Source organism: Pseudomonas sp. MRSN 12121 (assembly GCF_000931465.1).
In the GTDB taxonomy this organism is placed as follows: Bacteria; Pseudomonadota; Gammaproteobacteria; order Pseudomonadales; family Pseudomonadaceae; genus Aquipseudomonas.
On record NZ_CP010892.1, the window covers coordinates 6,175,426 to 6,290,322 of the forward strand.

General features: G+C 59.8%; 108 protein-coding genes, 8 tRNA genes and 3 rRNA genes (2 of these 119 cut by a window edge). 64 read left to right on the forward strand and 55 right to left on the reverse strand.

Going from position 1 to position 114,897, the window contains the following annotated elements:
- From fusA to tyrS, 25 genes are all read right to left on the reverse strand, one after another.
- Window positions 1-1,583 carry the 5' portion of an elongation factor G gene (gene fusA, locus TO66_RS28170; RefSeq protein ID WP_044465332.1) on the reverse strand. The gene continues 565 nt to the left of window position 1, outside the view, so only the first 1,583 of its 2,148 coding nucleotides appear in the window; it begins with the start codon at window positions 1,581-1,583; the stop codon falls past the left edge of the window.
- Window positions 1,584-1,613: 30 nt separating this feature from the next.
- Complete coding sequence (rpsG, locus tag TO66_RS28175) at window positions 1,614-2,084, reverse strand: 30S ribosomal protein S7 (protein WP_007925959.1); 471 nt, start codon at window positions 2,082-2,084, stop codon at window positions 1,614-1,616.
- A gap of 110 nt (window positions 2,085-2,194) precedes the next feature.
- Window positions 2,195-2,566, reverse strand: coding sequence for a 30S ribosomal protein S12 (gene rpsL / locus TO66_RS28180; RefSeq protein ID WP_003186084.1), 372 nt, complete (start codon window positions 2,564-2,566; stop codon window positions 2,195-2,197).
- Between the two features lie 199 nt (window positions 2,567-2,765).
- On the reverse strand, window positions 2,766-6,965 hold the full coding sequence (gene rpoC, locus TO66_RS28185; protein ID WP_044465333.1) for a DNA-directed RNA polymerase subunit beta': 4,200 nt from the start codon (window positions 6,963-6,965) through the stop codon (window positions 2,766-2,768).
- Window positions 6,966-7,029: 64 nt separating this feature from the next.
- Window positions 7,030-11,103, reverse strand: coding sequence for a DNA-directed RNA polymerase subunit beta (gene rpoB / locus TO66_RS28190; protein WP_044465334.1), 4,074 nt, complete (start codon window positions 11,101-11,103; stop codon window positions 7,030-7,032).
- Between the two features lie 220 nt (window positions 11,104-11,323).
- A complete protein-coding gene (gene rplL, locus TO66_RS32995; protein WP_041074960.1) occupies window positions 11,324-11,689 on the reverse strand; it encodes a 50S ribosomal protein L7/L12 in 366 nt (121 codons plus the stop codon).
- Between the two features lie 74 nt (window positions 11,690-11,763).
- Window positions 11,764-12,264: a 50S ribosomal protein L10 gene (gene rplJ, locus TO66_RS28200; RefSeq protein WP_003228752.1), complete on the reverse strand. Its 501-nt coding sequence runs from the start codon at window positions 12,262-12,264 to the stop codon at window positions 11,764-11,766.
- Window positions 12,265-12,462: 198 nt separating this feature from the next.
- Window positions 12,463-13,158, reverse strand: coding sequence for a 50S ribosomal protein L1 (rplA, locus tag TO66_RS28205; RefSeq protein WP_044465335.1), 696 nt, complete (start codon window positions 13,156-13,158; stop codon window positions 12,463-12,465).
- Window positions 13,158-13,589, reverse strand: a complete 432-nt coding sequence (gene rplK, locus TO66_RS28210) for a 50S ribosomal protein L11 (protein ID WP_003176435.1) — start codon at window positions 13,587-13,589, stop codon at window positions 13,158-13,160. Before rplK ends, rplA begins: the two co-directional genes overlap by 1 nt.
- A 118-nt stretch (window positions 13,590-13,707) precedes the next feature.
- Window positions 13,708-14,241, reverse strand: coding sequence for a transcription termination/antitermination protein NusG (gene nusG, locus TO66_RS28215; RefSeq protein WP_002555501.1), 534 nt, complete (start codon window positions 14,239-14,241; stop codon window positions 13,708-13,710).
- A gap of 9 nt (window positions 14,242-14,250) precedes the next feature.
- Window positions 14,251-14,619, reverse strand: coding sequence for a preprotein translocase subunit SecE (gene secE / locus TO66_RS28220; RefSeq protein ID WP_044465336.1), 369 nt, complete (start codon window positions 14,617-14,619; stop codon window positions 14,251-14,253).
- A 45-nt stretch (window positions 14,620-14,664) separates the two neighbouring features.
- A tRNA-Trp gene (locus TO66_RS28225) sits at window positions 14,665-14,740 on the reverse strand.
- Window positions 14,741-14,794: 54 nt separating this feature from the next.
- Complete coding sequence (gene tuf, locus TO66_RS28230; RefSeq protein WP_044465331.1) at window positions 14,795-15,988, reverse strand: elongation factor Tu; 1,194 nt, start codon at window positions 15,986-15,988, stop codon at window positions 14,795-14,797.
- A gap of 84 nt (window positions 15,989-16,072) precedes the next feature.
- Window positions 16,073-16,148, reverse strand: a tRNA-Thr gene (locus tag TO66_RS28235).
- A gap of 26 nt (window positions 16,149-16,174) precedes the next feature.
- A tRNA-Gly gene (locus TO66_RS28240) sits at window positions 16,175-16,248 on the reverse strand.
- A 24-nt stretch (window positions 16,249-16,272) separates the two neighbouring features.
- Window positions 16,273-16,357 (reverse strand) — tRNA-Tyr (locus tag TO66_RS28245).
- 142 nt (window positions 16,358-16,499) lie between these two features.
- Window positions 16,500-16,940, reverse strand: a complete 441-nt coding sequence (locus TO66_RS33000) for a hypothetical protein (protein ID WP_080925910.1) — start codon at window positions 16,938-16,940, stop codon at window positions 16,500-16,502.
- A gap of 7 nt (window positions 16,941-16,947) precedes the next feature.
- Window positions 16,948-17,697 (reverse strand): pantothenate kinase, encoded by a 750-nt coding sequence (locus tag TO66_RS28250; protein ID WP_044465337.1) that lies wholly within the window; start codon window positions 17,695-17,697, stop codon window positions 16,948-16,950.
- Complete coding sequence (birA, locus tag TO66_RS28255; RefSeq protein ID WP_044465338.1) at window positions 17,687-18,646, reverse strand: bifunctional biotin--[acetyl-CoA-carboxylase] ligase/biotin operon repressor BirA; 960 nt, start codon at window positions 18,644-18,646, stop codon at window positions 17,687-17,689. The genes TO66_RS28250 and birA overlap by 11 nt, the downstream gene beginning before the upstream one ends.
- A gap of 165 nt (window positions 18,647-18,811) precedes the next feature.
- Window positions 18,812-18,927, reverse strand: a 5S ribosomal RNA gene (gene rrf, locus TO66_RS28260).
- A gap of 151 nt (window positions 18,928-19,078) precedes the next feature.
- Window positions 19,079-21,970 (reverse strand): 23S ribosomal RNA (locus tag TO66_RS28265).
- A 250-nt stretch (window positions 21,971-22,220) separates the two neighbouring features.
- Window positions 22,221-22,296: transfer RNA gene (locus TO66_RS28270), tRNA-Ala, on the reverse strand.
- Between the two features lie 26 nt (window positions 22,297-22,322).
- A tRNA-Ile gene (locus tag TO66_RS28275) sits at window positions 22,323-22,399 on the reverse strand.
- Between the two features lie 65 nt (window positions 22,400-22,464).
- Window positions 22,465-24,001, reverse strand: a 16S ribosomal RNA gene (locus tag TO66_RS28280).
- Together the 16S, 23S and 5S rRNA genes with 2 tRNA genes alongside form the textbook arrangement of a ribosomal RNA operon.
- A 551-nt stretch (window positions 24,002-24,552) precedes the next feature.
- Window positions 24,553-25,752: a tyrosine--tRNA ligase gene (tyrS, locus tag TO66_RS28285; RefSeq protein ID WP_044465339.1), complete on the reverse strand. Its 1,200-nt coding sequence runs from the start codon at window positions 25,750-25,752 to the stop codon at window positions 24,553-24,555.
- Between the two features lie 210 nt (window positions 25,753-25,962).
- On the opposite strand from tyrS, the gene TO66_RS28290 reads away from it, so the two are divergent.
- Together TO66_RS28290 and TO66_RS28295 are read left to right on the forward strand one after the other, a co-directional pair.
- Window positions 25,963-27,393, forward strand: coding sequence for a peptidoglycan DD-metalloendopeptidase family protein (locus tag TO66_RS28290; protein ID WP_044465340.1), 1,431 nt, complete (start codon window positions 25,963-25,965; stop codon window positions 27,391-27,393).
- Window positions 27,394-27,395: 2 nt separating this feature from the next.
- Entirely contained in the window at window positions 27,396-28,487 is a 1,092-nt protein-coding gene (locus TO66_RS28295; protein ID WP_044465341.1) for an anhydro-N-acetylmuramic acid kinase, read from the forward strand.
- Between the two features lie 66 nt (window positions 28,488-28,553).
- On the opposite strand, the gene erpA is transcribed toward TO66_RS28295, so the two are convergent.
- Together erpA and argC are read right to left on the reverse strand one after the other, a co-directional pair.
- On the reverse strand, window positions 28,554-28,904 hold the full coding sequence (gene erpA / locus TO66_RS28300; RefSeq protein WP_007906865.1) for an iron-sulfur cluster insertion protein ErpA: 351 nt from the start codon (window positions 28,902-28,904) through the stop codon (window positions 28,554-28,556).
- 167 nt (window positions 28,905-29,071) lie between these two features.
- Window positions 29,072-30,106, reverse strand: a complete 1,035-nt coding sequence (gene argC / locus TO66_RS28305) for an N-acetyl-gamma-glutamyl-phosphate reductase (protein ID WP_044465342.1) — start codon at window positions 30,104-30,106, stop codon at window positions 29,072-29,074.
- A gap of 134 nt (window positions 30,107-30,240) precedes the next feature.
- Between argC and hemJ the strand changes: the two genes are divergently transcribed.
- From hemJ to coq7, 6 genes are all read left to right on the forward strand, one after another.
- Entirely contained in the window at window positions 30,241-30,672 is a 432-nt protein-coding gene (gene hemJ, locus TO66_RS28310) for a protoporphyrinogen oxidase HemJ (RefSeq protein WP_044465343.1), read from the forward strand.
- A gap of 33 nt (window positions 30,673-30,705) precedes the next feature.
- A complete protein-coding gene (locus tag TO66_RS28315) occupies window positions 30,706-31,674 on the forward strand; it encodes a nitronate monooxygenase family protein (protein ID WP_044465344.1) in 969 nt (322 codons plus the stop codon).
- Window positions 31,675-31,770: 96 nt separating this feature from the next.
- Window positions 31,771-32,625, forward strand: a complete 855-nt coding sequence (locus TO66_RS28320; RefSeq protein WP_044465345.1) for a DUF805 domain-containing protein — start codon at window positions 31,771-31,773, stop codon at window positions 32,623-32,625.
- Window positions 32,626-32,750: 125 nt separating this feature from the next.
- Window positions 32,751-33,539, forward strand: a complete 789-nt coding sequence (locus tag TO66_RS28325; RefSeq protein WP_044465346.1) for an SDR family oxidoreductase — start codon at window positions 32,751-32,753, stop codon at window positions 33,537-33,539.
- Window positions 33,540-33,618: 79 nt separating this feature from the next.
- Window positions 33,619-33,957 (forward strand): histidine triad nucleotide-binding protein, encoded by a 339-nt coding sequence (locus TO66_RS28330; protein WP_044465347.1) that lies wholly within the window; start codon window positions 33,619-33,621, stop codon window positions 33,955-33,957.
- 125 nt (window positions 33,958-34,082) lie between these two features.
- Entirely contained in the window at window positions 34,083-34,730 is a 648-nt protein-coding gene (gene coq7 / locus TO66_RS28335) for a 2-polyprenyl-3-methyl-6-methoxy-1,4-benzoquinone monooxygenase (protein ID WP_044465348.1), read from the forward strand.
- 76 nt (window positions 34,731-34,806) lie between these two features.
- On the opposite strand, the gene TO66_RS28340 is transcribed toward coq7, so the two are convergent.
- Complete coding sequence (locus tag TO66_RS28340) at window positions 34,807-35,229, reverse strand: OsmC family protein (protein ID WP_016772921.1); 423 nt, start codon at window positions 35,227-35,229, stop codon at window positions 34,807-34,809.
- Between the two features lie 231 nt (window positions 35,230-35,460).
- Here TO66_RS28340 and crp point away from each other — a divergent pair, with 231 nt between their 5' ends.
- Window positions 35,461-36,105: a cAMP-activated global transcriptional regulator CRP gene (gene crp, locus TO66_RS28345; protein ID WP_044465349.1), complete on the forward strand. Its 645-nt coding sequence runs from the start codon at window positions 35,461-35,463 to the stop codon at window positions 36,103-36,105.
- Here the strand turns inward: crp and TO66_RS28350 are convergent.
- The 4 genes from TO66_RS28350 to TO66_RS28365 all read right to left on the reverse strand — a co-directional run bounded on the left by TO66_RS28350 (window position 36,102) and on the right by TO66_RS28365 (window position 39,356).
- The gene (locus TO66_RS28350; protein WP_044465350.1) at window positions 36,102-36,803 is read right to left on the reverse strand and encodes a lipoyl protein ligase domain-containing protein; all 702 of its coding nucleotides are present in this window, start codon (window positions 36,801-36,803) and stop codon (window positions 36,102-36,104) included. The genes crp and TO66_RS28350 overlap by 4 nt on opposite strands.
- A 67-nt stretch (window positions 36,804-36,870) precedes the next feature.
- Window positions 36,871-37,707, reverse strand: a complete 837-nt coding sequence (gene trpC / locus TO66_RS28355) for an indole-3-glycerol phosphate synthase TrpC (RefSeq protein WP_044465351.1) — start codon at window positions 37,705-37,707, stop codon at window positions 36,871-36,873.
- Entirely contained in the window at window positions 37,704-38,753 is a 1,050-nt protein-coding gene (gene trpD / locus TO66_RS28360) for an anthranilate phosphoribosyltransferase (RefSeq protein ID WP_044465352.1), read from the reverse strand. Before trpD ends, trpC begins: the two co-directional genes overlap by 4 nt.
- A 9-nt stretch (window positions 38,754-38,762) precedes the next feature.
- On the reverse strand, window positions 38,763-39,356 hold the full coding sequence (locus TO66_RS28365) for an aminodeoxychorismate/anthranilate synthase component II (RefSeq protein WP_007930170.1): 594 nt from the start codon (window positions 39,354-39,356) through the stop codon (window positions 38,763-38,765).
- Window positions 39,357-39,765: 409 nt separating this feature from the next.
- On the opposite strand from TO66_RS28365, the gene estP reads away from it, so the two are divergent.
- Window positions 39,766-41,676, forward strand: a complete 1,911-nt coding sequence (estP, locus tag TO66_RS28370) for an esterase EstP (protein ID WP_044465353.1) — start codon at window positions 39,766-39,768, stop codon at window positions 41,674-41,676.
- 69 nt (window positions 41,677-41,745) lie between these two features.
- Here estP and trpE read toward each other — a convergent pair whose 3' ends face one another.
- The 10 genes from trpE to TO66_RS28420 all read right to left on the reverse strand — a co-directional run bounded on the left by trpE (window position 41,746) and on the right by TO66_RS28420 (window position 53,920).
- Window positions 41,746-43,227: an anthranilate synthase component I gene (gene trpE / locus TO66_RS28375; protein WP_044465354.1), complete on the reverse strand. Its 1,482-nt coding sequence runs from the start codon at window positions 43,225-43,227 to the stop codon at window positions 41,746-41,748.
- A 70-nt stretch (window positions 43,228-43,297) separates the two neighbouring features.
- Window positions 43,298-44,116 carry a phosphoglycolate phosphatase gene (locus TO66_RS28380; RefSeq protein WP_044465355.1) on the reverse strand — a complete coding sequence of 273 codons (819 nt, stop codon included), beginning with the start codon at window positions 44,114-44,116 and terminating at the stop codon, window positions 43,298-43,300.
- Window positions 44,113-44,787 carry a ribulose-phosphate 3-epimerase gene (gene rpe, locus TO66_RS28385; protein WP_009045869.1) on the reverse strand — a complete coding sequence of 225 codons (675 nt, stop codon included), beginning with the start codon at window positions 44,785-44,787 and terminating at the stop codon, window positions 44,113-44,115. Before rpe ends, TO66_RS28380 begins: the two co-directional genes overlap by 4 nt.
- 79 nt (window positions 44,788-44,866) lie before the next feature.
- Window positions 44,867-46,015, reverse strand: coding sequence for an iron-containing alcohol dehydrogenase (locus TO66_RS28390; protein ID WP_044465356.1), 1,149 nt, complete (start codon window positions 46,013-46,015; stop codon window positions 44,867-44,869).
- 131 nt (window positions 46,016-46,146) lie between these two features.
- Window positions 46,147-46,971 (reverse strand): ABC transporter permease, encoded by an 825-nt coding sequence (locus TO66_RS28395; protein ID WP_044465357.1) that lies wholly within the window; start codon window positions 46,969-46,971, stop codon window positions 46,147-46,149.
- 13 nt (window positions 46,972-46,984) lie between these two features.
- On the reverse strand, window positions 46,985-48,232 hold the full coding sequence (locus TO66_RS28400; RefSeq protein WP_044465358.1) for an ABC transporter permease: 1,248 nt from the start codon (window positions 48,230-48,232) through the stop codon (window positions 46,985-46,987).
- Between the two features lie 164 nt (window positions 48,233-48,396).
- Window positions 48,397-49,458, reverse strand: coding sequence for an ABC transporter substrate-binding protein (locus TO66_RS28405; RefSeq protein ID WP_044465359.1), 1,062 nt, complete (start codon window positions 49,456-49,458; stop codon window positions 48,397-48,399).
- Between the two features lie 44 nt (window positions 49,459-49,502).
- The gene (locus TO66_RS28410) at window positions 49,503-50,627 is read right to left on the reverse strand and encodes an ABC transporter ATP-binding protein (protein WP_044465360.1); all 1,125 of its coding nucleotides are present in this window, start codon (window positions 50,625-50,627) and stop codon (window positions 49,503-49,505) included.
- A gap of 224 nt (window positions 50,628-50,851) precedes the next feature.
- A complete protein-coding gene (locus TO66_RS28415) occupies window positions 50,852-51,481 on the reverse strand; it encodes a response regulator transcription factor (protein WP_044465361.1) in 630 nt (209 codons plus the stop codon).
- Between the two features lie 45 nt (window positions 51,482-51,526).
- Window positions 51,527-53,920 (reverse strand): PAS domain S-box protein, encoded by a 2,394-nt coding sequence (locus TO66_RS28420; RefSeq protein WP_044465362.1) that lies wholly within the window; start codon window positions 53,918-53,920, stop codon window positions 51,527-51,529.
- A 72-nt stretch (window positions 53,921-53,992) separates the two neighbouring features.
- On the opposite strand from TO66_RS28420, the gene TO66_RS28425 reads away from it, so the two are divergent.
- Window positions 53,993-54,988, forward strand: a complete 996-nt coding sequence (locus TO66_RS28425) for an alpha/beta hydrolase family protein (protein ID WP_044465363.1) — start codon at window positions 53,993-53,995, stop codon at window positions 54,986-54,988.
- Between the two features lie 63 nt (window positions 54,989-55,051).
- On the opposite strand, the gene TO66_RS28430 is transcribed toward TO66_RS28425, so the two are convergent.
- From TO66_RS28430 to TO66_RS28440, 3 genes are read right to left on the reverse strand one after another with little or no spacing between them, the layout of a single operon-like run.
- On the reverse strand, window positions 55,052-55,816 hold the full coding sequence (locus TO66_RS28430; protein ID WP_044465364.1) for a TerB family tellurite resistance protein: 765 nt from the start codon (window positions 55,814-55,816) through the stop codon (window positions 55,052-55,054).
- Window position 55,817: 1 nt separating this feature from the next.
- Window positions 55,818-56,492, reverse strand: coding sequence for an N-acetylmuramate alpha-1-phosphate uridylyltransferase MurU (gene murU / locus TO66_RS28435; RefSeq protein WP_044465365.1), 675 nt, complete (start codon window positions 56,490-56,492; stop codon window positions 55,818-55,820).
- Complete coding sequence (locus TO66_RS28440; RefSeq protein WP_044465366.1) at window positions 56,489-57,514, reverse strand: aminoglycoside phosphotransferase family protein; 1,026 nt, start codon at window positions 57,512-57,514, stop codon at window positions 56,489-56,491. The genes murU and TO66_RS28440 overlap by 4 nt, the downstream gene beginning before the upstream one ends.
- Window positions 57,515-57,644: 130 nt before the next feature.
- Between TO66_RS28440 and TO66_RS28445 the strand changes: the two genes are divergently transcribed.
- From TO66_RS28445 to TO66_RS28495, 11 genes are all read left to right on the forward strand, one after another.
- Window positions 57,645-60,470 (forward strand): LPS-assembly protein LptD, encoded by a 2,826-nt coding sequence (locus TO66_RS28445; protein WP_044465367.1) that lies wholly within the window; start codon window positions 57,645-57,647, stop codon window positions 60,468-60,470.
- The gene (gene surA, locus TO66_RS28450; protein WP_148558613.1) at window positions 60,451-61,767 is read left to right on the forward strand and encodes a peptidylprolyl isomerase SurA; all 1,317 of its coding nucleotides are present in this window, start codon (window positions 60,451-60,453) and stop codon (window positions 61,765-61,767) included. Before TO66_RS28445 ends, surA begins: the two co-directional genes overlap by 20 nt.
- Window positions 61,764-62,753 carry a 4-hydroxythreonine-4-phosphate dehydrogenase PdxA gene (gene pdxA, locus TO66_RS28455; protein ID WP_044465369.1) on the forward strand — a complete coding sequence of 330 codons (990 nt, stop codon included), beginning with the start codon at window positions 61,764-61,766 and terminating at the stop codon, window positions 62,751-62,753. Before surA ends, pdxA begins: the two co-directional genes overlap by 4 nt.
- Entirely contained in the window at window positions 62,750-63,568 is an 819-nt protein-coding gene (gene rsmA / locus TO66_RS28460) for a 16S rRNA (adenine(1518)-N(6)/adenine(1519)-N(6))-dimethyltransferase RsmA (protein WP_044465370.1), read from the forward strand. The genes pdxA and rsmA overlap by 4 nt, the downstream gene beginning before the upstream one ends.
- Before the next feature lie 123 nt (window positions 63,569-63,691).
- Window positions 63,692-64,072 (forward strand): Co2+/Mg2+ efflux protein ApaG, encoded by a 381-nt coding sequence (gene apaG / locus TO66_RS28465; RefSeq protein ID WP_044465371.1) that lies wholly within the window; start codon window positions 63,692-63,694, stop codon window positions 64,070-64,072.
- On the forward strand, window positions 64,072-64,953 hold the full coding sequence (locus TO66_RS28470; protein WP_044465372.1) for a symmetrical bis(5'-nucleosyl)-tetraphosphatase: 882 nt from the start codon (window positions 64,072-64,074) through the stop codon (window positions 64,951-64,953). Before apaG ends, TO66_RS28470 begins: the two co-directional genes overlap by 1 nt.
- A 32-nt stretch (window positions 64,954-64,985) precedes the next feature.
- Window positions 64,986-65,315 carry a thiosulfate sulfurtransferase GlpE gene (gene glpE / locus TO66_RS28475; RefSeq protein WP_044465373.1) on the forward strand — a complete coding sequence of 110 codons (330 nt, stop codon included), beginning with the start codon at window positions 64,986-64,988 and terminating at the stop codon, window positions 65,313-65,315.
- Window positions 65,316-65,611: 296 nt separating this feature from the next.
- Window positions 65,612-67,534, forward strand: coding sequence for a PrkA family serine protein kinase (locus TO66_RS28480; RefSeq protein WP_025807357.1), 1,923 nt, complete (start codon window positions 65,612-65,614; stop codon window positions 67,532-67,534).
- A gap of 179 nt (window positions 67,535-67,713) precedes the next feature.
- Complete coding sequence (locus TO66_RS28485; RefSeq protein WP_044465374.1) at window positions 67,714-68,985, forward strand: YeaH/YhbH family protein; 1,272 nt, start codon at window positions 67,714-67,716, stop codon at window positions 68,983-68,985.
- The gene (locus TO66_RS28490) at window positions 68,982-70,544 is read left to right on the forward strand and encodes a SpoVR family protein (protein ID WP_044465375.1); all 1,563 of its coding nucleotides are present in this window, start codon (window positions 68,982-68,984) and stop codon (window positions 70,542-70,544) included. Before TO66_RS28485 ends, TO66_RS28490 begins: the two co-directional genes overlap by 4 nt.
- 65 nt (window positions 70,545-70,609) lie before the next feature.
- Window positions 70,610-71,839, forward strand: coding sequence for a multifunctional CCA addition/repair protein (locus tag TO66_RS28495; protein WP_044465376.1), 1,230 nt, complete (start codon window positions 70,610-70,612; stop codon window positions 71,837-71,839).
- Window positions 71,840-71,902: 63 nt separating this feature from the next.
- On the opposite strand, the gene folK is transcribed toward TO66_RS28495, so the two are convergent.
- Both folK and folB read right to left on the reverse strand, forming a co-directional pair.
- Window positions 71,903-72,421, reverse strand: a complete 519-nt coding sequence (folK, locus tag TO66_RS28500; RefSeq protein WP_044465377.1) for a 2-amino-4-hydroxy-6-hydroxymethyldihydropteridine diphosphokinase — start codon at window positions 72,419-72,421, stop codon at window positions 71,903-71,905.
- On the reverse strand, window positions 72,412-72,765 hold the full coding sequence (folB, locus tag TO66_RS28505) for a dihydroneopterin aldolase (RefSeq protein ID WP_044465378.1): 354 nt from the start codon (window positions 72,763-72,765) through the stop codon (window positions 72,412-72,414). Before folB ends, folK begins: the two co-directional genes overlap by 10 nt.
- A 74-nt stretch (window positions 72,766-72,839) precedes the next feature.
- On the opposite strand from folB, the gene plsY reads away from it, so the two are divergent.
- Window positions 72,840-73,409: a glycerol-3-phosphate 1-O-acyltransferase PlsY gene (gene plsY / locus TO66_RS28510; RefSeq protein ID WP_044465379.1), complete on the forward strand. Its 570-nt coding sequence runs from the start codon at window positions 72,840-72,842 to the stop codon at window positions 73,407-73,409.
- 39 nt (window positions 73,410-73,448) lie between these two features.
- Here plsY and tsaD read toward each other — a convergent pair whose 3' ends face one another.
- Window positions 73,449-74,474 (reverse strand): tRNA (adenosine(37)-N6)-threonylcarbamoyltransferase complex transferase subunit TsaD, encoded by a 1,026-nt coding sequence (tsaD, locus tag TO66_RS28515; protein WP_044465380.1) that lies wholly within the window; start codon window positions 74,472-74,474, stop codon window positions 73,449-73,451.
- A gap of 200 nt (window positions 74,475-74,674) precedes the next feature.
- Between tsaD and rpsU the strand changes: the two genes are divergently transcribed.
- The 5 genes from rpsU (at window position 74,675) to TO66_RS28540 (ending at window position 83,191) form a co-directional block, all read left to right on the forward strand.
- Window positions 74,675-74,890 carry a 30S ribosomal protein S21 gene (gene rpsU, locus TO66_RS33010; RefSeq protein ID WP_002551877.1) on the forward strand — a complete coding sequence of 72 codons (216 nt, stop codon included), beginning with the start codon at window positions 74,675-74,677 and terminating at the stop codon, window positions 74,888-74,890.
- Between the two features lie 465 nt (window positions 74,891-75,355).
- Window positions 75,356-77,320, forward strand: coding sequence for a DNA primase (dnaG, locus tag TO66_RS28525; RefSeq protein WP_044465381.1), 1,965 nt, complete (start codon window positions 75,356-75,358; stop codon window positions 77,318-77,320).
- Window positions 77,321-77,387: 67 nt separating this feature from the next.
- Window positions 77,388-79,235 (forward strand): RNA polymerase sigma factor RpoD, encoded by a 1,848-nt coding sequence (gene rpoD / locus TO66_RS28530; protein ID WP_044465382.1) that lies wholly within the window; start codon window positions 77,388-77,390, stop codon window positions 79,233-79,235.
- A 120-nt stretch (window positions 79,236-79,355) separates the two neighbouring features.
- The gene (locus TO66_RS28535) at window positions 79,356-83,099 is read left to right on the forward strand and encodes a bifunctional diguanylate cyclase/phosphodiesterase (protein WP_044465383.1); all 3,744 of its coding nucleotides are present in this window, start codon (window positions 79,356-79,358) and stop codon (window positions 83,097-83,099) included.
- 15 nt (window positions 83,100-83,114) lie between these two features.
- Window positions 83,115-83,191 (forward strand) — tRNA-Ile (locus tag TO66_RS28540).
- A gap of 48 nt (window positions 83,192-83,239) precedes the next feature.
- On the opposite strand, the gene TO66_RS28545 is transcribed toward TO66_RS28540, so the two are convergent.
- Window positions 83,240-84,304 (reverse strand): tyrosine-type recombinase/integrase, encoded by a 1,065-nt coding sequence (locus tag TO66_RS28545; protein ID WP_044465384.1) that lies wholly within the window; start codon window positions 84,302-84,304, stop codon window positions 83,240-83,242.
- Window positions 84,305-84,307: 3 nt separating this feature from the next.
- Window positions 84,308-84,544: a DNA-binding transcriptional regulator gene (locus TO66_RS28550; RefSeq protein ID WP_044465385.1), complete on the reverse strand. Its 237-nt coding sequence runs from the start codon at window positions 84,542-84,544 to the stop codon at window positions 84,308-84,310.
- A 332-nt stretch (window positions 84,545-84,876) separates the two neighbouring features.
- On the opposite strand from TO66_RS28550, the gene TO66_RS28555 reads away from it, so the two are divergent.
- From TO66_RS28555 to TO66_RS33530, 7 genes are all read left to right on the forward strand, one after another.
- Window positions 84,877-87,567 (forward strand): bifunctional DNA primase/helicase, encoded by a 2,691-nt coding sequence (locus tag TO66_RS28555; RefSeq protein WP_256241778.1) that lies wholly within the window; start codon window positions 84,877-84,879, stop codon window positions 87,565-87,567.
- A 468-nt stretch (window positions 87,568-88,035) separates the two neighbouring features.
- A complete protein-coding gene (locus TO66_RS28560; RefSeq protein ID WP_044465386.1) occupies window positions 88,036-88,329 on the forward strand; it encodes a hypothetical protein in 294 nt (97 codons plus the stop codon).
- 10 nt (window positions 88,330-88,339) lie between these two features.
- Window positions 88,340-88,591, forward strand: a complete 252-nt coding sequence (locus TO66_RS28565) for a hypothetical protein (RefSeq protein WP_044465387.1) — start codon at window positions 88,340-88,342, stop codon at window positions 88,589-88,591.
- Window positions 88,592-88,951 carry a hypothetical protein gene (locus tag TO66_RS28570; protein ID WP_310732169.1) on the forward strand — a complete coding sequence of 120 codons (360 nt, stop codon included), beginning with the start codon at window positions 88,592-88,594 and terminating at the stop codon, window positions 88,949-88,951.
- Window positions 88,941-89,219 carry a hypothetical protein gene (locus TO66_RS28575; RefSeq protein ID WP_044465388.1) on the forward strand — a complete coding sequence of 93 codons (279 nt, stop codon included), beginning with the start codon at window positions 88,941-88,943 and terminating at the stop codon, window positions 89,217-89,219. The genes TO66_RS28570 and TO66_RS28575 overlap by 11 nt, the downstream gene beginning before the upstream one ends.
- An 11-nt stretch (window positions 89,220-89,230) precedes the next feature.
- Window positions 89,231-89,455, forward strand: coding sequence for a hypothetical protein (locus TO66_RS28580; RefSeq protein ID WP_156162104.1), 225 nt, complete (start codon window positions 89,231-89,233; stop codon window positions 89,453-89,455).
- 596 nt (window positions 89,456-90,051) lie between these two features.
- Window positions 90,052-90,267 (forward strand): hypothetical protein, encoded by a 216-nt coding sequence (locus TO66_RS33530; protein WP_156162105.1) that lies wholly within the window; start codon window positions 90,052-90,054, stop codon window positions 90,265-90,267.
- On the opposite strand, the gene TO66_RS28585 is transcribed toward TO66_RS33530, so the two are convergent.
- From TO66_RS28585 to TO66_RS28595, 3 genes are all read right to left on the reverse strand, one after another.
- Entirely contained in the window at window positions 90,240-90,503 is a 264-nt protein-coding gene (locus tag TO66_RS28585) for an ogr/Delta-like zinc finger family protein (RefSeq protein WP_044465390.1), read from the reverse strand. The genes TO66_RS33530 and TO66_RS28585 overlap by 28 nt on opposite strands.
- Before the next feature lie 80 nt (window positions 90,504-90,583).
- Window positions 90,584-91,465: a phage portal protein gene (locus tag TO66_RS28590; RefSeq protein ID WP_256243835.1), complete on the reverse strand. Its 882-nt coding sequence runs from the start codon at window positions 91,463-91,465 to the stop codon at window positions 90,584-90,586.
- On the reverse strand, window positions 91,362-93,416 hold the full coding sequence (locus TO66_RS28595; RefSeq protein WP_044465391.1) for a terminase large subunit domain-containing protein: 2,055 nt from the start codon (window positions 93,414-93,416) through the stop codon (window positions 91,362-91,364). The genes TO66_RS28590 and TO66_RS28595 overlap by 104 nt, the downstream gene beginning before the upstream one ends.
- Window positions 93,417-93,577: 161 nt before the next feature.
- On the opposite strand from TO66_RS28595, the gene TO66_RS28600 reads away from it, so the two are divergent.
- The 24 genes from TO66_RS28600 (at window position 93,578) to TO66_RS28715 (ending at window position 110,959) form a co-directional block, all read left to right on the forward strand.
- Window positions 93,578-94,483 carry a GPO family capsid scaffolding protein gene (locus TO66_RS28600; RefSeq protein ID WP_044465392.1) on the forward strand — a complete coding sequence of 302 codons (906 nt, stop codon included), beginning with the start codon at window positions 93,578-93,580 and terminating at the stop codon, window positions 94,481-94,483.
- A gap of 1 nt (window position 94,484) precedes the next feature.
- On the forward strand, window positions 94,485-95,528 hold the full coding sequence (locus TO66_RS28605) for a phage major capsid protein, P2 family (RefSeq protein WP_044465393.1): 1,044 nt from the start codon (window positions 94,485-94,487) through the stop codon (window positions 95,526-95,528).
- Window positions 95,525-96,235 (forward strand): phage terminase small subunit, encoded by a 711-nt coding sequence (gene gpM, locus TO66_RS28610; protein ID WP_044465394.1) that lies wholly within the window; start codon window positions 95,525-95,527, stop codon window positions 96,233-96,235. The genes TO66_RS28605 and gpM overlap by 4 nt, the downstream gene beginning before the upstream one ends.
- Window positions 96,236-96,332: 97 nt before the next feature.
- Complete coding sequence (locus TO66_RS28615; protein WP_044465395.1) at window positions 96,333-96,794, forward strand: head completion/stabilization protein; 462 nt, start codon at window positions 96,333-96,335, stop codon at window positions 96,792-96,794.
- Entirely contained in the window at window positions 96,791-97,237 is a 447-nt protein-coding gene (locus TO66_RS28620) for a phage tail protein (RefSeq protein WP_044465396.1), read from the forward strand. The genes TO66_RS28615 and TO66_RS28620 overlap by 4 nt, the downstream gene beginning before the upstream one ends.
- Window positions 97,230-97,913 carry a phage virion morphogenesis protein gene (locus tag TO66_RS28625; protein WP_044465397.1) on the forward strand — a complete coding sequence of 228 codons (684 nt, stop codon included), beginning with the start codon at window positions 97,230-97,232 and terminating at the stop codon, window positions 97,911-97,913. Before TO66_RS28620 ends, TO66_RS28625 begins: the two co-directional genes overlap by 8 nt.
- A gap of 11 nt (window positions 97,914-97,924) precedes the next feature.
- Window positions 97,925-99,040, forward strand: a complete 1,116-nt coding sequence (locus TO66_RS28630) for a DUF2586 domain-containing protein (RefSeq protein ID WP_044465398.1) — start codon at window positions 97,925-97,927, stop codon at window positions 99,038-99,040.
- Window positions 99,041-99,046: 6 nt separating this feature from the next.
- Entirely contained in the window at window positions 99,047-99,499 is a 453-nt protein-coding gene (locus TO66_RS28635) for a phage protein (RefSeq protein WP_044465399.1), read from the forward strand.
- Window positions 99,499-99,708 carry a TraR/DksA family transcriptional regulator gene (locus TO66_RS28640; protein ID WP_044465400.1) on the forward strand — a complete coding sequence of 70 codons (210 nt, stop codon included), beginning with the start codon at window positions 99,499-99,501 and terminating at the stop codon, window positions 99,706-99,708. The genes TO66_RS28635 and TO66_RS28640 overlap by 1 nt, the downstream gene beginning before the upstream one ends.
- Entirely contained in the window at window positions 99,705-99,998 is a 294-nt protein-coding gene (locus TO66_RS28645) for a hypothetical protein (RefSeq protein WP_044465401.1), read from the forward strand. Before TO66_RS28640 ends, TO66_RS28645 begins: the two co-directional genes overlap by 4 nt.
- Window positions 99,995-100,528: a lysozyme gene (locus TO66_RS28650; RefSeq protein ID WP_044465402.1), complete on the forward strand. Its 534-nt coding sequence runs from the start codon at window positions 99,995-99,997 to the stop codon at window positions 100,526-100,528. Before TO66_RS28645 ends, TO66_RS28650 begins: the two co-directional genes overlap by 4 nt.
- Complete coding sequence (locus tag TO66_RS28655; protein ID WP_044465403.1) at window positions 100,525-101,013, forward strand: lysis system i-spanin subunit Rz; 489 nt, start codon at window positions 100,525-100,527, stop codon at window positions 101,011-101,013. The genes TO66_RS28650 and TO66_RS28655 overlap by 4 nt, the downstream gene beginning before the upstream one ends.
- Before the next feature lie 37 nt (window positions 101,014-101,050).
- Window positions 101,051-101,338, forward strand: a complete 288-nt coding sequence (locus TO66_RS28660) for a putative phage tail assembly chaperone (protein ID WP_044465404.1) — start codon at window positions 101,051-101,053, stop codon at window positions 101,336-101,338.
- Between the two features lie 23 nt (window positions 101,339-101,361).
- Window positions 101,362-101,502, forward strand: coding sequence for a DUF6890 family protein (locus TO66_RS34360; RefSeq protein WP_044465405.1), 141 nt, complete (start codon window positions 101,362-101,364; stop codon window positions 101,500-101,502).
- A gap of 5 nt (window positions 101,503-101,507) precedes the next feature.
- On the forward strand, window positions 101,508-103,493 hold the full coding sequence (locus TO66_RS28670; RefSeq protein WP_044465406.1) for a phage tail tape measure protein: 1,986 nt from the start codon (window positions 101,508-101,510) through the stop codon (window positions 103,491-103,493).
- Window positions 103,490-103,807 carry a DUF2590 family protein gene (locus tag TO66_RS28675; protein ID WP_044465407.1) on the forward strand — a complete coding sequence of 106 codons (318 nt, stop codon included), beginning with the start codon at window positions 103,490-103,492 and terminating at the stop codon, window positions 103,805-103,807. The genes TO66_RS28670 and TO66_RS28675 overlap by 4 nt, the downstream gene beginning before the upstream one ends.
- Window positions 103,804-104,979: a baseplate J/gp47 family protein gene (locus TO66_RS28680; protein WP_044465408.1), complete on the forward strand. Its 1,176-nt coding sequence runs from the start codon at window positions 103,804-103,806 to the stop codon at window positions 104,977-104,979. Before TO66_RS28675 ends, TO66_RS28680 begins: the two co-directional genes overlap by 4 nt.
- Complete coding sequence (locus TO66_RS28685) at window positions 104,976-105,500, forward strand: phage tail protein (RefSeq protein WP_044465409.1); 525 nt, start codon at window positions 104,976-104,978, stop codon at window positions 105,498-105,500. Before TO66_RS28680 ends, TO66_RS28685 begins: the two co-directional genes overlap by 4 nt.
- 9 nt (window positions 105,501-105,509) lie before the next feature.
- Complete coding sequence (locus TO66_RS28690) at window positions 105,510-107,180, forward strand: phage tail protein (protein WP_044465410.1); 1,671 nt, start codon at window positions 105,510-105,512, stop codon at window positions 107,178-107,180.
- An 8-nt stretch (window positions 107,181-107,188) separates the two neighbouring features.
- Window positions 107,189-107,896 carry a hypothetical protein gene (locus TO66_RS28695; protein WP_044465411.1) on the forward strand — a complete coding sequence of 236 codons (708 nt, stop codon included), beginning with the start codon at window positions 107,189-107,191 and terminating at the stop codon, window positions 107,894-107,896.
- Window positions 107,893-108,807, forward strand: coding sequence for a hypothetical protein (locus TO66_RS28700; protein ID WP_044465412.1), 915 nt, complete (start codon window positions 107,893-107,895; stop codon window positions 108,805-108,807). The genes TO66_RS28695 and TO66_RS28700 overlap by 4 nt, the downstream gene beginning before the upstream one ends.
- Entirely contained in the window at window positions 108,804-109,331 is a 528-nt protein-coding gene (locus tag TO66_RS28705) for a hypothetical protein (RefSeq protein WP_044465413.1), read from the forward strand. The genes TO66_RS28700 and TO66_RS28705 overlap by 4 nt, the downstream gene beginning before the upstream one ends.
- A gap of 6 nt (window positions 109,332-109,337) precedes the next feature.
- Window positions 109,338-110,042, forward strand: a complete 705-nt coding sequence (locus TO66_RS28710; RefSeq protein WP_044465414.1) for a hypothetical protein — start codon at window positions 109,338-109,340, stop codon at window positions 110,040-110,042.
- The gene (locus TO66_RS28715; RefSeq protein ID WP_044465415.1) at window positions 110,015-110,959 is read left to right on the forward strand and encodes a hypothetical protein; all 945 of its coding nucleotides are present in this window, start codon (window positions 110,015-110,017) and stop codon (window positions 110,957-110,959) included. The genes TO66_RS28710 and TO66_RS28715 overlap by 28 nt, the downstream gene beginning before the upstream one ends.
- Here TO66_RS28715 and TO66_RS28720 read toward each other — a convergent pair.
- On the reverse strand, window positions 110,956-111,597 hold the full coding sequence (locus tag TO66_RS28720; protein WP_044465416.1) for a hypothetical protein: 642 nt from the start codon (window positions 111,595-111,597) through the stop codon (window positions 110,956-110,958). The two genes, TO66_RS28715 and TO66_RS28720, sit on opposite strands and share 4 nt — an antisense overlap.
- Window positions 111,598-111,820: 223 nt before the next feature.
- Here TO66_RS28720 and TO66_RS28725 point away from each other — a divergent pair, with 223 nt between their 5' ends.
- The 5 genes from TO66_RS28725 (at window position 111,821) to TO66_RS28740 (ending at window position 114,534) form a co-directional block, all read left to right on the forward strand.
- A complete protein-coding gene (locus TO66_RS28725) occupies window positions 111,821-112,003 on the forward strand; it encodes a type II toxin-antitoxin system HicA family toxin (RefSeq protein WP_044465417.1) in 183 nt (60 codons plus the stop codon).
- A gap of 71 nt (window positions 112,004-112,074) precedes the next feature.
- Window positions 112,075-112,509, forward strand: coding sequence for a type II toxin-antitoxin system HicB family antitoxin (locus tag TO66_RS28730; protein ID WP_044465418.1), 435 nt, complete (start codon window positions 112,075-112,077; stop codon window positions 112,507-112,509).
- Window positions 112,510-113,054: 545 nt separating this feature from the next.
- Entirely contained in the window at window positions 113,055-113,303 is a 249-nt protein-coding gene (locus TO66_RS28735) for a hypothetical protein (protein ID WP_044465419.1), read from the forward strand.
- 85 nt (window positions 113,304-113,388) lie between these two features.
- Window positions 113,389-113,478 (forward strand) — tRNA-Met (locus TO66_RS33535).
- Between the two features lie 255 nt (window positions 113,479-113,733).
- Window positions 113,734-114,534, forward strand: coding sequence for a lipopolysaccharide biosynthesis protein (locus TO66_RS28740; RefSeq protein ID WP_310732170.1), 801 nt, complete (start codon window positions 113,734-113,736; stop codon window positions 114,532-114,534).
- Window positions 114,535-114,605: 71 nt separating this feature from the next.
- Here the strand turns inward: TO66_RS28740 and TO66_RS28745 are convergent, their stop codons facing one another.
- Window positions 114,606-114,897: the end of a glucose/quinate/shikimate family membrane-bound PQQ-dependent dehydrogenase gene (locus TO66_RS28745; RefSeq protein WP_044465421.1), read on the reverse strand. The gene runs 2,063 nt beyond the window's last position; the window shows 292 of its 2,355 coding nt (coding positions 2,064-2,355); its start codon lies off the right edge, out of view; its stop codon occupies window positions 114,606-114,608.

A 114,897-nucleotide genomic window follows, 5' to 3' on the forward strand; every position in this document is an offset into this window, starting at 1 on the left:
CAGCAATGACCGAACTGGCCGCGACCGCCGGACTGGCGAACGAACTTGCCTTCGATCTCGACGTTGCTCTTGCTGATCTTCTCGCGGTACGAAACCTGAGGCTTGCCGATGTTGGCCTCGACGTTGAACTCGCGCTTCATGCGGTCAACGAGGATGTCCAGGTGCAGCTCACCCATACCGGAGATGATGGTTTGACCAGTCTCTTCGTCGGTCTTGACGCGGAACGACGGGTCTTCCTGAGCCAGCTTGCCCAGTGCGATACCCATCTTTTCCTGGTCCTGCTTGGTTTTCGGCTCTACCGCTACCGAAATTACAGGCTCAGGGAAGTCCATACGCTCAAGGATGATCTGCTTCTCGAGATCGCACAGGGTGTCACCAGTAGTGACGTCCTTCATGCCGATCAGAGCAGCGATATCACCTGCACGCACTTCCTTGATCTCTTCGCGCTGGTTCGCGTGCATTTGCACCATACGACCCACACGCTCCTTCTTGCCCTTGACCGAGTTGATCACGGAGTCGCCGGAGGTCAGGAAACCCGAGTAAACGCGAACGAAGGTCAGAGTACCAACGAACGGGTCGGTGGCGATCTTGAACGCCAGAGCCGAGAACGGCTCAGCATCGTCTGCGTGACGCTCGTCGTAATCCGCCTCTACGAGCTCATCCTTCGGCTTCTCGATGAGATCCGGATGGATACCCTTGATCGCCGGGATCTCGGTAGGAGCAGGCAGGAAGTCGATAACGGCATCGAGAACCAGAGGAACACCCTTGTTCTTGAAGGAAGAACCGCAGACAGCCGGAACGATCTCGCTGGCCAGAGTGCGCGCACGCAGGCCTGCCTTGATCTCTTCGACAGTCAGCTCACCTTCTTCGAGGTATTTGTTCATCAGCTCTTCGGTAGCTTCGGCAGCGGCCTCAATCATATTGGCGCGCCACTCGTTAGCCAGGTCCAGCATATCGGCAGGAATTTCTTCCTCGCGATAGGTAGTACCCTTGTCGTCATCGTTCCAGTAGATAGCCTTCATCTTGATCAGGTCGACCTGACCTTCGAAGTTATCTTCAGCGCCGATAGCCAGCTGAACCGGAACCGGAGTGTGGCCCAGACGGTTTTTGATCTGACCAACAACACGCAGGAAGTTAGCACCGGCACGGTCCATCTTGTTCACGTAAACAACACGTGGAACGCCGTACTTGTTGGCCTGACGCCATACGGTTTCGGACTGAGGCTCAACACCGGAAGTACCGCAGAACACAACGACCGCACCGTCGAGTACGCGCAGCGAACGCTCTACCTCAATGGTGAAGTCCACGTGGCCCGGGGTATCGATAACGTTTACGCGATAGTTATCGTATTGACCGCGCGAACCTTTCCAGAAGGTAGTAACAGCAGCGGAAGTAATGGTGATACCACGCTCCTGCTCCTGCACCATCCAGTCGGTGGTAGCAGCGCCGTCATGCACCTCACCCATCTTGTGGCTGAGACCTGTGTAAAACAGGATCCGCTCGGTAGTGGTAGTCTTGCCCGCGTCAACGTGAGCACAGATACCGATGTTACGGTAGCGGTTGATTGCTGTAGTACGAGCCATAAAGCCCTCGCAAAATGAATGATGCCGATATTAGAAGCGGTAGTGCGAGAAAGCCTTGTTGGCCTCAGCCATACGGTGTACGTCTTCACGCTTCTTAACTGCAGCACCTTTGCCTTCGGCAGCGTCCAGCAGTTCGCCAGCCAAGCGCAGAGCCATAGACTTCTCGCCGCGCTTACGGGCGAAGTCTACCAACCAGCGCATTGCCAGAGCGTTACGACGGGACGGACGAACTTCGACCGGAACCTGGTAAGTAGCACCGCCAACACGGCGCGACTTCACTTCGACCAGCGGAGCGATGGCGTCGAGAGCTTTCTCGAAGATTTCCAGGGGATCGCTGTTCTTGCGCTCTTTAACTTTTTCCAGTGCGCCATAAACGATACGTTCGGCAACGGCTTTCTTACCGCTTTCCATTACGTGGTTCATGAACTTGGCGAGGATCTGGCTTCCGTATTTCGGATCGTCCAGAATCTCACGTTTGGCTGCTACGCGACGTCTTGGCATGATAAGCCCTCAAACGGTCTTCAGGTTAGCTCGGGACAGTTGATCCAAAGGACTCGTGCCCGACCTTACTCTTATCGACTCAATAAAATAATTAACTGCAAAACGACCGATTACTTCGGACGCTTGGTACCGTACTTCGAACGACCTTGGTTACGACCTTTAACGCCGGAGGTATCCAGGGAGCCGCGAACGGTGTGATAACGAACACCCGGCAAGTCTTTTACACGACCGCCGCGGATCAGTACCACGCTGTGCTCTTGCAGGTTGTGGCCTTCACCACCGATGTACGAGGAAACCTCGAAACCGTTGGTCAGACGCACACGGCATACTTTACGCAGTGCCGAGTTAGGTTTTTTCGGCGTAGTGGTATACACGCGAGTGCATACGCCACGACGTTGCGGGCAGTTCTGCAGCGCAGGTACGTCGGATTTCTCGACGATACGCTTACGCGGCTGACGTACCAGCTGGTTGATAGTTGCCATCTACTAGCTCCACTGTTGTCTTTCGACATAAACAAAATGGCAGGGCACAGGCCCCACCAAATTTAGGGGTACAAGAGTCTAAAGAGGATCTTGACCCCAGTCAAGGCAAGGCCCCGGCCTCCCCGATCAGCGAACCCCGACAAATTGTCTTGATTCGTGAGCGAAAAAACCGGGGCCCTATCTCAATCTACTGCAGACCTCAGTTCCCGCTGGAGTTCAGCGCTTCGGTCAGTGCAGCTTCAACTTCACTTGCGCTCACACGCAGCGGCTTGTCGGCATCACGACGACGCTTACGCTCGCTGTGATACGCCAGGCCGGTACCAGCCGGGATCAGGCGACCCACGACCACGTTTTCTTTCAGGCCGCGCAGGTAGTCGCGCTTGCCGGTTACCGCCGCCTCGGTCAGTACGCGGGTGGTCTCCTGGAAAGAGGCCGCCGAGATGAACGATTCGGTCGACAACGACGCCTTGGTGATACCCAGCAGAACACGGGTGAACTTGGCGATGAACTTGTCTTCCGTGTTCAGGCGCTCGTTCTCCACCAGTACGTGAGTCAGTTCCATCTGGTCGCCCTTGATGAAGCTGGAATCACCGGACTCGGAGATCTCAACTTTACGCAGCATCTGACGCAGGATCGTCTCGATGTGCTTGTCGTTGATCTTCACGCCTTGCAGACGGTAAACGTCCTGGATCTCGTTAACGATGTACTTGGCCAGCGCACTCACACCCAGCAGACGCAGGATGTCGTGTGGATCGCTTGGGCCGTCGGAGATAACTTCGCCGCGGTTTACCTGCTCACCTTCGAAGACGTTCAGGTGGCGCCACTTCGGAATCAGCTCTTCGTACGGATCGCTACCGTCGTTCGGGGTAATGACCAGGCGACGCTTGCCCTTGGTCTCTTTACCGAACGCGATGGTCCCGCTGACCTCAGCCAGAATCGAAGCCTCTTTCGGACGACGAGCTTCGAACAGGTCGGCAACACGCGGCAGACCACCGGTGATGTCGCGAGTTTTCGAAGTTTCTTGCGGAATACGAGCGATAACATCACCGATCGCGATCCGCGCACCGTCCGCAACACCGACCAGGGCGTTGGCTGGCAGGAAGTACTGAGCCGGTACGTCGGTACCCGGCAGCAGCAGGTCCTTGCCATCATCACCGACCATCTTCACGGCAGGACGGATGTCCTTACCGGCAGCTGGACGATCTTTGACATCGAGGACTTCAATGTTGGTCATACCGGTCAATTCGTCTGTCTGACGCTTGATCGTGATGCCTTCTTCCATGCCCACGTAGGTCACGGTACCTTTCATTTCGGTAACGATCGGGTGGGTGTGCGGGTCCCACTTGGCCACGATGGAGCCAGCGTCGACCTTGTCACCCTCTTTAACCGAAATCACGGCACCGTACGGCAGCTTGTAGCGCTCGCGCTCACGACCGAAGTCGTCAGCGATTGCCAGCTCACCGGAACGGGACACTGCAACCAGGTGGCCGTCCACTCGCTCAACGTGCTTCAGGTTGTGCAGACGGACGGTACCGCCATTCTTCACCTGAACGCTGTCGGCCGCGGAGGTCCGGCTCGCCGCACCACCGATGTGGAACGTACGCATCGTCAGCTGGGTACCCGGCTCACCGATCGACTGGGCAGCGATAACGCCGACAGCTTCACCAATGTTCACCAGGTGACCACGAGCCAGGTCACGGCCGTAGCACTTGGCGCAGATGCCGTAGCGGGTTTCGCAGCTGATTGGCGAACGCACGATCACTTCGTCGATGCTGTTCAGCTCGATGAATTCGACCCACTTCTCGTCGACCAGGGTGCCAGCAGGAACGATGACGTCCTCGGTACCAGGCTTGAATACGTCACGGGCGATAACACGACCCAACACGCGTTCACCCAGCGGCTCTACAACGTCACCGCCTTCAATGTGCGGAGTCATCACCAGGCCGTGCTCGGTGCCACAGTCGATCTCGGTTACAACCAGATCCTGCGCCACGTCTACCAGACGACGAGTCAGGTAACCGGAGTTCGCAGTTTTCAACGCGGTATCCGCCAGACCTTTACGAGCACCGTGAGTCGAGATGAAGTACTGGAGTACGCTCAGACCTTCACGGAAGTTCGCAGTAATCGGCGTTTCGATGATGGAGCCGTCCGGCTTGGCCATCAGACCACGCATACCGGCCAGCTGACGAATCTGTGCTGCGGAACCCCGCGCCCCCGAGTCGGCCATCATGTACATCGAGTTGAAGGATTCCTGCTCGACTTCGTCGCCATTGCGGTCGACCACTTTCTCTTTCGAGAGGTTGGCCATCATCGCCTTGGAAACTTCGTCGTTCGCTTTCGACCAAAGGTCGATCACTTTGTTGTACTTCTCGCCCTGGGTTACCAGGCCGGAGGCGTACTGGCTCTCGATCTCTTTCACTTCATCGGTAGCAGTACCGATGATGCGGGCTTTCTCGTCCGGGATAACGAAGTCGTTAACACCGATGGAAACGCCGGAAATGGTCGAGTAGGCAAAACCGGTGTACATCAACTGGTCAGCGAAGATCACGGTCTCTTTCAGACCCACCACGCGATAGCACTGGTTGATCAGCTTGGAGATCGCCTTCTTCTTCATCGGCAGGTTGACGACATCGAAGGACAGGCCTTTTGGCACAACCTGGAACAACAGCGCACGACCAACGGTAGTGTCGACGATACGGGTGTTGGTCACGCTGCCACCATCACGATCGTTGACGGTTTCGGTGATCCGCACCTTGATCTTGGCATGCAGTGCGGCTTCGCCAGCACGGAACACACGGTCGACTTCCTGCAGGTCCGCGAACACACGACCTTCGCCCTTGGCGTTGATCGCTTCACGAGTCATGTAGTACAGACCCAATACAACGTCCTGCGACGGAACGATGATCGGCTCACCGTTGGCAGGCGACAGGATGTTGTTGGTCGACATCATCAACGCACGCGCTTCCAGCTGGGCTTCCAGGGTCAGCGGTACGTGCACGGCCATTTGGTCGCCGTCGAAGTCGGCGTTGTACGCGGCACAGACCAGAGGGTGCAGCTGGATAGCCTTGCCTTCGATCAGTACCGGTTCGAACGCCTGAATGCCCAGACGGTGAAGGGTCGGTGCACGGTTGAGGAGCACTGGGTGTTCGCGGATCACTTCGGCGAGAACGTCCCAAACCTCAGGCAGCTCGCGCTCGACCATCTTCTTCGCGGCTTTGATGGTGGTGGCCAGGCCACGCATTTCCAGCTTGCCGAAAATGAACGGTTTGAACAGCTCGAGAGCCATTTTCTTAGGCAGGCCGCACTGGTGCAGACGCAGGGTCGGACCTACGGTAATTACCGAACGACCGGAGTAGTCAACACGCTTACCGAGCAAGTTCTGACGGAAACGACCTTGCTTACCCTTGATCATGTCGGCCAGGGATTTCAGAGGACGCTTGTTCGAACCGGTGATAGCGCGACCACGACGACCGTTGTCGAGCAATGCGTCGACAGCTTCCTGCAACATACGCTTTTCGTTGCGCACGATGATGTCCGGAGCGGACAGATCCAGCAGGCGCTTCAAGCGGTTGTTACGGTTGATCACTCGACGATACAGATCGTTGAGGTCGGAAGTCGCGAAGCGACCGCCATCCAGCGGGACCAGTGGACGCAGGTCTGGCGGCAGAACCGGCAGAACGGTCAGCACCATCCACTCTGGCAGGTTGCCGGAACCCTGGAAGGCTTCCATCAACTTCAGACGCTTGGACAGCTTCTTGATTTTGGTTTCCGAGTTGGTTTGCGGAATCTCTTCACGCAGACGGCCAATCTCGTGTTCCAGGTCGATAGCGTGCAGCAGCTCGCGGACAGCCTCGGCACCCATGCGGGCATCGAAGTCGTCGCCGAACTCTTCCAGCGCTTCGAAGTACTGCTCGTCGTTCAGCAGCTGACCTTTCTCAAGGGTGGTCATGCCCGGATCGATAACGACATAGCTCTCGAAATAGAGAACACGCTCGATATCACGCAGGGTCATGTCCATCAGCAGGCCGATACGGGACGGCAACGACTTCAGGAACCAGATGTGGGCAACCGGCGAAGCCAGTTCGATGTGCGCCATGCGCTCACGACGAACCTTGGCCAGCGCGACTTCAACGCCGCACTTCTCGCAGATCACACCGCGGTGCTTCAAGCGCTTGTACTTACCGCACAGGCACTCGTAATCCTTTACCGGGCCAAAGATCTTGGCGCAGAACAGGCCGTCACGCTCAGGCTTGAACGTACGGTAGTTGATGGTTTCCGGCTTTTTAACTTCACCGAACGACCACGAACGGATCATCTCAGGCGAGGCCAGTCCGATACGGATGGCGTCGAACTCTTCGACTTGACCCTGGTTTTTCAGCAAATTCAGTAGGTCTTTCAAGGCCTTTCCTCCTGGCGGAGCAGAGAGCGGGCAATCCTGCCCCGCTCTCGATTCGCGTCACGTGTTATTCGGTTTCCAGATCGATATCGATGCCGAGGGAACGAATTTCTTTGATCAACACGTTGAAGGACTCGGGCATGCCCGGCTCCATACGGTGATCGCCGTCCACGATGTTTTTGTACATCTTGGTCCGACCGTTCACATCGTCCGACTTCACTGTGAGCATTTCTTGCAGAGTGTATGCAGCACCGTATGCTTCCAGTGCCCAGACCTCCATCTCCCCGAAACGCTGACCACCGAACTGCGCCTTACCACCCAGCGGCTGCTGGGTAACCAGGCTGTACGAACCAGTAGAACGAGCGTGCATCTTGTCGTCTACCAAGTGGTTCAGCTTCAGCATGTACATGTAGCCAACGGTAACCGGGCGCTCGAACTTGTTGCCGGTACGACCGTCGGTCAGCTGCATCTGGCCGCTTTCTGGCAGGTCCGCCAGTTTCAGCATGGCCTTGATTTCGCTTTCCTTGGCACCGTCGAACACCGGCGTAGCCATTGGCACACCGCCGCGCAGGTTTTTCGCCAGATCCAGGATTTCCTGATCGGAGAAGCTATCCAGATCTTCGTTACGGCCGCCGATCTGGTTGTAGATCTCGTCCAGGAACTTACGCAGTTCCGCGACCTTGCGCTGCTCTTCGACCATACGGTTGATCTTCTCGCCCAGGCCTTTGGCCGCGAGGCCCAGGTGGGTTTCGAGAATCTGACCAACGTTCATACGCGAAGGTACGCCCAACGGGTTGAGGACGACGTCGACCGGGGTGCCATTGGCATCGTGCGGCATGTCTTCAACCGGCATGATCACGGAGACCACACCTTTGTTACCGTGACGACCGGCCATCTTGTCGCCCGGCTGGATGCGGCGACGGATTGCCAGGTAAACCTTGACGATTTTCAGCACGCCCGGAGCCAGGTCATCGCCCTGCTGCAGTTTGCGCTTCTTGTCTTCGAACTTGTCGTCCAGCAGACGGCGACGATCAACGATGTAGGCCTGAGCCTTCTCGAGCTGCTCGTTCAGAGCATCTTCAGCCATGCGCAGCTTGAACCACTGGCCGTGCTCGAGACCGTCGAGTACTTCGTCGGTGATTTCCTGACCTTTCTTCAGACCGGCGCCGCCTTCGGCTTTATGGCCGACCAGAGCGGAACGCAGACGTTCGAAAGTGGCGCCTTCAACGATACGGAACTCTTCGTTCAGATCCTTACGGATCTCGTCGAGCTGGCTCTTCTCGATCGACAGGGCACGCGCGTCGCGCTCCACGCCGTCACGAGTGAATACCTGTACGTCGATAACAGTACCCTTGGTACCGGTAGGTACGCGCAGGGAAGTGTCTTTAACGTCGCTGGCCTTCTCACCGAAGATCGCACGCAGCAGCTTTTCTTCCGGAGTCAGCTGGGTCTCGCCTTTCGGAGTGACCTTGCCGACCAGGATGTCGCCGGCGCCAACTTCAGCACCTACATAAACGATACCGGCCTCGTCCAGCTTGTTCAGCGCAGCCTCACCCACGTTCGGGATGTCCGCGGTGATTTCCTCTGGGCCAAGCTTGGTGTCACGAGCCACGCAGGTCAGTTCCTGGATGTGGATCGTGGTGAAGCGGTCTTCCTGAACCACACGCTCGGACAGGCAGATGGAGTCTTCGAAGTTGAAGCCGTTCCATGCCATGAACGCGATACGCATGTTCTGACCCAGTGCCAGTTCACCCATGTCGGTGGACGGGCCGTCAGCCATGATATCGCTACGCTGAACGCGATCGCCCTTGCTCACCAGCGGACGCTGGTTGATGCAGGTGTTCTGGTTCGAGCGGGTGTATTTGGTCAGGTTGTAGATGTCGACACCGGCTTCGCCCGGCTCAACTTCGTCATCCGCAACACGAACCACGATACGGCTGGCATCGACCGAGTCGATCACGCCGCCACGACGAGCCACGACGCAAACGCCGGAGTCACGGGCAACGTTGCGCTCCATGCCGGTACCGACCAGCGGCTTGTCGGCGCGCAGGGTTGGTACAGCCTGACGCTGCATGTTCGAACCCATCAACGCACGGTTGGCGTCGTCGTGCTCGAGGAACGGAATCAGCGACGCAGCGACCGAAACTACCTGCTTCGGCGAAACGTCCATCAGGGTGACGTCTTCCGGCGCCTTGACGGTGAATTCGTTCAGGTGACGAACAGCTACCAGCTCGTCGATCAGCTGACCTTTTTCGTTCATGGTCGCCGAAGCCTGCGCGATCACATGATCGGCTTCTTCGATCGCGGACAGGAACACGATCTCGTCGGTCACCAGGCCTTCTTTCACCACTCGGTACGGGCTCTCGAGGAAACCGTACTGGTTGGTGCGGGCATAGGCGGCCAGGGAGTTGATCAAACCGATGTTCGGACCTTCCGGCGTCTCGATCGGGCACACACGGCCGTAGTGAGTCGGGTGTACGTCACGAACTTCGAAGCCCGCACGCTCACGAGTCAAACCGCCAGGGCCGAGTGCAGAGACACGACGCTTGTGGGTAATCTCGGACAACGGGTTGTTCTGGTCCATGAACTGGGACAGCTGGCTGGAACCGAAGAACTCTTTCACCGCCGCGGCCACTGGCTTGGCGTTGATCAGGTCTTGCGGCATCAGGCCTTCGCTTTCAGCCATCGACAGACGCTCTTTGACCGCGCGTTCTACACGCACCAGGCCAACGCGGAACTGGTTCTCGGCCATCTCGCCCACACAGCGAACACGACGGTTACCCAGGTGGTCGATGTCATCGACGATGCCTTTGCCGTTACGGATGTCGACCAGAGTCTTCAGGACCGCAACGATGTCTTCCTTGCACAGCACGCCCGAACCTTCGATCTCGGTACGACCGATACGACGGTTGAACTTCATCCGGCCAACAGCGGACAGATCATAGCGCTCTGGGCTGAAGAACAGATTGTTGAACAGGGTCTCGGCCGCATCCTTGGTCGGAGGCTCGCCAGGACGCATCATGCGGTAGATCTCTACCAACGCTTCCAGCTGGTTCGTGGTCGAGTCGATCTTCAGGGTATCGGAAACGAACGGCCCGCAATCGATGTCGTTGGTGTACAGCGTTTCGATACGCACGACCTGAGCCTTGGCGATCTTCGCCAGGAGCTCGGTGTTCAGCTCGGTGTTGCACTCTGCCAGGATTTCGCCGGTAGCCGGGTGCACGATAGCCTTGGCGGTGGTGCGGCCCAGGACATAATCCAGAGGCACATCCAGCTCTTTGATCCCGGCTTTTTCCAGCTGGTTGATATGGCGAGCAGTGATACGACGGCCCTGCTCGACAATGACCTTGCCTTTGTCATCCTGGATATCGAGGACGGCAATCTCACCACGCAGGCGCTGAGGCACCAACTCCAGGCTCAGGCTCTCGCCGCGTACATGGAATACGTTGGTGGTGTAGAAAGCGTCCAGAACTTCTTCAGTGGTGTAGCCCAGCGCACGCAGCAATACCGATGCAGGCAGCTTGCGGCGACGGTCGATACGCACGAATACGCAGTCTTTCGGATCGAACTCGAAGTCCAACCAGGAACCGCGGTAAGGAATGATACGTGCGGAGTACAGCAGCTTACCGGAGCTGTGCGTCTTGCCACGGTCGTGGTCGAAGAATACGCCAGGGGAACGGTGCAACTGGGAAACGATCACACGCTCGGTACCGTTGATTACGAAGGTACCGTTCTCAGTCATCAGGGGAATTTCACCCATGTAGACTTCTTGCTCTTTGATGTCCTTGATCGCTTTGTTCGACGATTCTTTGTCGAAAATGATCAGGCGAACTTTTACCCGCAAAGGTACGGCGTAAGTTACACCGCGCAGCACGCATTCTTTGACATCAAATGCCGGTTCGCCCAGGCGATAACCGACATACTCCAACGCAGCATTGCCGGAGTAGCTGATGATCGGGAAAACGGATTTGAAGGCCGCATGCAGGCCCACGTCGCGGAACTGATCTTTAGTCGCTCCCGCTTGCAAGAATTCACGATACGAATCCAGCTGGATGGCCAGGAGGTACGGCACATCCATGACGTCCGGCAACTTGCTAAAGTCCTTGCGGATACGTTTTTTCTCAGTGTATGAGTAAGCCATCAGCGTTCCCCAGCTTGGTCACCTGCTTGTTTGGCCCCTCCCGACGGGAGCAGCCAGAAAATCGTGCAAACCCCATGGTTTGCGCCACCGCATCGGGTGGTTACAGCTCGTTATCAGCACCGACCCAGTCGGCTGCCAATAACGGAAAAAGGCCGGTGGCAAAAGCCACCAGCCATCAGCCTGTCGCTTGACGCTCGGGCTGGAGGAGCAAAGTCGATACTTATTTCAGTTCGACTTTAGCGCCTGCTTCTTCCAGCTTCTTCTTAGCGTCTTCAGCAGCTTCTTTCGAAACGCCTTCAGCTACAACCTGAGGAGCGCCGTCGACTTTCTCTTTGGCTTCTTTCAGGCCCAGACCGGTCAGTTCACGAACTGCCTTGATCACGTTTACTTTCTTCTCGCCGGCTTCAACCAGAACAACGTTGAACTCGGTTTGCTCTTCAACAGCAGCAGCAGCTACAGCTGGGCCAGCCGAAGCGGCAGCAGCGGTAACGCCGAAAGTTTCTTCCATCGCTTTGATCAGCTCAACGATTTCCACTACGGATTTCTGGCCGATTGCTTCGATGATTTGTTCGTTAGTCAGAGACATGACTCAATTCCTGAATTGGGGGACGGCCTACGCGACCATCGAAATAAACAAAAAACGCGAGAAGTTGACGAGCCTTAGGCTGCAGCAGCTTCTTTCTGGTCGCGAATTGCCGCCAGAGTACGAGCCAATTTGCTGGTAGCGCCTTGAATCACGCTCATCAGCTGAGAAATTGCTTCGTCACGGGTCGGCAGAGTTGCCAGTACGTCGATCTGATTAGCTGCGAGGAACTTGCCCTCGAACGCAGCTGCCTTGATCTCGAACTTGTCCTGACCCTTGGCAAACTCTTTGAAGATACGGGCAGCAGCGCCCGGATGTTCGTTCGAGAATGCAATCAGGGTCGGGCCGGTGAACACGTCGTTGAGGACACTGTATTCAGTATCAGCAACGGCGCGCTTGAGCAGGGTGTTACGTACAACACGTACGTAAACGCCAGCTTCACGAGCCTCTTTACGGAGTCCGGTCATTGCGCCTACTGTTACGCCGCGGGCATCAACCACGACAGCGGACAGAGCGACTTTGGCAGCCTCGTTGACTTCAGCGACGATGGCCTTCTTGTCTTCGAGATTAATTGCCACGGGTTTAACTCCTGCTTGTTACCGTTTCACTCGGTCGAGACCGAATGTCGTTTTGGTGTCTGATTCGGTAAGGAACCGGGAGCACCATCTGCGTAGGCTTGTGGTTTAAGACTTGCGTCGCCTACGGTCTTGGACAGCCCCCGCCAGGCAGGGACCCCAATCTTTCAATTGGCGCATTTTCATGCGCCAATCTGTGTCTTATACGTCCAGCGAGCTTTGGTCGATGACCAGGCCTGGGCCCATGGTGGTGCTCAGGGTAACGCGCTTGACATAGATACCCTTCGAGGAAGCCGGCTTGATACGCTTCAGATCAGCGATCAGCGCTTCAACGTTTTCCTTCAGCTTGACAGCGTCGAAACCGACCTTGCCAACGGAGGTGTGGATGATGCCGTTTTTGTCGGTGCGATAACGAACCTGACCAGCCTTGGCGTTCTTAACAGCAGCGGCCACATCTGGAGTTACGGTACCAACCTTAGGGTTAGGCATCAGGCCACGTGGACCCAGAACCTGACCCAGCTGACCTACAACGCGCATTGCATCAGGGGAAGCAATTACTACGTCATAGTTCAGGTCGCCGCCTTTCATTTCGGCAGCCAGGTCGTCCATACCTACGCGATCAGCGCCGGCAGCCAGGGCAGCTTCAGCAGCTGGGCCCTGGGTGAACACAGCTACACGTACAGTCTTGCCAGTGCCGTGTGGCAGCACGGTAGCGCTGCGAACAACCTGGTCGGATTTACGTGGGTCAACGCCCAGGTTTACAGCGACGTCAACGGACTCGCTGAACTTGACGGTCGACAGCTCGGTCAGGAGAGCAGCTGCGTCTACGAAGCTATAGGCCTTGCCCGCTTCAATCTTGCCGGCGATAGCCTTTTGGCGCTTGGTCAGCTTAGCCATTACACACCCTCCACGTTAAGGCCCATGCTACGAGCAGAACCGGCGATAGTACGCACGGCTGCATCCATATCAGCTGCAGTCAGATCCGCGTTTTTGGTTTTCGCGATTTCTTCCAGCTGAGCACGGGTAACGGTGCCAACCTTAACGGTGTTCGGACGTGCGGAACCGCTGGTCAGACCAGCAGCTTTCTTCAGCAGAACCGAAGCAGGGGTGCTCTTAGTTTCAAAAGTGAAGCTGCGGTCACTGTAAACAGTGATGATCACAGGAGTCGGCAGACCTGGCTCAAGACCCTGGGTACGGGCGTTGAAGGCTTTGCAGAATTCCATGATGTTCACGCCGTGCTGACCCAGAGCTGGACCGACGGGTGGACTTGGGTTGGCCTGTGCGGCCTTCACTTGCAGCTTGATGTAAGCAGTAATCTTCTTAGCCATGAGGCACTCCAATTACGGGTTCAAACGCCTAGAAAGGCTCCCCGGTTACTTGCGCGTTTATCCCAGTGACGACAAAACCCCACAGCCTTGGGCTGCGGGGTATGGGATTCTCGTTCAGTTATGCCTTTTCGACCTGACTGAACTCTAGCTCTACCGGAGTAGAGCGACCGAAAATGAGCACAGCGACCTGAATCCGGCTCTTCTCGTAGTTAACCTCTTCAACGGTGCCGTTAAAGTCAGCAAACGGACCGTCAGTAACTCGAACAACCTCACCCGGCTCGAACAGTGTCTTGGGCTTAGGCTTATCGCTACCATCAGCGACGCGACGCAGAATTGCCTCTGCTTCTTTATCCGTGATCGGTGCAGGCTTGTCGGCAGTACCACCGATGAACCCCATCACCCGAGGAGTATCCTTGACCAAGTGCCAAGTACCCTCATTCATATCCATCTGGACCAAGACATAACCAGGGAAGAACTTACGTTCGCTTTTGCGCTTCTGGCCATTACGCATCTCAACCACTTCTTCAGTGGGGACCAGAATTTCGCCAAAGCCATCTTCCATGCCAGCCAGCTTTACGCGCTCGATCAACGAACGCATAACATGCTTCTCGTAACCCGAGTAAGCATGCACAACGTACCAACGCTTAGCCACGGGACACCCTTAGCCAACAATCAAGGAAACAAGCCAGCCGAGCAGGGAGTCAAGCCCCCACAACAGCAACGCCATGACCAGAACAACAGCCACTACGATCAACGTAGTCTGAGTGGTCTCTTGGCGAGTCGGCCATACGACTTTACGAATCTCGGTGCGAGCTTCTTTAACCAGTACAAAGAAAGACTTGCCCTTGGCAGTCTGCAAACCTACAAAAGCAGCGACTGCAGCAATAGCGAGCAAGGCGAGTACACGGTACAGGATCGGCGAAGCAGAGTAGTAGTGATTACCGACAACGCCAACAACCACCAAAGCGACTACCACAAGCCACTTGAGCAGATCGAAGCGAGAGCCTTGAGCTTCAGCCTTAGGAGTCATCTATGAAGATCCTGTGAAAAGAAAGCCAGATACACCGAATGAATCTGGCAGGTCAGGAGGGAATCGAACCCCCAACCTACGGTTTTGGAGACCGTCGCTCTGCCAATTGAGCTACTGACCTAAAAACAAAATCAGGCCGACCATTATGCCGGCCCGATGGAGATATATCAAGAACTTACTCGATGACTTTGGCTACGACGCCAGCGCCGACGGTACGACCGCCTTCACGGATAGCGAAACGCAGACCATCTTCCATCGCGATGGTTTTGATCAGAGTGACAGTCATCTGGATGTTGTCACCTGGCATTACCATTTCAACGCCTTCTGGCAGCTCGCAGTTACCGGTCACGTCAGTAGTACGGAAGTAGAACTGTGGACGGTAGCCTTTGAAGAACGGAGTGTGACGACCGCCTTCTTCCTTGCTCAGAACGTAAACTTCTGCAGTGAACTTGGTGTGCGGCTTAACCGAACCCGGCTTGACCAGAACCTGACCACGCTCAACGTCGTCACGCTTGGTGCCGCGCAGCAGAACGCCGCAGTTCTCGCCAGCACGACCTTCGTCGAGCAGCTTACGGAACATTTCAACGCCGGTGCAGGTAGTTTTCTGAGTGTCGCGCAGACCGACGATCTCAACTTCCTCCTGGATACGGACGATGCCACGCTCAACACGACCAGTCACAACAGTACCGCGACCAGAGATCGAGAATACGTCTTCGATTGGCATCAGGAACGGCTTGTCGATAGCGCGCTCTGGCTCTGGAATGTAGGTATCCAGAGTTTCCACCAGCTTCTTAACAGCAGTGGTGCCCATCTCGTTGTCGTCTTTGCCTTCCAGCGCCATACGAGCCGAACCGATGATGATTGGAGTGTCATCGCCCGGGAAGTCGTAGGTGGACAGCAGGTCGCGAACTTCCATCTCGACCAGTTCCAGCAGCTCAGCGTCGTCTACCAGGTCAGCCTTGTTCAGGAAAACCACGATGTACGGAACGCCTACCTGACGGGACAGCAGGATGTGCTCACGGGTTTGCGGCATCGGACCATCAGCGGCCGAGCAAACCAGGATCGCGCCGTCCATCTGGGCAGCACCGGTGATCATATTCTTGACGTAGTCGGCGTGACCCGGGCAGTCAACGTGCGCGTAGTGACGAATGTTCGAGTCGTACTCTACGTGGGCAGTGTTGATGGTGATACCACGAGCCTTCTCTTCCGGAGCGCTGTCGATCTTGTCGAAGTCAACAACTGCGGAACCGAAAACTTCGGAGCAAACGCGAGTCAGAGCAGCGGTCAGAGTGGTTTTACCGTGGTCAACGTGACCAATGGTACCAACGTTGACATGCGGCTTATTACGTTCGAACTTTTCCTTAGCCATCGAAATCACCCTCAGGAGAAGAATTAAGCAACCCACACTAGCCATTAAAACAAAGGCAGATATTTTCATATCTGCCTTGTTATATGGAGCTCTTGAGCGGATTTGAACCGCTGACCTCACCCTTACCAAGGGTGTGCTCTACCAACTGAGCTACAAGAGCGAAACACTTTGCACAACCTGCAAACTTGGAGCGGGTAGCGGGAATCGAACCCGCATCATCAGCTTGGAAGGCTGAGGTTCTACCACTAAACTATACCCGCGGAGCCTGCAGCTCACGCTAAATCTGGTGGAGGGGGAAGGATTCGAACCTTCGAAGTCGTAGACGTCAGATTTACAGTCTGATCCCTTTGGCCGCTCGGGAACCCCTCCTAAGCGAGGCAGCATTCTATACTATGCCACCCTTCTGTCAAGCATTTTCTCATTAAAAACCTGAGGTTAGCTGCGTTGACCTCGCTTCGCATTGCTTACCTCTAAAGGTCTTCACTGCGGAGCGGGCGCCATTCTATGCAAACTATTCGGTAGTTGCAATGCCTTCGCATGACATTATTTTATGTTTTAACTCATTGAATTCTTTAACAAGATTCTGCAACCGCGATTCATCCACCAAACGCCTGCTTTCAGGGGCTATACGCAACCAGTAACCAGACATCTCTGGGAGATTCAAAAGCGCTAGCCGGGCATCCACACCTTGTGCTGATAGGCGTTGCTCAAGCACCTGAGCCTGATCGCGATGTGCAAAACCACCGACATAAAGACAATCCTCAAGGGAGCTCTCTCCCTTTTCGCGCCTTGCAGGCGCACCTGCAGACTCACTCAACAAGCGAATGTCCTGCCGAGCCCCCTTATACAGAGTCAGAGGAGTTACCTCTTTTGCTCGCAAGGGCGCTTCCTGCTGATGCCAGACGTAATAAAAGACATTGAGAACCAGGAGCAGCAGGAACAACCAGCGCATAAGAACCTCAGGACAGTGGGCACGCCATGGCCAGCCCAACAAAAACCAGATCAGGGACTACCCGCCCCTGCGGCACGACCCCAGAAACCAGATCAGCATCCCCCCCCGTGAGGAATACCACGAAGTCCTCTCCCCAATAGTTGCGAGCAAGCTCCAGCTGAGTCAGCACAAACCCCCTCAACATGAGCGAGCATCCACGCTCAACCGCCTCGACCGTCGTCCGTCCAGGCAAGAGGCTGACCAATGCTTTTTCGGCAGACAGGTCGTCATAACGAATTCGACGCGTATGAGTTCTCAACTGATTACGCATCAGCGGCATCCCCGGACAGATAAAACCTCCCAGATGCTCACCATCCCCTGCAATGAAGTCAGCAGTGACAGCCGTTCCGAAATCGAGCACCAGGCACGCCCCAGCAGCAAGACGAAAGCCGCCCAGCATGGCCAACCAGCGATCCAGGCCGAGCCGCTCAAACTCTTCATAACCATTTCGAACGCCAGCCATTTCTCTCGCAGGCGCAGCGCTAACCACCAAGATCCCGAAAACCTCTACCAACACGGAAATAAGCTTGTTCGTCTCATCAGCAGTACGCACGCTGACCAAGCGACAGCGACTCAAGGCCAGCCCATTCAGATTGCGAAGCTTTTCCACCAGGGCATCATCTGAATCAACCACCCCCTCTGCGAACACCGCAAGCACGGAGCCACTCAGCACGCGCCATTTAATGAAGCTGTTCCCGCAATCAAGCTCAAGAATCATCACGCAACCTCAAGCTGAGCTCACCACCACTGTAGACTTTCTCAACTCCGTCTACCTTCAGGCGCAATGCGCCCTGCTGGTCGATGCCCATAACCAAACCGTCTATTTTATTAACCCCGGCAATCAGAGATACCGCCTTCCCCTGCCACAGATGATTGAGCTCCCACTCCTCCTGAATAGTGGAAAACCCCTTTGTCCGGTGACGCTCTAAATACTCTTTCAACATCATGCTCAAGCGGGCAATCACCTGATTACGATCAATCTGCTTACCGGACTCAAGTCGCATGGATGTCCACTGCTGATCGACCTCGTCAGCCTTCTGCATATTGCCATTGATCCCAACCCCCAGAACCACATGACATACATCTGCAGGATCGCCGACCAATTCCAAGAGGATTCCGGCAATTTTCTTGCGTCCGACCAAAACGTCATTTGGCCATTTCAAACCAGCCTCGATAATTCCAAACTCACGCAAGGTTTGCATGACGGCTAGACCCACTACGAGGCTAAGCCCTTCCAACTGACGCATTCCGCCGTCAATACGCAGTACAAGGCTGTAATAAACGTTTTCCGCAAAAGGACTCACCCACTTGCGGCCGCGCCGGCCGCGCCCCGCAGTTTGTCGCTCGGCCAGCACCAGGAACGGTGCCGGCACCCCTCGCTCAACAGCACGAAGGGCTTCCGCGTTTGTGGAGTCAATAGAGTCAAAGGTCAGCACAGCCCAAGGACAGCTCTTGGACTGTTCGTGAATCAGGGAAGGATTGAGAAGCGTCAGAGGGGCAGCCAACTGATAACCGCGGCCACGAACTTTATAAATGGAGAGCCCCAGGTCCGCCTCAAGCTGCTGCAACTGCTTCCACACAGCACTGCGGCTAACGCCCAAGGCAGCCCCCAGAGCTTGACCCGAGTGAAACCGGCCATCTTTAAGAAGCTCCAGCAATGTCAGCATGCGAATCTCGCGTCACAATGAGGCAGGCATAATAGCCATGCCCAAGGCCGTTGCATAGAAAACGTGCAAGCACTACCAGGCGCTGGGCATTTGCCATCTGCGGGTATTTTTGTCGCACAAAAACAAAACCCCAACTGCTTTCGCAATTGGGGTTTCGGAATTTAATCTTGACGATGACCTACTCTCACATGGGGAAACCCCACACTACCATCGGCGATGCATCGTTTCACTTCTGAGTTCGGGATGGGATCAGGTGGTTCCAATGCTCTATGGTCGTCAAGAAATTCGGTAGCCGATTCGTTACAGGAGTAACGCCTCAGCGAATGGGTATGTAATAGCGGGTGCTTTGTGAGCAATACGAACTTTCGGTTCTTGCGTCTTCACACACCGCAATCTGGTCTCTTTCGAGTTCGCAGATTGCTTGGGTGTTATATGGTCAAGCCTCACGGGCAATTAGTATCGGTTAGCTCAACGCCTCACAGCGCTTACACACCCGACCTATCAACGTCGTAGTCTTCGACGGCCCTTTAGGGAACTCAAGGTTCCAGTGAGATCTCATCTTGAGGCAAGTTTCCCGCTTAGATGCTTTCAGCGGTTATCTTTTCCGAACATAGCTACCCGGCAATGCCACTGGCGTGACAACCGGAACACCAGAGGTTCGTCCACTCCGGTCCTCTCGTACTAGGAGCAGCCCCTCTCAAATCTCAAACGTCCACGGCAGATAGGGACCGAACTGTCTCACGACGTTCTAAACCCAGCTCGCGTACCACTTTAAATGGCGAACAGCCATACCCTTGGGACCGGCTTCAGCCCCAGGATGTGATGAGCCGACATCGAGGTGCCAAACACCGCCGTCGATATGAACTCTTGGGCGGTATCAGCCTGTTATCCCCGGAGTACCTTTTATCCGTTGAGCGATGGCCCTTCCATACAGAACCACCGGATCACTAAGACCTACTTTCGTACCTGCTCGACGTGTCTGTCTCGCAGTCAAGCGCGCTTTTGCCTTTATACTCTACGACCGATTTCCGACCGGTCTGAGCGCACCTTCGTACTCCTCCGTTACTCTTTAGGAGGAGACCGCCCCAGTCAAACTACCCACCATACACTGTCCTCGATCCGGATAACGGACCTGAGTTAGAACCTCAAAGTTGCCAGGGTGGTATTTCAAGGATGGCTCCATGAGAACTGGCGTCCCCACTTCAAAGCCTCCCACCTATCCTACACAAGCAAATTCAAAGTCCAGTGCAAAGCTATAGTAAAGGTTCACGGGGTCTTTCCGTCTAGCCGCGGATACACTGCATCTTCACAGCGATTTCAATTTCACTGAGTCTCGGGTGGAGACAGCGCCGCCATCGTTACGCCATTCGTGCAGGTCGGAACTTACCCGACAAGGAATTTCGCTACCTTAGGACCGTTATAGTTACGGCCGCCGTTTACCGGGGCTTCGATCAAGAGCTTCGCGTTAGCTAACCCCATCAATTAACCTTCCGGCACCGGGCAGGCGTCACACCCTATACGTCCACTTTCGTGTTTGCAGAGTGCTGTGTTTTTAATAAACAGTCGCAGCGGCCTGGTATCTTCGACCGGCATGGGCTTACGGAGCAAGTCCTTCACCCTCACCGGCGCACCTTCTCCCGAAGTTACGGTGCCATTTTGCCTAGTTCCTTCACCCGAGTTCTCTCAAGCGCCTTGGTATTCTCTACCCAACCACCTGTGTCGGTTTGGGGTACGGTTCCTGGTTATCTGAAGCTTAGAAGCTTTTCTTGGAAGCATGGCATCAACCACTTCGTCACCTAAAAGGTAACTCGTCATCAGCTCTCGGCCTTGAAACCCCGGATTTACCTAAGATTTCAGCCTACCACCTTAAACTTGGACAACCAACGCCAAGCTGGCCTAGCCTTCTCCGTCCCTCCATCGCAATAACCAGAAGTACAGGAATATTAACCTGTTTTCCATCGACTACGCTTTTCAGCCTCGCCTTAGGGACCGACTAACCCTGCGTCGATTAACGTTGCGCAGGAAACCTTGGTCTTTCGGCGTGGGTGTTTTTCACACCCATTGTCGTTACTCATGTCAGCATTCGCACTTCTGATACCTCCAGCAAGCTTCTCAACTCACCTTCACAGGCTTACAGAACGCTCCTCTACCGCATCACTTACGTGATACCCGTAGCTTCGGTGTATGGTTTGAGCCCCGTTACATCTTCCGCGCAGGCCGACTCGACTAGTGAGCTATTACGCTTTCTTTAAAGGGTGGCTGCTTCTAAGCCAACCTCCTAGCTGTCTAAGCCTTCCCACATCGTTTCCCACTTAACCATAACTTTGGGACCTTAGCTGACGGTCTGGGTTGTTTCCCTTTTCACGACGGACGTTAGCACCCGCCGTGTGTCTCCCATGCTCGGCACTTGTAGGTATTCGGAGTTTGCATCGGTTTGGTAAGTCGGGATGACCCCCTAGCCGAAACAGTGCTCTACCCCCTACAGTGATACATGAGGCGCTACCTAAATAGCTTTCGAGGAGAACCAGCTATCTCCGAGCTTGATTAGCCTTTCACTCCGATCCACAGGTCATCCGCTAACTTTTCAACGGTAGTCGGTTCGGTCCTCCAGTCAGTGTTACCTAACCTTCAACCTGCCCATGGATAGATCGCCCGGTTTCGGGTCTATACCCAGCGACTAAACGCCCTATTAAGACTCGCTTTCGCTACGCCTCCCCTATTCGGTTAAGCTCGCCACTGAATATAAGTCGCTGACCCATTATACAAAAGGTACGCAGTCACAGAACAAAGTCTGCTCCCACTGCTTGTACGCATACGGTTTCAGGATCTATTTCACTCCCCTCTCCGGGGTTCTTTTCGCCTTTCCCTCACGGTACTAGTTCACTATCGGTCAGTCAGTAGTATTTAGCCTTGGAGGATGGTCCCCCCATATTCAGACAAAGTTTCTCGTGCTCCGTCCTACTCGATTTCATGACTAAGAGACTTTCGCGTACAGGGCTATCACCCACTATGGCCGCACTTTCCAGAGCGTTCCGCTAATCTCAAAGCCACTTAAGGGCTAGTCCCCGTTCGCTCGCCACTACTAAGGGAATCTCGGTTGATTTCTTTTCCTCAGGGTACTTAGATGTTTCAGTTCCCCTGGTTCGCCTCTTGCACCTATGTATTCAGTACAAGATAACCAGCTTATGCTGGCTGGGTTCCCCCATTCAGAGATCTCCGGATCAAAGTCTGTTTGCCGACTCCCCGAAGCTTATCGCAGGCTACCACGTCTTTCATCGCCTCTGACTGCCAAGGCATCCACCGTATGCGCTTCTTCACTTGACCATATAACCCCAAGCAATCTGGTTATACTGTGAAGACGACATTCGCCGAAAATTCGCAATGCTCTTAAGAGCCACTCACAAATTTTACCTTAGCCTGATCCACTACCAGTGAAAGTAGTGTTCAGTCTATCTTTCTATCACATACCCAAATTTTTAAAGAACGATTCTGATAAAGATCAGAAATCAACATTCATCGCCACTTGGGCGGAATGCTCATTTCTAAGCTTTAAACGATGGACACCAATCTGTAATGGTGGAGCCAAGCGGGATCGAACCGCTGACCTCCTGCGTGCAAGGCAGGCGCTCTCCCAGCTGAGCTATGGCCCCGTATCGCTACAGGGTGCACCAGTAATTGGTGGGTCTGGGCAGATTCGAACTGCCGACCTCACCCTTATCAGGGGTGCGCTCTAACCAACTGAGCTACAGACCCAATCGTCTTCTTCAATGAATCAAGCAATTCGTGTGGGAGCTTATGAAGCAGCTGATGTCGTCGATTAAGGAGGTGATCCAGCCGCAGGTTCCCCTACGGCTACCTTGTTACGACTTCACCCCAGTCATGAATCACACCGTGGTAACCGTCCCCCCGAAGGTTAGACTAGCTACTTCTGGTGCAACCCACTCCCATGGTGTGACGGGCGGTGTGTACAAGGCCCGGGAACGTATTCACCGCGACATTCTGATTCGCGATTACTAGCGATTCCGACTTCACGCAGTCGAGTTGCAGACTGCGATCCGGACTACGATCGGTTTTGTGGGATTAGCTCCACCTCGCGGCTTGGCAACCCTCTGTACCGACCATTGTAGCACGTGTGTAGCCCAGGCCGTAAGGGCCATGATGACTTGACGTCATCCCCACCTTCCTCCGGTTTGTCACCGGCAGTCTCCTTAGAGTGCCCACCATAACGTGCTGGTAACTAAGGACAAGGGTTGCGCTCGTTACGGGACTTAACCCAACATCTCACGACACGAGCTGACGACAGCCATGCAGCACCTGTCTCAATGTTCCCGAAGGCACCAATCCATCTCTGGAAAGTTCATTGGATGTCAAGGCCTGGTAAGGTTCTTCGCGTTGCTTCGAATTAAACCACATGCTCCACCGCTTGTGCGGGCCCCCGTCAATTCATTTGAGTTTTAACCTTGCGGCCGTACTCCCCAGGCGGTCAACTTAATGCGTTAGCTGCGCCACTAAGAGCTCAAGGCTCCCAACGGCTAGTTGACATCGTTTACGGCGTGGACTACCAGGGTATCTAATCCTGTTTGCTCCCCACGCTTTCGCACCTCAGTGTCAGTATCAGTCCAGGTGGTCGCCTTCGCCACTGGTGTTCCTTCCTATATCTACGCATTTCACCGCTACACAGGAAATTCCACCACCCTCTACCATACTCTAGCTCGCCAGTTTTGGATGCAGTTCCCAGGTTGAGCCCGGGGATTTCACATCCAACTTAACGAACCACCTACGCGCGCTTTACGCCCAGTAATTCCGATTAACGCTTGCACCCTCTGTATTACCGCGGCTGCTGGCACAGAGTTAGCCGGTGCTTATTCTGTCGGTAACGTCAAAATACTCACGTATTAGGTAAGTACCCTTCCTCCCAACTTAAAGTGCTTTACAATCCGAAGACCTTCTTCACACACGCGGCATGGCTGGATCAGGCTTTCGCCCATTGTCCAATATTCCCCACTGCTGCCTCCCGTAGGAGTCTGGACCGTGTCTCAGTTCCAGTGTGACTGATCATCCTCTCAGACCAGTTACGGATCGTCGCCTTGGTGAGCCTTTACCTCACCAACTAGCTAATCCGACCTAGGCTCATCTGATAGCGCAAGGCCCGAAGGTCCCCTGCTTTCTCCCGTAGGACGTATGCGGTATTAGCGTCCGTTTCCGGACGTTATCCCCCACTACCAGGCAGATTCCTAGGCATTACTCACCCGTCCGCCGCTCTCAAGAGGTGCAAGCACCTCTCTACCGCTCGACTTGCATGTGTTAGGCCTGCCGCCAGCGTTCAATCTGAGCCATGATCAAACTCTTCAGTTCAAACATCTTTGGGTTTTGAGAAAACCCTAAACTTGGCTCAGCAATCGTTGGTTACATCTTTGATTTCTCGCGGAGTAACTTGTGATGCTGATAATCTTTTTGACTATCAGTCTGACTCCACAAGCACCCACACGAATTGCTTGATTCAGTTGTTAAAGAGCGGTTGGTTAAGTCTTTCGTCTCAACCGAGGCGCGCATTCTACAGCAGCCTCTGTATCTGTCAAGCGGTTATTTTAAGAAGTTTTCAAAGTTTCCTTTGCAACTTCAACCACTTGCGCTTCCGATCTCTCGTCAGCGGGAGGCGAATTCTACAGCGTTACACGCTGCTGTCAACACCTCTTTTTCTCCGCTTTCGACCGAGACGATCGAACCGTCAACAAGGCGAAAACTCACTGCCTTATCAACTCCTTCGGGCTTCGATGAACTGAAGCTTAACCGCTGCCGAAAATCGCTTAACTCGTTGAATCTCAAGGAGTTTTCCATTTCGACTGCGCCGGAAGTGGGGCGAATTATAGAGAGATATAATTCGCCGTCAACACCTATTTTCCAATTTATTCGGATTTAAGCGTAATACGCGCAAAAGACTTCTTTCCGGCCTGGCAGACATGAGTCGAGCCAATCGCCCACATAAAGGCACGCTCGACCACTTCACCATCCACCCGCACGCCACCAGAACCGAGCAGATCACGTGCCATCGCCGAGTTCTTTACCAGCCCAGCCTTATTAAGAACAGCAGCGATTGGCATATCCTCAGCCGCCACCAGCTCAATCTCAGGCAAATCGTCCGGCAACTCACCATCCTTCATGCGGTTGCCCGCCGCGCGATGAGCATTCGCAGCCGCTTCCTCACCATGGAAACGCGCAACGATTTCTTCAGCCAGCTTGATCTTGATATCCCGCGGATTGGCGCCCGCATCCACATCCGCCTTGAAGGACAGGATTTCCTCCATGGAACGGAAGCTCAGCAACTCGAAGTAGCGCCACATCAAAGCATCTGGAATGGAAACCAGCTTGCTATACATGACGCCTGGCGCTTCCTGGATGCCCACGTAGTTACCCAGGGATTTGGACATCTTCTTGACACCGTCCAACCCCTCGAGCAAAGGCATCGTCAGAATGCACTGAGCCTCTTGGCCGTAACCCCGTTGCAGTTCACGCCCCATCAGCAGATTGAACTTCTGGTCCGTACCACCCAACTCAACATCAGCACGCAAAGCCACCGAGTCATAGCCCTGAACCAGCGGGTAGAGAAACTCATGAATGGCAATCGGCTGATTGGTGGAGTAGCGCTTGTCGAAGTCATCACGCTCGAGCATACGAGCGACGGTGTACTGAGAAGTCAGGCGAATGAAGTCCGCCGGCCCCATCTTGTCCATCCAGGTGGAGTTGAAGGCAACTTCGGTTTTGGCCGGATCCAGAATCTTGAACACCTGACTTTTATAAGTCTCGGCATTCTCGAGCACCTGCTCGCGGGTCAGCGGCGGACGGGTAGCACTCTTACCGCTTGGATCACCGATCATGCCGGTGAAATCGCCAATCAGAAAGATGACCTGATGCCCCAACTCCTGGAACTGGCGCAGCTTATTAATAAGCACGGTGTGCCCCAGGTGCAGATCCGGCGCCGTCGGGTCAAAGCCAGCCTTAATACGCAGCGGCTGACCGCGCTTGAGCTTTTCGACCAGCTCGGACTCGACCAACAACTCTTCAGCACCACGTTTGATCAGCGCTAGCTGCTCTTCAACCGACTTCATAACAGACCCGCAAGGCTCAGATTCAAAGGGAACCAACCATACAAGATCAGCGCCTAATTACAAGTTTTGCCCGGCGTATGGAAGGCTTTCCGCAGACAGGACGTCCGCAGGCTTGCTTAAGAGATGATTTGGTTATATTTTATACAGTTATTTCATCTTCATCATGTCATTCATCTTTTCCAATTCATCTTTTTCAAAGTCAAATTACTTATGAGCTCAGAACCGCCTAAAGCCCCGCCGCTTTATCCGAAGACCCACCTGCTCGCCGCAAGTGGTATTGCCGCCCTTCTCAGCCTGGCGCTCCTGGTATTTCCTTCCAGTGACGTAGAAGCCAAAAGAACAACCTTGAGCCTTGATCTGGAAAGCCCAGTCGAGCAATTGACACAAGATCAAGACGACGCAGATGCCGTACAAGCCACAAATGAGGCCGTAGCGTCCCCCTTCGCACAAATAGAAAACAGCCCCGAAGACAACGCCAAGACCGCGGAAGCCGTCCAAGAGCAGCCGACTCCAGCGGTGGCAGAAGAGAAGAAAGCCCCGAATCATCGGGAAGTGATAGTTGCCAAGGGCGATACCCTTTCCACCCTGTTCGAAAAAGTCGGATTGCCCGCCGCTTCGGTGCACGAAGTGCTGGCCAGCGACAAGCAGGCCAAGCAGTTCACCCAGTTGAAGCGCGGCCAGAAGCTCGAGTTCGAGCTGGGCTCCGATGGCCAGCTGAACAACCTGCACAGCAAGGTCAACGACCTTGAAAGCATTACCTTGACCAAAGGCCCAAAAGGCTTCGCGTTCAGCCGTATCACGGCCAAGCCGATGGTACGCACCGCCTACGTCCATGGCGTGATCAACAGCTCGCTTTCGCAATCCGCGGCCCGTGCCGGCCTGTCCCACAGCCTGACGATGGATATGGCCAGCATCTTCGGCTACGACATCGACTTTGCTCAGGATATTCGTCCAGGCGACGAGTTCGACGTGATCTATGAGCAAACCGTTGCCAATGGCAAGGCCGTGGGCAGTCGCAATATCCTCTCTGCCCGCTTCACCAACCGCGGCAAGACCTATACGGCAGTGCGCTACACCAACAAGCAGGGCTCGAGCAGCTACTACACCGCTGACGGCAACAGCATGCGCAAGGCCTTCATCCGCACACCGGTGGACTTCGCCCGCATTAGCTCGCGCTTCTCCATGGGCCGCAAGCATCCAATCCTGAACAAGATCCGCGCTCACAAAGGCGTTGACTACGCAGCGCCTCGCGGCACGCCAATCAAAGCCGCTGGTGATGGCAAGGTACTGCTGGCCGGTCGCCGTGGCGGCTACGGCAACACCGTGATCATCCAGCACGGCAATACCTACCGTACGCTGTACGGCCACATGCAGGGCTTCGCCAAAGGCGTCAAAACTGGCGGGACTGTCAAACAGGGCCAGGTGATCGGCTATATCGGTACAACCGGGCTTTCCACTGGCCCGCACCTGCATTACGAGTTCCAGGTCAATGGCGTGCACGTCGACCCGCTGGGCCAGAAACTGCCCATGGCTGATCCAATCGCCAAAGCGGAGCGCGCACGCTTCCTGCAACAAAGCCAACCACTGATGGCCCGCATGGATCAGGAAAAAGCTACCATGCTCGCCTCGAACAAGCGTTAAGCATGGCGCTCTACATAGGTGTGATGTCCGGGACCAGCCTCGATGGACTGGACATCGCACTCATCGAGCAAACCCAGGCAGTTCGACTGCTCGCCACGCACTACATTCCCATGCCCGAATCCCTGCGCGCCGAGCTGCTTGGCTTGTGCGCCAGCGGTCCCGATGAAATCGCCCGCTCCGCCATCGCCCAACAGAACTGGGTGAAACTGGCCGCCCAAGGCATTCATGACCTTCTCGACCAACAGCGACTTGAACCCGCGGACATCCGCGCGATAGGCAGCCATGGCCAGACCATTCGCCATGAGCCGGCCCGGGGTTTCACAGTCCAGATTGGCAACCCTGCCCTGTTGGCCGAACTCACCGGTATCACAGTCGTCAGTGATTTCCGTAGCCGCGATGTGGCCGCCGGTGGCCAAGGAGCGCCGCTGGTGCCGGCGTTTCATGAGGCGCTCTTCGATCAAAGCTCCAATAGGCGCGCAGTCCTGAATATCGGCGGCTTCAGCAACCTGAGCCTGATCGAAAGCGACAAGCCGGTGGCCGGCTTCGACTGCGGACCAGGCAACGTCCTGCTGGACGCCTGGATCCAGGCTCGGCGTGGCGAAAGTTTCGATCGCAACGGCCAATGGGCCGCCAGTGGCCAGGTAGAGCCAATACTGCTGGGCGCCCTGCTCAGCGACCCATTCTTTGCCACTCAAGGCCCAAAAAGCACCGGGCGCGAGGTGTTTAATCTGGAATGGCTGCAAGGGCATCTGGCCCGCCTGCCGGCCTTTGCCGCTGAAAACGTCCAGGCAACGCTGCTGGAGCTGACAGCGCAGACCATAGTCCAGTCGTTGCAAGGCGCCCAGAGCGGCACTCAGGAGCTATTGGTCTGCGGTGGCGGCGCTCACAACTCGGCATTGATGAAGCGCTTGTCCGATCTGCTACCCCATACCCGGGTCAGCAGTACCGCCACCCACGGCGTCGATCCGGACTGGGTTGAGGCCATGGCATTCGCCTGGCTGGCCCACTGCTGCCTCGAGGGAATAGCCGCCAACCGCCCGAGCGTCACCGGCGCCCGCGGCCTGCGAATCCTGGGCGCGATCTATCCCGCCTGACACCAGACAGCAAAACGCCGCAGAACCCGAAAGTCCTGCGGCGCCTGGTAAAGCAGTGACTGGTAATCAGATCGAGAACGAAGAACCGCAACCACAGGTGGTGGTGGCATTCGGATTCTTGATCACGAAACGCGAGCCTTCCAAGCCTTCCTGATAATCCACCTCGGCACCTGCCAGGTATTGAAAGCTCATCGGATCAACCACCAGGCTGACGCCTTCGCGCTCGACGATGGTGTCGTCATCCGCAACTTCTTCATCGAAAGTGAAGCCGTACTGAAACCCTGAACAACCGCCGCCCGTAACGAATACGCGCAGCTTCAAGCGATCATTACCCTCTTCATCGACCAGGCTCTTCACCTTGTGCGCGGCACCGTGGGTGAATTGCAAAGCCGTGGGGGTGAAGGATTCAACGCTCATGCTGACTATCTCCCGGCGTTACGCCGCCATAATGCGTGATGACGCGCATTATCCGCTTCTCCCAGAAAATCGGTCAACTATTGTTACGGTATATCAATAAGCCCAGGCCGCGCCGCAGAATGCAAAAAGGCCCGTAATGGGCCTTTTTACCGAGGCAGGAAAGCGTCTTACGGCAACATGCCCGCGTGAGAAAGCCCCAGGCGCTCGTCCAGCCCGAACAGGATGTTCAGGTTCTGTACCGCCTGGCCCGAAGCGCCCTTCACCAGATTGTCGATTACCGACAGAACGACCACCAGGTCACCATCCTGAGGGCGATGCACGGCAATCCGACATACGTTGGCGCCACGCACACTGCGGGTTTCTGGATGGCTGCCCGCCGGCATGACATCCACGAACGGCTCATTGGCATAACGCTTCTCGAACAGTGCCTGCAGGTCCACCGACCTGTCCACGACGGTCGAGTAGAGCGTCGAGTGAATGCCACGGATCATCGGCGTCAGGTGGGGCACGAAAGTCAGGCCCACATCCTTGCCCGCCGCCCGCCGCAGGCCCTGGCGAATCTCCGGCAGGTGGCGATGCCCCTTGACCGCATAGGCCTTCATGCTTTCCGACGTTTCGGAATACAGGGAGCCGACACTGGCGCCACGACCGGCCCCGCTGACGCCCGACTTGCAATCGGCGATCAGTCGCGAAGCATCAGCAAGGCCCGCCTCCAGCAATGGCAGGAAGCCGAGCTGGGTCGCAGTCGGGTAGCAGCCCGGGACAGCAATCAGGCGCGCCTTCTTGATCTGCTCGCGATTGACCTCGGGCAAGCCGTAGACGGCTTCGTCCAGCAACTCGGGGGCGCCATGAGGCTGGCCGTACCACTTGGCCCATTCTTCGGCATCCTGCAGGCGGAAGTCCGCCGACAGGTCGATGACCTTGGTGCCCGCGGCCAGCAACTCGCCCGCCAGAGCGTGGGCGACACCATGGGGAGTCGCGAAGAACACCACATCGCAGGCGCCAAGGGTCTTGATGTCAGGAACGCTGAACGCGAGGCCATCGTAGTGACCTCGCAGGTTCGGATACATATCGGCTACCGCCAGGCCCGCCTCGGATCGGGAAGTGATGACCACCACTTCAGCCTGCGGATGTTGCGCCAACAGACGCAGCAGCTCGACACCGGTGTAACCCGTGCCGCCGACGATACCGACCTTGACCATAAACCTGCCCTCAACGAACCCACTGGAAAGCCGTCGATAATAGGGGCCGAAAGACCCTGCGACAACCATCGAGGTGACGTGTGGAGGGTGCAGCCTCTACTATCTTCGTCACCGTGAACCTGGGAATAACCAAAATGCTCTATCTGTGGCTCAAAGCCTTTCATATCGTCAGTCTGGTCTGCTGGTTTGCCGGCCTGTTCTACCTGCCGCGCCTGTTCGTCTACCACGCTCAAAGCGAAGACACGATCAGCAAGGAACGCTTCAGCCTCATGGAGCGCAAGTTGTATCGCGGGATCATGGGCCCGGCGATGATCGCCACGCTGATTTTCGGGATCTGGCTGCTGAGCCTGAACCCCAGCGCCTATTTCGGCCAGGGCGGCTGGATGCACGCCAAGCTGACGCTAGTGGTCATCCTGATCGGCTATCACCATATGTGCGGCGCCCAGGTGAAGCGCTTCGCCCGTGGCGAAAACACCCGCAGCCATGTCTTTTACCGCTGGTTCAATGAAGTACCGGTTCTGCTATTGATCGCCATTGTAATTCTGGTGGTCGTCCGGCCGTTCTAACTCTTACTCTCGTTATCATTCGGGGTACTTCCAATGTCGCTGCCCGCTCTGCTCGAACAACGCCTGCGTCTGCCTGTCGTGGCTGCGCCGATGTTCCTGATCTCCAACCCGCAACTGGTCCTGGCTTGCTGCCGCAATGGGGTGGTAGGCAGTTTCCCTGCCCTCAACCAGCGTGAAAGCAGCGGCTTCAAGGCTTGGCTGGAGGAGATCGAGGCGGGCCTTGCGCGCCTGGAAAACCCCGCACCTTACGCCGTGAACCTGATCGTGCATCACAGCAACCCACGCCTTGAGGCCGATCTGGCGATCTGCATCGAACACAAGGTGCCCATCGTCATCACCAGCCTGGGGGCTGTGAAGGACCTGGTCGACGCGGTGCACAGCTATGGGGGCCTGGTGTTCCATGACGTCACGACCCGGCGCCATGCAGAAAAAGCCGCCGAGGCCGGAGTCGACGGACTGATTGCCGTCGCCGCCGGCGCAGGTGGCCATGCCGGGACCTGGAGCCCGTTCTCGCTGATCGCGGAAATCCGCCAGTTTTTCGACAAGACCCTGCTGCTGGCCGGCTGCCTGAACCACGGCCACGAGATCCTCGCTGCACAATTGCTCGGCGCCGACCTTGCCTACTTCGGTACGCGCTTCATCGGCACCACGGAGAGTCATGCTCCCGACGCCTACAAGGAGATGCTGCTGAACGCCAAGGCCGCCGACATCGTGCATACCGCGGCGGTCTCCGGAGTTCCTGCAAGCTTCATGCGCCAAAGCCTGGAAAACGCCGGCTTCGACCTTGCCGCCCTGCAAGGCAAAGGTGATGTCGACTTCGGTTCGAAACTCAAGCCTGTCAATGACGAAGCCAAAGCCTGGAAAACCGTATGGTCCGCCGGGCAGGGCGTTGGCGAAATCAAGGACTTGCCGAGTGTCGATCAACTGGTCGCACGCCTTGACACCGAATACCGTGCGGCCCTGGAACAGGCCGCGCGCCTGCCACAACGCTGGCCACGCTGAATCAGTGATGTTTTTTGGCCAGCCATGGATGGCTGGCTTTAAACTGTCGCCCGATAGAGCCCTCCCCCTCTCCATAAGCCGACAAGGAAGCCCTGCATGAGCGAAGACCGTTTCAAGATCGTATTTGACGGGACTTTGCTTCCGGGAATCGACATCGAACATGCCAAGCAGAAAATCGCCAAGCTGTTCAAAAGCGATATCGCTGCGATCGAGCCTCTGTTCAAGGGTCAAACCATGACCCTCAAGCGTGACCTTAGCGAGCAGGATGCGAAGATTTACCTTGCCGCGCTCAACCAGGCCGGAATCGATCCACGCGTCGAACCGGACCCCGCGCCCGGTAGCGATCAACCGGCCTCCGCCCCCGCCACACCCCCCACCCAGCCAGCCCCAATGCCTGCTCCCCAGGCGAAGTCGGGCACGGCAAATGACTGGCAACGCGCGAACTCCGAGCCCCTGACCAGGCCGAGCGCTTCGCCCTATGCGCCGCCCCAAGCCAGCGTTGGCGATCCGCTCCCCGAATTCGGTGCACTGAAATTCCATAGTGTGGATGGGCGTATCGGACGCCTGCGCTACCTGGCCTGGACCCTGACCCTGATACTGGTAACCACCCTCGCCGGAGGTTTTCTGACTGCGGCGCTCGTCGGCAATGGCCTGCAGGTCACCGGGATGATTTTCCTGGCTGGCGTAGCACTGCTCTTCGCTTACCTGAACATCACCATTTCCGTTCAACGCCTGCATGACCTGGGCTGGTCGGGCTGGCTCTGGCTGCTGAACCTGCTGCCTTTTGTGTATGCAATATTTCCGCTGGTGCTCGCGGCATTACCAGGCAACACCGGCGCCAATCGTTATGGCGCCCCTCCACCGCCAAACAGCAGCGGGGTCAAGGTGCTGGCGGTGTTATGGATCATCGTTCTGCTGCTGTCCTTCATTGTCGGGCTCAGTTCGACCTGACCCTGGGACGCACCCGGCGAAAACCGCCAGCCAACCCCGGCCACCTGTAGACTATTGGATTGATTTGGCGCGCCGCAGCCCGGGACCTTCCCGATGGGCCAGCGGCCGTTGCAATGGAGACCCGCATGACCCGTTACGCTCTGATCACCGGCGCTTCCAGCGGCATAGGCCTGGCCCTGGCCGAGGCGCTGGCACGGCGCGGCCGCAGCCTGATCCTGGTGGCCCGTCAGCGTGATCAGCTGGAAAGTATCGCCATCGAGCTGACTCAGCGCTTTGGCGTGGAAGTACTGTTTCGCGCCTGCGACCTGGGCGAGCCTTTGCGGCTTTCGGGTTTTCTGCTGGAACTGGAAGAAGGCGATCGGCAGATCGACCTGCTGGTGAACTGCGCCGGTATCGGTACCTGCGGCCCGTTCCTCGCCCAGGACTGGATGACCGAACAGGACCTGATCGAGGTGAATATCCTGGCCCTCACCCGCCTCTGCCACGCGCTGGGCAACAGCATGGCGCTGCACGGTGGAGGACAGATCCTCAATGTCGCCTCGATCGCCGGTTTCTATCCTGGCCCCTGGATGAGCACCTACTACGCCAGCAAGGCCTATGTACTGCACTTTTCCGAAGGCCTGCGCGAGGAACTGAAGAAAAACGGGATCAAGGTATCCGTGCTCTGTCCGGGGCCGACCCGCACGCGATTCTTCGATACCGCACAACTTGATGCCGAGAAACTGAGCGACAGCAAATTGCTGATGAGCCCGGAAGAAGTCGCGCTGTATACCGTCCGCGCCCTGGACAAGAACCGCGCCATCATCATCCCCGGCCGCCGCAACCGCTGGTTTGCCTTCAGCCCGCGACTGGGCTCGCGCTGGCTGACCCGAAAGATTTCCGGCGCGGTCAACAAAGCCTATTGCCCGCGCTGACCTGGCAACCATCCAGGGCTGGGCGCACTCAGCTCGCCTGAGTACACTCAGCCCGGACCAACACAACGGAGAAACAGCTGTGGATACTCTGTTCACCAAGATCATCAACCGGGAAATACCCGCGAAGATCATCTACGAGGACGACCAGGTTCTGGCCTTCCACGATATTGCCCCACAGGCGCCCGTGCATTTCCTGGTAATCCCGAAAAAACCGGTACGTACCCTCAATGACCTGACCGAAGACGACAAGCTGCTGGCCGGGCATATCCTGTTCACCGCCCAGCGCCTGGCGCGGGAACTGGGTTGCGAAGAGGGCTTTCGCGTCGTCATGAACTGCAATGAACTCGGCGGCCAGACCGTGTATCACATTCACATGCACGTGCTGGGTCAGCGCCAGATGCACTGGCCTCCGGGCTGATTGCACCCGCCTGCGCGCGCCAGCACACTCCTCGCCCGGTTTTGTCGAGAGTGTGCTGATCCAGCGCAGGCCTCACCCCATCGATTGCGGTAAACTGGCCGCCGTGATTCTTCCCGGAGGTAAGCATGACTACCCAACGTCACTACTCGCCGATTGACCGTCTCCTGCTACAGGCAGACGCGGCAATGCGCACCTTGCTGCCCTTCAGTGGCCAGCCTTATCGTCCGTCCCCTGCCATTGTGCAGCCGGATGCGCAGATGAGCGAAGAAGACACCCGGCATGTGGCCGGCCTGATGCGCATCAACCACACCGGCGAAGTCTGTGCCCAGGCGCTGTACCAGGGCCAGGCCCTGACCGCCAAGCTGCCGCAGGTACGCGCTGCGATGGAGCATGCCGCGGAAGAAGAGATCGACCATCTGGCCTGGTGCGAACAACGCATTCGCCAACTGGGCAGCCACCCCAGCGTACTCAACCCATTGTTTTACGGCATGTCGTTCGGCATCGGCGCAGTCGCCGGGCTGATCAGCGACAAGGTCAGTCTGGGGTTCGTGGCGGCCACCGAAGACCAGGTGTGCAAGCACCTGAACGAACACCTGGAGCAATTGCCAGCGGAGGATGAAAAGTCCCGGGCCATTCTCGAGCAGATGCGCATCGACGAAGAACAACATGCCGAAACCGCCCTGGACGCAGGGGGCTTCCGTTTCCCGGCACCGGTGAAGTTCGGCATGAGCCTGCTGGCCAAGGTCATGACCAAGAGCACCTACCGGATCTGAGCAGGCCGGTTGCAGGCAAAAAAAGGGCGCTTTCAGCGCCCTTTTTCATTCTGAGTTCGAAAGCCCAAAAGGCGACTCAACCCAGCTCGACGATCTCGTAATCATGAGTGATGGCCACCCCGGCCGCTCCAAGCATGATCGACGCCGAGCAGTACTTTTCCGCCGACAGTTCGATGGCGCGCTTGACCTGGGCTTCCTTCAACCCGCGCCCCTTGACCACGAAATGCATGTGGATCTTGGTGAAGACCTTGGGATCTTCGGTGGCGCGTTCGGCATCGAGGAAGGCTTCACAACTTTCGACAGCCTGGCGGGATTTTTTCAGGATGCTGACCACGTCGAAATTGCTGCAACCGCCCACGCCGAGCAGGAGCATTTCCATCGGCCGCACACCCAGGTTACGACCACCGGCGTCCGGCGGACCATCCATTACCACCACATGACCGCTGCCCGATTCCCCGAGGAACATGGCTTCGCCAGCCCATTGGATGCGTGCCTTCATCGCCAAGACTCCACTGTAAAAAAAGGGTCGCCAGCTTAGCACAGGGGCTTGGGATGACAGCGCTTTGCCTACCCGGGCGCCCGACTCTGATAGGAAAATTCCTCATTACCCTAAGGATGTGTCTGTTAAGCTGACGCCAAATCACTGGCGCTTTGCCAGCTATCGGCGATCAGCCTTGATCGCCCCATAAAAAAACCAAATCACACCGTGCTGTTTTTTCGGGATACAACCATGGTTGCTATTGCCCCTACACCCAGGATCAAGAACCTCGACAAGCTGTTGATGCATTGCCAGCGCCGCCGCTATCAGGCCAAGAGCAACATCATCTGCGCCGGCGACCAGTCGGATACCCTGTTCTTCATCATCAAAGGTTCGGTCACCATCCTGATCGAAGACGATGACGGCCGGGAAATGATCATCGCCTACCTCAATGCCGGGGACTTTTTCGGCGAACTGGGCCTGTTCGAACAGGCCGGGCATGAGCAACAGCGCAGTGCCTGGGTTCGGGCCAAGGTCGAGTGCGAAGTCGCCGAGATCAGTTACGCGAAGTTCCGTGAGCTGTCCCAGCAGGATCCCGACATTCTGTATGTCCTCAGCGGCCAGATTGCCCAACGCCTGCGCAATACCACGCGCAAGGTCGGCGACCTGGCATTCTTCGATGTCACCGGGCGGGTGGCCCGCTGCCTGCTCGACCTGTGCAAACAGCCGGACGCGATGACGCATCCGGACGGCATGCAGATCAAGGTGACCCGTCAGGAAATCGGACGCATCGTCGGCTGTTCCCGGGAAATGGTCGGCCGAGTGCTCAAGGACCTGGAGGAACGCAACCTGGTCAACGTCAAGGGCAAGACCATGGTGGTATTCGGCACCCGTTAGAGCGGCAGGACCTGCGCCAGCATCTGCCGATACAGGGCATCCAGGCGCTCGATGGCGTTCGGCGCAGCGAACGCTTCATGCAAGGCGATATGACTTTGCGCGCGGCAGCGCTGCTCCAGGCCACACGCCTGGTTGAAGCGATTGACCGCCGCGACCATGGTTTCCCGCTCGTCATCCAGCAACAGCGCCCCATGCACCAGCCCCACCGGGCGCGTACCACCCTTGCTCTGACGCCAACGCTGTGCGGTGCCCACCATTTTGCGGCCGTCGAGATTGACGTTGAAACGGCCATCGCAGAACGCACCTTCGACTTCGCCCAGGGAGGGATTGCCTCCCAGCTCGGTCAAGAGATCGCAGATCGGCTGGCACAGGCGACGATAGCCGGTTTCGATCCGGTTCTGATCGCCCTCGCTGCGCGCAGGCGCGTAGACCAGCGCAATGTTGATGGTCGCCGCCGATTGCGGCACCGGCTCCCCGCCGGTCTCGCGCAACAGCACCGGCCAACCACTGGCCGCCAGCTCGTCGCAGGCCTGCTCGAACCCTGGCAGGCGACTCAAGCGGCGCGGCATGACCAGCGCCCTGTCGCTCGGTTGCCAGAACAGCAAGCCGTACTCCTGGTCGCCATGGCATACCTGGGCAAGCAAATCCTGCTCGGCCTGCAGGCCGGCTTCAACGGTCAGGGAAAGAGGCTGGGTCATGGCAGTAGAAATCCTTTGCGCTAGATATGAAAAAGCCGGCAACGCCGGCTTTTTCATTCATTGAAGTTCAATCCAGGGTCGAACCACTCACGGGCAGGCCCCGCTCCGGGAAGAACAGGCGTTGCAGCTCCAGGCCCGGGCTTTCCGCGCGCATGAAGGCTTCGCCTACCAGGAAGGAATAGACGTCGCTGATTTCCATCAGCTCGACATCGGCCCGGTTGAGGATGCCGCTCTCGGTGATCACCAGGCGATCGCGCGGAATCTGCGGCAACAGGTCCAGGGTGGTTTCCAGGTTGACGTCGAAGGTATGCAGGTTGCGGTTGTTGATGCCCACCAATGGGGTGTCGAGGGTTTTCAGCGCACGCTGCAATTCATCGCCGTCGTGCACTTCCACCAGCACATCGAGACCCACGCCTTTGGCCACGGCCGCCAGTTCGGCCATCCTGGCGTCATCCAGCGCGGCCACGATCAGCAGCACGCAGTCGGCGCCCAGGGCACGGGCTTCGACGATCTGGTACGGATCGATCATGAAATCCTTGCGGATCACCGGCAGCGAACAAGCACCACGGGCCTGCTGCAGGTAAGCATCGGCGCCCTGGAAATAATCGACGTCGGTGAGGACCGACAGGCAAGTCGCGCCACCCTTCTCGTAGCTCTTGGCAATCTCCGCCGGCACAAAGTGCTCGCGGATCACCCCTTTGCTCGGCGAGGCCTTCTTGATTTCGGCGATCACCGCTGGCTGCTTGAGCCTGGCCTGGTCGAGCAATGCCTTGGCAAAGCCGCGCGGTGCATCCGCGGCACGAGCCAGCCCTTCGAGTTCGGCCAGGCTCACCCGCGCCCTGCGCTCAGCCACTTCCTCGACCTTGCGGGCGAGGATTTTTTCCAGAACCGTCGGCACACTCATCCTTCATTCTCCTGCTTGAATACCGCGGTAAAGGCGCCCAATTCCTCAAGCTTTTCGCGGGCCAGCCCGGTGTGCAACGCATCATGGGCCAGCGCCACGCCTTCTTTCAGGCTGCTCGCATGGTCCGCCGCATAGAGCGCGGCCCCGGCATTGAGGACGATCATTTCCGCCGCCTTCTGCCCATGCTCGGTCTTGCGCCGGCCCAGCGCATCGCGGATCAGTTCCAGCGACGCCGCCGGACTCTCGACCACCAGGCCGAACAGACTCTGGCTCTTGATGCCCAGGTCTTCAGGCTGGACCCAGTATTCGGTGATTTCGTCGTTTTTCAGCTCGGCCACATAGGTCGGCGCCGCCAGGCTGAATTCGTCCAGGCCGTCCTGGGAGTGCACCACCAGCACATGCTTGCTGCCCAGGCGTTGCAAGACTTCAGCCAATGGGCGGCACAAGGCCTGGGTGAACACGCCCACCACCTGATGCTTCACGCCGGCCGGATTCGTAAGCGGGCCAAGCATGTTGAACAGGGTGCGCAACCCCAGGTCGCGGCGCGGGCCGGCCGCGTGCTTCATCGCGCCGTGATGGGACTGGGCGAACATGAAGCCGATACCGACGTTGTCGATACAACGGGCTACCTGCACCGGTGTCAGGTTCAGGTAGATGCCGGCGGACTCGAGCAGGTCGGCGCTGCCGCTTTTCCCGGAGACCGCGCGGTTACCGTGCTTGGCCACCGTGCAACCGGCCGCCGCGACGACAAAGGAAGAAGCCGTGGACACGTTGAAGATGTTCGCGCCGTCACCGCCGGTGCCAACCACATCGACCACGCCGTCGAGGGTTTTCAACTCGACCTTGTCCGCCAGCTCGCGCATGACCGAAACGGCGCCGACGATTTCGTCGATGCTTTCGCTCTTCATGCGCATGGCCATCATGAAGGCGCCGATCTGCGCATCAGTGCATTGCCCGGTCATGATTTCACGCATGACCTGGCGCATCTCATCGGTGGTCAGGTCGAGGTGGCCGACGATACGGCTCAGGGCTGTCTTGATATCCATGGAAAGTCCTTAGCGCGTGCCGCCGCTCTGTTTGAGGAAATTGGCGAACAGCTCGTGACCCTGCTCGGTGAGAATAGACTCGGGGTGGAATTGCACGCCCTCGATGTTCAGCGTCTTGTGGCGCAGCCCCATGATCTCGTCGACGGAGCCGTCTTCCAGCTGGGTCCAGGCGGTCAGTTCGAGACAGTCCGGCAAGGTGTCGTGCTTGACCACCAGGGAGTGGTAACGGGTGACTGTCAGGGGATGGTTCAGGCCGGCGAATACACCCTTGTCCTGGTGAAATACCGGGCTAGTCTTACCGTGCATTACCTGGCGCGCGCGCACCACGTCGCCGCCAAAGGCCTGGCCAATGGACTGGTGGCCCAGGCAGACGCCCAGGATTGGCAGTTTGCCAGCAAAATGCTTGATCGCCTCGATGGACACCCCGGCCTCGGTCGGGGTGCAAGGACCGGGCGACACAACGATCCGCTCAGGGTTGAGCGCTTCGATCTCGGCCACGGTCAATTCGTCGTTGCGCACGACCTTGACCTCGGCACCCAGCTCGCCCAGGTACTGCACAACGTTATAGGTAAAAGAGTCGTAGTTATCGATCATCAGCAACATGGGGATTTACAACCTCTTGAATTCACTGACTTTTAATACAGCCTTCAGTGGATTGCCCGCTGAGGTGCCCGCCGCGGGTCGTCATTACTCAACCAGCACAAGCGGAGTCAAACGGGGGGCAAAGAAGGCAAAGCGGTACAGGTCCGGCCGGGCCGGAAGAGAACAGTCAGGCGCGCCAACGCCAACGGGCGTGGGCCTTGACAACTCGCATCAAGAGTTTGCTGACGATCAACACGGGGAAGGTCTCATTCATTCGTTCCGGCACAGTAACTTAGCTGAGCAGAGCGTGCAATATGGCGCGGCCGCCCCCGGACAAACAAGCGATGCGGCCTTTTGCCATAGCTGATGTACAAAAGTTTTTGGTACTGTCGTCTCGTTCAATACAACAATAAATAAAACGGACTTCCCTATGCTCAGACAGAAACTGTTCGTCCCGCTTGCCAGCAGCCTCTTGTCCCTGGCTTGCGCCCAGGCAATCGCCGCGCCCTCCCCCTATTCCAGCTTTATCGTGTTCGGCGACAGCCTCAACGATGCCGGGCAATTTGCCGATCCGGGAGGCCCGGCAGGCGCGACCCAGCGTTTCACCAACCGCACCGGGCCGGTCTACCTGGATGGCAGCGGGGAAGTCCGTGCCGCCAACTCGACACAGTTACTGGGTGGCAAGCTCGGCTTCTCCGACGACCAGCTCGCCGCCTCTACCTCGGCGACCCGGGCGAGCGCGGGCCTGCCCGATGGCAATAACTGGGCGGTCGGCGGTTATCGCACTGACCAGATTCTCGACTCGATCACCACCACCTCGACCGCCGGCGATCGCAGCCGGCCGGGTTATCTGGTGGCCAACAACTTCCGCGCCGACCCGAATGCCCTCTATTACCTGTCGGGCGGCGGCAACGATTTCCTGCAAGGCCGCGTGACCAGTCTCAACCAGGCCAGCGCCGCAGCCGACCGCCTGGTGGACAGCGTGCAGACCCTGCAACAGGCTGGCGCCCGCTACATCATGGTCTGGCTGCTGCCGGACATCGGCCTGACCCCGGCGATCAACGGCAGCCCGCTGCAGGCGTTCACCTCTCAGCTCAGCGCCCAGTTCAATACCGAGCTGGTCCGCCAGCTACAGACCGTGAATGCCGAAGTCATTCCGCTCAACATTCCCGTGCTGCTGAAGGAAGCTTTCGCCAATCCGGCACAGTTCGGCCTGGCCACCGACCAGAACCTGACCGCCACCTGCTTCAGCGGCAGCGGCTGCACGGAAAACGCGCGCTACGGTCTCCACAGCGCCACACCGGACCCGACCAAGCTGATCTACAACGACTCGGTCCACCCGACCGAAGCCGGGCAGCGGCTGATCGCCGATTACGCTTATTCGCTGCTGGCGGCGCCTTGGGAAATCACCCTGCTCCCGGAAATGGCCCAGGGCACGCTGCGCGCGCACCAGGATGAGTTGCGCAGCCAATGGCAGGCCGACTGGGAGAATTGGCAGGGCGTTGGCCAGTGGCGAGCCATTGTCGCCGGCGGCGGCCAGCACCAGGACTTCGACAGCCAGCGCAGCGGCGCCAGTGCCGACGGCAACGGCTTCAACCTGAACGTCGGCGGCAGCTACCGACTCAACGAAGCCTGGCGCGTAGGGGTGCTGGCCGGCGCCTACCGCCAGAAGCTCGAAGCCGGCGGCAACGACTCGGACTACAAGCTCAACACCTACCTGGGCACCGCCTTCGCCCAATACCAGCAGAATCGCTGGTGGGCCGACGCGGCGGCCACCGCCGGGCACCTGGATTACGACAACCTCAAGCGCAAATTCGACCTGGGCGCCAACGAACGTGGGGAGAAAGGCGATACCAGCGGCGACGTCCTGGCCTTCAGCGCTCGCGTGGGTTACGACATTGCCCAGCAGGCCAGCAGCCCATGGCACTTGTCGCCATTCGTCAGCGCCGACTACGCGCGGGTCAAGGTCGATGGCTACTCCGAGGACGGCAGCGATTCCACCGCGCTGACCTTCGACGACCAGAAGCGTACGTCGCGACGCCTGGGCCTCGGTTTGCAAGGCAAATACCAGATCACCCCGCAAACCCAGGTGTTCGGCGAAATCGCCCACGAAAAGGAATACGAGGACGATACCCAGAAGCTGACCATGGCCCTCAACAGCCTGCCGGACAACCGCTACACGCTGGAAGGCTATACCCCGCAGAGCAACCTGAACCGCCTGAACCTGGGCGTCAGCCATAAACTCACCCAGGACCTGGCCCTGCGCGCCAGCTACAACATCCGCAAGGACGACGACTTCACCCAACAGGGCATCAATGTCGGGGTCAGCCTCGACTTCTAGGAATCCCAGGCAATAAAAAACGCTGCCCCCGCAAGGAGGCAGCGTTTTTTTATGCGGCGCTATCCGGACTCAGCTGTCGGCCGTCTGCTCGGCCAGGGCCACGGCGCGGAACATGGCGCGACGCTTGTTCAGGGTTTCCTCCCATTCCAGCGCGGGCACCGAGTCGGCGACGATACCGCCACCGGCCTGTACGTGCAGCTCGCCATCCTTGATCACCGCGGTGCGGATGGCGATGGCCGTGTCCATGTTGCCGTTCCAGGCGAAATAACCCACCGCCCCGCCGTACACGCCACGCTTGACCGGTTCCAGCTCGTCGATGATTTCCATCGCACGGATCTTCGGCGCACCGGACAAAGTGCCCGCCGGCAGGATCACCCGCAGCGCATCCATCGCCGTCAGCCCATCCTTCAACTGGCCGGTGACGTTGGACACGATGTGCATCACGTTGGAGTAGCGCTCGATCACCATCTTCTCGGTGAGCTTCACCGAACCGATCTCGGACACCCGACCGGTGTCGTTGCGCCCCAGGTCGATCAGCATCAGGTGCTCGGCGATTTCCTTGTCGTCGGACAGCAGGTCCTCTTCCAGCGCCCGATCGGCTTCTTCGGTGGCGCCCCGCGGACGGGTGCCGGCGATCGGCCGCACGGTGATCAGGTTGTCTTCGACCCGCACCAGCACTTCCGGCGAACTGCCGACCACATGGAAGTCGCCGAAGTTGAAGAAGTACATGTAGGGCGTCGGGTTGAAACAACGCAGGGCGCGATACAAGTCGATCGGCGCCGCCTTGAAGTCGATGGACATGCGCTGCGATGGCACCACCTGCATGCAGTCGCCCGCCAGGATGTACTCCTTGATGGTGTCGACGGCGCGCTCGTAGTCACCCTGGGTGAAACTGGAGCGGAACACCGGCTCGGCCGCCTGCTGCTTGCCGAGGTCCAGGCCACGACGCGGGGTGATGGGCTGGCGCAGCTTTTCCAGCAGCGCCTGCAAGCGCGCCTGGCCTTGCTCGAAGGCATCGTCCCGGGAGGGATCGGCAAGCACGATCGCATGCATCTTGCCGGCCAGGTTATCGAACACCACCACCGCGTCGGAAACCATCAGCAGGATGTCCGGCACGCCGATCGGGTCCGGGTTCGGGCATTTGCCCAGGCGCTTCTCCACGTAACGCACGCAGTCGTAGCCGAAGTAGCCCACCAGGCCACCGTTGAAACGCGGCAGGCCGGCGATGGTCGGCACCTGGTAGCGCGCCTTGAACTCCTCGACGAATGCCAGCGGGTCGGCCACCTCATGGCTTTCGGTCTCGATGCCATCGACGGTCACGCTGACCTGGTGATCGTGCACCCGCAGCACCGTACGGCAGGGCAAGCCGATGATCGAATAACGGCCCCATTTCTCGCCGCCCTGCACCGATTCCAGCAGGTAGGAATTGGGCTGGTCGGCCAGTTTCAGGTAGATCGACAGCGGCGTGTCGAAGTCGGCCAGGGTTTCACAGGCAAGCGGGATGCGGTTGTAGCCGGCAGCGGCCAAACGCAGGAATTCTTCGCGGATCATGGGGTGCCTCGTGGCTTGAGGTTCTGACAGTCAGGTATGCAAACGCGCCGGAAGTCCGGCCGGGAACACGTCAGGCGCGCCAACGCCAACGGGCCAGGGCCTTGATGACTTTCATCCAGAGTTTGCGGGTAACCACCACGATGGCGTTTCCAGGAGGGGATTGAACAGCGTCGGGCAACGTTATCTCAGCGGCCGGATCCAGGCAACCGGGAATTAGCTGGCGCAGATCGTCGATCACCAGGGCCGGCGATTCCTCGGCGATCGGCCGTCCGTGGTTGTAGCCGTAGCTCAATGCCACGCACTTCACACCCGCCGCTTTCGCGGCCAGCACGTCGCTGCGCGAGTCGCCGACGAACAGCGATTGCGAGGCTGGAATGCTGGCCATTTTCATCACGAAAAACAGCGCCGCCGGGTCGGGCTTCTTCTGCGGCAGGGTATCGCCGCCGATGATCCAGCGGAAATAGCGGCCGATCTTCATCTGATCCAGCAACGGCGCGACGAAACGTTCCGGCTTGTTGGTGATCAGGGCCATCTCGACGCCCTGCTTGTGCAGCCATTTGAGGGTGTCGCGCACGCCCGGATAGACCACGGTCAGCTCGTGGCCATCCTCATAGGCGCTGTTGAACAGCTCCAGCGCGTGTTCCGCCTCGCCGTCATCGACGCCCTCGGCCGCGATATCGTTGGCCAGGGCCCGGCGCACCAGCATCTGCACACCGTTGCCGACCCACTCGCGCACCGCCTCGATCCCCGCGGGCGGACGCCCGAGCTTGAGCAGCATTTCATCCACGGCGGCCGCGAGGTCGGGAACCGAATCGACCAGGGTGCCATCCAGGTCGAACATCACCAGCCGCGGCAGGCGCCCCGGGAACAGCTGCTCGAAACCGCTCATGGACGCGCCAGCGCCAGTTCGGCGCGCATCTTCTCGATCACGTCGCGGTAGTTCGGCGCATTGAAGATCGCCGAGCCGGCGACGAAGGTATCCGCGCCCGCGGCAGCGATCTCACGGATGTTGTTCACGTTCACGCCACCGTCGATTTCCAGGCGGATGTCACGGCCGGACGCATCGATCAGGGCGCGGGCCTCGCGCAGCTTGTCGAGGGTGCCGGGGATGAACTTCTGCCCGCCGAAGCCCGGGTTGACGCTCATCAGCAGGACCATGTCGACCTTGTCCATCACGTACTTGAGCACGTCCAGCGGGGTGGCCGGGTTGAACACCAGGCCAGCCTTGCAGCCACCTTCGCGGATCATCTGCAGGGAGCGGTCGACATGCAGCGTGGCTTCCGGGTGGAAGGTGATGTAGGTCGCGCCGGCCTCGATGAAGTCGCCGATGATGCGATCCACCGGGCTCACCATCAGGTGGGCGTCGATCGGCGCGGTGATGCCGTACTTGCGCAGGGCCGCGCAGACCATCGGGCCGATGGTCAGGTTAGGCACGTAATGGTTGTCCATGACATCGAAGTGCACGATGTCGGCGCCAGCGGCGAGAACATTGTCCACTTCCTCGCCCAGGCGGGCGAAGTCGGCGGAGAGGATCGACGGAGCAATAGCGAAGGGCTGCATGACGCACCTTTTTGAGCAGAATCACGGTGGCGCGCATTGTATACCTCATGCTTTGGCGCGCGCACCGTGACCGCGATGATCAGTAAGCCGCGCGATAGATCTTCTCGATATCGCCGGGGCTCAGGCGGCGTGGGTTGTTGCGCATCAGGCGCTCGATCCCCGCGGCCTCCACGGCCATGGACGGGATCGCCTCCTGCGGCACCCCGAAACTGCGCAACCCCGATGGAATCTCCACCGCGACGCAGAGCCGGGTCATGGCCTCCACGGCCTGATCGGCCGCCTCGGCTGCGCTCAGGTGTGCGGTCCTGACCCCCATGGCCTCGGCGATATCCTGCATGCGCTCGACGCACGCCATCTTGTTCCAGGTCATGACGTAGGGCAGCAGCAAGGCATTGCTGACGCCGTGGCCGATATTGAAACGCCCGCCCAGGGGATAGGCCAGGGCGTGCACCGCGCCGACCCCGGCGTTGCCGAAGGCCATGCCGGCCATCAGGCTGGCGGTGGCCATGTCTTCGCGGGCCTGCAGGTGGGCGGGATTGGCGTAGGCCTTGGGCAGTGCCCGGACGATCAAGCGGATGGCGCCGAGGGCCAGGGAGTCGGTGATGGGCGAGGCGTTGAGCGACAGGTAGGACTCGATGGCATGCACCAAGGCATCGACGCCGCTGGCGGCGGTGACGCTGCGCGGGCAGGTCAGGGTCATCTGCGGGCTGACCAGCGCCACATCCGGCAGCAAATAGTCGCTGACGATGCCCTTTTTCAGCTGCGCGGCCTTGTCCGAGAGAATCGCCACGTTGGTGACTTCGGAGCCGGTGCCGGCGGTGGTGGGGATGGCGATCAGCGGCGGCCCCTTGCGCGGCACCTGGTCGATGCCGAACAGATCCTCCAGCGCGCCGTGATAACCGGCGTAGGCCGCGACGCTTTTGGCGATATCGATGGCGCTGCCGCCGCCCAGGCCGATCAGCCCGTCGTGCCCGCCTTCGCGGTAGACCCGCATGCAGTCCTCGACGATGGCCAGCTCCGGGTCGGGCTGCACCCGGTCGAAAATCTCGTAGTCGCGCCCGCCCAACTGCGCCAGCGCCAGCTCCACGGTGCCGGACTTGACCAACGCGGCATCGGTGACGATCAGCGGGTTATCGACATCCAGGCGGCTCAGCTCGGCGGACAGTTGCTCGATGGCGGCAGAGCCGGTGAGCAGTTTATGAGCGATTTTGAAAGAGGAAAGACTCATGTGCGCGGCCTCTTATAAGGAAAGGAGCTGGCACAAGCGTAGCTGGGGATTCGGGGTTGTCTGCCATTCGGCCCATGAATGCCCGGGCGGATCGCGCCCCGGCGGGCCCGGGAGCGATCCGTCCATGCCGGTCAGACCGGGGCGGTACGCAGTTTCTCGCTGCGCCCGCGCAGCCATTCCAGGGTCAGCAGCAGGATCACCGAAAAGGCGATCAGCAGCGTCGCCGCGGCGGCGATCGTCGGGCTGAGGTTCTCGCGGATCCCGCTGAACATCTGCCGGGGCAAGGTGGCTTGCTCGGGGCCGGCGAGGAACAGCGTGACCACTACTTCATCGAACGAGGTGGCAAAGGCGAACAGCGCCCCGCTGATCACCCCCGGCGCGATCAGCGGCAGGGTTACCCGGCGGAACGTGGTCAGCGGCGACGCGCCGAGGCTGGCCGCAGCCCGTACCAGGTTGTGGTTGAAGCCCTGCAAGGTGGCCGACACCGTGATGATCACGAACGGCACGCCCAGCACGGCATGGACGATGATCAGCGAGAAAAAGCTGTTGCCCATGCCCAGGGGTGCGAAGAACAGGTAGCTGGCCACGCCGATGATCACCACCGGCACCACCATCGGCGAGATCACCAGGGCCATCACCAGCGCCTTGCCAGGGAAGTCGCCACGGGTCAGGCCGATGGCCGCCAGCGTGCCGAAGACCATCGCCAGCACCGTGGCCGCCGGGGCGACGATGATGCTGTTCTTCAGCGCGCGCATCCATTCCGCCGAGGCGAAGAAGTCGTGGTACCACTGCAGCGAGAAGCCCTGCAGCGGGTACACCAGGAAGCTGCCCGAGTTGAATGACAGCGGCACGATGACCAGCACCGGCAGGATCAGGAACAACAGGATCAAGCCGCAGAGAATCCGCAAGCTGTAGAACCAGGCCCGCTCGACGGGCGACATGTAGGGGCTCGACATTTCGATTCTCTCCTTAGCTCAGGCGCAGGCGACTGGCGCCCACCAGCCAGCTGTAGATCAGGTACAGCACGATGGTCGCCAACAGCAGCAAGCCGCCCAGCGCGGTGGCCATGCCCCAGTTGATGCTGGTGTTGGTGTAGAAGGCGACGAAGTAGCTGACCATCTGGTCGTTCGGGCTGCCCAGCAGGGCCGGGGTGATGTAGTAGCCGATGGCGAGGATGAACACCAGCAGGCAACCGGCGCCGACGCCAGCGTAGGTCTGCGGGAAATACACCCGCCAGAAACTGGCGAACGGATGACAGCCGAGGGAAATCGCGGCGCGCATATAGGTCGGCGAGATGCCTTTCATCACGCTGTAGATCGGCAGGATCATGAACGGCAGCAGGATATGCACCATGGAGATGTAGACCCCGGTGCGGTTGAACACCAGCTCCAGCGGCTTGTCGATCACGCCCATGGCCATCAGCGCGCTGTTGATCAGGCCGCCCGATTGCAGCAGCACGATCCACGCTGCGACGCGCACCAGGATCGAGGTCCAGAACGGCAACAGCACCAGGATCATCAGCAGGTTGCTCTGGCGTGCCGGCAGGTTGGCTAGCAGGTAAGCCAGCGGGTAGGCGAGCACCAGGCAGATGCCGGTAATCACCAGGCCCATCCAGAAAGTTCGGGCAAAGATATCCAGGTAAATGGCCTGGTCCGGGGTCGCCGGGGCGATCTCCCCGAGGTCGTCGATCCGATGGTCGACGGCGGCCAGCAGGTAGAACGGGGTCAGGCTGCTGGTGTTGCGGCGTACCGCTTGCCAGTAGGCCGGGTCGCCCCAGCGCTCGTCGATGGCTTCCAGCGCTTCCTTATAAGAAGCCGGTTCCTCCTTGAACGGCAGGGCACGGGCGGTCTTGGTCAGCAGGCTGCGATAGCCGGCCAGCTCCATGTTCAGCCGCTTGGACAGGTCACCGAGGGTCTGATGCTTGCGCGCCTCGGCCAGGTCTTCGCTCAGCGCCTTGTACACCGGCTCGGCCGGCAGGCCGCGTCCGTCCCAGGCAGCCACGGCGGTGACGGTGCGCGGCATGCCTTCCACCACCTCCGGGTTACCGACGCTCTTGTACAGCAGCGCCGCGATAGGCACGAGAAACACCAGCAGCAGGAACAGCACCAGCGGCGCGATCAGCGCTTGCGCCTTCCAGCGGTTGACCCGCTCGGCGCGCGCCAGGCGCTGCTTGAGGCTGGGGCTGCTGACCTCGTTCAGGGGAACGGTAATGGCCATGACGAACTCCGCAAATCTTTGATCGTTGCAGCGGGCGGACAGGCCGCCGCTGCCGTTAACAACGCAACACCTGTAGGAGCGAGGCTTGCCCGCGATGCAGCGATGCGCAGGCCTGCCAGCCCCCGTCACCGTCCATCGCGGACAAGCTCCCTACGGCATGGCGCTTACTTCGCGGCCCAGGCGTTGAAGCGCTGTTCCAGTTGCTCGCCGTTGTCAGCCCAGAAGCTGACGTCGATCTGCACCTGGTTGGCGATGTTTTCCGGGGTGGTCGGCATGTCTTTCAGGATGTCCTTGGCCAGCAGCGGCACCGCCTGGGTATTGGCCGGACCGTAGGCGATGTTTTCCGAGTAGGTCTTCTGCTGCTGCGGCTGCACCGAGAAGGCGATGAACTTCTTCGCCGCTTCGGCACGGGTCTTGTCCAGGCCCTTCGGAATGGCCCAGGCGTCGAAGTCGTAGATGCCGCCGTTCCACACCACCTTCAGGTTGCTTTCTTTCTGCACCGCGGCAATCCGGCCGTTGTAGGCCGAGCTCATGACCACGTCACCGGAGGCCAGGTACTGCGGCGGCTGGGCGCCGGCTTCCCACCACTGAATGCTCGGCTTGAGTTCATCGAGCTTCTTGAAGGCACGATCCTGGCCGTCCTTGCCGGCCAGCACCTTGTACACATCCTTGGGCGCCACGCCGTCGGCCATCAGGGCGAACTCCAGGGTGTACTTGGCGCCCTTGCGCAGGCCACGCTTGTCCGGGAATTTCTTGGTGTCCCAGAAATCCGCCCAGCTGGTGGGCGCGGTCTTCAGCTTGTCGGCGTTATAGGCCAGCACGGTCGACCAGACGAAGAAGCCCACGCCGCACGGCTGGATCGCGCCTTTGACGTAGTCCTCGCCCTTGCCGAACAGCGCCGGGTCGAGCTGCTCGAACATGTCTTCGTCGCAACCGCGGGACAGCTCCGGCGACTCGACTTCCACCAGGTCCCAGGACACGCTCTTGGTGTCGACCATGGCCTTGACCTTGGCCATCTCGCCGTTGTACTCGCCGGCGACGATCTTGCCGTTGCCCGCGGCTTCCCACGGGGCGTAGAAGGCCTTGACCTGTGCCGCCTTGTTCGCCCCGCCAAAGGACACCACGGTCAGGTCCGGGCCCGCCGCCATCGCGTGTGTCGCGCCCATCAGGCCCAGTGCCACAGCGATAGCGCCAAGGGGAGCGGTGAATTTCAGGGATCTCGACATTTATTGTTCTCTCCACGTGCAGGGTTGGTGAAGCAAGGGGGCGATCAATGCGCCTCTAGAAGTGGGTCGAGCGCGCGCACGTGCTCGACCTGCCAGCCGAGCGGAACCACATCGCCCACCGCCAGCTCCGGATCGAGCTCGGCAATCGGCTGTTTCACGAAGAAGTCGGTCTTGCCACAGACTTCCAGGCGAACCCGGACGTGGTCGCCCAGATAGATGAATTCCGCCACCCTCCCTGAGAAGCGGTTGACACAACTTTCGCTGGAGCCGTTGAGGCTCACGCGTTCCGGACGGATCGACAGGGTCACCGGCTCGCCGGGCCGGCCGACGTTGACCGCCAGCGCCTCGACCTTCTCGCCACGGCCCAGCTCGACCACGCAGCGGTCGCCACTGTGGCTGTGCAGGCGGCCGTTGAGGCGGTTGTTCTCGCCGATGAAATTGGCGACGAAGGTGTTCTTCGGCTCTTCGTAAAGGGTGCGTGGCGGGGCGATCTGCTGGATCTCGCCCTGGTGGAACACCGCCACCCGGTCGGACATGGTCAGGGCTTCGCCCTGGTCGTGGGTCACGTAGACCACGGTCACGCCGAGGCGCTGGTGCAGGTGCTTGATTTCCATCTGCATGTGTTCGCGCAGCTGTTTGTCCAGCGCGCCGAGGGGTTCGTCCATCAGCACCAGCTGCGGCTCGAACACCAGCGCCCGGGCCAGGGCCACCCGCTGTTGCTGGCCACCGGACAATTGCGCCGGGTAACGCTGGGCGAAGGATTCGAGCTGGACCATGCTCAGCACGCGTTTGACCCGCTCGCCGATATCGGTCTTGCTCAAGCCGCGCACCGACAGCGGGAAGGCCAGGTTCTCGGCCACGGTCATGTGCGGGAACAACGCATAGTTCTGGAACACCATGCCGATATCGCGCTTGTGCGGCGGCACGTTGTTGATGGCCCGGCCGGCCAGCTTGATCTCCCCGGCGGTCGGGGTCTCGAAGCCGGCCAGCATCATCAGGCTGGTGGTCTTGCCGGAGCCGGACGGCCCGAGCAGGGTAAGGAACTCGCCTTTGCGAATTTCCAGGTTGAGGTCTTTGACGATCAGGTTTTCGCCGTCGTAGCTCTTTTGCACGCCACGAAAGCTGACCAGTACATCACTCGCCCCAGCGCTTGAATCGACCTCGCTCATACCCACACCTTTTTGTTTTTTGACGGCTGTGGACTAAGCCTAGTGGAGGCCGCAGACCGCGCAAATCGGGGGGTATGAGAGATTGGCCTCAGCCGGATGGAAGGTTCTTTGTAGGAATCCCCCTACAAGGATGGCGCGATTGGATAAGTCCCGGCCCCCTTCTCACAGAGCCCATGGCCAACGGCCTGCAAGCATGTCGCAAATGGGCATGAAGGCTCCGGCGGTCAGAGCAGCTTGTGCTCCATGGCGTATTTCACCAGCTCGGCCAGGGAGGTGATGTTGAGCTTCTGCATCAGCCGCGCCTTGTGGGTACTGATGGTCTTGCTGCTCAAGGCCAGCTGCTGGGCGATATCGTTGACGTTCGCGCCCTGGGCCAGGCGCTCGAACACCGAGAACTCGCGCTCGGACAGTAGCGAATGCAATGGCCGGGTATCGGTCAGCCCGACCTCGAAGACCATCCTGTCCGCCAGTTCCGGGTCGATGTAGCGACCGCCCGCCGCGACCTTGCGGATCGCCGTCAGCAGCAGCGCCGGGTCGCTGTCCTTGGTCGCATAACCGGCCGCCCCCACCTTCAGCGCCCGGGCCGCCATCTGCGCTTCGTCATGCATGGACAGCACGAGGATCGCCGGTGGATTGTTCAACGCGCGAATCCGCGGGATCGCCTCCAGGCCGTTGACCCCGGGCATGGAAATATCCAGCAGCACCACTTCGCACGGCACATGCCGCAGGGTTTCCAGCAACTGCTCGCCGTTGCTCGCCTCCCCCGCCACCGTCAGGTCCCTGGCCAGGCCGATCAACTGCTTGATGCCTTCGCGGACGATGGTGTGGTCTTCGGCTACCAGTACACGGATCAAAGCTCGTACCTCTTTTTATTAGTGATGATCGCTGCGGGTGCAGGGCTACAGGTCCAGCGGGACAGTGACGCTCAGGGTGGTGCCCTCGCCCGGATGGCTGTCCAGGCTCAGGTTGCCGCCCATGATCAGCACCCGCTCGCGCATGCCCACCAGGCCGAAGGAGGTCGGCCTTCCCGCCTCGAGCTTGAACCCTTGGCCGTCGTCGCTGATGGTCATGCGCAACCGGTCGCCTTCGAGGCTCAGGGACAGTTCGACAGTATGCGCCTGGGCATGGCGCATCACATTGGTCAACGCCTCCTGAAGGATGCGGAACAGACCGATGGCCTTGGCATCGCTGAGCACCGGCAAATTCTCCGGCACCTGTACCAGGCAGGGAATCTGCGTGCGTGCCTCGAAGCGCCGCGCCTGCCATTCGATCGCCGAGGCGATCCCGGCATCGAGAATCGGCGGACGCAGGGCCGTGGCCACGTCCCGCACCAGTTGGAACAACTGGGCGATCAAGCGCTTCATGCTGTTCAAGCGCTCGTGCAGCCCCGGGTCGAGCTGGGCATACGCCAGTTCGCACATGGAGGTTTCCAGCTTGAGCACAGTGAGCATCTGGCCCAGTTCGTCGTGCACTTCCCGGGCGATACGCGCCTTTTCCTCTTCGCGCACGCTTTCCAGGTGCGCCGACAGTTCGCGCAACTGCTCCCGCGAGCTGGCCAGCTCCAGCTCGATCCGCTTGCTTTCGCTGATATCCCAGACAATGCCATCCCAGACATAGGCGCCGTCGTCGAGCCGGCGGGTGATGGCCTTGATCTCCGCCCAGCGCTGCTCGCCCTGGCGGGTCAGGATCCGCCCCTGCCAGGACCAGTCGCTGTCGGTGTCCAGGGCATGATCCTGGGTCTGGTGATAACTGGCCTTGTCGTCCGGGTGTACCAGGCTGCGCAGCCCCATGTCGCGGTGGCTGAGGGTCGCCGGGGAATAGCCCACCAGGCTCTCGCTGCCCTCGCTGATATAGGCGAAGTCGATCTGCCCGGTCACCGGCGCCCGCTCCAGGCGAAACACCAGCCCCGGCACGTTGGCGGCGATCCCCTGCAACCGCGCCTCGCTCTCCTGCAGGGCGGCCAGGGCGCGACGGCGCTCGGTGACATCCGTGAGGTAGACCACCAGGTACTCGCCGTCGCGAAAGCGCAGGAAACTCAACGACACGTCGGCCGGCAGGATGCTGCCGTCGGCGCGGACACACTGGGTCTCGAAACTCGGCGGCACCTCCTCGCTGGCCCGGGCGCGCTTCCACAGGCCAAGCCAGCGATCCATGTGCAGGTTCGGCTCGAAGTCGATCAGCGGTCGCCCGAGCACCGCCCCCGGCGCATACCCGAGCATGCTCTCGGCGGCGCGGTTGGCGTAGCGCACATGGCTGTCCCAGTTGACCCAGAGAATGCCCACCGTGCTCTGGTCGATGGAGAACTGGGTCAGGCGCAAGGCTTCTTCACTGGCCTCGCGCCGGGCGAGGTCCTCGCGGGTCGCCTGCAACCGGTGTTCCAGCGCCTGCTGCTGACGCCGCTGCCAGATGACCAGCGCCACGCCAGCCACCAGCAGCACCGCCAACAGCAGGCTGAGGTTCTGCCAGAAGCCGCGGGACTCGCTCAGCCGCGGATACTTGGGTTGCAGCCAGCGATTGTGCAACTGCTCCAGGTCCTTGGCCGCGATACCGTGCAAGGCGCGCTGCACGATATCCGCCAGCTCCGGCCAATCGCGGCGGGTCGCCACCCTCAGCAGTTGTGGCAGGCCGATGTCGCCTACCACCGCCAGGCCGCTGAACTCCGCTTCCGCCGACAAGCGGCTGAGCTGCGCCTCGTCGATCACCGCATAACGCGCCTGCCGGCTGAGCAGCAATTGCAGGGCCTGGCGTTCCAGGGGCACGCCCTGCAGATTGAGGTTGGAATAGGTCATGCGCAGGTAGTCCGCCACCGCGCTGGGCATGCGTACCGCCACGCGGGTCTGGCTGTCGAGTTTCTCCAGCTCCACCGTGCCGGCGCCCTTGCGCTCGCCGACCACCAACTGCGGGACGCGCATATAAGGATCGGAAAACTGCCACAGCCGCAACCCGGCCGGGGTCTGGGTCAGGCCCGGGGCCATGTCGATCTCGCCGGCACGCACCGCCGCTTCCAGTTGCGCCTGGTCGGTGAAGTGGCGCCAGTTCAGTTCGACCTTCATCGCCTGGGCCAGCCACTGCATCAACTCGACATTGACCCCGGACAAGCGCTGCAGCCGGCGATCGTATTGGGCATAGGGTGCCTGGAGCACCACCCCGACCCGCAGTTGCGGATGCCGCTCCAGCCACTGCTGCTGCGCCGGGCTCAACGGCGCCTGGGCCATATGCGGCGCAGGCGCGGCCCTGGCCATCAAGGGAAGACAGATACAGCCGATAACCAGCAGGCAGCGAAGACGCATCATGAAATCTCATACACTGACAAATACTGACCAACCCATTAGGCTGCCGGGATTATTTCTGGCCTGGAATTACCGATGCCCCTTGTCCACCGCTCGGCACTGCCCGCATTGTGCCTGTCGCTGATCCTGCCCTGTGCCTTTTCGGTGCAGGCCGCCGACCCGGAACCCACCGCAACGGACCCGGCCGCCACGGAAAAACCTGCCGAGCGCCAGCCGCTCCCTGAGCGTAGCCAGGAAGACGCCGCGGCCCTGGAACGCGTCCTGCCCTCCAGCGAACAACAGTCACTGCAAGCCGGCAGCGAAAGCTTCCTGGCCCTGTGGAAACCGGCCAACACCAGCGATCCCAAGGGCGCGGTGATCATCATCCCGGGCGCCGGCGAAACCGCCGACTGGCCCCAGGCGATCGCGCCCTTGCGCAACCGCTTGCCGGATGCCGACTGGAGCAGCCTGAGCCTGACCCTGCCCGACCTGCAAAGCGACGCGGCACAACCACGCATCGTCGAAGCCGAACCTGCGCCGGCCCCCACCGACACTAGCAGCAAAGATGCCGCCACGGCAGCGCCCAAACCGATCGAACAGGCCGCCGGCGGCGAAGCCGAGATGGCCGATCGCGCGGTGGTGGAAAGCAGCGAAGAACAGGCCAAGGCCGATACCGCGCGGATCTTCGCCCGGATCGACGCCGCCGTGACCTATGCCCAGCAGCAGAACGCCCGCAGCATCGTCTTGCTCGGCCATGGCAGCGGCGCCTACTGGGCCGCGCGCTACCTGAGCGAGAAGCAACCACCGGAGATCCACAAACTGGTCATGGTAGCCGCGCAGACGCCCGCCATAGGCACTCCCGCCCTGGCCGAGCTGACTCCCACCCTGAAGCTGGCGACCGCCGATTTTTTCTACAAGGACAGCGCACAGGCTCGCAAGAGCGCGCTTGAGCGCCTGCAAGCGAGCAAGCGGCAAAAGAACAGCAACTTCACCCAGATCTCGCTCAGCGCCCTGCCGGGCAACGGCAAGGCGGAAAACGAGCAATTGTTCAGGCGCATCCGCGGCTGGCTGAGCCCGCAACCACAAGACTGAAACCTGCCCTATCCGGCCCCGATGCTTGCGCAAAAACCGGGGCCCGGATGGGGAGCACCTCCCTTAACGAAAATCCCGACGCTCGCGGATCAGCGCATAGGCGCTGTGCAGTTCGCGGGTCTTTTCCGTCGCTTCGCGCACCTGTAGCTGGCTGGCGCCGCTGCCGGCGATCTTGTCCGGATGATGCCGGCTGAGCAGCCGTCGATAGGCGCGCTTGATCTGCGAAGGCTCGCTGGTCGCCGAAACCCCCAACAGGCGCAAGGCCTCCTGATAGGCAGCGCTGCTGGTCAGCGGCCGCTTGTTCGGCTCGTAATCCGCCGCCAGCGCCTGCACCTGCTGCGTGGTCCAGCCCAGCCATTTGCCCCAGAGCAGAATCAACTCCCGCTCCGCGGCGCTGGCCCGGCCGTCGGCCCAGACCATCCGCCAGCAGGCACGCAGCACGCCCTCCGCCGCATGGGGCTGCGTCGCCAGGCGGCGCAGATAGCCACGCAACCGGTCGTTGCCCGATTTGCCGCGGTTGAACGCGGCAATCGCCCGGCGCTGCGCGGCTTCGCTCATGTCCAGCGAACGCATTTCCAGGCGCGCCTGCTGGATATGCCCGTCGACTACCCGGCCATCGCTTTTCGCCAGGCGCCCCAGCAGCACGAACAGCAGCTCATCGTTGCGCAGCGCCGGGCGACCGCCCAGCCGCTCACGTACCTGGGCCCAGTTATGCAGTTGCAGGCGCCGGTCCAGCGCCTGTCCCAGCAACGCGCCCAGCATGGCCCCCGGAATACTGGCTATGGCAAAGCCAGCCCCGGCTCCGATCAGAGTCCCTGGCCACAACATATCAGCGGCTCGCTTCTAGCAGATGTTCAACCTGTGCCAGGCGCTCGACCGTACCGACATCGATCCACTGCCCGTGCATGTGCTCGCCGCTGACCAGCCCCTTCGCCATGGCTTCGCGCAACAGCGGGGCAAGCTTGAATGCCCCGGCGCGGCAATGCTCGAACAGCCGCGGGTGCAGCACCGAGATACCGCTGTAGGTCAGGGTCGACGCCCCCGGTTCGCCGTCATGCAACAGGCCGTTGTCCAGGCAGAAGTCGCCGCCGGTGGGATGGTGCGCCGGGTTGTCCACCATCACCAAATGAGCGAGCCCGGCCAGGGGCCGACGCAGGGTGGCAAAGTCGTAGTCGGTCCAGATATCGCCATTGACCACCAGGAACGGCTCCTCGCCCAGCAGAGGCAAGGCCCGGAAAATGCCGCCGCCGGTTTCCAGCGGCTCGCTCTCCGGCGAATAGCGGATGCTCAAGCCAAAGCGCGAACCATCGCCCAGGTGGTCTTCGATCTGCTGCCCGAGCCAGGCGTGGTTGATGACGATCTCGGTAAAACCGGCGCGGGCCAGTGCCCGCAGGTGGTACTCGATCAAAGGTACCCCGGCGGCGCGAATCAGCGGCTTGGGGGTGGTCAGGGTCAAGGGGCGCATCCGTTCGCCCTTGCCCGCGGCCAAAATCATTGCCTTCATACGCAGGCTCCGACCGGTTGCCGCAGGCTGGCCAGCAGTTCACCCAGTTCCGCCAGTTCCGGCCGGCGTGCCACGACGGCTTCTATATAAGCGAAGAAACGTGGCACATCGCCCAGGTACCGGGGCTTGCCATCGCGATGGCAGATCCGCGCGAAGATACCGATCACCTTGAGGTGGCGCTGCACGCCCATCAGGTCGCTGGCGCGCAGGAAATCCTCGAACACCGGCTGTACCGGAATACCGAGCCCGGCCGCCCGTTGCCAGTAATCTTGCAGCCAGCCACGCACCCGCGCCTCGGGCCAGCTGAGGAACGCATCCTTGAACAGGCAGGTAACGTCATAGGTCACCGGGCCGTAGACCGCATCCTGGAAATCCAGCACCCCGGGGTTGGGGGTGCTGAGCATCAGGTTGCGCGGCATATAGTCGCGATGCACCAGCACCTTGGGCTGGGCCAGGGCGCTGTCGATCAGCAGCTCGCTGACCCGCTGCCATTGCGACTGTTGCCGCTCATTCAATTGGAGGCCGAGCTCGCGCCCCACGTACCACTCGGGGAACAACTCCAGCTCGCGGCGCAGCAGGGCCACGTCATAGCTGGGCAGCGGCGCCTCCATCGGCAGGCGCTGGAAAGCCAGCAGGGCATCCAGGGCATCCTTGAACAAGGCGTCGGCATTCTCGCCGTCGATCACATCCAGATAGGTCTTGTTGCCCAGGTCATTGAGCAAAAGAAAGCCGCGCGGCAAATCCTCGGCATAAATTTTCGGCACATTGATCGCGGATTTCGCCAGCAGGTGGGCGATATCCACGAAGGGTTTGCAGTTTTCCCGGGGCGGCGGCGCATCCATCACGACAAAGCTGCGGCCCCCGCCTTCCCAGCGGAAATACCGCCGGAAACTCGCGTCGCTGCTGGCTGCGGTCAATGTGGCCGGGGGCACCGGGCCCCATCCGTTGGAGGCATAAATATTCGACAACTGTTCATCGAGCCAAACTTTCAGGTGTTGCAAGCGTACATCTTGGTCAGGCATTGCAAGGGTCTCCGACGGCCCTAGCCGTCAAGCGGGTCATGCTTTATTATCCAGCATCTTTTTCAGACCATCGAGAGGCGTGCGGCCCACACCGCGGGCAGATGGCACGCAGGAAGCCCGGACTAATAAGATGGCATTGAAATCCCCCGCGTTTCGTAAAAAATTTCCGTTGCTGGTTACTGGCAGTCTGCTGGCCCTGCAACCCCTAGCCACTTCGTTCGTGGTCGCCGCGGAACAGTATGACTGCTCAGTCTCTGCTTCGGGTGGCTGGGACTGCGCGCCGAAAACCAGCGCCGCTCAACTGCCTCCGCGCCCCGTGCACGATGCCAGCGCGGTCAGTTCGAACAGCGCTGCCAAGGCCGAAGAAGGCGAGTCCAGCGCAGATACCGGCGCCAAGCCGATGCTGGTTACCGAAGCCAAGGGCCGCGGCCTGAAATCCCGCAGCGAAGACTACAGTCACCTCGACTGGGTCCCGCGCGAGAAGCTCACCGCCGCCCAACTGGCCGAGACCGGTCCTTACTGCGCTGGTGCCTATATCGAACCGATTCGTCCTGGCATGAATGACAAGACGAATAAAAGTGACTCCCCGACCTTTATCGGCGCCAAGGCCTCGCGTTATCAGCAGGAGCAGCAGATCGCTACCCTGGCCGGTGACGTGGTCATGCGCCAGGGCAGCATGCAGGTCGAAGCCGACGAGGCCAACCTGTACCAGGCCGAGAACCGTGGCGAGCTGAGCGGCAACGTGCGCCTGCGCGACAACGGCACCCTGATGGTCGGCGACCATGCCGACGTACAGCTGGACACCGGTGAAGCCAAGGTCGACAACGCCGAATACGTGATGCACAAGTCGCGCATCCGCGGTAACGCGCTGTACGCCAAGCGTGCCGAGAACGCGATCATCCGCCTCAAGGACGGTACGTACACCACGTGCGAACCGAGCAGCAACGCCTGGCAGCTCAAGGGCAACAACATCACCCTGAACCCGGCGACCGGCTTCGGTACCGCGACCAACGTGACCTTGCGCGTCAAGGACATCCCGATCCTGTACACGCCGTACATCTACTTCCCGATCGATGACCGTCGCCAGTCCGGCTTCCTGCCGCCGACCATCGGCAGCGGCAGCGATACCGGCTTCATGCTGGTCACCCCGTACTACTTCAACCTGGCGCCGAACTACGACGCCACCTTGTACCCGCGCTACATGAGCAAGCGCGGCCTGTTGATGGAAGGCGAGTTCCGCTACCTGACCAAGTCCAGCGAAGGCCAGTTCGGCGCGGCGTACCTCAACGACGAGAACGACGACCGCAAGCTGCAGACGGACTACGAAAAAACCCGCTACATGTACAACTGGCAGCACAAGGGCGGGCTCGATTCGCGTGTCATGACGCAGGTCGACTACACCAAGATCAGCGATCCGTACTACTTCCAGGATCTGCAGAGCGACCAGATCGGTGTGGAAAGCCGCGACTACATCAACCAGCAGGGGGCGGTGACCTACCGCGGTGATACCTACACTGCGCGGCTCAATCTCCAGGCCTATGAGCTGGCCACGGTTTCGAACGTCACGCCTTACAACCGTTTGCCGCAAATCACTCTGAATGGTTTCTTGCCGCAACATCCAGGCGGGCTGGATTTCCAATATGAGTCCGAGGTTGTCCGGTTTGAGCGAGACCTCAAGACCGGCAACTACATTGATAAAGACGGTGGGCCGCTGAACGCGGACGGATCAATAGGCACTCCTCGTCTAGACACCAATGTTCGAGGTCTGGCACGCGCTAATGGTGATCGTCTCAACCTCGCGCCATCCGTAAGCCTTCCGCTTAACTGGACCTATGGCTTCCTGAAACCGTCCCTCAAGTATCAATACACCCAGTACGACCTGGATTTGGACGGCACAGGCAAGAACCAGGTAGCTGCGCAAAATTCGGAACAGGACCGGCTTGACGGCACTTACAGTCGCAACCAAAACCGTGGCGTACCTATCGCCAGCATCGATAGCGGCCTGTATTTCGACCGCAACACCCAATGGTTCGGCAAGAACTATCGCCAGACTTTGGAACCACGCCTCTACTATCTCTACGTTCCAGAGAAAGACCAGAGCGACATCCCTGTCTTCGATACCGGCGAAACCACCTTCAACTACTCGTCGCTGTTCCGGGACAATCGTTTCACTGGCTCCGACCGCGTAGGCGATGAGAACAAACTGTCTCTGGGCATCACCAACCGCTGGATCGAAGAAAATGGCTTCCAACGCCAGCGCATCAGTGTCGGTCAGGCCTTGTACTTCAAGGACCGCGAAGTACAGTTGCCAGGTATCGACGCCAAAACTCGAGACGACGCGCACTCCAACGTTTCGCCTTACGCGCTTGAATACGAATACCGCTGGAACCGCGACTGGCGCACAACCGCTGAATACAACTGGGATCCGGACAGCCGCAGCCCTCGTTCCGGCAGTGCGATGTTCCACTACCAGCCGGAAGACAATCCGAACAAAGTTATCAACGCCGGCTACCGCTATCGCAACGACCTGGTTCGTTATGACGAAACGACAGGCAAATGGTCCGTGGGCGGCGGCGACTACGGTACGCCTGGCACGCCTGGCTACGTGAAGGACTACTACAAGATCAAGCAGCACGACTTCTCGGTGATCTGGCCGATCGTGCCGCAATGGAACCTGATCAGCCGCTGGCAGTACGACTACAACCGCAACCGTACCCTCGATGCCTTCGGTGGTTTCGAATACGACAACTGCTGCTGGAAACTGCGCCTGATCAACCGTTACTGGGTCAAGTATGACGAATTCAGTCAAGACGCCCCGCAGAACGAGAAAGGCGACCATGGCATCTTCCTTCAAATTGTCCTGAAAGGACTCGGCGGCCTCACTGGCTCCAAGGTAGAGAGCTTCCTCGACAAAGGCATTCAAGGTTACCGTGAACGTGAAGACCAAGCTTTCTGATTGTCTGCGCCCGCTGATGCTGGGCGCGCTGTTCCTGGGTACCGCGGCCAACGCCGCGGTACAGCCGATCGACAAAGTGGTGGCCATCGTCGATAACGACGTGGTCATGCAGAGCCAGCTGGACCAGCGGGTTCATGAAGTGCAGCAAACCATCGCCAAGCGTGGCGGCGGCATGCCACCGGCCGATGTCCTGAACCAGCAGGTACTGGAACGCCTGATCGTCGAGAACCTGCAGCTGCAGATCGGCGATCGTTCCGGCATCCGCATCACCGACGAAGAGCTGAACCAGGCCGTGGGCACCATCGCCCAGCGCAACAACATGACCCCGGAGCAGTTCCGTGCCGCCCTGGCCCGCGACGGCCTGTCCTACCAGGACGCCCGCGAGCAGATCCGCCGCGAGATGATCATCAGCCGCGTGCGCCAGCGTCGTGTTGCCGAGCGCATCCAGGTTTCCGAGCAGGAAGTGAAGAACTTCCTCGCCTCGGACCTGGGCAAGATGCAGCTGTCCGAAGAACTGCACCTGGCCAATATCCTGATTCCAACCCCGGAAAGCGCCAGCTCCGAAGCGATTCAGAGCGCCGCGCGCCAGGCCATGGACATCTACCAGCAGCTCAAGCAAGGCGCCGACTTCGCCCAGCTGGCTATCGCCCGCTCCGGCAGCGACAACGCCCTGGAAGGCGGCGACATGGGCTGGCGCAAAGCCGCGCAACTGCCCCCACCGTTCGATCGCGAACTGAGCGCCATGTCTGTTGGCGATATCACTCAGCCGGCCCGCACTCCAGGCGGCTTCATCATCCTGAAGCTGCTGGAAAAACGCGGCGGCGGTAATCAGGTGCGTGACGAAGTGCATGTTCGCCATATCCTGATCAAGCCAAGCGAAATCCGTAGCGAAGAAGAGACCAAGCGCCTGGCGCAGAAGCTCTACGACCGTATCGAAGCGGGCGAAGACTTCGCCGAACTGGCGAAAAGCTACTCGGAAGACCCGGGGTCCGCTCTCAACGGTGGCGACCTCAACTGGGTCGATCCGAATGCGCTGGTGCCAGAGTTCCGCGAAGTCATGGCCAAGACTCCACAGGGCCAGCTGTCCAAGCCGTTCCAGAGCCCGTATGGCTGGCACGTACTGGAAGTCCTGGGCCGTCGCGCCACCGACAGCACCAGCCAGGCTCGCGAACAGCAGGCGATGACCGTGCTGCGTAACCGCAAATACGACGAAGAGCTGCAAACCTGGCTGCGCCAGATTCGCGATGAAGCCTACGTCGAGATCAAACTTCCTGGCGCCGACCAGGCAGCGCAGTGAAACCCAAGCGTTTCGCGCTCACCCCCGGCGAGCCAGCCGGCATAGGCCCCGACCTGTGCCTGCTGCTCGCCTCGCAACAACAGCCACATCCCCTGATTGCCATCACCAGCCGTGACCTGCTCGCCGAGCGGGCCACGCAGCTGGGAGTGGCTGTCAGCCTGCTCGAGGTCGGCCCGGATAACTGGCCGGACCAGCCTGCCGCCGCTGGCAGCCTGTATGTCTGGGACACTCCGCTCGCGGCCCGGGTCGTGACCGGCCAGCTGGACAAGGCCAACGCCGCGTTCGTCCTGGAAACCCTGACCCGGGCCGGCCAAGGCTGCCTGGACGGGCATTTCGCCGGCATGATTACCGCTCCGGTGCACAAAGGCGTGATCAACGAATCCGGCATTGCCTTTTCCGGCCATACCGAGTTTCTCGCCGACCTGACCCAGACCGAACAAGTGGTAATGATGCTGGCCACCCATGGCCTGCGTGTGGCCCTGGTGACCACTCACCTGCCCTTGCGCGACATCGCCGACGCCATCACCCCGGACCGCCTGGAACGGGTCACGCGCATCCTGCATGCCGACCTGCGCAACAAGTTCGGCATCGCCCGGCCACGCATCCTGGTTTGCGGGCTCAACCCGCATGCTGGCGAAGGCGGGCATCTGGGCCATGAAGAAATCGATATCATCGAACCCACCCTGGAGCGTCTGCGTACCGAAGGCATGGACCTGCGCGGTCCCTTGCCCGCCGACACTCTGTTTACCCCCAAATATCTGGAGCACTGCGATGCAGTGCTGGCGATGTACCACGACCAGGGGCTGCCGGTGCTGAAATACAAAGGTTTCGGCGCCGCGGTCAACGTGACGCTGGGCCTGCCGATCATCCGTACCTCGGTGGACCACGGCACCGCCCTGGATCTGGCCGGCAGCGGCAAGATCGATACCGGCAGCCTCAAAGTCGCCCTGGAAACCGCCTACCAGATGGCCGAGACCCGTTTATGACCGAGCAATACCAGCACCGGGCGCGCAAGCGCTTCGGCCAGAACTTCCTGCATGACGCCGGCGTGATCGACCGCATCCTGCGCTCCATCAACGCCAAGTCCGGCGACCGCATGCTGGAAATCGGCCCGGGCCAGGGCGCCCTGACCGAGGGCCTGCTCAACAGCGGTGCCCAACTGGATGTGGTCGAGCTGGACAAGGACCTGGTGCCGATCCTCAACCAGCAGTTCGCCGGCCGGGACAATTTCAGCCTGCATCAGGGCGACGCCCTGAAGTTCGACTTCAACAGCCTGAATGCCGCCCCCGGCAGCCTGCGCGTGGTCGGCAACCTGCCTTACAACATCTCCACCCCGCTGATCTTCCACCTCTTGCAGAACGCCGGGCTGATCCGCGACATGCACTTCATGCTGCAAAAGGAAGTGGTCGAGCGGCTCGCCGCGGGGCCGGGGGGTGGTGACTGGGGCCGTCTGTCGATCATGGTCCAGTACCACTGTCGCGTGGAGCACTTGTTCAACGTCGGCCCCGGAGCGTTCAACCCGCCACCGAAGGTCGACTCGGCGATCGTGCGCCTGGTGCCACATGCCGTGCTGCCGCACCCGGCCAAGGATCATCGCCTGCTGGAGCGCATCGTTCGCGAAGCCTTCAACCAGCGCCGCAAGACCCTGCGCAACACCCTCAAGGCGCTGCTCTCGAGCGCCGAGATCGAGGCCGCCGGTGTCGACGGCAGCCTGCGCCCGGAACAGCTGGACCTGGCCGCCTTCGTTCGCCTGGCCGACAAGCTCAGCGAACAAGCGGCGGGGAACGCCAGCGCCAGCTGATACGCTCCGCGCGCTACCGGGTAGGACGCCAGGCCCCACGTCTGGTTTACTACCCGATACTTGGCCTAGACTGACCTCCATCAGCTTCGTCCCGCGTCCCGCTCTGTTTTAAAGGCCCCTTGCATGTCCGATCCTCGCTACCAGGTCGACGTCAGCGTCGTCACCCGCTTCCTTGCCGAACAGTCGCAACCCGAACAGAACCGCTTTGCCTTCGCCTACACCATCACCGTCCAGAACAATGGCCTGCTGCCCGCCAAGCTGCTGTCCCGGCACTGGGTGATCACCGATGGCGACGGGCACGTCGAGGAGGTTCGCGGTTCCGGCGTGGTTGGCCAGCAGCCGCTGATCGCCGCCGGCCAAAGCCATACCTATAGCAGCGGTACGGTCATGACCACCCGCGTCGGCAATATGCAGGGCAGCTATCAGATGCTCGCCGAAGACGGCAAGCACTTCGACGCCATCATCGCGCCCTTCCGCCTGGCCGTGCCCGGAGCGCTGCACTGATGACGACTTACGCCGTCGGCGATCTGCAAGGTTGCCTGGAGCCCCTGCAGTGCCTGCTTGAAAAGGTCGCGTTCGACCCGGCCAAGGATTGCCTGTGGCTGGTCGGCGACCTGGTCAACCGCGGCCCGCAATCCCTGGAAACCCTGCGTTTCCTGTATGCCATGCGCGATTCCCTGGTATGCGTCCTGGGCAATCACGACCTGCACCTGCTGGCCGCCTGGCGCAACATCGAGCGCCTGAAGAAAGCCGATACCCTGAGCGAAATCCTCAACGCCGAGGATGGCGAAGAACTGCTCCAGTGGCTGCGCCAGCAAAAGCTGATGCACTACGACGAACAGCGCAACGTCGCCCTGGTGCATGCCGGGATACCCCCCCAGTGGTCACTGAAAAAGGCCCTCAAATGCGCCGCCGAGGTCGAGGACGCGCTACGCGACGACAACCGCTTCGAACCCTACCTGGACGGCATGTACGGTAACGATCCGACGAAATGGGACAGCGACCTCAAAGGCGTGACTCGTTTGCGGGTCATCACCAACTATTTCACCCGCATGCGCTTCTGCACCAGCGACGGCAAGCTCGACCTCAAGGGCAAGGAAGGCCCGGAAACCGCACCGCCCGGCTACGCCCCCTGGTTCGAACACAAGGAGCGCAAGACCCGGGATGTAAAGATCATCTTCGGTCACTGGGCCGCCCTCGAAGGCAAATGCCAGGAGCCAGGCGTCCTGGCCCTGGACACCGGCTGCGTCTGGGGCGGCGCCCTGACCCTGCTCAACGTCGATACCGGTCAACGCCTGGCATGCCAGTGCGATGCCCACGGGCACATCGAGGCCCAGGCCTCTCAACCCCTTCCCGAATCCATGCCAACCCGGAACAAGCGCTAGACTGCGCTTTCCACCCGGCCCAGGAGCCCGCCATGAGCGAATACAAACGCATCCCCCCAGAACAGGCCCAGGCATTGCGCGAGCAAGGCGCCGTGGTGGTCGACATCCGCGACCCGCAGACCTTTGCCTCGAACCACATCAGCGGTTCCACGCACCTGGACAATCACTCCATCTCCGACTTCATCCGCAACGCCGACCTCGACGCACCGCTGGTGGTGGTCTGCTACCACGGCAACTCCAGCCAGAATGCCGCGGCCTATCTGATCAGCCAGGGTTTCTCCGACGTCTACAGCCTGGACGGCGGTTTCGAACTGTGGCGGGCCACCTATCCGGCAGAAACAGCCCAAGGCAACGTCGAATAATTTTTTTCTGAGCGCCAGGCCGCGTCACTCGCGGGCTGGCGCCACAGGCGACGAACGGTTGCTTGAACAAATCGCGTATTCCACCTTTACCTCCCCGATTCCGAACTATCCTTAGCCTCAGGCCATCCAAACAGGGGAGAGCCGGTACACCGGCGTGCGGGTCATCGGTACTAGCTTTCAAGGTCGATAGCTTTGAAAGTGTTCTGGGGGGTAAACAGCAACCGGATTCCTGGTTGCATGCCAGCACTTGACTGACTGATCCGACGTCGGCTCCACGTATCGAGCGAGGTGACGTCATGAGTATTTTTAGCCACTTCCAACAACGCTTCGAATCCACACGCCAGGAAGAGTTCTCGCTACAGGAGTACCTGGAACTCTGCAAAAAGGACCGCAGCGCCTATGCCTCGGCCGCCGAACGCCTGCTTCTGGCCATCGGCGAACCGGAGTTGCTGGATACCTCGACCAACTCGAGGCTGTCGCGGATCTTCTCCAACAAGGTGATCCGTCGTTATCCGGCCTTTGAAGACTTCCACGGCATGGAAGAATGCATCGACCAGATCGTCTCCTACTTCCGTCATGCCGCCCAGGGGCTGGAGGAGAAGAAACAGATCCTCTACCTGCTCGGCCCTGTCGGCGGCGGCAAGTCCTCCCTGGCCGAAAAACTCAAGCAACTGATCGAGAAGGTGCCCTTCTACGCCATCAAGGGCTCGCCGGTATTCGAGTCGCCACTGGGGTTGTTCAACGCCACCGAAGATGGCGCGATCCTCGAGGAAGACTTCGGCATTCCACGGCGCTATCTGAACACCATCATGTCGCCCTGGGCCACCAAGCGCCTGTCCGAGTTCGGCGGTGATATCAGCCAGTTCCGGGTGGTCAAGCTCTACCCTTCGATCCTCAACCAGATCGCCGTCGCCAAGACCGAACCGGGGGACGAGAACAACCAGGACATTTCCGCCCTCGTCGGCAAGGTCGATATCCGTAAGCTGGAGGAGTTTCCTCAGAACGACGCCGACGCCTACAGCTATTCGGGCGCATTGTGCCGGGCCAACCAGGGTCTGATGGAATTCGTGGAAATGTTCAAGGCGCCGATCAAGGTGCTGCACCCATTGCTGACAGCCACCCAGGAAGGCAACTACAACAGCACCGAGGGGCTGGGGGCGATCCCGTTCACCGGCATCCTGCTGGCTCACTCCAACGAATCGGAATGGCACACCTTCCGCAACAATAAGAACAACGAAGCCTTCATCGACCGGATCTATATCGTCAAGGTCCCGTACTGCCTGCGGGTCAGCGACGAAGTCAAAATCTACGACAAACTGCTGTTCAACAGCTCGCTGTCCAGAGCGCATTGCGCACCCGACACCCTGAAGATGCTCGCTCAGTTCACCGTGCTCTCGCGCCTCAAGGAGCCGGAGAACTCGAACATCTATTCAAAAATGCGCGTGTATGACGGCGAGAACCTCAAGGACACCGATCCGAAGGCCAAGTCGATCCAGGAATACCGCGACGCCGCCGGCGTCGATGAAGGCATGAACGGTCTCTCGACTCGCTTCGCCTTCAAGATCCTGTCGAAAGTCTTCAACTTCGACCCTCACGAAATCGCAGCCAACCCGGTGCACCTGCTCTACGTGCTCGAACAGCAGATCGAACAGGAACAGTTCCAGGCCGAGACCCGCGAACGCTACCTGCGCTTCCTCAAGGAGTACCTGGCTCCGCGCTATATCGAGTTCATCGGCAAGGAAATCCAGACCGCCTACCTGGAGTCCTACAGCGAGTACGGCCAGAACATCTTCGATCGCTATGTGCTTTACGCGGACTTCTGGATCCAGGACCAGGAATACCGCGATCCGGAAACCGGCGAGATCCTCAATCGAGTGGCGCTCAACGAAGAGCTGGAAAAAATCGAGAAACCGGCGGGTATCAGCAATCCGAAGGACTTCCGCAACGAGATCGTCAATTTCGTATTGCGCGCCCGGGCCAACAACAACGGCAAGAACCCGACCTGGCTCAGCTACGAAAAACTGCGGGTGGTCATCGAGAAGAAAATGTTCTCCAACACCGAGGACCTGCTCCCGGTCATCAGCTTCAATGCCAAGGCCAGCAAGGAGGACCAACAGAAACACAACGACTTCGTTACTCGAATGGTCGAGCGCGGCTACACCGACAAACAGGTACGACTGCTGTCCGAGTGGTATCTGCGGGTCAGAAAATCGCAGTAACCCGCCGGTTGCACCGGTTGTCGTCAGCCAGGAGCCTGTCTTGGCGATTTCTGCTACACAGGCTTCAGGAAGCGCGTTTGAATGTCCGCAGCGAGGTTCGGGCAGAGTACAGGGCGGCATGTCGTCCTCACCCCGTCCGGCCCGCTCGCGAGCTTCAAGACCGCTTCTAAGGAGCAGTCATGAGTTATGTGATCGACCGACGTCTCAATGGCAAGAACAAGAGCACGGTAAACCGCCAGCGGTTCCTGCGGCGCTACCGTGATCACATCAAGAAGGCCGTCGAAGAGGCGGTCAGCCGCCGCTCCATCACCGACATGGAGCATGGCGAACAAATCAGCATCCCGGGACGGGATATCGATGAACCGGTGCTCCACCACGGGCGCGGCGGCAAGCAGACCGTGGTGCACCCGGGAAACAAGGAGTTCACCGCCGGCGAGCACATTGCGCGCCCTCAAGGCGGAGGTGGCGGGGGCGGTCGTGGCAAGGCCGGCAATTCCGGCGAAGGCATGGACGAGTTCGTCTTCCAGATCACCCAGGAGGAGTTCCTCGAGTTCATGTTCGAGGACCTGGAACTGCCGAACCTGGTCAAACGCAACCTGAGTGGAACCGATACCTTCAAGACCGTCCGCGCCGGGATCAGCAACGAAGGCAATCCCTCACGGATCAACATCATCCGCACCCTGCGCTCGGCCCATGCCCGACGTATCGCCCTTTCCGGCAGCAGCCGGGCGAAGCTGCGCGAGGTCAAGGAGGAACTGGAACGGCTGAGACGCGAAGAACCGGACAACTTCGGCGATATCCAGGAAATGGAAGCGGAAATCGAGCGGCTCAGCGCGCGTATCCACCGGGTGCCATTCCTCGACACCTTCGACCTCAAGTACAACCTGCTGATCAAGCAGCCCAACCCGAGCTCCAAGGCGGTGATGTTCTGCCTGATGGACGTATCCGGCTCCATGACGCAGGCGACCAAGGATATCGCCAAGCGCTTTTTCATCCTCCTTTACCTGTTCCTCAAGCGTAACTACGACAAGATCGACGTGGTATTCATTCGCCACCACACCAGTGCGCGCGAAGTGGACGAGGAGGAATTCTTCTACTCCCGGGAAACCGGCGGCACCATCGTCTCCAGCGCCCTGAAGCTGATGCAGGAGATCATGGCGGAGCGTTATCCAAGCAACGAGTGGAACATCTACGCCGCCCAGGCTTCCGACGGCGACAACTGGAACGACGACTCGCCAATCTGCCGGGACATCCTGATCAACCAGATCATGCCTTTCGTGCAGTACTACACTTACGTGGAGATTACCCCCCGCGAACATCAGGCCCTGTGGTTCGAGTACGAACGCATCGCTGAAGCCTTTTCCGACACTTTTGCCCAACAGCAACTGGTCTCGGCCGGAGATATCTATCCGGTCTTCCGTGAACTCTTCCAGCGCAGGTTAGTGACATGACCGCCAGAGAGCAGAAACGCCAGCCCCTTTCCACCGGCTCGGAATGGACCTTCGAGCTGATCCAGGCCTACGACCGCGAAATCAGCCGTATCGCGGCGCGTTATGCCCTGGATACCTACCCCAATCAGATCGAGGTGATCACCGCCGAGCAGATGATGGATGCCTACGCATCCGTTGGCATGCCCCTGGGTTATCACCATTGGTCCTACGGCAAGCACTTCCTTAGCACTGAAAAGTCCTACAGCCGCGGCCAGATGGGCCTGGCCTACGAGATCGTGATCAACTCGGACCCGTGCATCGCCTACCTGATGGAGGAAAACACCATCTGCATGCAGGCCCTGGTGGTGGCCCATGCCTGCTATGGCCATAACAGCTTCTTCAAAGGCAACTATCTGTTCCGCACCTGGACGGACGCCAGCTCGATCATCGACTACCTGGTGTTCGCCAAGCAGTACATCATGCAGTGCGAGGAGCGCCACGGAATCGATGCCGTGGAAGACCTGCTCGACTCCTGCCACGCCCTGATGAACTACGGCGTGGATCGCTACAAACGCCCCTATCCGATTTCCGCGGAGGAAGAACGGCGCCGGCAGAAGGACCGCGAAGAACACTTGCAGAAACAGATCAACGATCTGTGGCGCACCATTCCCAAGGGCACGGACAAATTCAGCGACAAGGACAACGCACGCTTCCCCGCCGAACCCCAGGAGAACATCCTGTACTTCATCGAGAAGCACGCGCCGCTGCTGGAACCCTGGCAGCGGGAAATCGTGCGGATCGTGCGCAAGATCGCCCAGTATTTCTACCCGCAGCGCCAGACCCAGGTGATGAACGAAGGCTGGGCGACCTTCTGGCACTACACCCTGATGAATGACCTGTATGACGAGGGCCTGGTAACCGACGGCTTCATGATGGAATTCCTCGCCTCTCACACCAGCGTGGTGTTCCAGCCCGGCTTCGACAGCCCTTATTACAATGGCATCAACCCCTACACCCTGGGCTTTGCCATGTACCGGGATATCCGGCGCATCTGCGAAGAGCCGACCGAGGAAGACCGGCGCTGGTTCCCGGAGCTGGCCGGCACCGACTGGCTTTCCAGCGTGAAATTCGCGATGAGCAGCTTCAAGGACGAAAGCTTCATCCTGCAGTACCTCTCGCCCAAGGTCATCCGCGACCTCAAGCTGTTCAGCATCCTGGACGACGACCAGAAAGACGACCTGCTGGTGCCGGCCATCCATGACGAGAGCGGTTACCGGATCATCCGCGAAACCCTGGCGGCCCAGTACAACCTGGGCAACCGGGAACCCAACGTGCAGATCTGGAGCATCGACAGACGCGGCGATCGCTCATTGACCCTGCGCCACCAGCAGCACGACCGCAAACCCCTGGGCGACTCCACCGACGAGGTGCTCAAGCACCTGCATCGTCTCTGGGGCTTCGACATCCATCTGGAAACCCTGCAGGGCGAGCAGGTGATGAAGACCCATCATGTCCCACCGAAAAGCGAACACAACGAAGGAGATTACGGTCGCCTGGACCTGGCGGTCATTCACCTCTGAGCGCATGACAAAACCTCCGTGAGCGCGACACAAGGGTTATTCTGTCGAGCTAACGGAGGTTTTTTATGCAGATTTACAAGGTCGGCGGTGCCGTGCGCGATCGCCTGCTGGGCAAACCGGTCACCGATGTCGACTGGGTGGTCGTCGGTGCCACGACCGAGGAGATGCTCGCCCAGGGCTTTCGCCCGGTGGGCTCGGACTTTCCAGTCTTCCTTCACCCCAAGAGCGGCGAGGAATACGCCCTGGCCCGCACCGAGCGCAAGAGCGGTCGCGGTTATGGCGGCTTCACCTTCCATGCCAGCCCCGAGGTCACCCTCGAAGAAGACCTGATCCGTCGCGATCTGACGATCAATGCCATGGCCGAAGACGACCAAGGCGTCCTGACGGACCCCTATCATGGCCAGCAGGATCTGGAAAAACGCCTGCTGCGTCACATTTCCCCGGCATTCGCGGAAGATCCCCTGCGGGTCCTGCGCGTTGCCCGCTTTGCAGCCCGCTATGCCGGGCTCGGTTTCCAAGTGGCCGAAGAGACCCTCGAGCTGATGCGCCAGCTCAGCGAATCGGGCGAGCTCGAAGCCCTGACACCGGAGCGCAGCTGGAAAGAAATCTCTCGCGCCCTGATGGAAGACCATCCGCACGTATTCATCCAGGTACTGCGCGACTGCGACGCACTCAAGGTCCTGCTACCAGAAGTGGACGCACTGTTCGGCGTTCCACAGCCCGCCGCCCACCACCCCGAGATCGACAGTGGCGTGCATACCCTGAGCGTCCTGGAACAGTCGGCCTTGCACAAACAGCCGTTGAATGTGCGCTGGGCCTGCCTGCTGCACGACCTGGGCAAGGGCTTGACGCCACCCAGCGAATGGCCACGCCATATCGCGCACGAACATAAGGGGCTGGAGCTGATAAAGCGCGTCAACGAGCGCTTCAGGGCGCCCCGCGACTGCCAGGAACTGGCACTGCTGGTCGGGCAATACCACACCCACGGTCATCGCGCGCTCGAGCTCAAACCCTCGACCTTGGCGGAGCTGCTGCAGAGTTTCGACGTTTATCGTCGACCCCAGCGCTTCGAGGAGTTCATCGCTGCATGTGAAATGGACGCACGCGGTCGCCTGGGGCTGGAAGACCGGGCTTATCCCCAGGCGGACTACCTGCGTGGCGCAGCTCTCGCGGCGCGAACGGTGGCGGTCCAACCGCTGCTGGAGCAGGGGTTCAAAGGGCCCGAACTGGGAGAAGCACTGAAGCGGGAGCGACAGAAGGCGCTGAAGGCCTACAAGGAACAACATTCGCAGTGAATAGCGTGGGCAAACTCGTCTCCCAGAGGAGAGAGCTTGCCCACGACAGGATCCGGTCGGAGCCTATTCCAATCCCGGTGGTGTCAGTTGCCTGCCCCGCCACTCGAACGCTACGGGCGCCAGCACCTGATCGATCCGGGCCTCCCGCCACAGGGTCGCAAAATCCTGCCCCGCCAACGGGTGCACCCGCTCGGGAGCCATCAGCGACAACGGCCAAAGCACAAAGGCGTTCTTCAGGATCTCGGCGCGCGGCAGGATCAAACCGTCGAAGTTGCCTACAAGGTCGCCGTAAAGCAGCACGTCGATATCCAGCGGCAACCCCTTGCGGTCGGGCGCATAACGACCGTTATCCGCCTCGATGAACTTCAATCGCCGGTCCAGTTCCATCAACGGCAGGTCGGTGAACGCCGACACCACCAGGTTGAAAAACGGCCCGCTCTTGATGCCGACCGGCTGGCTTTCGAACACCGCCGAGCAGCGCATGTCCAGGAGAAAACCAGCCAAGGCGTCGAGCCCGGCCAGCAAATGGGTTTCGCGCTCGATATTGCTGCCGAGCCCAAGGAAAACCTGAGTTAGCGACATCCGCGCTCGATCTCCACGCCAACACCTTTGGCCGCCGCGACGGCACCTGGCTTGGTCAGCTTGAGGTGCAACCAGAGGATTTGGAACTCGCTCATCAACACTTCGGCCAGACGCTCGGCGAAGGTTTCCACCAACTGGAACTGCGCCTCTTCGGCAAATGCCTGGATCCGCGAAGACACGCTGGCATAGTCGAGGGCCAGGGTCAGGTCGTCGCCCGCCGCAGCCGGGCGGTTGTCCCAGGCGAAGCTCAGGTCAAGGCGCAGACACTGGCGGATGCCTCGCTCCCAGTCGTAGGCACCGATCACCGTGTCGACTTCCAGGCCTTCGATAAACACTCTGTCCAAGCACTCTTCTCCGCAGCACGACAAGGGCGCAATGCGCCGTTAGAATCAGGGCGTCCTCGCCCGGAATAGTTAGCATGTTTTGGTTACTGGCGATCTTCGCCTACCTGCTCGGCTCGCTGTCCTTCGCCATCCTGCTCAGCCGCCTGACCGGTAACCCCGATCCGCGAATGAGTGGCTCGGGCAATGCCGGCGCCACCAACATGCTGCGCCTGGCCGGCAAGAAACTCGCCGTTCTGACCCTGCTCGGCGACCTGCTCAAGGGCCTGCTGCCTGTGCTGCTGGCCAGTCTCGCAGGCCTTTCGCTCCAACAACAGGCCTGGGTCGGGCTTTACGCCGTACTGGGCCATCTGTTTCCGGTGTACTTCCGCTTTCGCGGCGGCAAGGGCGTTGCCACCGCCGCCGGCATGCTGCTGGGGCTTTATCCTCCGGCCGCACTCCTGGCCCTTAGCGCCTGGGCCCTGACCTTCTACCTGACCCGCACCAGCTCCCTGGCGGCCCTGATCGCCACCCCTCTGACCCTGCCATTGCTGGCCTGGCAGGCACCGGCGGCGCTGCTGCCGATGAGCGTGCTGACACTGCTGATCGTCTGGCGCCACCGGGGCAATCTACGCGACCTGTTTGCCGGGCGCGAACGCCACTTCTGAATCTTTAGATGCCTCAGGACCAGGCCGACCCACACGCTCCTACAACGGCAACAATTGCTCCATCGGCCAACGCGCCTGCACGCTGATAGCCAGGCTTTCCTGCTGGCCAGCCTGCAGCCGCTGGCAACCGGCGAAAGCGATCATTGCCCCGTTGTCTGTGCAGAACTCGGGGCGGGCGTAAAACACATTGCCCTTCATATCGCCCAGCATCTTCTCCAACGACGCACGCAGCGCCTTGTTGGCGCTCACGCCGCCGGCTATTACCAGACGTTTGAGACCTGCCTGCTTTAGCGCACGCTTGCATTTGATGGTCAAAGTTTCCACCACCGCCTGCTGGAAGGCGAGCGAGATGTCGCAACGGGTTTGCTCGCCGTCGTCCCCAGCGCTGACACACTGTTGCCAGGTGTTCAGGGCAAAGGTTTTCAGGCCGCTGAAGCTGAAATTCAGCCCCGGGCGATCGGTCATCGGCCGCGGAAAAACGAAACGTCCGGCCACGCCTTGCGCAGCCAGCCGCGCGATTTCCGGGCCACCCGGATAATTCAGGCCGATCATTTTCGCGGTCTTGTCGAAGGCTTCGCCAGCGGCGTCATCCAGAGTCTCGCCCATCAGCTCGTACTGGCCGATGCCATCGACCCGCACCAGCTGCGTATGACCGCCCGAAACCAGCAGAGCGACGAATGGAAACTCTGGAGGCTGTTCTTCCAGCATCGGGGCCAGCAAGTGGCCTTCCATGTGGTGCACGCCCAACGCCGGGATACCCCAGGCGAAGGCCAGCGCCTGGGCGCAGGAGGCCCCCACCAGCAGGGCGCCGACCAGGCCGGGGCCGGCGGTATAGGCGATGGCATCGATTTCGGTCGGCACACAGTCCGCCTCGGCCAGCACCTGGCGGATCAGAGGCAGCATGCGCTTGACATGGTCTCGGGAGGCCAGCTCCGGCACCACGCCGCCATAGGCCCGATGCAGGTCGATCTGACTGAACAGCGCATCGGCCAACAGGCCGCGCTCGCTGTCGTAAAGCGCGACGCCGGTTTCGTCGCAGGAGGTTTCTAATCCCAGTACTAGCATGGGCTTGCGCCTTGTAGAGGCTAAATTCGAAGGCGCGCATAATAGTCGCCACTCCGTCGCCCGACCAGCGGTTTTCGATCAGAGGCTTTGCATTCCGAGCGATGAGGGGTTAACATCCGCAACCCTTAAAAACCGACGAGCTCAGCCGCGACTTTTGCGATGGGAACGTTGACCCCGGTAATGAATGAAGGTAGCTCTGGATGCCAGCCGTCAAAGTTAAAGAGAACGAACCCTTCGACGTAGCTCTGCGTCGTTTCAAGCGCTCCTGCGAAAAAGCCGGTGTTCTGGCTGAAGTTCGTAGCCGCGAATTTTACGAGAAGCCGACTTCTGAGCGTAAGCGCAAAGCAGCTGCTGCTGTTAAGCGTCACGCCAAGAAAGTTCAGCGCGAACAGCGCCGCGCCGTACGTCTGTACTAATACACAGACGTTCGCTGCAAGCTTCTGCCAAGCCCGGCCCTCAGCCGGGCTAATGGCATTTGCGGACCACGCTTGATGCTTCACCGTCGACATCGCATGCGATCGAGACAAATCCGCTTCACCACGTCAGACCTGGCTCCTGCCAGCGGTGCACGTCTCTTCTGACGAGCCTTCCAAGGCTACTGACGAGCACACCTTTCTGATTCCTCAACAGACTCAGCCCAAGGCGCCCTTCTCCAGCGCCCGCTTGTGAGCCATCCGAGACCTGTCGGACTCAGAGCAATATCTTCAAATAGTCGAAGACTGATTGGAACTAACGTCAGTGGACTTTCGGCAGATACACTTCCCGATAGCGATCAAGCCAACGACAGAGGGTCGAACGCACAACCGTCGCGTCTCGAGCACACCCGCTTTCGAAGCCTTCGCATTGGTCCAATTCTTTCGCGCAGTGATGACGAGAACGCCATGGCCGGGCTGATTCCCCAGAGCTTTATTGACGACCTTCTGAACCGCACCGACATCGTCGATGTGGTCAGCTCGCGCGTGCAGATGAAAAAGGCCGGCAAGAACTTCACCGCCTGCTGCCCGTTCCACAAGGAGAAGACTCCCTCCTTCAGCGTCAGTCCTGACAAGCAGTTCTACTACTGCTTCGGCTGCGGCGCAGGGGGCAACGCCCTTGGCTTCATCATGGACCACGACAACCTGGACTTTCCCCAGGCGGTCGAGGAACTGGCCAAGGCCGCCGGCATGGAAGTGCCGCGCGAGGAAAGCGGGCGTTCGCACAAACCCCGGCAGCCCACCGATTCGCCGCTCTACCCGCTGCTCACCGCCGCCGCCGAATACTATCGCCAGGCGCTGAAAAGCCACCCGGCCCGCAAGGCAGCCGTCGACTACCTCAAGGGGCGCGGCCTGACCGGCGAGATTGCCCGCGACTTTGGCCTCGGCTTCGCCCCACCAGGCTGGGACAACCTGTTCAAGCACCTGAGCAGCGATACCCTGCAGCAGAAAGCCATGATCGATGCCGGCCTGCTGATCGAAAACGCCGAAACCGGCAAGCGTTACGACCGCTTCCGCGACCGGGTGATGTTCCCGATCCGCGACAGCCGCGGCCGGATCATCGCCTTTGGTGGCCGGGTACTGGGCGACGACAAGCCGAAGTACCTGAACTCGCCGGAAACCCCGGTATTCCACAAGGGCCAGGAGCTTTACGGCCTGTTCGAGGCGCGCAAGAACAACCGCAACCTCGACGAGATCATCGTCGTCGAAGGCTACATGGACGTCATCGCCCTCGCCCAACAAGGCCTGCGCAACGCCGTCGCAACCCTGGGCACCGCCACCAGCGAAGAACACCTCAAGCGCCTGTTCCGCATCGTGCCCAGCGTCCTGTTCTGCTTCGACGGCGACCAGGCCGGGCGCAAGGCCGCCTGGCGTGCCCTGGAAGCGACGCTTTCCAGCCTGCAGGACGGTCGTCGGGCCCGCTTCCTGTTCCTTCCCGAAGGCGAGGACCCGGACACCCTGATCCGCTCAGAGGGTACGGACGCCTTTCGGGCGCGCATCAATCAACATGCCCAGCCGCTGGCCGACTATTTCTTCCAGCAACTGACCGAAGAAGCCGATCCGCGCTCGCTCGAGGGCAAGGCCCACCTGGCCACCCTGGCGGCACCGCTGATCGACAAGGTTCCCGGCGCCAACCTGCGGACCTTGATGCGTCAGCGCCTCAGCGAGATTACCGGGCTCAACAACGAGACCGTCAGTCAGCTGGTACAAAGCGCCCCTCCCGAGGCGCCGCCGATGTACGACGCCGGTATCGACTACGACGCCATGCCGGACTACGCGGATTACCACGAGCCGCAAGAAGCCTACGTGCCGCAGCAGGAGTGGACGCCAAAGAAAAACGGCGCGAGCGGCAAGAAATGGGAAAACAAGCCGTGGGACAAAAAGGGCAAGCGTAACGGCGATCGCGATCAGCCACGTGCCCCGCGCGTCCCGGCCGCCGTCGAACCCCCAACGCTGTCGGCTCTCCGCACCTTGCTGCATCACCCGCAACTGGCCGAAAAGGTTGAAGACGCCGGGCATTTTGCCGCCGACGACAACACCAACACCCAGCTGCTGGTGGCCCTGATCGAAGCCGTGCAGAAAAATCCTAAGCTACGCTCTATTCATCAACTCATGGCGCGCTGGCACGGCACGGAACAGGGCCGCCTGATCAAGGCGCTGGCGGAAAAGGAGTGGCTGATTGAAGGCGACAACCTTGAACAACAGTTTTTCGACACCATTAAAAGCTTGTCCGCTCGCCAACGTGAGCGTGTTTTGGAACAACTTCTCAGGAAATCGCGTCAAAGCGAATTGAGTGGCGAAGAAAAAATTCAGCTGCTCGAGCTTTTAAAACGCAATGTTCCCGCATCAAACCCGACCTCAACTGGCGCGTGAGGTCATAGCTCGGGTATAATCCTCGGCTTGTTTTTTGCCCGCCAAGACCTTCAGTGGATAGGGTGTTATGTCCGGAAAAGCGCAACAGCAGTCTCGCCTCAAAGAGTTGATCAGCCGTGGTCGTGAGCAGGGTTACCTGACTTACGCGGAGGTCAACGACCACCTGCCGGAGGATATTTCAGATCCGGAACAGGTGGAAGACATCATCCGCATGATCAACGACATGGGGATCAACGTATTCGAGAGTGCTCCGGATGCGGATGCCCTTTTGTTGGCCGAAGCCGATACCGACGAAGCAGCAGCTGAAGAAGCCGCCGCGGCGTTGGCGGCTGTGGAAACCGACATTGGTCGCACTACCGACCCAGTGCGCATGTACATGCGCGAAATGGGCACGGTAGAGCTGCTCACACGTGAAGGCGAAATCGAAATCGCCAAGCGTATCGAAGAGGGCATCCGTGAAGTGATGGGCGCGATTGCGCACTTCCCTGGCACGGTCGAGCACATCCTCTCCGAATACAATCGCGTCACCACCGAAGGTGGCCGCCTGTCCGACGTTCTGAGCGGTTACATCGACCCGGACGACGGCATCGCGCCGCCTGCCGCCGAGGTACCACCGCCTGTCGACTCCAAGGCCGCCAAGGCGGACGACGAGAACGATGACGACGACGCCGAAGCCAGTGACGACGAAGAAGAAGCCGAAAGCGGCCCGGATCCGATCATCGCGGCCCAGCGCTTCGGCGCCGTTGCCGAGCAGATGGAAATCACCCGCAAGGCGCTGAAGAAGCACGGTCGCGAGCATAAGCAGGCCCTGGCCGAAATGCTGGCCCTGGCCGAGCTGTTCATGCCGATCAAGCTGGTTCCGAAGCAATTCGAAGCCCTGGTCGAACGTGTTCGCAGCGCCCTGGATCGCCTGCGCCAGCAAGAACGCGCGATCATGCAACTCTGCGTGCGTGATGCTCGCATGCCTCGCGCCGACTTCCTGCGCCAGTTCCCTGGCAACGAAGTCGACGAAAGCTGGTCCGACGCGCTGGCCAAGGGCAAGGCCAAGTACGCCGAAGCCATCGGCCGCCTGCAGCCGGATATCATCCGTTGCCAGCAGAAGCTGACCGCGCTCGAAAGCGAAACCGGCCTGACGATCGCCGAGATCAAGGACATCAACCGTCGCATGTCGATCGGCGAGGCCAAGGCCCGTCGCGCGAAGAAAGAGATGGTCGAAGCCAACTTGCGTCTGGTGATCTCCATCGCCAAGAAGTACACCAACCGTGGCTTGCAGTTCCTCGACCTGATCCAGGAAGGCAACATCGGCTTGATGAAAGCGGTAGACAAGTTCGAATACCGCCGCGGCTACAAGTTCTCGACCTATGCCACCTGGTGGATCCGTCAGGCGATCACTCGCTCGATCGCCGACCAGGCCCGCACCATTCGTATTCCGGTGCACATGATCGAGACGATCAACAAGCTCAACCGTATTTCCCGGCAGATGCTGCAGGAAATGGGTCGCGAACCGACTCCGGAAGAGCTGGGCGAACGCATGGAAATGCCTGAGGACAAGATCCGCAAGGTATTGAAGATCGCCAAAGAGCCGATCTCCATGGAAACCCCGATCGGTGATGACGAAGACTCCCATCTGGGCGACTTCATCGAAGACTCGACCATGCAGTCGCCAATCGATGTCGCCACCGTTGAGAGCCTCAAGGAAGCGACTCGCGAAGTACTCTCCGGCCTTACAGCCCGTGAAGCCAAGGTACTGCGCATGCGCTTCGGCATCGACATGAATACCGACCACACCCTCGAGGAGGTTGGTAAGCAGTTCGACGTTACCCGTGAACGGATTCGTCAGATCGAAGCCAAGGCACTGCGCAAGCTGCGCCACCCGACGCGAAGCGAGCATCTGCGCTCCTTCCTCGACGAGTGATACCAAAACCCCCAGCCCTGCTGGGGGTTTTGCTTTGTGCTGTTTAAATCCCCCGCGCCTCACTCCCTGCGGATTGCCCGTCTACACTCGAAACATTCCCCACGCCATAACGAGATCGTTATGCCCAGACTGTCGGCCGTGCTTGTGCTGTCGCTGCTCGCCTGGGCCGCAACAGTCGACGCACTGACTCTCAGCGATGAAGAACATGCCTGGCTTTCGACCCACCAGCAGTTGCGCCTGGGGGTAGACGCTTCATGGCCGCCCTTCGAATATCGCGACGAGGAAGGACGCTACCAGGGCCTTGCAGCGGATTACATCCATCTGATCCAGGATCGCCTGGCGATCACGCTAAAGCCGATAGAACCCGCCAGCTGGAGCGAAGTGCTCGACACCGCGAAAAAGGGCAACCTGGACCTGCTGCCCGGCATTATGTCGACCCCGGAACGCCAGAATTACCTGGCCTTCACGCGTCCCTACCTCGACTTCCCGATCGTGATCCTGGCCCACAAGGGCGGCGCGCAACCCCGCAAGATCCAGGACCTGTACGGCCTGAAAATCGCCGTGGTGGAAAATTACGCGCCCCATGAGCTGCTGCGCACCCACCATCCCGACCTGAACCTGGTCGCCCTGCCCAATGTGAGTTCGACCCTGCAGGCGCTGGCCCTCAATCAGGTCGATGCCGTGGTTGGCGACCTTGCCTCCAGCGTCTGGAGCCTGCGCCAGCTGAAGCTCGATGGGCTCTATGTCAGCGGCGAGACCCCCTACCGCTATCAGTTGGCCATGGGCGTCCCTCGCGACAACAAGATCCTGGTGGGCATTCTCGATAAGGTGCTGGCGGACATCAGCCCAGCGGAGGTCAATGAAATCCAGCAACGCTGGGTGGGCAACGTGCTCGACCATCGTTCGTTCTGGTCGGACCTGCTGATCTATGGCCTGCCGGGCTTGCTGCTGCTGTTCACCGTGCTGGCGATAGTGATCCGCATCAACCGCCGGCTGAGCTCCGAGATCGCCCGCCGCGTGGCCCTGGAGCAGGAGCTGCGCAGCAGCGAATACCATTACCGCGGCCTGGTCGAAAGTCTTTCGGCGATTGCCTGGGAAGCACGCATCAGCGATTTCACCTACAGCTACGTGTCGCCCCATGCCGAGCAATTGCTGGGCTATCCGCTTGCGCACTGGCTGATTCCCGGGTTCTGGAGAAACATCATCCACCCCGCCGACCTCACTCGTGCCCAAAGCTTCTGCGACCACGAAGTCCTGGCCAGGCGCGATCACAGCCTGGATTACCGGGTCATCACCGCGGATGGCCGCTGCCTGTGGGTGCGCGACATTGTCAGCCTGATCGAACATGGGCACGAACCGGTGATGCGCGGCCTGATGATCGACATCAGCGAAACCAAGCGCACCGAAGAAGCCCTGCGGCTCTCGGAGCAGAAATTCGCCTCGGTGTTCCAGCAGTGCCCGGACATCCTGGTCATTGCCCGCCTGTCGGATGGCTGCCTGCTGGAAGTCAACGAAGCGTTCGAGGAGCAGATCGGCCTGAGTGCCGCGCAAGTCATCGGCCAGACGGCCACCGAATTGAATATCTGGGGCATCCAGGGCGTCGGCCCCGGGCTGCTGCAACGTTTGCAGGCCGGCAGCATCCGCAACCTGGAGATGCCCTTTCGACGCAGCAACGGCCAGTTGTTCACCGGCCTGATCTCCGCCGAACCTTTCGACCTCGACACCACGCCCGCGCTGGTCGTGGTGGTGCGCGACATCAGCCAGTTGAAGGAAACCCAGCAGCAGCTGCAAACCTCCGAGGAGAAATTCGCCAAGGCCTTTCATGCCTCGCCGGACGGCCTGCTGCTGAGCCGTCAGCGCGATGGCCTGTTGCTGGAGGTCAACGAAGGTTTCAGCCGCATCACCGGCTTCAACAGCGCCATGTCCGTAGACCGCTCCACGCTCGACCTGGGCATCTGGGTCAACCTGAACGAACGCCGGCAGATGCTCGACCTGCTGCAACGGGACGGCTTCGTGCGCGATTTCAGCTGCCATATCCGTCGCAACGACGGGCAGATCCGCCTGTGCGAGCTGTCGAGCCGGCCGCTGCCGATCGGCGACGAAGACTGCATGCTCACCATCGCCCGCGACATCACCGAACGCCACCTGATGCAGGAGAAACTGCAACAGGCCGCCACCGTGTTCGAGAGCACCGCCGAAGGCGTACTGATCACCGATACCCGGCAACACATCAGCGCGGTCAACCGGGCATTCACCGAGATTACCGGCTATAGCGAGAACGAAGCCCTGGGCCATACCCCTCGCCTGCTGGCTTCCGGCCTGCACGACAGCGCCTTCTACGCCGCCATGTGGCACCAGTTGACCGCTGAAGGCCACTGGCAGGGAGAAATTTCCAACCGTCGCAAGAGCGGCGAGTTGTACCCCAGCTGGCTGACCATCAGCGCAGTCCGCAACAAAGACCACTGCGTCACGCACTTCGTCGCCGTTTTCGCCGATATATCCAGCCTCAAGCACGCCCAGGCCAAGCTCGACTACCAGGCGCACCACGACCCGTTGACCGGCCTGCCGAACCGCACCCTGTTCGAAAGCCGCCTGCTGACCGCACTCAACGTCCAGCGCGAAAACGGTGGCCAGGGCGCCGTGCTGTTCCTCGACCTGGACCGCTTCAAGCACATCAACGACAGTCTCGGCCACCCGGTGGGCGACCTGCTGCTCAAGGGCATCGCCGCGCGCTTGAAAGAACAGCTGCGGGATATCGATACCGTCGCCCGCCTGGGGGGAGACGAGTTCATCATCCTGCTCCCCGGGCTACAGCAGCCCAGCGACGCCGAGCATATCGCCAACAAGCTGCTGAACTGCTTCAGTGCGCCGTTCCAGGCCGGGGAGCATGAGTTCTTCATCAGCGCCAGCATCGGCACCAGCCTCTATCCCAAGGACGGCGGTGACGTCGCCACGCTGATCAAGAACGCCGATGCCGCCATGTACCGTTCCAAGGCCAAGGGCCGCAACCGGGTCGAGAGCTATACCCGCGACCTGACCGCCCAGGCCAGCGAACGCGTGGCACTGGAACATGAATTGCGGCGCGCCATCGAACGCAACGAGCTGTACCTGTACTACCAACCCAAGATCAGCCTGCGCGACCAGATGCTGGTCGGCGCCGAAGCACTGATTCGCTGGCACCATCCGACCTTCGGCGAAGTCCCGCCCGAGCACTTCATTCCCCTGGCCGAAGAAAACGGCATGATCCTGCAGATCGGCGACTGGGTGCTGGAACAGGCCTGCCAGCAACTGCGCGCCTGGAATGAGCGCTACGCAAGCTTCGGCCCGCTGTCGGTCAACCTCGCCGGAGCCCAGTTGCGCCAGCCGAACCTCCTGGGGCGGATCGAACAATTGCTCAAGGACAACCGCCTCAAGCCTGGCTTCCTGCAGCTGGAAATCACCGAGAACTTCATCATGAGCCAGGCCGAGGAAGCGCTGGAGGTGCTGCACCAGCTCAAGCACCTGGGGGTTCAGTTGGCCATCGACGATTTCGGCACCGGCTATTCGTCCCTGAGCTACCTCAAGCGCCTGCCGCTGGACTTCCTGAAGATCGACCAATCCTTCGTCCGCGGCCTGCCCGATGATCCCCACGACGTCGCCATCGTCCGGGCCATCATCGCCCTGGGCCGCAGCATGCAGTTCACGGTCATTGCCGAAGGTGTGGAAACCCATGAGCAGCAAGTGTTTCTCGGCAACGAAGGCTGCGAACAGATCCAGGGCTACATCATCAGCCTACCCCTCAGCGCCAACGAATTCGCGGCCACCTTCCTGCGCCTTCCCGTTTCGGATTATTCGGATAGCACAGCCGAGAAACCGTCGTTATAATCCGCGGCCTACTGAGGGCCTATAGCTCAGTCGGTTAGAGCAGAGGACTCATAATCCTTTGGTCCACGGTTCGAGTCCGTGTGGGCCCACCACCTTGAAAGCCGCGCATTGCGCGGCTTTCGCGCATCTGCCGTATGGACTTAGGCTGTCTCGTTTTCAGCCAGAACCGCAGAAGTGTCCAAAAAGTGTCCAACCTGAAACGCCAAAGGGTTGAGATTGACGACCTCCGCCATATGCCCAGGACTGAAATGAGCGTACTTCTGAGTCATGGCCAGAGTCGCGTGACCGAGCACTTTTTGAAGGGTGATTATGTCGCCGCCATTCATCATGTAGTGACTGGCGAATGTATGACGCAAAACATGGGTCAGTTGCCCAGCTGGTAGATCCAGCTTCGCAAGCTCGACAGCCCGCCGGAATATGTCATAGCAAGGCTTGAACGGTAGGGCCTTCAACAGCCGCCGCTCCAGCTCCTTGGAGATTGGCACAGTGCGATTCTTACTCGACTTCGTCTTGTGGTACTGGATGCGTTGCTGGCGCACTTGGCGCGGCTGTAATCCCTCAGCTTCGCCCCAACGAGCACCTGTGGACAAACACACCTCGGATATCAGCAGGGTGTCACTGTCCAAGGCTTTCACACACTCCAGGAAAGGGCCGATCTGTTCCCGGAGCAGGTAGGCCATTTCCGTTTCGTCAAATCGCAGACCGCGGACATTGTCCAGCGGATTCTCGCCATCCCATTCCCCTAAACGCTTCAGCTCGTTGAACACGGCCCGCAAGTAAGCCAGCTCATGGTTGAGCATGTTCGCGCTAACAGGCCTGCCAGGCTGCCCATCCTTGGTGTACCTGGAGTGTTTGCCCTCGGCCCGCTCAGCACGATACTGCGCAAAGTCCGCGGCGCTGAACTGCGTAGCCATAGGGTTGCCCATGCGCTCTGCCATCAGATCCAGCAGATCCTTGCGCTGCTGTCCCGTCTTCAACGATTGGCCGTGGAGCTTGAACCAACGATCGATCAAATCCGTCAGCCTTCGCAGGTCGGCCTTGGGTTTCTTCTCATACTCCCCTTTTACCCCCTCCCCCATGGTTCGGCGCTCAAAGTACAACGCCTCCCCCTTGGTTCGGAAAACCTTGCGAATACGCAGGCCATAACCACCCTCCGGGCGGCAGTCGACCTTGTAGCGGCCATCCGCCAGCAACTTGATAGACATAGGTTATTCCGGACTGACTTGCCCGCACTCAGACGCCGTTAGGTCGGTCATGAGCCATAGGGTGTATTTCGTGAATCGTGGATGGTTAACAATCTTCAGGAGTGCGGGCGCCCCTACCTCGATAAATCCAGCTTCATATTTTCTGAAAGTGCTTTCACTGAAGCCCAACAGCTCGCAGAACTCCTTCTGCGTCAACCGCTCAGCTTTTCGAATCAATTTGAATTTCGCGGCGAAGTCCATCAAGCCCTCTTGACATGTTCCTTGTAAGGAATGAACATGTTCCTCGTAAGGAACTCATGTCCCATATTTCCCATAGGGTAGCTAGCGAGGGTATCAGAATGAAGATCTGCATTGACACGCCATACGTAACAGTCGCCGAGTTCGTTCGGCGCTCTGGACAGTCCGACTCAGCAATCCGAAAGGCAGTAGATCAAGGAATCTATCTCGTCCTACCTCCCCCTCCCGGCTCTAAGGCCGTCCTTATCAATATGGTGCACCTGGCGATGGAAGCGGCCGAACAAGCCGAGCGCGCGCGCGGCGGTAAGAGCAGCAAACCAGCCGGCGAGGTGTAAGTGAGCAACGTGACAAACCGCCGCCGGCCTGATTTCGACAGCATCTATAGCAACGAGGTTGTCGAGGCCCTGAAAAATGACCGGGAACTGGACTTCAAGAGCATCAGCGAAAAGTCCATGCAGAAAGGCATTTGCCCCAACTGTGGCGAGCGCCGACTGTTCATCAGCGTCAAGAAACCATGGGTGCTGATGTGCAATCGGGAGAATGAATGCCGCTTCACCGAGAAGACCCGCGAGCGCTACAGCTACTTGTTCGAAAACCTCAGCGAACGTTTTCCCAGGACACCAGAGAAACCCAATGCCACGGCCGACGCTTACCTGCAGCGCAACCGCGGCTTTGATATCAGCAAGCTGGCTGGCTGGTATGAGCAAGGCCGCCGCCAGTTGCCCAATGGCACCTGGGCCGACACGGTGCGGTTCGCACTGTTCAATGGCTATTGGGAACGCCTGATCGACGCCAAGGCTGTGGAGCTGCACGAAGGCAAGAAAGCCCACGTCAAGTACGGCACCGACTACCAGGGCAAAGGCTGGATGCCGCCTGGTATGACCATCGAGAAAAGCGATCGGGTGTATGTCGTGGAGGGCATCTTCCACGCTATCGCTCTGTACCTCGCCGGGTTTAAGGCCATCGCCTCGATCAGCTGCGTCAACTTCCCCTGGGAAGTGGTCGAGGCCAATAAAGGCAAGTTGGTCACCTGGGTTATCGGTCTGGACGATGACAAGGCCGGCCATAAGTACATTCCCAAGTACCTGCGCCAGCTCCGCGACATGCGCGAGATTGGTTGGGTCGCCCTGGCCGGCGAGCAAGATTGGGACGACGTGTACCGGGACGGCAAGCTGGACGAGAACTTCATGGATGACGCCTGTTATCGCGGTCAACTGTTCACAGCAGAGAGTTCGCGGAAACTTGCATACCTGGTCTACCTCCGTCGCCCTTCCGGGTTCTACCTGGTGGAGTTTCGCAACCAGCTGTTCTCTGTTCGCGTCAACCAGGCCGAGCTGACTAAAGCGCTAGGCGATGACAAGTTGGAGGGCAATCGAGAGATTTTCTACAGCACGTCACGCATCGCTCAAATATCCAACTGCATTCCAGATCTGGACTACCTGGAAAAGGACAGCATCACCGGCGAGCAACGCTACCACTTCAGCTTTGCGTTTCCGGATCAGAGCAGGAACTGCCAGGCCGCCTTGTCGTCCGGAGCGATCGCAGATCCCCGCGGCTTCATCAAGGGCATGCTCGACTTCACACCAGGCGGAAACTTCGAAGGTGGCGCGCGCGAGCTGGCCATTCTCAAGGCGAAGTGGCTCAACGACGTGCGACGGCCTGTACGTACTGTTCGCAGCCTGCCTTTCCTGGGCTACGACGAGGACACCGGTACCTACTGTTTTCCTGAGTTTGGGTTCCAAGGCGGCCGCGAGTTGCCGGTGAACAACCATGGCTTTATCGAGGTAAAAGGCCAGGGCATCAAGACGGCACTATCCACCATCAAGTTCGAGCGGGGCGAAGACTTCGATCCGTCCTGGTTCCCTGACTTCCTGGCGGTGAACGGCATGAACGGCCTGGGCGCATTGTCCTGGTGGACGGCTTCCCTGTTCGTCCAGCAGATCGCCAGCGAGCAAGCATCATTCGGTTTCCTGGAACTGACCGGCGAACCTGGTGCTGGCAAGTCGTCCTTGTTGCGGTTCCTGTGGCGGTTGCTAGGTCGCGAAAACATGGAAGGCACCAAGCCCAGCGGCTCAGGTGCAAGCATGGTCGGTTTGCTCCGAGCCTTCGCCGAGGTGAGCAATCTCCCCATGGTGCTGATCGAGTCTGACCGGACCTATACGGACGCCCAGGGTCGTACCGTGACGGTGCAATTCACCTGGGACGACGTGAAACCCATGTTCGACTATCACGCCCAGCTGCGTGTAACCGGCGTAAAGACTGGAGGCAACGAGAAACGGGTGGACATATGGCGCGGTGCGCTGGCGATCTCGCAAAACGCAAGCGTGACCGGCGACGAGGCCACCCTGTCCCGCATCGTCCACTTCCACTGCACCAAGGACGGACACAGCCTGGCCCTCAAGCCTATGGCCGACCGCCTCAGAACCATGAAAGCAAAGGAGCTGGGTGGCTACCTCCGTCACTGCCTGACCAACGAAAAGCTTTGGCTGGAACGCTACTTCGACGCCTTCCCCCGGTTCGAGCGTCGGCTGATGGCGAATCCTGCAATCAAGGAAATGAGGATCTACCAATCCCATGCCCAGGTCATGGCGGCCGCCTTCGCTACGCAAGCCTTTTTCCCGGACTGGACCGATCGGGACACCGACTATCTGGCCGACCACATTGAAATGCGGGCCATTGATCGCCAGCAGCGATGCAAGTCCGAGGACTCCATGGCCGCGAAGTTCTGGCAGATCTACCACTACCTCAATGAGGACGTAGTGGCGATCAGCGACCGTGACGGCGACCGCGAAGAGATCCGCGAGACGTTGAATCACAGCATCAACAAAGAACTGATCGCCATCAACATCGAGCACTTCCAGCAGCGCTGCAAGATGGCCGGTCAAGAAATGATCCCGGATGCCCTGATACGTAGCGCCTTACCCAAAAGCACGACACACAAGTTCATCGAGACGCGCAGAGCACGCTCCCGCATCGAAAAACGACCTCTGAACCTGTGGTTCTTCAGCAAGCGGGAGGGCGGCTGAAAAGTATGGGGCAGCTATGGCCAGGGGGGCTCTTAGGGATATCAATGGATTTTGTGCAAAGTCCCATGTTTTGTCTGGAACATTCGGAACATTTCTAGATTGATAATAAAAATATCAATAAATACAGGTAGTTAAGCAATAAAAAATGTTCCAGCAGTACCGGAACACACTGGAACACACCGGAACAAAATCCGTTCCGGCATGTTCCGGCAGTGTTCCGGCTGGGACTTTTCACCGAAACATGGCTACAGCCCTTATTCCACGTGGCCTGCAGCCATTTTCAGCAAAAAACATGTTCCGGCATGTTCCAGTAGTACCGGAACATTTTGAATTCGCTGGAGCCCCCGTAAATCAAGGGCTCCAGAAAACCAGCTTTCAAATGTTCCGGATGTTCCGGACGTAAGAAGGGACTACACACGTTTTTATTTGCGCGGGGATTCCGCGTCACCACCAGAGAGAGGTAACACCATGCAAGTTCAAGTCATATCCGGCGAGATGGCCACCGGCAAAACAACGCGGCTCCGTGCCATTCAGGCCGAACTGGAACGCCAGGGCTTACCCGCTGAAATCCACGTCGGGGCGAACTGCACCACTCCCTACTTTGTGAACCTGGTCCGCGACCAGGCCATGACCGGAGCCAAGTACTTCCTGGCCGACGACTGCACCCAGTTTCAGATCAAAGCCGTCATGGAGCTGAAAGCACAGGGCCTGCGCTCCGGCATTCCATCCGACTTTGTCATGCACTTGGTGCGCCAAGCGTAAGGGGGAACGAATGATCATTCACTACAGCGCCAATACCTTGGTCGGAGAGCTTCTGTTGCCCTCGACCTACGTCGATATGTGCACGCCCGAAGATCTCGCGGAACTCGCCGCCGCGTCCCATTGGCGGGACCATCCAGAAGAAACCCCGATGCTCGTCACCGTAGTGCATTTGCAGAACGTGGACGGTCACGATTTGGGCTTTTATGAAGTGCGCAGTGAACAGCGCCAGGTATTCACCGCCCGCCAATTGCGGCAGGTGTGAATGAAAGACGGTGTCGAGGAGTTGCAGCTCCCCGACACCAACCACCACAAGAGGAACAGCACAATGCAAGCACAGCACCCAAGCAGCAGCGAACACAAGGCTACCACAGCCCCTACCCAGCCAGCTGGCAACACGTTCAGACCGACGCGGCCGATGTTGGCCATGGCCATGATCGGCGCCGCTCTGATCGGCTACCAGGTGCACAAGAGCCCCGACGCCCGGCAACACCTGGTCAACCTGGCGGACATGGCCTCAAGCCTGGGGGATCTATCAGAACGGGATGCGGCCGTGGTCGCCGATCTGCTGGCAAAACCCATCATGCCGCCCCACATACAGGGAGAAACCCGTTATGTCTTTTGACCCCCAACAGATGCCCTGCAGTAGAACCAAGCCCATCACCGCACACATGCTTGGGATCAGGCTCTGCACCGCGGCCCGCGAAGCCAACCTGGATAGAGAGGAAATGATTCTGCGCGCCTCGATCAATGATCAGTTGTCCTTTGAACTGACGGTGGAAAACTTCCAGGTCAATGACGACGGGGTTCTGATCATCACAGTCCCGGCGGAGGTCATGGCCGGCACCATTGATACCGCCAATGCCGAACAGAAAAGGGGCGAGCCATGCTAATCGATGGCCAAATGATCGCTATCGACGACGCGCAGTACGAGAACGTCCGTCAGCAGCTGCAACTGCCTGCAGGCTATATGCTGGTCGAAGCAACCCGAATGCTCATGCATCAAACCGGCAATGGACTGGTACAGATTCCGCTCCCGCTTGGCTACGTCGTCGGAGCATTCGAAAACCTGGAAGGGCATCGCCAGTACGGGGTTGTCGAGCTGACCAGGCTCAAACACCCCATCTAAACCAACATCTACTTAGGGCGCTTCGGCGCCCTTTTTTGCGGCTGGCCGTACTGCAGGACGAGACATTGAGCAATGCTAATCTGATAAATAGCCGGATAAATCTGAAATCATCTGACTGATTTAAAGATCGCGAAATGATTGCAAAATCGTACAACCCTAGTGAGAAAACCACCCACCCAACTTTGAAATGCAATCAATATATCGATAGAAAACATAACAATGACAACGACGCGCCAGGCTAAATACCTCGGTACAATATTATTATACCGACTCATTTCATATCGACACCTTCGTCACGCTGGCGCGGCGGCGTCTCCGCGCCCTTACATACTTACTTACTTACACATGTACGAAATTAAACTTTCCTGTATTCCTACAAGCCGTTACTCCACGATTCCGTTGGCAGGAGGGTCTAAAAAGCCAAGACGCCAGCAATTGCTAGGCAAAAGCAAGATCACTTGCGTGTCAGAAGCCTTACAAAAAAATAGTTCACAGGATTTTTTGTATTTTTCAAGGGGGTTAAAAACCGCTTGACTCGCCAAATTTGATACCTAAACTTAAAACCATTCGAGAACAGCCAAACATGGACTTTTGCAATGAGTGACGCCCAATCGAAATTGACAGAGCTGATTGATGACGTAGAGAACTTTGGTCATAAGTTCACGTTCTTTGTTCATGCCGTAAGTGGAGACTCACAACTATCAGGGCGCGCTCTTACGGGATTTCTTGAGTGCGGTTTAGAAAGCCTTGAACAGTTCAACGCCATTGAAGAGAAGCTGAAAAGCTACAGGGAAAATTGCATTCCCAACTGATCGAATATTTCACGCTGCTTAGCCCGAGGCATGGCCCGAAGACGGTCGAACAGCAGGCGATCAACCGCCTGCGCCGACGGGCTCAACGTGTGAGAAAAAGTGAGGTTCGCAACCCATGTGTGCCCACAGTGGATCGCATCGGTGCACTGACAGTAGAGCTTCGCAAACTCATTCGACAGATCTTCACGCGACACAATCCGCCCCTTGTTTCCACAAGCCTTGCAGTACACCCGCATCCTCTCCCCTCCCCAAGGTTCCGTTTAAGGCACCATTTTGACACAACATCTTGTGTCTTCAGTGAGTTACGCCCGCTAAATCAAGGATTTTCTCCAGGCACCACGGGATCTCTCCAAGCAATCCGGCGATCGGGCCGCAATGTGTCGTTCAACTGGTTGAACAACTGACAGATCGGCCGGATCTCGTTACTGGTGTAAACGCGATCGATCTTTTCGATATCGCCAAAGCCGGTGCTGTTTTCCGGGATGATGCCGGCCAGCGCAGGGTTCATCCTCCAGGCAGCGATTACGTCATTGCGCGTGATGTTCTTCACCTTCTCCAGCTCGTCCTTGGCCTGGAAGTCACCGACCGGGATGATCTGGATTGCCTTCTCCGTTCCGCCCGGGATGTTCACGAACATCGAGCGGAAGTTGCCCACGCCCTTACTCGCGCTGATCTGCTCGCGCAGGTTGTCCTCGTCTTCTTCCGATAGGTTCGCGTCGTTGGTGTAGAAGATGTACCCCGCATGCGCTCCGTTGCTGTAGTAGCGCCGACGGAACAGCGTCGCCGCCTCATTGAGTAGCAGCGACTGCATGCCGCCCAGGTATTCAGGGATCCCATATACATTCTGTTCGACGTCATAGTTAAGGACGTGCTCGATCTCGTCCTTGTCAAACTCGATCTCCTGCCCGTTCGGCTGCAGCATCACAAACCCGCCATCGACTTTGACGCGCATGTTGATGGCCGGCAGGTGCTCCAGCTCCATGACCTGGCCGAACAGGTTGAAATGGCGCAGGAAATAAGCCTCGCCAAATACAACGAAGTCCAGGAAGGCAGGACCCGCGGTCGCGACACCACAGCCTTGGGACGGGATGAACTCACGCAACAACAGATTGCGCTTGAACCCTGGAATGGCGCCGTGATGAGCATTTGCGCGCAGCAGCTTGGCCAGGCCCTGACGCGATACTGGCGGCGTGTAGATCCGGCCGTTTTCGCTGGCGAAGACGCCCAGGTACTGCCCGATATTCTCTGTCAGCACCTGCTCCGGCGCTCCGAACGAGAACGCCCGTGTGGGCCTTGATTCCTGCTTTACCTGCTGCTTTTTTCGCTGTCTGGCCATTACCTGATCCGGTGATTGCGTAGCGGCTGCGCCGCTGCTTGTTGGTGTTGAGTGGTTCATGGGCCAGGGCGTGCATGATCGCCCAAGCCACGTCTGCATGCCCGGTGGCATCGGTACGTGACGCGCTATAAGTCACCTGGCCGCTATTGGTGGTGCCGCGCTTGATCGTCAAGAACGCCTGGGCGACGTCACTCCAGCCAGCGTCCCATTCGATCCGGCGTCCTTGAATCGTGTCCTGGGCCTTGAGAACCAACGTGTTCTTGGCCTCAAGGCTGTAGTGGATCGGCGTCGCTCGCGGATAGAAATCGCGCACCAGGTCGAACACGCCGTAACCGATGCCAGTCGTGTCGATGCCAATGTGCTGCACGTTAAAGCGCTCGGTGAGCTTTTTGACCTGGGCCGCTTGAAACGTGAACGACTGCCCACGCCAGCTGTGTTTCTCCAGGATCCTGAACTTGGCCCCGGGCTCCAACGGCGGCGCAATAACAACGCACGTGGCGTCGTCTCGGGTACGGCTGGGGTCATACCCAAGCCAGACGGGGCTGTTGCCGTATGGCCGGGCGTCGTCGGGGTCGTAGTCAGTCCACAACGACAGATCCGAATAGCAGCGCTCCAGGTCCGCCAGGGAGAACGCGCTTTGGGTGCTGTCGATGAATTTGCACATGAACAGCTGATCAAAGCGGTCCTCGTCGTTCTCCAGGTGTAGCCGCTCGATGTTGAACAGATTGCAGCCACCGGCCTGGGCGTCCAGAACGGTGATGACCTTGCGCCACTGACCATCGGGGCACAGGGCGCCCTGGTGAATCTCCGCCTCGCTGGGCCAGTCCTTGCCCAGCTTCTTGCCGCGCTTGCTGTTGCGGAACTCTTCGCCTGTCCAGAACGGATAGGCTTCGTGTGTAACGGCGCTCGGCGTCGAGAAGTAGGTTTGCCGCCACTTTTCATGTGCGGCCATACCGCTGGCCACGCCCTGGATCTTGTCGAAACGGGGGATCCAGAAATATTCGTCAACGTAGAGGTGCCCGTGATAGCTCTGCGCCGTGGAGGCGTTGGTGGACAGAAAGCGCAGTTCCGCCCAGGGCTTGCCGTCTTTACTCAAGACGATAGGGTTACCCGTCAGCTCTATATCGAACCACTTGCTGGCGAAGCTGATGATGTAGCTGCGGAACACTTCCGATTGGGCGCGGCTCGCCGACAGAAACAGCTGGTTGTCGCCCGTCAACACCGCATCCATGAAGGCTTCGGCCGCGAAGTAATATGTCAGTCCGACTTGACGGCTTTTCAGGATGTTGCGGATCCGCGCCGTCAGCGGGTTCTGTTTCGCGGCCAGCAACTCCTGCTGGTAGCCGAACATGGTTGAGGTGAATTTCTCTAGGAAATCCACCTCAGTCAGGACGGATATGTCGTTCTTGGCCTTTTTCTCGCGCTTCTTCGTTCCCTTATCGCTACGGTCACGGCGTTCACTCCGGGGCCGACCGCGGCCGTCTTGGTGCTCTGCCGAGGGTTCAACGGCCGGCGTTGGCAATGGCTTTTGCGATTGCGCGGCCAGCCGTCCGCGCAATGTGGTCAGGCGGTCCAGCTCGTCCAGTTCGCCCTTGGTCAAAGTCTCCGACTTTTCCAACAACAGGGTGATTCGCCGGCTGACGGCCGTCAGCGGTTCCTCGTCGGTCAACATGTCATCCCAACCGCCCTGGCGGATCCAGTAGTAGATGATCCGGATGTTTGGCAGGTTGAGCTGCGCCTGAATTTCCCGCGGCTTGTGGCGGCGTAAATAGAGGCGTTTGGCGGCTTCTTTAACTTCTGTCGAGTAATACATGGGCCGCAGTCTATGCGGCGAAAACACCAGGAACGCGCAGTTAAATTCCGCAATTCTCCTAGAACGCAAATATAGGAGAACAGCGGATTTGAATCGTTTGTTTGACCTCCTGCAGCTCCCTATCGTGGCGGCACCAACCACCGATAGCGCAGTTAACACCCATGCCACGCTCCCTTGTTTCGTTCTGGAAACGTGTCGCAACTAGCGGCATGACCGCCGATGGTCGCGAGATCCCTGCCCAGGACCTGCGCGATATCGCCGAGACCTACAAAGCCTCTTTCTATACAGCTGTAATCTGGTGCGACCACGAACGCTGGCCTGGTTCCCATGGCACGGTATACGCCGTGCGCCTGGTCGAGGACGGCGAAGATTTGCAGCCTGGTGAAGTGGCTCTGGAAGCCCAGCTAAAGCCCAACGATCAGTTGCTCTACCTGAATGATCGCGGCCAGAAGCTGTTCACCAGCATCGAAATCACCCCGAACTTTCGAGGCACCGGCAAGGCATACCTGACCGGCCTGGGCGTCACCGACGAACCCGCAAGCGTCGGCACCCAGGAACTGTACTTTTCGAAGCGCTCCAACAAGACCTCTTACTACGCCGCGTCAGTAGCCATGGGCTCGTTCCGTGACGCCCAACCCCAGGGTGAAATCGGCCGGCTTGCGGCCATGTTCACCAGCTTGTTCAAGCGCTTCGGCCTCGAAGAATCCCCCGCAACCCCGCAACCCCCAACCGAGAGCACACCCCGAATGGATGAAGCTACAGCCAAAGCGCTGCAGGCACTGCTGGAGCAGCTGTTGCTGGTCGCTGCCGGCATTCAAGCAGTAATTGAGCCCGCCACCGAAGACGCCGACGAACCCGACCAGGCACCGATCGATGATGTCGAGAGCGCCGTTGCCGAGATTGTCGAGCAGGCCGCCGCCGATCGCGAATTTGCCCGCCGTGGTAACACCGACAAGCGCCTGGCCAACATCGAGTCGCTGCTGACCAAAGCTTTCAGCACCGTCAAAACCCGCCAGGTGCCACGCACCACCGGCGCTGCCAAGCCGGCCAAGAAGCGGGTGGTCTGACATGAGCAAAGCACTGTCCACTCACGCCCTGAACCAGTATTGCCTGCTGCGCCTGGCGATCGCCGAGGCATATAGCGTTGATGACGCCAGCCAGCAATTCAGCGTCGAACCGTCCGTTGCCCAGGAGCTGAACGACAAGATCACGGAAAAATCGGACTTCCTGGGCCGAATCAACGTGATTGGCGTGTCGGAGATCAAGGGCGAAAAGGTCATGCTCGGAGTGTCCGGTCCGGTCACCAGCCGCACCAACACCAAGACTACTGACCGCGAGGCTCGGGACGTTTCCAGCCTGGACGGCATCGGGTACGAGCTGTTTCCGACCGAATCCGATGTAGGCCTGCCCTACGCCAAGATCGATGCCTGGGCGAAGTTCCCAGACTTTGCCGAACGCTACGCCGCTGCTGTTCAACGCCAGATCGCGCTCGACCGGATCATGATCGGCTGGCACGGCACCCATGCTGCGCCGCAGACCGACCTGAAAGCCTTTCCGATGCTTGAGGACGTGAACAAGGGCTGGCTGCAGATCGCCCGCGAGCAGATCCCAGCCCAAGTGCTGAAAGAAGGCAAGACCGCTGGCAAGGTCACCCTCGGCGTAGGTGGCGACTACGCCAACCTTGATGAGCTGGTGCACGACGTCAAGCAGATGATCGATCCGGTGCACCGCGACGCCGGCGACCTGATCGCCATCATCGGTAGTGACCTGCTGGCCCATGACAAGGGCAAGCTGTACGCCAAACAAGGCGATACCCCGACTGAGAAAGAGCGCATCGAAGGCGCCCAGGTAATCGCAACCTACGGCGGCCTGCCGAGCTTCATCGTGCCGTTCTTCCCTGTGAACGGGGTGGTGGTCACGAGCTGGGACAACCTTTCGATCTACTACCAGGACAGCAGCTGGCGCCGCCAGTTGATCGAGAACCCGAAACGTTCGCGCACTGAGGACTACAACAGCCGCAACGAGGGCTACGTGATCGAGCAGCTTGAGAAATTCGCGGCAGCTGAAAACGTTGAAGCACTACCATCCCCAGCGCCAGCGCCTCAGCCATGAGCCTTGCACTCCAGCACAAGCGGCGGACCCTGGCCCTGGGTCCGGTTTCCTTCGACGTCGGCGTGGTAGCGGCCTACTCGGCCGACACCGCCTTGAGCAGTCCCGCGAACGCCCAGAAGCACCTGCAGCTGATGCTGTCGGCCCTGGACGTGGACCTGGACCGTATCAGCGCGATCAACAGCCGAGACGACCGGCAACGGCTCAAGCGCGATGAGCTGCTCCCCAAGTACAGCGACTACGTGACGCGCTACCGGGAAAGCGGCCTGAACTACCCCAACCCGGTGTTGATGCAAGTCCTGGTGTGGTTGTTCGACACCGTGCAGTTCGAAGAGGGCCTGGAACTTGCCAACTTCGCGATCGAGCAGGGCCAGGCCATGCCGGAGCGCTTCAACCGCGACGTGCCGACCTTTGTTGCTGACGAGCTGATCGATTGGGCCGAGGCCGAATATAAGGCCGGCCGCAGCCCTGAGCCCTATGTCTCAAACCTGCTGACTTGGGTAGACGGTCGCTGGGATCTGTTCGAACGCATCCCGGCCCGCTACCACAAGCTGCTTGGCATCTTGGCCATCGATGCCAAGGATTGGGCGAAAGCCATCACTCACTTTGAACGTGCCACCGAGCTTTACAAAGAAATTGGCGTAGGGACGCGCCTGGAAGGTGCCCGCAGGGCACTGGCCAAAGAACAGGCCTCGAAGGCCACCGAATAACCGACTCCCCCCCCCAGCGGGAACCCGTGAAACGAGTCAGCCATTTATGGCCCGCCCCGTTGAAACGGTGTTTCCCGCCCTATTTGAGCGGCCAGCAATGAGTTTTTCCGGGAAACCCACCACCTTTGTGGATCAGAAGATCGAGAACGACGGCTTTTGGCCCGACCTGTCGCTGTCTGAGCTGCAGAAAGAACAGCGCCTGCCGGCGGAGTTCCTGGTGGAACTGATGGCTGACGCTGTAACCATGGCCATGATCGAGGTCAACGACGACCTGGCCAAATTGAAAGCCCGCTGGCAGGCCGCCGGCATCGACAACGTCGAAACCGCGGACTCCAGGCTGCTGCCTGAGCGATCCCACAAGGTCAGGCTCTACAAGCGTGCTGTCTACTGCCGCACCAAAGCCAGCGCCCTGCAGCAGTTTGCCACCGTCACCCGCCGCGAAAGCGCCGAGAACACCGGCAAGGAAGCCCCTGAGCGCGAATCCACGTTCTTGGCTTTCAGCCAACAGGCCGTGCGCGCCCTGCAGGGCCGTGGCCGCATCACGGCGGCGCTGTTATGACCAAGCTGCAGGCGCTGACCGCCTATCTCCTGGAACGCCGCCTGGTCGAGCCTGAACAGCTCGACAGTTGGACGGAGCAGGTAACGCTGGAACTGGTTTGGAAACCCGACCTGGACGGCATGCACCTGGGCGACATGCGCTACCGCGCCGCGCTCGTCCTGGAGCGCTTCGCCGACCACCCGGCGCGGCTGATGGCCCTCATTGGCAGTTGGCTGGAAACCCACGATCCGGAACGCGATCGGCATGCACTACCCGCGCCGCTGTTCGCCGTCGAGCCCCAGGACAACGACTTGTTCGAGGTGGACATAACCCTGGAGTTCGTCGAACCGCAATACCTTTCCGAGGATCCTGCAGGCGAGATCGAGGCCTTCGGCAAGACCTGGGCTTTCGTCCCGTTTGATCTGTGGGTTGCCGAGCATGGCGAGGTGGCCACCGATGGCTGAACGTAGTGCGTTCACACTCGACGCACGCGGCCAGCTGGGCGTGCGTGAGCAGCTGGCGCTGCTGAGCCTGCCGCCGCAACTTCGGCGCCGGCTGCTGAACCAGGTAACCAAGCGCGTGCGGACGATGAGCCGTAAGCGCGTGCGCGACCAGCAGAACCTGGACGGCTCGCCTTTCGCACCGCGCAAGGGCGACGGCAAGGGCAAAAAGAAGATGGAAGCCGGCCTGGCCAAGCTGATGTTGGTCACTCGCCTGAGCGCCGACGAAGCCGAACTGGGCTGGCGAAACGCCCTGACCCGTTGGGTCGCCGCCCAACAGCACAACGGCGTCAGCGAACGTCGCACCGCGGCGCAGATGCGCCGCTGGAACAAGACACCCCCAGGCCTGGCGGCCACCGACAAGCAGGCCAAGCGCCTGCGCCGGTTGGGCTTTCGCGTGCGCCAGGCTGGCAAAAAGACCCTGACCCGGCCGTCAGTGGCCTGGATTCAGGAGCATGTGAGCTACGCCAAGGCCGGGCTGCTGATCCGCATCCTGGACGACGAACGTCGCGAGTCCACCGGCGCGCAGAGCTGGGAAATCACTCTGCCGAAACGCCAGTTCATCGGCGTGAACACCCAACGCGACACCAGCCTGTTGGTTAACCAGGTGTTGCAACAAATCCTCAATTCCCCCCGCTAACGAGGCACTGCATGGCACTCGGTCAAGTCACCGTCGACAATCTCAATCTGGGCCAGGGTGCCGTTAAAGAGATTGAGCGCTATTTCCTTTTCATCGGCCCTGCCAGTAAGAACGTCGGTCAGTTCATCCCGCTGAACACCGATAGCGACCTGGACACTGCCCTGGGCATTCCGGCCAGCGACCTGAAAACCCAAATCACCGCCGCCCGTCTCAACGGTGGCCAGCGCTGGGCGTGCATTGCCGCGCCGATCGGCATCGAGGGCGAATGGGCCCCGGCGCTGGAGAAGGCCCAGCAGCAAGGGTTCTCGGTCGAGGCCGTGGTGATTACAAAGCCGGTGACCACGGCCGCCGAGCTATCGGCCATGCATGACGCCGCCATAGCCCTGAACAATACCTATGGCCGCCGTGTGTTCGTCATGGCATCCACTGCCGGCATCACTGCAGAACAGACCTGGTCGCAATACGTGACCGGACAAAAGGCCCTGGTGGCCAACCTATTGGCGCCGCGCGTCCTGGTCGTGCCGCAACTGCATGGCAATGACCTGGGCGTGCTGGCCGGGCGCCTGGCCAATGCGACGGTCAGCATTGCTGACAGCCCGATGCGCGTGGCCACCGGCGCGGTGCTGGGCCTGGGCTCGGTGCCGGTCGATGGAGAAAAAGTGCCTCTGCCGTCGGCGGTGCGCAGCGAGCTGGACCGGGCCCGGTACTCGGTGTCGCAGACCTATCCCGACTATGAGGGCGTGTATTGGGGCGACGGCAACATGCTGGACAGCGATGCCAGCGACTACCAGGTCGTGGAATACCTGCGCATCACTGACAAGACCGCTCGCCTGATCCGTCCGCTGCTGATCCGTCGCGTAGCCGATCGCCGCTTGAACAACACCCCCAACAGCATTGCGGTCAACACCAACCAGCTGATGGCGCCGATGCGTGCCATGGCCAAGTCCACCACCTTTGCGGGCCAGGTGTTCCCCGGCGATATCGAACCACCGAAGGACGGCGACCTGGTGCTGAACTGGCTGAGCAAAACCAAGGTCGTGGCCTTCTTCAAGATCCGGCCCCTCAACTGCCCAAAGGACCTGCAGGCGAACATCGCCCTGGACCTTTCCAACGACAAAACGGAGTAACGCCCCATGGCAAAAATTGGCGGCAAGAACTTCGACGTGAGCCTGGGCGACCTCTCGCTACACGTCGAAAGCTGCACATTGGACATTACCGACAACTCGGCAGTGGCCCAAACCCGGGGCGTGCCCGATGGCTACGTGGATGGGGACGTGACGGCGGCCGGCGAAATGGAGCTGGACACCACCAATTTCAATGTGCTGATCGACGCGGCGCGCTCGGCGGGCAGCTTCCGCGCCCTGAAACCCTTTGACGCGGTGTTTTTCGCCAAGGCTGGCGAGGACGAGGAACTGCGCGTGGAGGCCTTCGGCTGCCGGGTGAAGCTGTCCAGCCTGCTGTCGATCGACCCGAAAGGCGGCGAGAAGAGCAAACACAAGGTGCCATTCGACGTCACAAGTCCGGACTTCATCCAGATTAACGGCGTTCCGTACCTCGACGCGGCCGAGATCGAGGGGCTGCGCTGATGGTGTGCCCGTTCGACCGCGCCCAGGCCTTGGAGCAACGCCAACGTGACCAGGCGATCGCCGCCCAATTGGCCCAGCCGCGCCCGAGCGGGCCCAGCCATACCCATTGCCTGGACTGTGACGACCCTATTCCGGAGAAGCGCCAGGCCCTGGGCGGAATGATCCGATGCGTGCCCTGCCAGACCCTTTTCGAGCGTACCGCACGATGACCACCCGCCTGCAGAAAACGAAAATGGAGATCCGCATGGCTCTCTTGGAACAGCGCCTGGACGACCTGGTTTCACATCATGAATCAGTGCCCGGGCGCGTCACGCGCCTGGAAAGCGAGTTCAAGCAGTTCACTGCTGAGCTGGCCGCCCTGAACGAGGGCCAGCGCGTTCTGACCGCCACTGTGGCCGACATTGGCACCAAGGTCACCCGTGTACTGGCCATTATCTCTGTACTGGCTGTGGTCGCGCAGATGGTCGTGCCGGTGCTGCTCCGGATGGTGTTCCCATGAGCCTGCGCCAGAAGATCCTCGCCGGCACCCTCGGCCTGGTCCTGGGCAGCGGCACGCTGATGGCGTTTCTCGGCAAATGGGAAGGCGAAGGCCAGAACGTCGTATACGCCGACAAGCTGGCCCGGGGCCTGCCGACTGTCTGCAAAGGCATCACCAGGTACACCAGCCCTTACCCTGTGATCGTTGGCGACTACTGGTCGCCGGCGCGCTGCGCCGAGGTGGAACAACTGGTGGTCGAGAAGGGCCAGTTGGCCCTGGCGGACTGCCTGGATAACCCACGGATCAGCCAGAACACCTTCGACGCCCTGAGCAGTCATGCCCACAACGTGGGCGTGGCCAACACCTGCGCGAGCCGTGCCGTTGGCCTGGTCAACGCTGGCCGTATCGCTGACGGCTGCAGGGCGATCGCCTGGGCACCTAACGGCAAAACGCCGGTGTGGGCATTCGTCACCGACGCCCGAGGCCGCAAGCAGTTCGTTCAAGGCCTGCACAACCGCCGGCTGGACGAGATGGGGCTGTGCTTGAAATGACTTTTTCACCGTGGCGCCTGGCGCTGTTCGCGTTGGTGGCTGGCCTGCTGCTGTGGGCCGCCTTCGACTGGCTGACCGACCAGGTCGACGAGGCCCAGCGCGAGCGCGACCAGGCGCGATACGAACGGGACGGCCTGCGCGAGGCAGCCCGCCTCAGTGGCGAGTTGCTCGCTGAGCGTGACGCCATCGACCGTCAACGAACCCAGGAACTGACCCATGAACGCAATCAAAACCTGCTGCTACAGCGTGCTGTTGACGCTGGCCATCAGCGGCTGCTCGTCAAAGCCGCTTGTTCAACCCGGGGCACCACTGATCCCGGAGCCGGCGGCCTGGCTGATGCAGGATCCGCCGAACTCACTGCAGACGCTCGATCGGATTATTTCACCCTCCGCGATCAGCTCGCCCTCAGTCGGCAAATGATCCTCGGCCTGCAGGGCCACGTCCGTGTCCTGCAGGACTACGTCCGTCGTGCCTGCGGGCGCTGATTCACCCCTTTCATTCAATCCAATAGGAGCAACACCCATGACCGAACGCACCGAAATCACCCTGGAAGTCGGCGAACAAGAATTCACCTTCACCCTGACCCCGGCGGACGTGACCAAGTATTTCAACGCGCTGACCCAGAACAACAAGGTTGCCCCGGGCAACAACCTGATGATGACCACCGTTGCCCAGGATCAGCGCGCCACCCTGAAACCGCTGTTGGCCAACCCGGTGATGGTGATGCAACTGGCCGGCGCGCTCCTCGAGGAGTACGCACCGAACGTTGAGGTGATCGTAAAAAAGCGCTCGAGCACGCCGAGCGCCTGACCGAAAACGGCCTGGGCCAGCTGATGGCCCTGACAAACCGCTGGCTACCTGGTGCCGAGCCCACGCCCGAGGCGATGGGCACGGCCAAGTGGCTGGAGGACGAATACTGGAGACGCATGGAGTTTGCCGTGGCTAGCGGCATCGCCCTTGCGCTGAACGGGTAACGACTTTGGCAGACCGTAGCGCCAGCCTGGCTTTCATCCTGAGCCTGACCGACAAGGTCACCGCGCCCCTGGGCAAGGTGAAAATGGGCTTTTCCGATCTGGCCGAACAGAGCGAGAAGCACATTAAAACCATGGGCCTGGGCTTGGGCGGTCTGACGGCGGCCGTGGTCGGGATTCAGCAATCCCTAGCGCCAGGGCTGGAGGTCAATCGCGCCCTGGGCGACATCCGGTCGCTGGGCGTGGCCGATGACGCGCTGGCCGCGCTCAACGCCAAATCGCTGGAGTTCGCGGTGAACTACGGCGAGAACGCCCGGGAGTTCGTGGCCTCGGCGTACCAGATCGATGGCGCCATCAAAGGGCTGGTCGGCAACCAGCTGGCCACCTTTACCAACGCCAGCAACCTGGTGGCCAAGGCCACCAAGACCGACGGCGAAACCATGGGCGAATACGTCGGCACGCTCTACAACCTGCAGAAAGTGCAGGCCGACGCCATGGGCAAAGGCGCATGGGTCGAGCGGTTGGGCGGCCAGACCGCGCTGGCGGTCCAGCTGTTCCGCACCAGCGGCGCCGCAATGAAAGACGCCTTCAAGGAGGCCGGGGCGATCGCCACGACTGCAGGCGTGGACCTGGCCGAGCAGATGGCGGTGATTGGCACCCTGAGCAGCACCATGGAAGGCGGCGACGCCGGCGGCCGCTACAAGGCGTTTTTCGAGAACATCGGCGCCGCCTCGGAAAAGCTGGGCATGAAGTTCATCGACCAGCAGGGCAAGCTCCTGCCGATGATGACGATCCTGGACAAGCTGCAGGGCAAGTTCGGCGACCTGACCAGCGCCTCGGCCGGGACCAAGCTGCTCGAGGCCTTCGGCGGCGAAGGCGCCCAGGTGATCGGCGCGCTGGCCAAGGACACCGGCCGGCTGCGCAACGGCATCGAGCAGCTGGGTAAGGTGCGGGGCCTGGAGAACGCCGAGCAGATGGCCCGGGCGATGGTCGACCCGTGGCAGCAATGGGCGTCCCTGGTCGAGGTCATGCGCACGGTGTTTGGCCAGGTGCTAATTCCGGTGCTGACGCCGTTCATGAACAAAATGGTGGCTATCGGCAAAACCCTGGTGCGCTGGTCGCAGCTGTTCCCGAACATCACCCGCGTGATCGGCATCACCGCGCTGACCATCATGACAATCATTGGCGCCATGTCGCTGCTGACCCTGGTGGTGGGCATCGCCAAGATGACCTGGTTAGGCCTGGTCACCGTGTGGAAAGTCGCCCAGTTGCTCAGCCTGCGCACCGTCGCGGGGTTCATCCTGCAGAAGCTGGCAATCCTGGCTTACGTCACGGTGATCTACACGCTGAGCGCCGGCCTGGCCCTTATTCGCGGCGTGATGTTGCTGTGGCAGGGCGCTATCTGGCTTGTGAACGCTGCACTGCTGGCCAACCCGGTGGTGTGGATCGTGATCGCCATCGGCGCCCTGGTCGCGGCCGTGGTTGCTGCGGTCGTTTATTGGAACGAGTGGACCGCGGCGCTACTCAACAGCGAGGCCTTCCAGTTTGTCAGCGAGCAGTTGCAGGCGCTGTCGGATTGGTTCAATTCCATGGACGGCTGGTCCGGCATGGCCAAGGCCGCCTGGGACAGCATCGTCGGCGTCTTCACCAAGGCCATCAATGGCCTGATCGAGATGATCAACAGCATCCCCGGCGTGAACATCGAAGCGCGCCTGGGCGCCATGCCGGAGGTGCCCGGCATCGAGGCAGCGACCAGCGCCGCCGACACCGCCAACGCCGCGCAGAAGGCCCAGCAGACCATCAATGCGGCCATCCCTAGCCTTTCCCCGACGCGGCCGTCAGCAGTGCCGCCTGGCGGCCTGCTGACCCGCATTCAGAACAACACCAACAACCAGAACAAGGGCACGCATGTGGAGAACGTGAACATTCACACCGGCAAGGCCATGACCCCGCTGGAAATGGAAAACATGGTCGCCATGGCGGTGGGCGGATGAGCGAGTACGTGGACCTGCTGATCGTCGACAACGACCTGGCGCTGGATCCGTCGCACCAGCCGCGGCCGATCGAGGACCGCGCCTGTATCGCCCAGGACATTGCACACATGATCCGCGACAGCGCGCTACTGGTCACCCTTGTGGCCGAGCGCGACCGCCTACGGCAACGCGACTGCATCCAGCAGATGGAGCTGCTGGTAGAGGATGACGAACGCCTTGTGCCGGGTACGGCGCGCATCACGCAACAGGAGCCAGGCCAGTATATGGTCACCGCCAAAACCCTGAAATTCGGTTCGATTGAGGTAAGTCTGTGAGCGAGGTCGATTTTAAAAAGGTGATCGCCGATGCCGGCATTCCGACCACCGAGGCCGGATTGAAGGCCGCGTGGGAAAAGGAGGTCGAGGCCCAGGGCGCCAAGGTCGCCAACACCAGCAGCTATTCGCCATTCTGGCGGGTGATGACCGCGCTGGTGACAAAGCCGGTGCTGTGGCTGCTGGACTTCCTGAGCCTGACCGTGCTGCCGAACTTCTTTGTGAAAACGGCGGTGGACGCCTGGTTGGACACGCTGGCATGGGCGGTCAACGTCGAGCGCAAGGGCGCAACGAAAGCCCAGGGCAGATTGCTGTTTACCCGGGCCACGCCGGACGGCGTCTTGGAACTGGAAAAGGGCATTGCAGTGCAGTCGGCCGCAATCAATGGCAACGTTTACCAACTGGTCACCACGGCGCCGGCGACGTTCCAGCAGGACCAGCTGCAGCTGGCGGTCCCGGTGGAGGCGATCGATGCCGGCAGCGGCTTTAACCTGGCGCCGGGGTACTACGCCATCCTGCCGGTGCCCGTGCCGGGGATCGTCCAGGTGGTGAACCAGGATGGCTGGCTGGAGTCCCCCGGTGCGGATCCGGAGCCGAACGACCAGCTGCGCCTGCGCGTGCGCAACCAGTTCTCGGCGGTGAACCAGTGGCATACCGACGCGGTGTATCGCGCCATGATTTCCGCCTTCCCGGGTGTGCGGCCGGATGGCGTTTACTTCGAGCACGGCGCGCCCCGTGGCCCGGGCAGTGCAAACGCCTACGTGCTGTTCGATGCCGGCGTGCCGGCGGACAGCTACCTGCAGGAGATCAACGCCCATATCCGTGATCTGGGCAACCATGGCCACGGCGACGACCTGCTGGCCATGGTCATGCCTGAAACCCTGGTCAACCTCCTGGTGACCGTCTGGCCGTTCGCCAACCAGACACCGGCGCAGGTCGCTGACCTGCAGCATGAGGTCGAGCTGTTTGTGCGCGCCGCGTTCCGCGAAAGCACGCCTCGGGACTACCAGCCGACGCTGACCTACCCGCAATCACGGTTCAGTACCAGCCGCCTGACCGAGGAACTGCACCGGCAGTTCGCCGGCATCGAGGCGGTGAAGTTCACCCCGACAGACGACATTGTCAGCGGCCTGTCGATCCCACGCCTCGAAAACCTGACGGTGATGATGAAGTGATAAAGCTGAAATTGCCGTTCTGGCTCGCCGGCACCGAGCTGTCGAAGCTGACCGCCGCCGCGCAGGCCTGGTGGGAAACCGTCACCGAATGGTTGCGCTGGCCGTATCTGCAGATCGATCCAGACACCTGCCACATGACCATCCTGGAGCTATGGGCCTGGCAACGGGACGTGACCCGCTTCAACGGCGAGCCCGAGGCACTGTTCCGGCTGCGTGTGAAATACGCCTTCGTCAACTCAGTGGACGCCGGCAGTACAGCCGGCATGAAACGCATTTTCGAGCGCTTGGGCGTGGGCTACGTCGAGATAGAGGAGCGCCACCCGGACCGGGATTGGGACGTGGTGCTGCTCAAGTTCAGCAACACGCAACTGTCGCTCAACCCCGAGCTGCTGCGCGTGCTGATTCAGCAATACGGCCGGACGTGCCGGCGCTATGACTTCGTGACCATCACCCCCGTGGGCCTGCGAATGGCCCTGATCGACTTCAACGACGACCAGCAGACGCTGGTGGCCAGCCTGTAGGAGCGCACTGTGAGCGCAAGCATTACCATCGCCGGCGAAAGCCAAATCGCCCTGAAACAAAGCCAGAAAAAGCCGCTGATTATCAGCACGTTCATTTTCGCCAACGTGCCCGAGCTGGATCCTGTCGCGCCGATCGATCGCGCTGCAGGCAAGCCGCCGGCGGAACAGATCGTCCACATCTACAGCATTCCCGCGAAAAACGCCGGCTACGTGAACCCCAACCAGGTGGTGTACAGCGCACAGCTGGGGTCGGATATCGGTGATTGGGATTTCAACTGGGTCGGTCTTGAGGACGAGGACGGCGTACTGTTCGCGGTTTCCTCCGTGCCGCTGCAGCAGAAGCGCAAGAACATCCCTCCGCTGCAGATCGGCAACAACGTGACCCGCAACTTTCTGGTGGCCTTTGACGGCGCCCAGGAACTGACAGGCGTCACTATCGACGCCGCAACTTGGCAGCATGACTTTACTGTGCGCCTGGCCGGCATAGATGAGCGCGAGCGGTTGAGCAATTACGATATGTTCGGGCGCGCTTGCTTCTTCGGTGGTTCGCTACAGGTGGAAAAGGTCGATGGTCTGTACCGTCTCAAACTTGGACACGCCTACGTTCAAGGCATCCGCATAGGCCGGCCTACGATGTTGCCGATCAGCCCGCCGGCGCTACCGACAACTGTCTGGCTAGACGTGGCACTACAGCGGAAATTGAACGACGTGGTGGCCAACTGGCAAGTGGTGTTCGGCGCCGATCGGGCGGACTACACCGACAGCACCGGCATAAAGCACTACTGCATCCCCCTTGCAGATCTGCCGAACGCCAACACCATCATCGACCGCCGCACGGTCGAAAACATTCTGAAACCGATGGTCCAGTATTTTGCGGCCCGCGATGGCGATTACCAAGGCTTGCGGGCCCGGGCGACGACGAAAGAAGACGTGGACCTGGGCAACTTGCCGAACGCCAAGAGCGATGATCCTGCGACAAACAGCAGCGAGATCCTGGCCACCACCGCCGCCCTGAACAAAGTACAGCAGCAGGTCGGCGATTCGATGACCGGGATGATCGGGATGTTCCTGATGCACACCCCGCCGCCTGGCTGGATCAAATGTAACTTTGCAGCGTTGTCCCGGGTCACGTATGCCCGGTTATTCGCCACGATCGGGACCCGCTATGGCTCTGGTGACGGCGTAACCACCTTCAACGTGCCCGACGCCCGGGGTCTGACCCCTCGATTCTGGGACGACGGCCGGGGGATTGACCCGGGCAGAGAGCTGGGCACGTTCCAGGACATGCTGATCCAATCCCATACCCACGGCGCATCGGCAACAGCCGTCGGCGACCACGTACACGGAGCATGGACTGACATGCAAGGCGCCCACCAGCACTCGGCCTGGACCGATATGCAGGGCTCCCACCAACACACCGCCCCGCGAGCCCAAAACAATGACGTGGGTGGAGGCGGCCCCAACTTCACTACAGCAAACTACCAGAACGGCACCACCGCCCCGACAGATTGGGCGGGAGCCCACGCCCACAACATCGGCATGAGCACTGCTGGGGCCCACGGCCATAACGTGGGTGTCGGTTGGGCCGGTAACCACACTCACGCCATCACTGTGGCTGCCGCAGGTGGAGCCGAAACACGCCCCAAAAACATCTCCCTTCTTTGCTGCATCAAATATTGAGGCCTGCCATGTTGACGAAAACTGTCTATCAAACTGACCCTCGCGGCCTCTATGTCGGCCCCGTTGAAGCCGATCCGAATCCGCTTGAGCCAGGGGAATTCCTCATTCCAGGCGGTTGTGTAACCGTCGTTCCGCCGCAAGCCCCCGAACACAAGGTGGCGCACTGGACGGGTCAAAAATGGCAGCTGCTCGATTACTTCGAGAACGTGACCATCTACAGCATCACTACCGGCGAGCCCCTGATTCTGGACGGCATGCGACCGATTCCAAGCGGCTACACCCTGAAACAACCAGGACCAAACCAAATCTGGAAGGGCGGAAAGTGGGTGGATGACGAAGCGGCCATTCTCTCGGCGTTGTACCAGGAGAAGCTGGCGGCGATCGGCGCCGACTGCAGCAGCTACATTCAGGGCGGGTTTTCCTCCGATGCGCTTGGTTGGTCGTTCCGCTATGCCAGCGAGCTGGAGGACCAATTGAACCTGACGGGGCTGATCCTGGCGCAGATCGATACGGAATATCCGTGCTACGACGAGCACCAGGTGAAAGCCTTTCGCCCGCACACCGCCGCACAGCTGCAGGAGGTTGGCCAGGACCTGGCCAGGTTCCGCCAGACTGCCCTGCAGCATGCCGAAGCGCTCAAGCAGGTGTTGGCCACGGCTCTGCAGAAAAAAGACCTCAGGGCCATGCAGGCCATCACCTGGGCGCCATCGGTATGACCTGGGCGCCGGTAACGATGCGCTGGCCCGAGCAGGCTACCGCGTGGATCGCCGACCTGGACGACGCCAAGTTGCTGGCGAACGGCGAAATGGCCAGCTCGGCCGAGCGCCTGAAAAGCCTTGATGGTCTGGTGAAAACAAACCCGGGGCCCGTGGGCGAAGCGGCAAAGGCCGCGGTTACTGCAGGCCGCGAGGCGATGACGCGCCAGCTCGGGGAAGCGCCAAGCTGCGTTGTCCTGACGCCATTCCAGAGCGGCGTCGGTCAGGGCACCGGATACCAACGGTTTCTATCTGCGCCGAACCTCCTTGAGAAAATGGCGTTGAAACTGGACGACCTGACCGACTCAGGCCGGCCGGCCGGCGAACAGTACGCGCTGTCGATACTGTTTCTGTCTACGCGCCTCGATCAGTTCGCCAGCGCCCTGGCCAGGTTCAACGCGCTGCTGCCGATGCAGGAGCTGGAACGCGCCGAGCGCCGCGCCCGCTACCTGTACAAGCTCGAAACCGAAAAGACCGAAATGCCGATCGGCAACGCAACACCACGCTGGCAGCCCCTGCCCCTGGAGAGCTGCACGCTGCTGAAAGCCGCGAAGCAGTCCATGTCAGGACAGCTGGCCATGCTCGAAAGCTACGCCGATAGCTCGCCCCTCGATGAGCTGGCAAAGCTGTCGGAGCAGAAGGCCGCGCAGCAGCTGGAGCGCGACCAGGAGCTGGCCAACTTGAAAGCAATGTTGGCGACCAACACCCCAGACTTGAACATGCGCGCCCGACTGATCGGGCCCGGTAACGACCTACGCCGCGAACTGCTCGCTGGCGAGCAACCGGGCCATGAGTGGGTTCTGTGCGCGGGATTGCTACTGGTGGGCACCAAGGAAGGGCTCAGTTTCGTACAGGAGCTTGTAGGCCTATGACGCTGTTACTCGACGGGCAAAAGGTTCAGGGGAAGAATCTCAAGGTTACGGCCAACCTGCGTATTGAGAGCGGAGACTTGTCAGGGCAGACAAGCAACACGGAGAAGGCCCACAAAGGGTTCAAGCCCAAGACGCTGGCAGTGACGCTGACCATTCCATTCAAGGCCGCGGGGCAACTTCGCGACCTGATGCGCCTGGCCGAGGCCACCGCAGGCGGCGGCCAGCTGCGTCTTTATCGCGTGGTCAACGACACCGCCGAAGCGTTCGGCGTGCGCCAGGTCGAATTCAGCGACGGCGTGAGCGCTCGGGAAGACGACACCCTCTGCCAGTGGCAAGTCCAGTTCACGCTGAGCGAACGGCAGTCGAACCCCGAGAAAGTCGAGGGCAGGCGCCCTGGGAGCCGCGTCAAGGCTCAGGGTGGCCCTGGGCAATCTATCGGGGAAGGCCCCGACTCAACAACCGATGCACCGGGCCTTACGGGGTTTGAAAAGGTGCTGAAAAAAGTAGACACATGGCTGGAGTAAGCCGGTATGAAACTGCACAAAGTTCTGACCGTCGGCGGCGCCCGGGTTGCCCTGGTTACCGACGACGTTCGACTGGATCTTAAAAGCCCTGGGCGAGCGACGTTTTCCGTCCAGTCCGAGGCCCCGCTGAAAGGCCTGGTAACGCTCGATATCGGTTACAACGAAGGCACCCTGCAGCGGCACTTCCTCGGCTACGTCGAACGCTGCACAGCATCAAACGGCGTCCTGCAGGTGCTGTACTGCCGGGAGTTGAGCGCGGTCCTTGCCCAGCGGCTGCCGATGAATTTACGACACGTTGACTTGCGCGCCGTGCTGAGCGAAATCAGCGACAAAACGGGGCTGGGCTTTCGTGTTCCGGATAAGCCCTATGCACGGGTGAAGGTGCCGTACTTCTACAACCTGTCCACCGGCTACCTTGCCCTGGACAGCATCAGCCGGGTATTCAATATCCCGGATTACATCTGGCACCAACAGGGCAATGGCGAAGTGTTTGTGGGCAGTTGGAGCGATAGCTTCTTCGGCCAGCGGCCGCCGCTACAACTGCCGGTCGAGCTGTTCGATGGCTACCAGGGCAACCAGAGCGCAATGATCGCGGCACTGCCTGGCATTCGACCAGGTGCAACATTCAACAACGGCGAGCGCATCACCAGCGTGGCCCTTTCTGACGAAAAAATGGGGATCAAATGGACAAGGCAATCCGCCGCGGCGTAGAGCGCGAGTTCCCGGAAATCGCCGGGGGATATCACATTCCGCGCTTCGCTCGCATCCTGGCTATTTCCGACGCTCCGGCCAGTGCCGGCATGTGCGACGACTTCCGGCCACGCTTCGCCGCTGACATTGAAGTCCTGGGCCCGGATGACGAGCCGGACCTGGATATCCCCACGCTGTACAGCGTGCCGCTTCCCCTGCCCACGGGTGGCGATGAGATGGGCTTTTATGCGTTCCCTGGTGAAGGAACAAAGGTGGTCGTAGGTTTCGGCTATGGCCTGCCGAACAAGCCGTTTATCTACGCAATTCTGCCCCACGGCCTGAGCCTGCCGAACGTGCCCAAGGGCGATTCGATCTGGCAGCACAGCGCGACAAGCCAGCAACGCGTTGGCGTCGATGGCAGCTGGTCGCGCCTGACGCACTCGAAAATCACTGACAACTCAATGGACCGTGAAGTCAGTTCACTGGAGAACAGCGAGCGGTTCGGCAGCCATTCGCAGACGGTCGCGGACCACTCCAGCGAGACGATCGGCGGCGTGAAGACCATTGCAGCGGTTGGGGCTGTTCGGGTTATGTCCGGTGGCGGCCTCAATGCGGCGTCGGTCGGCGATATGAACGTGGCGACAGCCCGGGACATGAATCTGGTGGTGGCTCAGAAGCTCAGCGCGACCCTCGGCGAGCTGCAGGAGCGCGTCCTGGGCAATCGCAAGAGCGTAGCGATCAAGACCTGGTTGGGCTCGGAGACAGTCAACGTCCTGCAGATCCTGGGCGACCTGATCGGCTTGGTCCAGGAAATGAACAACCAACTGGCTGGCCATACCCATGGACCAACACCGCCTCCAGGCAACGCCGCGGCGTTTACTGCTGATGCCACAAAAGCTGCAGGGCTCGCGGCCAAGCTCAAGCCAATCACCCTTTAAAAGTTGAGCCTGAGCACCGTCCGCCAGAAGTTTTTAATCGGCGAGGTACGGTGCTTGTCCCAATTGCGCTGCCACCATTCATCCTCGTTTTTCACTTCGGCCTCGATGTCGCTACCGGCCAGGGTTGCCGGCTGCTGGCGGAACAGCATCGGGAAGGCGCAGTGCTGCTTTATGTGCTTCTTGAAAATCACGTCAACAGGCGTGCCGTTGTACGGGGTGTTCGCCAGGATCTGACACCCCTCACGAGACAGGATATAGGCGTGCAGCGCAACGACGCGGCCCCGGGCAATAAAGGGGAACCAGGTTAGCCAGGTCCTGCCCATGCAGTACCCCAGGTGCAGCGCTTCAAATTGCCGAGTACGGATGAATTTATTGATCCAGCGGATGGGGGTTGCTTTCAGCTCATACGGTGCAACGTCGTCTTCAAAGATCAACACCCGGTCAAGCCCGCGCTCGAGCGCAATGCGTGCCAGGTCCTGGTGCGACTCATAGCAGCCACGCACAGGGTCAGCGTGCCGCTCCACAACATGAAACACCACTAGGTTTCGGATCAGGCTTTGTACCGAGTCCCGGAACAGTTCTCGCCGGTCTGATCGCTCTTTCAACGAAATGCAGTAGACAGCATCTACGTCGAACATGATTTTTCCATCCAAGCCCTCAATCCTTTCTGACACCAACCTACTCCCACAAAAACGATGGAGGCGCGGGGTTGAGCCGCGCCTATTGCGGCGATTGTGTCAAAACGATGGCAGGGATTTTTCTGAACCTACTTCGAGTTAAGTCCGAAAATCCGCATCATAAATGTTGCACATGCATCATAAATGATGCACAATAGCTTCACCGAAACGGCGAGGGATACAGATGAAGTACAGCGAGTTTCGGCGATGGTTGAAGGCCCAAGGCGTTCAGTTTCAGGCCGGTAAGGGTAGCCACTTCAAGGTTTCACTGAATGGCAAATCAACCGTATTTCCAGACCACGGAGCCAAGGAAATGGGCGAAGGGTTGAGAAAGTCGATAATCAAACAGCTGGGCCTCAAGGACTGAGGCCAGTTGTACCTCTCGTCAGCAAGTGAGTCGTTACGGAGTCCCGGTAGTCGAGGTAGAGGAGTCACGTTATGTTTGAGTATGCGTTAGAGATTCACAAAGAGCCGGGCAGCTTTTGGCTGTCGTGTGCAGAAATTCCAGAGATGCACGCCGCCGGTGAAACTCTGGACGAAGCGTTGGACAGCGCACTGGATTCAATCGAGACAGCTTTGTCTATTTATGTCGATGATCGTCGGGCTATTCCAACTGGTGGAGGGAAGAGAGCAGCGGGCCACGCCGTGTTGCGTCTGCCAGCTCTCACTGCGGCGAAAATCGCATTGTGGAATACGCTCCTGGAGTCGGGAGTGAGTAAAGCCGAGTTGGCCCGTCGCTTGGATGTTAATAGGCCCCAGGTTGATCGCCTGGTCGACTTTCTTCATCACTCCAAAATCGAAAACGTTGAGCGCGCACTGCAGCAACTCGGGCGCCGTATCTCGCTTTCAGTGGAAAAGATGGAAGCGGCCTAAACCCAGCGACAAACCGCTGGAAACAGCCCCCACAGCCCTGGCTGGTGGGGGCTTTTTTTCGGTCGCATCAGCCCTGCAAAATTCCTGACATGAAGAAAAAATCTGCTGAGAAATCACTTATCCCCCTCCCGCCGGCGGGCTTTGCGTCCCTTTTTTGTGCAAAGCCGACTGGTGGTGCAAACAATGCCCCCGCCCAGGCCCGCTACGGGGTCTATGGGGCGTTCGGCACTTGCACGGTGTGCAAGGTTTTGCAGAGAAATGTTATGAGCTTGCACAGCGTGCTGTGACGCCCTGGGCCAGGTGGCAGTTCTGGAGGCGCCGGCCCGCCTGTGCGAAAAGCTGAAAAACCGCGGAAGACCGCAGTTTTCAAAATCGGAACGGCTCCGAAAGTTATTGACCTGGTCGGATCCGGCCAGCGCCCGACGAGGGGCCGAAAGCCAGACGGGCTATGGCCTGTAGCCCAATCATTGAGCCGGCGAGGATTGCACAGCGCGTCACCGGGCCGCCGATCCATTATTCTGTTGAAAATAGAGTGAGGGCTACGCATGGGCACACCAAAGAGCGCGCAGAGCAAAGCTGACCTGGGCGGGCTGTTCAAGGTCGCGCAGTATTCAAACGAGGCAGGCGGATACAGGGTCTATCGCGACGTTGCATCGCACCAAGGCGAAAGTGCGATCAGCACCCACTGTGAGGCAACATTCGTGCATGAGAGCAGCGCCAGGCACTACGCTGCATGGCGTAATCAGCAGGCGCGAGACAACGGGACGGACGAGCAATTCTGGATGGAAGACTGACCATCGCCCCTTCAAAAGTGTCCAAAAAGTGTCCAATCAGTTTGGCACCCCATGGGATATATGGGACTAAAACCCCTTAGAAATGGGGCCTACAGGAACAAACCCAATAGATTCAGGGGCTTTTTATGGGCTCATAATCCTTTGGTCCACGGTTCGAGTCCGTGTGGGCCCACCATCTTGAAAGCCGCGCAATGCGCGGCTTTCGTGCTTCCGGGAACAGTGTTTCCCGGGCCTGCCTCAAACCGCCCCTCCCCCAGCATTCAGTCTTGGCGCACAACTATTCGAATTCGCGAGGGTCATAATTTCGCGAGGATCGCGCGCGGCCCTCGTTTGACCCCGGATTGCATAGCCATCGACGGTGGAAAGCCTGCCATTTCCATCACGTTAAGCATTAAAACCGAGCCACCAGAAAAATAATCAGAGTGGCCTGATGATTTGGATTTCGCTTATGGAAGTAGCATCTACGGCGTCCTTGCCCGGACAGGTAACGGGCTTCGCCCAATGCCGGAATATCCGGCAAGGCCCTGTGTTTATCGTCGCCTCCGGCCATTCGGCAAAGGACTTCCCCATCGAGGACTTTTCGGACATCCCGATGATCACCATGAACGGAGCGATCTCGATGTTCCTCGGGACCGGTATAAAGCCCTTCTTCTATGCCTGCTCCGACACCAGTTTCTCCCTCCAGCAACCCGAGCTCTTCGCCCAGGCCATGGCCCTCAGCCGACGGGTAGCGCTCTGGGAAGAACATGCCCGCGTGATTCCGGTCCAGCCGCGCGGCGAGTTGTTCCTGTTGAAAAAAGCTCCGCGCCAGAGCTTGAAGGAGTGGTGGTTCAGAAGCGACGACCTGGTTAGGCCGCCGCTCACCGCCGGGCACAGAAGCCGCACCATCGGTTTCAGCAAGAATCTCGAACAGGGCTTTTTCGACGCCCGCACGGTGGCCTATCTGGCGCTGCAACTGGCCTACCACGCCGGCTTCAGTACCGCGATCCTGGTGGGCGTCGACTTGAGCGCCAGCATGGGCCGTTTTTACGAAACGGCCGACAGTTCCCGCTCGCCCTGTGGCCTGGACGAGCATTTGCAATCGCGGATCCTGCCTTCCCTGCAACTGATGTCGGACAAAGTCATGGGCGAAGACTTTTCGGTCTACAACCTGTCCCCGACATCGCTTATTCCTGATTCGATCATTCCCACTATCAGCCTCGACGAACTCGGGCCACTGCTACGGCATTGAGGTTTTCCTGCCAGTGGCAGCCACAAAAAACCGCGCCAGGCGCGGTTTTTCCGTAAGGCTGGGCTCAGCCGTCACTCGGGCAATGCATAGGCAATCACATAGTCCCCACGGTCCGGCGACTGACGCGCGCCACCAGCGGTCAACAGGATGTACTGCCGGCCGGTCTTGGGCGAAACGTAGGTCATCGGCCCCGACTGGCTGCCTACCGGCAAGCGAGCCTTCCAGATTTCATTGCCGTTCCCGGTATCGAACGCACGCAGATAGAAATCCTGGGTGCCGGCGAAGAACAGCAGACCAGATTGGGTGGCCAGCGAAGCACCGAGGGTCGGCATGCCGATCGGGATCGGCAGATGCATGCGAATG

Bases quoted from the DNA above. Each gene is read 5' to 3' on its own strand.
- rpsG (WP_007925959.1), bottom strand. From the start codon at position 2,084: ATGCCAAGACGTCGCGTAGCAGCCAAACGTGAGATTCTGGACGATCCG.
- rpsL (WP_003186084.1), bottom strand. From the start codon at position 2,566: ATGGCAACTATCAACCAGCTGGTACGTCAGCCGCGTAAGCGTATCGTC.
- rpoB (WP_044465334.1), bottom strand. From the start codon at position 11,103: ATGGCTTACTCATACACTGAGAAAAAACGTATCCGCAAGGACTTTAGC.
- rplL (WP_041074960.1), bottom strand. From the start codon at position 11,689: ATGTCTCTGACTAACGAACAAATCATCGAAGCAATCGGCCAGAAATCC.
- rplA (WP_044465335.1), bottom strand. From the start codon at position 13,158: ATGGCTAAGCTGACCAAGCGCCAAAAGGCTATCGCCGGCAAGATTGAA.
- rplK (WP_003176435.1), bottom strand. From the start codon at position 13,589: ATGGCTAAGAAGATTACTGCTTACATCAAGCTGCAAGTGAAGGCCGCA.
- secE (WP_044465336.1), bottom strand. From the start codon at position 14,619: ATGACTCCTAAGGCTGAAGCTCAAGGCTCTCGCTTCGATCTGCTCAAG.
- tuf (WP_044465331.1), bottom strand. From the start codon at position 15,988: ATGGCTAAGGAAAAGTTCGAACGTAATAAGCCGCATGTCAACGTTGGT.
- TO66_RS33000 (WP_080925910.1), bottom strand. From the start codon at position 16,940: ATGCGCTGGTTGTTCCTGCTGCTCCTGGTTCTCAATGTCTTTTATTAC.
- TO66_RS28250 (WP_044465337.1), bottom strand. From the start codon at position 17,697: ATGATTCTTGAGCTTGATTGCGGGAACAGCTTCATTAAATGGCGCGTG.
- birA (WP_044465338.1), bottom strand. From the start codon at position 18,646: ATGCTGACATTGCTGGAGCTTCTTAAAGATGGCCGGTTTCACTCGGGT.
- tyrS (WP_044465339.1), bottom strand. From the start codon at position 25,752: ATGAAGTCGGTTGAAGAGCAGCTAGCGCTGATCAAACGTGGTGCTGAA.
- TO66_RS28290 (WP_044465340.1), top strand. From the start codon at position 25,963: ATGAGCTCAGAACCGCCTAAAGCCCCGCCGCTTTATCCGAAGACCCAC.
- TO66_RS28295 (WP_044465341.1), top strand. From the start codon at position 27,396: ATGGCGCTCTACATAGGTGTGATGTCCGGGACCAGCCTCGATGGACTG.
- erpA (WP_007906865.1), bottom strand. From the start codon at position 28,904: ATGAGCGTTGAATCCTTCACCCCCACGGCTTTGCAATTCACCCACGGT.
- argC (WP_044465342.1), bottom strand. From the start codon at position 30,106: ATGGTCAAGGTCGGTATCGTCGGCGGCACGGGTTACACCGGTGTCGAG.
- hemJ (WP_044465343.1), top strand. From the start codon at position 30,241: ATGCTCTATCTGTGGCTCAAAGCCTTTCATATCGTCAGTCTGGTCTGC.
- TO66_RS28315 (WP_044465344.1), top strand. From the start codon at position 30,706: ATGTCGCTGCCCGCTCTGCTCGAACAACGCCTGCGTCTGCCTGTCGTG.
- TO66_RS28320 (WP_044465345.1), top strand. From the start codon at position 31,771: ATGAGCGAAGACCGTTTCAAGATCGTATTTGACGGGACTTTGCTTCCG.
- TO66_RS28325 (WP_044465346.1), top strand. From the start codon at position 32,751: ATGACCCGTTACGCTCTGATCACCGGCGCTTCCAGCGGCATAGGCCTG.
- coq7 (WP_044465348.1), top strand. From the start codon at position 34,083: ATGACTACCCAACGTCACTACTCGCCGATTGACCGTCTCCTGCTACAG.
- TO66_RS28340 (WP_016772921.1), bottom strand. From the start codon at position 35,229: ATGAAGGCACGCATCCAATGGGCTGGCGAAGCCATGTTCCTCGGGGAA.
- crp (WP_044465349.1), top strand. From the start codon at position 35,461: ATGGTTGCTATTGCCCCTACACCCAGGATCAAGAACCTCGACAAGCTG.
- TO66_RS28350 (WP_044465350.1), bottom strand. From the start codon at position 36,803: ATGACCCAGCCTCTTTCCCTGACCGTTGAAGCCGGCCTGCAGGCCGAG.
- trpC (WP_044465351.1), bottom strand. From the start codon at position 37,707: ATGAGTGTGCCGACGGTTCTGGAAAAAATCCTCGCCCGCAAGGTCGAG.
- trpD (WP_044465352.1), bottom strand. From the start codon at position 38,753: ATGGATATCAAGACAGCCCTGAGCCGTATCGTCGGCCACCTCGACCTG.
- TO66_RS28365 (WP_007930170.1), bottom strand. From the start codon at position 39,356: ATGTTGCTGATGATCGATAACTACGACTCTTTTACCTATAACGTTGTG.
- estP (WP_044465353.1), top strand. From the start codon at position 39,766: ATGCTCAGACAGAAACTGTTCGTCCCGCTTGCCAGCAGCCTCTTGTCC.
- trpE (WP_044465354.1), bottom strand. From the start codon at position 43,227: ATGATCCGCGAAGAATTCCTGCGTTTGGCCGCTGCCGGCTACAACCGC.
- TO66_RS28380 (WP_044465355.1), bottom strand. From the start codon at position 44,116: ATGAGCGGTTTCGAGCAGCTGTTCCCGGGGCGCCTGCCGCGGCTGGTG.
- rpe (WP_009045869.1), bottom strand. From the start codon at position 44,787: ATGCAGCCCTTCGCTATTGCTCCGTCGATCCTCTCCGCCGACTTCGCC.
- TO66_RS28390 (WP_044465356.1), bottom strand. From the start codon at position 46,015: ATGAGTCTTTCCTCTTTCAAAATCGCTCATAAACTGCTCACCGGCTCT.
- TO66_RS28395 (WP_044465357.1), bottom strand. From the start codon at position 46,971: ATGTCGAGCCCCTACATGTCGCCCGTCGAGCGGGCCTGGTTCTACAGC.
- TO66_RS28400 (WP_044465358.1), bottom strand. From the start codon at position 48,232: ATGGCCATTACCGTTCCCCTGAACGAGGTCAGCAGCCCCAGCCTCAAG.
- TO66_RS28405 (WP_044465359.1), bottom strand. From the start codon at position 49,458: ATGTCGAGATCCCTGAAATTCACCGCTCCCCTTGGCGCTATCGCTGTG.
- TO66_RS28410 (WP_044465360.1), bottom strand. From the start codon at position 50,627: ATGAGCGAGGTCGATTCAAGCGCTGGGGCGAGTGATGTACTGGTCAGC.
- TO66_RS28420 (WP_044465362.1), bottom strand. From the start codon at position 53,920: ATGATGCGTCTTCGCTGCCTGCTGGTTATCGGCTGTATCTGTCTTCCC.
- TO66_RS28425 (WP_044465363.1), top strand. From the start codon at position 53,993: ATGCCCCTTGTCCACCGCTCGGCACTGCCCGCATTGTGCCTGTCGCTG.
- TO66_RS28430 (WP_044465364.1), bottom strand. From the start codon at position 55,816: ATGTTGTGGCCAGGGACTCTGATCGGAGCCGGGGCTGGCTTTGCCATA.
- murU (WP_044465365.1), bottom strand. From the start codon at position 56,492: ATGAAGGCAATGATTTTGGCCGCGGGCAAGGGCGAACGGATGCGCCCC.
- TO66_RS28440 (WP_044465366.1), bottom strand. From the start codon at position 57,514: ATGCCTGACCAAGATGTACGCTTGCAACACCTGAAAGTTTGGCTCGAT.
- TO66_RS28445 (WP_044465367.1), top strand. From the start codon at position 57,645: ATGGCATTGAAATCCCCCGCGTTTCGTAAAAAATTTCCGTTGCTGGTT.
- rsmA (WP_044465370.1), top strand. From the start codon at position 62,750: ATGACCGAGCAATACCAGCACCGGGCGCGCAAGCGCTTCGGCCAGAAC.
- apaG (WP_044465371.1), top strand. From the start codon at position 63,692: ATGTCCGATCCTCGCTACCAGGTCGACGTCAGCGTCGTCACCCGCTTC.
- TO66_RS28470 (WP_044465372.1), top strand. From the start codon at position 64,072: ATGACGACTTACGCCGTCGGCGATCTGCAAGGTTGCCTGGAGCCCCTG.
- glpE (WP_044465373.1), top strand. From the start codon at position 64,986: ATGAGCGAATACAAACGCATCCCCCCAGAACAGGCCCAGGCATTGCGC.
- TO66_RS28480 (WP_025807357.1), top strand. From the start codon at position 65,612: ATGAGTATTTTTAGCCACTTCCAACAACGCTTCGAATCCACACGCCAG.
- TO66_RS28485 (WP_044465374.1), top strand. From the start codon at position 67,714: ATGAGTTATGTGATCGACCGACGTCTCAATGGCAAGAACAAGAGCACG.
- TO66_RS28490 (WP_044465375.1), top strand. From the start codon at position 68,982: ATGACCGCCAGAGAGCAGAAACGCCAGCCCCTTTCCACCGGCTCGGAA.
- TO66_RS28495 (WP_044465376.1), top strand. From the start codon at position 70,610: ATGCAGATTTACAAGGTCGGCGGTGCCGTGCGCGATCGCCTGCTGGGC.
- folK (WP_044465377.1), bottom strand. From the start codon at position 72,421: ATGTCGCTAACTCAGGTTTTCCTTGGGCTCGGCAGCAATATCGAGCGC.
- plsY (WP_044465379.1), top strand. From the start codon at position 72,840: ATGTTTTGGTTACTGGCGATCTTCGCCTACCTGCTCGGCTCGCTGTCC.
- tsaD (WP_044465380.1), bottom strand. From the start codon at position 74,474: ATGCTAGTACTGGGATTAGAAACCTCCTGCGACGAAACCGGCGTCGCG.
- rpsU (WP_002551877.1), top strand. From the start codon at position 74,675: ATGCCAGCCGTCAAAGTTAAAGAGAACGAACCCTTCGACGTAGCTCTG.
- dnaG (WP_044465381.1), top strand. From the start codon at position 75,356: ATGGCCGGGCTGATTCCCCAGAGCTTTATTGACGACCTTCTGAACCGC.
- rpoD (WP_044465382.1), top strand. From the start codon at position 77,388: ATGTCCGGAAAAGCGCAACAGCAGTCTCGCCTCAAAGAGTTGATCAGC.
- TO66_RS28535 (WP_044465383.1), top strand. From the start codon at position 79,356: ATGCCCAGACTGTCGGCCGTGCTTGTGCTGTCGCTGCTCGCCTGGGCC.
- TO66_RS28545 (WP_044465384.1), bottom strand. From the start codon at position 84,304: ATGTCTATCAAGTTGCTGGCGGATGGCCGCTACAAGGTCGACTGCCGC.
- TO66_RS28550 (WP_044465385.1), bottom strand. From the start codon at position 84,544: ATGGACTTCGCCGCGAAATTCAAATTGATTCGAAAAGCTGAGCGGTTG.
- TO66_RS28560 (WP_044465386.1), top strand. From the start codon at position 88,036: ATGCAAGTTCAAGTCATATCCGGCGAGATGGCCACCGGCAAAACAACG.
- TO66_RS28565 (WP_044465387.1), top strand. From the start codon at position 88,340: ATGATCATTCACTACAGCGCCAATACCTTGGTCGGAGAGCTTCTGTTG.
- TO66_RS28570 (WP_310732169.1), top strand. From the start codon at position 88,592: ATGAAAGACGGTGTCGAGGAGTTGCAGCTCCCCGACACCAACCACCAC.
- TO66_RS28575 (WP_044465388.1), top strand. From the start codon at position 88,941: ATGTCTTTTGACCCCCAACAGATGCCCTGCAGTAGAACCAAGCCCATC.
- TO66_RS28580 (WP_156162104.1), top strand. From the start codon at position 89,231: ATGATCGCTATCGACGACGCGCAGTACGAGAACGTCCGTCAGCAGCTG.
- TO66_RS33530 (WP_156162105.1), top strand. From the start codon at position 90,052: ATGAGTGACGCCCAATCGAAATTGACAGAGCTGATTGATGACGTAGAG.
- TO66_RS28585 (WP_044465390.1), bottom strand. From the start codon at position 90,503: ATGCGGGTGTACTGCAAGGCTTGTGGAAACAAGGGGCGGATTGTGTCG.
- TO66_RS28595 (WP_044465391.1), bottom strand. From the start codon at position 93,416: ATGTATTACTCGACAGAAGTTAAAGAAGCCGCCAAACGCCTCTATTTA.
- TO66_RS28600 (WP_044465392.1), top strand. From the start codon at position 93,578: ATGCCACGCTCCCTTGTTTCGTTCTGGAAACGTGTCGCAACTAGCGGC.
- TO66_RS28605 (WP_044465393.1), top strand. From the start codon at position 94,485: ATGAGCAAAGCACTGTCCACTCACGCCCTGAACCAGTATTGCCTGCTG.
- gpM (WP_044465394.1), top strand. From the start codon at position 95,525: ATGAGCCTTGCACTCCAGCACAAGCGGCGGACCCTGGCCCTGGGTCCG.
- TO66_RS28615 (WP_044465395.1), top strand. From the start codon at position 96,333: ATGAGTTTTTCCGGGAAACCCACCACCTTTGTGGATCAGAAGATCGAG.
- TO66_RS28620 (WP_044465396.1), top strand. From the start codon at position 96,791: ATGACCAAGCTGCAGGCGCTGACCGCCTATCTCCTGGAACGCCGCCTG.
- TO66_RS28625 (WP_044465397.1), top strand. From the start codon at position 97,230: ATGGCTGAACGTAGTGCGTTCACACTCGACGCACGCGGCCAGCTGGGC.
- TO66_RS28630 (WP_044465398.1), top strand. From the start codon at position 97,925: ATGGCACTCGGTCAAGTCACCGTCGACAATCTCAATCTGGGCCAGGGT.
- TO66_RS28635 (WP_044465399.1), top strand. From the start codon at position 99,047: ATGGCAAAAATTGGCGGCAAGAACTTCGACGTGAGCCTGGGCGACCTC.
- TO66_RS28640 (WP_044465400.1), top strand. From the start codon at position 99,499: ATGGTGTGCCCGTTCGACCGCGCCCAGGCCTTGGAGCAACGCCAACGT.
- TO66_RS28645 (WP_044465401.1), top strand. From the start codon at position 99,705: ATGACCACCCGCCTGCAGAAAACGAAAATGGAGATCCGCATGGCTCTC.
- TO66_RS28650 (WP_044465402.1), top strand. From the start codon at position 99,995: ATGAGCCTGCGCCAGAAGATCCTCGCCGGCACCCTCGGCCTGGTCCTG.
- TO66_RS28655 (WP_044465403.1), top strand. From the start codon at position 100,525: ATGACTTTTTCACCGTGGCGCCTGGCGCTGTTCGCGTTGGTGGCTGGC.
- TO66_RS28660 (WP_044465404.1), top strand. From the start codon at position 101,051: ATGACCGAACGCACCGAAATCACCCTGGAAGTCGGCGAACAAGAATTC.
- TO66_RS34360 (WP_044465405.1), top strand. From the start codon at position 101,362: ATGGCCCTGACAAACCGCTGGCTACCTGGTGCCGAGCCCACGCCCGAG.
- TO66_RS28675 (WP_044465407.1), top strand. From the start codon at position 103,490: ATGAGCGAGTACGTGGACCTGCTGATCGTCGACAACGACCTGGCGCTG.
- TO66_RS28695 (WP_044465411.1), top strand. From the start codon at position 107,189: ATGTTGACGAAAACTGTCTATCAAACTGACCCTCGCGGCCTCTATGTC.
- TO66_RS28700 (WP_044465412.1), top strand. From the start codon at position 107,893: ATGACCTGGGCGCCGGTAACGATGCGCTGGCCCGAGCAGGCTACCGCG.
- TO66_RS28705 (WP_044465413.1), top strand. From the start codon at position 108,804: ATGACGCTGTTACTCGACGGGCAAAAGGTTCAGGGGAAGAATCTCAAG.
- TO66_RS28710 (WP_044465414.1), top strand. From the start codon at position 109,338: ATGAAACTGCACAAAGTTCTGACCGTCGGCGGCGCCCGGGTTGCCCTG.
- TO66_RS28715 (WP_044465415.1), top strand. From the start codon at position 110,015: ATGGACAAGGCAATCCGCCGCGGCGTAGAGCGCGAGTTCCCGGAAATC.
- TO66_RS28720 (WP_044465416.1), bottom strand. From the start codon at position 111,597: ATGTTCGACGTAGATGCTGTCTACTGCATTTCGTTGAAAGAGCGATCA.
- TO66_RS28725 (WP_044465417.1), top strand. From the start codon at position 111,821: ATGAAGTACAGCGAGTTTCGGCGATGGTTGAAGGCCCAAGGCGTTCAG.
- TO66_RS28730 (WP_044465418.1), top strand. From the start codon at position 112,075: ATGTTTGAGTATGCGTTAGAGATTCACAAAGAGCCGGGCAGCTTTTGG.
- TO66_RS28735 (WP_044465419.1), top strand. From the start codon at position 113,055: ATGGGCACACCAAAGAGCGCGCAGAGCAAAGCTGACCTGGGCGGGCTG.
- TO66_RS28740 (WP_310732170.1), top strand. From the start codon at position 113,734: ATGATTTGGATTTCGCTTATGGAAGTAGCATCTACGGCGTCCTTGCCC.